Raw genomic sequence first — 114750 nt, 5'->3', positions numbered from 1 at the left:
TGGCGGTGGTGTGCGGCGGGCTGTTCCTGGTGCGCGAGCGGCTGGCCCGGCACCCGCTGATCGATCTGGGGCTGTTCCGCGACGTCCCGTACGTCCTGGTCACCGGGATGGGCACGGTCACGAACATGGGCTACGGAGTCACCGTCTTCCTCGCCACCCTCTACCTCCAGGGCGTACGGGGGCTCTCACCGCTCCTGGCCGGTACGGTCTTCCTCGCCCCGGCCCTGCTGGTGGCGCTCAGCGGGCCGCTCGGGGCGCGGCTGGGGCGGCGTCTGCGGCCGACCACGGTGATGGCACTGGCCGGGATCGGCGCGGGCACGGGGATGTACGCGCTGACCCAGGTCACCGCCTGGTGGCTGTACGTACCGGTGTTCGCGTGGTGCGGGCTGGGCCTGGGGCTGGGCTGGACCTACGCGAGCGTGGCGACCCAGCAGCTCGTTCCCGCGGCCAGGTCCGGGGAGGCATCGGGGGTACTGCTGACGTTCCTGGTCACCGGCGGTGCGATCGCGCTGGCCGGGGCGGCCGCGGGGATCTCCGCGATGACGCCGCAGCGCTCGCCCGAGGAGGCGTACGACGCGATCCTGCGGCTGGGCGGCGCGGCCGTTCTCACCATGGCGCTCCTCGTCCTGGCCGTACGCCACCGGCTCGCGGTACGGGACCGTCGGCAGCACTGACGGTGCCGGCACCGCGGCCGCGGCCGCCCGCACCGCGGGGGCGGTGGACGTCACCGTCCGACCGCCCCCGCATGCCGGCCGGGGCCGGACGGTCCTAGTTGGCGCCGAGGTGGCCGCCCTTGAGCCACTCCGCCTCGCCGTCCTTGGCGCAGGTGGAGGTGTAGGCGGGGCCGAACGGCGCCGGGATCGCGGCAGCGGACGAGCAGTTGGACGAGAAGGCCTTGTGGCCGCCCGAGAAGTAGTCGATGTCGACACCGTCGTTGGCGAGGGCCGCGCCGGCGCCGCCCAGCAGGATGCCGGCGGCGAGGACGGAGGCGGTGACGGCAGAGCGGATACGCATTGGTTCCCCTAAGGACTTAAGGATCTGGCGACGCTCCCATGGACGGATGCGTCAGCCGATTCAACGCACGGCGGAGCCACCAGGAACGACCGTTCACTCGAACGCCACGGGCGTAACGTTTCGACACGTCACATGGCCCCTCGTGCGCCCCCGTTCGCGCCGGTGCGGGGGGCCTTCTCTCCGGTCCCGGAGCCACGGTCGATTGTCAGTGGCGGGTGAGACGGTAGGAGCATCCAGTCGGAAACGAGGGGGAGCTTCCATGTCCGGAAACCAGAACTACATCAACCACGTCGCTCTTGTGTTGGACGCCAGTTCGTCCATGTCGCACCTGAGCCGCAAGGTCGTCGAGGTGGCCGATCAGCAGATCGCGTACCTGGCCCGCCGCTCGGGTGAGCTGGACCAGGAGACCCGCGTCACGGTGTACGTCTTCGCGGACAAGGTGGAGTGCGTCGTCTACGACAAGGACGTGCTGCGGATGCCGTCGCTGAAGCAGCTGTACCGGACCGGCGGGATGACCGCGCTGCTGGCGGCCTCGCTGAAGTCGCAGCGCGAACTGGCGCAGACGGCCCAGCTGTACGGCGACCACAGCTTCCTGACGTTCGTGCTGACCGACGGGCAGGAGAACGCCAGCCACCGCTCCCCGGACGCCCCCTCCCGGAATCCGCGCGAGCTGGTGAAGGCCGTCGCCGAGATGATCGAGACCCAGGGGGACAACTGGACGCTGGCCGTCCTCGTACCCGACCAGATGGGCAAGCGGGAAGCCATGCAGTGCGGATTCCCGAAGGAGAACATCGCCATCTGGGACGCCACGAGCACACAGGGTCTGGAGGAGGCCGGGCAGGTCATCAAGGAGGCCACCGAGAAGTTCATGGTGGGCCGCGCCAAGGGGATCCGGGGATCGCGGGCGGTGTTCTCCACGGGTGCGGAGGTGGTCAACAAGGACACCATCGAGGCGGCCGGTCTGACTCCGGCGCATCCCTCCGAGTACCAGCTGATCCCGGTGGCGCGTGACGCGGCGATCCGGGAATGGGTCGTCGAATCGGGGCACACCTACCGCACCGGTGGCGCGTTCTACCAGCTCAGCAAGGCGGAGAAGATCCAGCCGAAGAAGCAGATCGCGGTGCTGGAGAAGAAGACGGACCGGGTGTACACGGGCCCCCAGGCCCGGGCCCTGCTCGGCCTGCCCGCCGTGGAGGCGCGGGTCAAGCCCGACCACAACGACGAGTTCACGATCTTCGTGCAGAGCACCAGCGTCAACCGGAAGCTCGTGTCGAACACCCGGCTGCTGCTGATGGTCTGACACCCCCTGCCCTGTGCATCCCCTTACGGTGCCGGTGCCGGTGCCGGTGCCGGGCCCGGATGGCGGGGCGATGGGGAGCGAGGGAGGCTGGGGGTATGCGATGGCGTGGGCCAGGGGCGGCGGTGGCCGCGGTGGCCGCCCTCCTGCTGGCGGCCGCCGCGCCGCCGCCCGGCGGCGATGACACCGGGCGGCGGGTGGAGATCGGCGGCGGACGGAGTCTGTACCTGCACTGCTCGGGCTCGGGAAGTCCGACCGTGGTGCTGCTGGCCGGGCTGCACGAGTCCTCCGACTCGTGGTCCCTGACCGACACCACCCCACCCGTGCCGAAGGCCCCGGCGGTGCTGCCGGGCGTGGCGGCCTTCACCCGGGTGTGCAGCTACGACCGGCCGGGGACCCTGCGCTACACGGAGCCACCCGAGCTCACCGACCGCAGCACGCCCGTACGCGGCACCCGGGCCCTGCCCGCCATGGTCCAGGACCTTGACCGCGTCCTGGCGGCCGGGCATGTCCCGGGCCCGTACCTGCTCGTGGGGCACTCCTTCGGCGGGATGCTCGCGCTGCGCTACGCGCAGGAGCACCCGGAGCAGGTGCGCGGGCTCGTCCTGGCCGACGCGCTGGGCCCGGCGCTGAAGCCCGCGATGGGGCCGGACTGGGCGGCGTACGTGAACGCGCTGCGGCATCCCGGTACCCCCTTCGACGCCGATCCGGAATTCGAGCAGGTGGACATCGCGGGCGGGGTCACCGACATCGACCGCGGCGGCCCGCTGCCCCCGGTCCCCGTGGCGGTCATCAGCAAGACCGAGCCCTTCGCCGTACCTCCCACGATGTCCAAGGAGCTCGTGGCGGCACTGGAGAAGGCCTGGCCCAAGGCGCAGGAGGCCCTGGTGGGCCTGCGGCCGCAGACCCCGCACCTGCTGGCGACCGGTAGCGACCACTACGTCCAGATCCACGACCCGGACCTCACGATCGCCGCGGTCCGCCTCGTCATGGACCGGGCCGCGACCCCGCCGGGTACGTCGTAGCCGGCACGCTCGGCTCGGTCCGGCCCGGCGGTCACCCGGGGCTGTCCGCCGGCTCCGGACGTCAGCCTTCTTCCGCTCCGGCCAGGGCATCGGTGATCAGGCGGGTGGCGAAGTCGGGGTCGCCCGTCATGCGGTTGATGTACTCCGCGAGGAGGAAGGCCGTGGCTTCCAGCGGGTTCATCTCCGCCTCGGTCCACTCTCCGTACTGCTTGCGCCACAGGTTGGGGCTCAGGCCGGTGCCCGCGGCGATGACCAGGCCCGCCATGGTGGGGATGGCCTCGGGACGAACACTCCTGGGCATCATGCGCATCGTGGCGACGAGGTTCGGCACGACGTACTCGATGACGTCCTTGCCGTGCTCCTCGTGTGCCTTGCGCAGCCAGATCATGAACATGTAGATGAGCGTGCACGCCCCGTCGAGCAGGTCGTCGGCCTCCCTGGGGCCGAGCGACGAGGCGTACTGGTCGACCAGCGCCTGTTGTTCGGGGTCCATCCCGGTCCTGCCGTCGTGAATGCCTTTGAGTCGAGAATCGATCATCAACAGCGCTGCGCCCACATCACCCGCGGGAGCGTGCTCGGGGTCGTACTGCGATGCCACAGGATTCCTCCACAGGTCGCCACGAGGACGGCTCGGCCTCGTTCCGCACCCTAGACGCCCCGACGGACGGAGGCCGCCCACTCGGCACTCCGTCACACCCAGGTGCGATGCTCGCCGAGGCGCGGTGGACCCGGCGCGCCTGCGCCGCGCGGACGTGTCCTCGACGAGCACAGGCCCGGTCAACGCGGCCTGAGCCTCTCCTCGTTGCTCTCCCTCGACCCGGTCCGGACCGACTTCGCGGGTCTGCAGGCCGCCGTACTCCGCCCGACCGCCGACCCCGGTGACCGGCCGCCCTCCGCGGCGTTGCCGTGCGAGGATGCAGCCAAGGGGACGTCAAGGTGCGTGAGTTGAGGAGCGCAGCATGCGGATGCGGATGTGGATGCGGACGGCGCCGCTCGTCCACGGATTCGCCGGGCTGTCGCTCGTGGCCGGCTGCGCGCTGCTCCTGACGGGGTGCACGGAGGGGAAGGGGACCGCTTCGCCGGCCGGACCGAGGGTGACGAGTACGGCGGCCCCCTCGGGCGCCGTGGCCCTGGCCGAGCGGTACCACCGGGCGGGCGGCGACGAGAGCGTGTACGCCATCGAGCGGGAGGCGGGCTCCGGCGCGGCGCCGCTCCTGATCCTGCGGACCACGCGCACCGATGCGGACAACGCCCTCTTCGAGACGCAGCGGGACTCGGTCGTCTCGTACCTCACGCGGTTCGAGCAGCTCTCCACGGCCGGGGGCTACCAGATGGACGTCTTCGGCCGGGACGGAAAGCTGCTCCACCGATGGGACGCCCGCTCCTAGCGGGTGTCCGGAGGCAGGGTCAGCGCTTGCCTCGAAGGCGCATGAGCATCCCGCGGGCCTGGTCCCGCTTCCGCGGGTCGGACGCCGCACGCCGCACGGAAGCGATCGTCCGCTGCCCCTGCGGGGTCCGGCTGAACTGCTTGATCTTTGCGAATAGTCCGGACATCAGACCCTCCCGGTGTGGCCCACTGTGACGTTCCGTCGTGTGCCCCGGCACCCTCGCGCCAAACGGGCGGAGCGGGCACCGTCCGGAAATCCGTGGACGATCCCCGGACGACCGCATAGCGTGTGAGTCCACGCCTCGAGATCGACGGAAGGAGGAGAGTGCCGTGCCGTTCGCATCTTTCCAGCGCTCCCCCTTCCGCTGCCCCGGCGTGGTTCGTGTGTTCTGACCGGGAGCGCTCCAAGCAGCCCGTATCCCGGAGGAATCCATGACCGATCCGGTCATCCGCGCGCTCTCCACGAGTGACGCCCATCTCTTCGACGCACTCCCCGACCCCCTGGGCGCCCGTGAGGGACATCGGCGCACCCGGTTCCGCCCCGACTGGAAGCGCGTCGCCCTGCGCGACGGCCGGGTCGTCGCGCGCGGCGCGTGGTGGGGCGGTCCCGACGACTCGCAGCCCGTCAACATCAACTGGTTCGACGTGGCCGAGGGCGAGGAGGAAGCCGGGGCCGCACTCCTGCGCTCCGCTCCCTGGCAGGTGGAACTCGAGATCAACCTGCCCGGCGACTGGCGGGAGAAGGCCGCCCTGCGGGCCGCCGCCGAGGCGCGCTTCGCGGCCGCACGGGCCGCGGGGTACGAACTCCTCGTGGAGCGCTTCCTGTACCGCTGGACCCCGGAACAGGGCCTGCCGGAGCGGCCCGGCCGCCTGCGCTTCGGCCCCGAACCCGACGACGCCGTGTTCTTCGACGCGCTGCGCCGCATCCATTCCGTCACCTTGGACGCCCACGCGCTCAGGGCCGTGGCGGAGGGCGGCCTCGACCGGGCCGCCCAGGAGGAACTGGACTTCTTCCACTGGTGCCCCTCCCCCCGGGAGTGGTGGCAGCTCGCGCACACCCCGGACGGCGACCTGGCCGGCATCCACATCCCGGCCCACAACCCCTCCGGCCCGACCATCGGCTTCATCGGAGTCGTCCCGGAGCACCGCGGTCGCGGCTACGCCTACGACCTCCTCGCCGAGTGCACGCACGTGCTCGTCGAGCAGGGGGCGGAGTTCGTGAGCGGGGCGACGGACCGGGGCAACGTCCCCATGGCGGCGAACTTCGCCAAGGCGGGCTTCCCCGTCATCCGTGAACGCATCAACTTCCACCCGGCGGACCGAGCGGCCGGCGGCGAGGCCCGGGCAGAAGGCTCTCAGTGTGACACTGCATGAGAACGAGATCCGTGTGGACGAGGCGGTCGTCCGGTCGCTGCTGAGGGAGCAGCGACCGGAGTGGTCCGCCCTTCCTGTCACACCGGCCGGCGAGGGCACCGACAACAGGATGTACCGGCTCGGCGACGAGCTGCTCATCCGGTTGCCGCGCACCCCGGAGAACGCGAAGGCCGTACGGAAAGAGCAGACGTGGCTGCCGCGGCTGGCGCCGCACGTTCCTTGTCGCATCCCGGAGCCGGTGCACGCCGGCACCCCGGCTTCCGCGTTTCCACTCGACTGGTCGGTGTACCGGTGGATCGACGGCGATGAAGCCGGCCCGGGCTCGGTCACCGATTGGCCGGCCTTCGGGGCGGATCTGGCGGCGATCGTGCGGAGCCTGCATTCCGCCCCCCTCATGGGAGCCACTCGTCAGGGCGAGCTCAGCTGGTACCGCGGGGGTGCCCTGCGGGCTTGCGACCGGTGGATCAGCGAGTGCTTCGACGCCTGTCGGATGATCGAGGGTCTCGACCTCGACATCGCGCACCTGCGACACCTGTGGCGGAGCGCGCTCGCCCTGCCCGAGCCCTCCGGTCACCCCGTCTGGCTCCACGGAGACCTCAGACCCGGCAACCTCCTGGTGCAGCAGGGAAAGCTGCACGCGGTGATCGACTTCGGTGCCCTCTCCGTCGGCTTCCCCGACGCCGAGCACGCGCCGCTGTGGGACCTGCCACCCGGGGCCCGGCAGGCCTACTGGGACGCCATGCGTCTCGACAACGAGACCTGGTTGCGGGCCCGGGCGTGGGCCATCGCCGTGGGGGTCAGCGGAGTGTCGTACTACTGGGCCACCTATCCCGCCTTCGTCAACGAATGCCTCGCGCGCCTCCGCGCGATCCTGGAGGATGCCGGCGAGCGCTGACCCGTCCCCGCGCGGACATGCGGCCACGCGGCCACAGGGCCGGCGAGTCGCTCCGAGCCGCGCACCTGCGATGAGCACGAAGTGCGCCGCGTCCGGCACCGGAGCGGAGCAGAGCGGCCAGGCGACCGCTCCGGACACCGGCCTCCGCGCCTGACCGACCGCCTCAGGCCGGCTTGCGCCACACGGAGATGTGCTTCGTGGAGTCCTGGGTGAACGGTGCTCCGCTCCAGTCCGCGACGCGGCGTTCCCTCTCGAGGCCGGCAATCCGTGCCATCAGGTCGAGCTCCGTCGGCCAGGCGTAACGGTGGCGGGAGTGGTCGCGGCGGTAGCGGTCCTCGTCGCCTTCGCGGGTGAAGTGGTGGGAGACGAGAATCTGTTCGACGAGGTCGAAGGTGTCGAAGCCGAGGTGCCGCTCGGAGACGTCGAACGGCACCGCGACCTGTCCGGGCGGCAGGAACCGCAGCGGCGGCACGCCCAGCTCGATGACGAACCGGCCGCCGGGCTCGAGATGGCGGGCGGCGTTGCGGAAGCACTCGACCTGCTCGTCCTGCGTGAGCAGGTTCGTGATGGTGTTGTAGACGAGGTACACCAGGGTGAACGTGCCGGGAACGACGGTGGTGGCCATGTCCCCGATGACCACCGGAAGCGTGTCCTCGTCGGTCTTGCGTCGCAGCACCGCTGCCATGTGCTCGGACAGTTCGATGCCCACGACGGGCACACCGCGTTCCCGGAGCGGGACGCCCACACGTCCGGTCCCGATGGCGAACTCCAGCGCCCGGCCGTTCCCGGCGAGTTCGGCGAGGAAGGCAAGTACGGGTGCGAGGGCGGCGGCCGAGGACGTCTCGGCCTCCTCGGCGTCGTAGCGGTCGGCGGTCTCGCGGCTCCACAGCTCACTGCTCGTCACGAGCGGCCACTTTGCCGGGTGGCGGGCGCGCTGTCGACGTATTTGGCTTCCCCCTTCGCCGCGTGGAGCGTGGGGCCGAGGTGGCTCCCGCTGAACCCCCGGGTGGGGGTCTTGGCCCCGGGGGTAGTGCGTTCAGGGGTGGGGTCCGGGTCCGGGTCACGGAGCGGAGTGCGAGCCGGGGTCGGGATCGGGATCGGGGGCGGTGAGTGCGTACGACGCCCGTACCTGCCACTTCGTGCCGTCGTGGACCATCAGGTCCACCGACGCGACGTGAGAGGTGAGGGGGAGCCGGCCGGCGAGGTCGGCCTCGATCTCCTCCAGGACCGTGTCCTCCTGGCCTTGAGCGATGGTCAGGTGCGGCACGATCTGGTCGAACCGGCCGCCGTACGGCGGGGTCCCGGGCCAACGGGCGGCGATCGCCTCCGTGAGCCGTATCAGTGGCGCCGCGGGTTCCGGTACGAGGTACGAGACCTCCGGGAGCCGTCCGCACCGCTCGAACCGCAGGTCGAACGCCTGGTGGGAGCCCAGTACGTCCTCCAGCGCGGCGTGGACACCCGGATCGATCCGGCTCTCGTTCAGGAAGGGGAAGAGCACGGTGACGTGCGCGGGGACCCCGGCCACGGCCGAAGGGTCGAGCCGCTCGCGCCACGCGCGGACGACCGGCTCCGCCTCCGGGATCTGCACGACGAGACCCGTCTGGCCCTCCTGGAACGCGCTGCTGCTGTCATCTGCCATGACATTGCATGCTGCCACGGCAAAGATCCGTGCGCGCCAGGGGGGCCGGTGCCCGGGCGGGTCGGTGCCCGGGCGGGTCAGTGGATCCGGTGTTCCGTCCAGAACGGGGTGAGGTCCTGGGGCGTTGCCGCCTGGGCCGCGCGCTTGAAGTCCGCGGTCGTGGCGACGCCCAGCCAGTGGTCGCGGACGTAGCCCCGCAGCATGGTCGTCATCGCCGGGGTGCCCAGGACGCGTTCCAGGTCGCTCAGCGCGCAGGAACCGCGGTGGTACACGACTCGGGCGTACTCCGAGCGGTGACCGTCCGCGTAGTAGGCCATGGGACGGGTGAGGGCGGAGGTGGCGCTGGGCCAGGCACCCTGGTCCTCCCAGCAGGTGGCCGTTGCGTCGCCGTAGTAGGACCGGTTCGCGTACTGGGCGAAGGACTCGTCCAGCCAGGGGGACGCGAACTGGTCGTTGCCGACGATGCCGTAGAACCACTGGTGGGCGATCTCGTGGACGACCGCCGACCCCTCCGGTTCGGTCCAGAGCAGGACGAGGCCCGGGAACTCCATGTTGCCGAAGTCGTCGAGGCTGTCGCTCATGACGAGGTCGAGCTCGCCGTACGGGTAGTGCCCGAAGCGCTTCCCGAACGCGTCGACCGAGCCCACCGCGTCCTTCAGGTCGACGGCGACGCCCTCGGACGAGGTGGCGGCGGTCCAGTACGCGTTCAGCCGTACTCCGCCCGGCGTGGTCACGGTCTTCGACAGGAAGGGGCCCGCCGCCCACGCGAAGTCCCGTACGCCGTGCGCGACGCTGGTGGTCACCGTGCGGCCGGGGCCGCCGGGGCGGCGGGCGGTGGTGCCCGTCGCCGGGACGGCGAGGGCGGTGGGGTGGTCGAGTACGACGCGGAAGTCGCCGGCCAGGGTGTAGAAGCTCTCGCCGAAGCCGAGGTCGGGGTCGAGGTGGCGGCCCTGGGCGTCGCGTACGGACAGCAGGGGCAGCGCGTTGCCGAGGTAGCGGTGCGGGCCGTCCTTGCCGAAGCGGTGGACCCGGTCCGGGACGGTGAGGTCCACGTCGAAGGAGATGCTGGTCCGCGCCCCGTACGGGAGCGGCGCGGGCAGGTCGACCCGCAGGGCGGTGCAGTCCACGGTCAGCGGGCGCGGGGTGCCTCCGGTGACCCTGGCGACCCGGACCGGGGACGGCGACCCGGGGGTTCCGCAGCCGTCGGTGCCGTTGCCCCACAGCCGGACGTCGACCGACCGCAGCGGAGTGCGGGCGGAGTTGCGGAAGGACACCGTCTGACGGCCGGTCCAGTGCGAGCCGTCGGCGTCGGCGCGCAACGACACCTCGTAGGAGGGGCGGTCGGGCGTCGCCGCCGCGGGGGCCACGGGGGCCACGGGTGCCGCAGGGGCCGCGGGGGCCGGAGCGGTCTGGGCCATGGCCGTCTGCGGGACGCAGAGCAGGGCGGATGCGAGGGCGAGCAGCAGGGCCCGCCGATTCCTGAGCGAGATCATGACCGGCACGGTAGAACGCCCGTGCGGCCGGACGGGAGAGTTCCAATGCACTCACCGCCGGCGTCCCCGCCGGGACCCCCGCGGGCGGTCAACTCGACGGCCACGGTGCGCGGGAGCGCTCGGAGCCGGCCCGCGGTCCTCCGGCCGGAGCGGTGGCCCGGGCCCACGCCGAGGGCTCGCACTTCCCGGTGGCGCTGGCGGCCAGGGACGTGGCCCTGGCCCGCGGCCACGCCGGGCTGCCGGTCCTGGACGCGGTACACGCCGCCCTGACCGCCCACCCCGAGCCGGCCTCCCGCGACCTGGCGGCCCTGCACGGCATCAGGTACACCGGCGTGTGCTGATGAAGGTTCAGGTCTCCTCTAGACCGATGCACTTGGACTGCTGGGGGATGTCCCGTACGGCCTTGTCGATGACGGCCAGGGCGTCGCCTGCGAGCAGGTCGTCCTCCTTGAAGGCCAACTCCACCGAGGGGAGCCGCCCGTAGGTGGTGAGCACCCGCCGCCCCGCGCGCTCGGCCAGTTCCTCGTCGAGCACCCAGTCGGTGCCGTTGACGTTCATGCAGGTGTTGACCGTGGGGGCGAGGGGTTCGACACCGCAGCGCAGCACGATGCTGCCACCGCCCCAACTCGCGGCGCCGGCGCCCTCGACGGAGTCGCGCTCCTCCCCCAGCAGTTCGTGGGGAAGCTGCGCCAGGACCCGGCGGCAGTGGGGATCGGCCGCAAAGGGGCCCGGCTCCACGGTTCGTATGCCGCTCAGGACGAAGGCCCCGGCCGCCGCGAGCCCCAGCACCACGGGACCGGCCAGGAGTGCCTGCTTCTTCCGGTCCACTTCGCTCTCCGCACCGTCCGGCCGCACTCCGCTCGCAGCGGCTACCCGGTGACTCTACTCATCCCGAGGAGCGGCGCGTTGGGCGGTCCGGGCCGTGCGCCCAGCCAGGGCTCACCGTCCGGCGGAGCCCACGAGACCGGACCGTGCGGTGTGCCAGGCCGAGGTGACCGCCCCGTGGGCCGCGGCCGTTGCCTCGGGCACGCCGTCCGGCAGATGCAGGGGCGCGCCCACGTGGACGTGCAGCCGGGGCCGGCGGACCGGGGCCGTGAGGACTCCGGCGAGCTGCTTGGCCGTCGTCCCGGAGCTCACGCGGCGTGCTCCCGCCTGACCGACGGGACGGACGGGTGCTCCGGTGGCCAGCGCGAGGCGGGCCAGGCCGCTGCGGAAGGGCAGGGGCGCGGCGTCGCCGGAGTCGCGGCGGGCGGGGATCCCGCCCTCCCCGTACATCAGCACGCACCGCCCCGCCGCCAGTGCCGCGGCGGCGTCGGCGAGCGAACGCGCCGCGCGGTCCGTTCCCCGGTGGACCGGGACGTGCCCTTCGCGGGCGAGCGCCCCGCCGAGCACCGGGATCCGCCACAGCCCGGCCGTGGCCATGATCACGGGGTCGATGCCGAGCCGGCGCAGGGCGGCGACCACGATGACGGGGTCGGCCAGGCTGGTGTGGTTGGCGGCCAGGATGGTCCCGCCGGCCGCCGGGCCCGATGCGTCCTCGGACACGGTCAGACGCCCGAACACCGGAGCCAGGACGGCGGCGACGTGGCTGAGCATGGAATCGGACCTCCGGGGCGGGGCTGTACGGCTTCGTGCGCCCAGCCTGTCGGCCGCGGGCCGGTCCGGCATGAGTCGCGCTACTCAAACGGCCTGGGTACGAGACCCGCCCGGCCCTCCGCACCGCGACGGGCGTCTGGCAGGGTGGTCCCCGTGACCGCCCACCATCCCGCGAACCCCGCACCGGCCGTGACCGGCCGGGCCCGTACCCGTCTCGTGGCGGCCGGGGCCGTGGTCGTGACCCTCGGCGCGGGGTTGGGGCTACGGGCCGTGGCGACGGGGAGCCTCGCCAAGTACGGCGGGGACGCGCTGTACACCGTGCTGGTCTTCGCCCTCGTCGTGGCGGCCCTGCCACGGCTGACGGCCCTGCGGGCCGCCGCGGCCGCTCTCGCGGTGAGTTGGGCGGTGGAGTTCCTCCAGCTCACCGGGGTACCGGCGGAGCTTTCCCGGCACAGTGTGCTCGCCCGTCTCGTCCTCGGGTCCACCTTCAACGCGCCCGACCTCTTCTGGTACGCGGTCGGGGCGGCCGTCGGCTGGCTCTGCCACACCGCGGCGAGCCGCGCACAGGCGGCCTAGGTCGAGCCGGCCTAGCCGCTGCGGGTCAGCGTCCCGGGGGCTCCGGCCGACTGGGCGCCTTCGGTCTCCAGGGTCAGCCGGTCGGGCTGCGCCATGGTCAGCACGTAGAGGTTCCCCTTGGGGCAGTCGAAGGTGGCCGCGGGGTCGGTCGGGTGGCTGGTCGCTGCGGCGAAGACCGATCTGTTCCCGCTCGTCTGCCGTAGTTCCAGGGCCTCCGTGCACCCCAGGTCGCGGCCGGTGACGAGCTCCTTCACACTGCTGACCTGCCGGCCCACGAGGTCTCCGACCGACCCTTCGTTCAGCGTGACCGTGACCGAGAACGCGCCCGTCCTGGCCCGCGTGATGCCGTCGGCGTCGGGGGTGCCGGGTCCGGTGCCGGTCCACGTGCCGGCCCATGCCCGCGGCATCGCGGAGGACGAAGCGGACGGGGACGCCGATCCCGTCCCGGTTCCTGTACCGGCTCCGGGTCCGGCACCTGTTCCGTCCGCGTCCCCCTTCCACGGCATCTTGGCCACGAGGGCGGCCGCGACGACGAGGACGGCGGCCGCCGCGGCCGCCGCCGCCCACGGCACACGCCGTGGTGTGCCGGGAGGCGGAGAGGCCAGCGGCGGGGTAGCCGCGAACGCGGAGGGCGGCGCCGACGGCACCGGCGGCGCGGGTGCGGACAGGGGTACGGGTACGGGGAGTGGGTGGGACGCGGCCAGGGCGCGCTGGAGTCCGGCCTCCCGGTGGCCCACGTCCGCCGCCAGAGAAGGGGGTACCGCCCCGCGCCACTCCTCCCCCGCCGCGCCGACCCGGGCCAGGACCTCGTCCGCGGTCGGGCGCTGCCCCGGCGCCTTCGCCAGGCACTCCCCCAGCACGGAACGGAGCCCTTCGGGAACGCCGTCGAGAGCGGGCTCGTCGTGCACGATCCGGTAGAGGAGGCCGGGGAGTTCCAGCTCCTCGCCGTCGGCCAGGAAGGGGCTGCGGCCGGTGGCCGCGTGGACCAGGACCGCGGCGAGCGAGAACACGTCCGCCGGGGCCCCGGCCACGGCCCCGGTCGCCTGCTCCGGGGCGAGGAAGCCGGGCGTGCCGATGACCGCTCCCGTACGGGTGTGGCGGGGGTCGTGCACGGCCCGCGCGATGCCGAAGTCGATGAGGAAGGGGCGCTCCCGGCCGAGCAGTACGTTCCCCGGTTTGATGTCGCGGTGCACCACACCGGCCGCCCGTACGGCCACGAGCGCGGCGAGGAGTTCCCGGGCCAGGCTCCACAGGGCGGGCCCGGGCAGCGGTCCGTGCCGGTGCACCCATTCGCCCAGGGAGGGCGCGGCGATGTACTCGGTGGCGAGCCATTGCGGGACCGCCCCGGGGGCACTGAAATCCACCACGGAGACCGTCCACGGGGAACGTACGCGGTCGTTGGCGCGTATCTCCCGCGCGAAGCGGTCGACGAAGTCGGGATCCCGGCTCAGTTCCCGGTGGACGGTCTTCAGGGCGAGCGGCCGGCCGGACGCCGTCCGGGCCAGGAACACCTCGCCCATGCCCCCCTCGCCGAGCCGCGCCAGCAGGCGGTACCCGCCGATCTCCGGCGGGTCGCCGGGCCGCAGTGCCTCCACCGACTCCCCCTGTCCACAAGGCCGTTGTCCGCGCGCACGGGACGTACGGACGGGACGTACGGACGGAACGTACGGACGGCCGGTGGAGCCACCTTAGAGGACGGCGCCGACAGCGCGGGGGGTGGATCGTCAGGACGACATGATGAAGCGCAGGGCCAGACCCGAGGCCGTCATCCAGTGGGTGACCTTGGCGAAGTCGTTGTAGTAGACCGTGTCGACGCCGGGGAAGGCGACCTTGATCGGGGCGCCCTTCTTGCTCCCGTCCCCGGTGTCCTGGAGCTGGACGGTCATGGTCTTCGCCGGGGCCTCGTCCATGGGGCCGTTCAGGAGCAGCGCGGCGTACGTCTGCTTGCCCGGCGCGATGATCTCGAACGGCGTCCCGGGCATCGGGGCGCTGTCCTTGATCTCGGGGACCGGGCGCTGGGCGTCGCCGAGCTGGATGAGGGGGTAGCGGTAGACCGTGCAGGGCTTCTTGCCGGTGTTGGTGAGGGTCAGGAGGATGTGGCGGACGCTTTGGCTCTTGTCGTCCTCGGTGCTGGAGGTGATCGAGACGTCGCCCGGGGCGCAGACGGCGACGGCGCCCCCGCCGCCGCCTCCCGTGCTGCCGGCTCCGGGGGTCGGCTTCGCCGACGGCGTGCCGCCGGGCTTCGGCGTGCTCGGGGAGGCGGTCGGGCTCGGGGTGTTCGGAGCGCTGGACGTGCTCGGGGCGCTCGGGGTGCTCGGCCGGGCCGTGGGCTTGCCGTCGGCCCCGTCGCCCCCGCTCGGCGAGCACGCCGCGGACGCGAGCAGGGCGGTGGCCGTCGCGAGGCCGAGGGCGTAGGACTTCCAGCCCCTGCGGGTCGTGCGGGTGGCAGTGTTCATGGTGTTCCCCCGTTTTCGGCCCTGTGCGGCCGCTGTTGATGCTCGATGCCGAGTGCGGACCGCGTCGGTTCCGAGGGGCCCGGGAGCCGGCCGTCATGGCCTCCACCTGCCCCTTCCGGCACCGAGACCGGCCTGCAGGAGCGAATTTCCCACATCCCGCGGCTCTCAGACGCCTGTTACCAAGCAGGGACGAGACCGTCACGCTCCGGTCGGACGAACGGCCGTTGACCTCCACGGGATTGACATGCATATGATCCTTCCCTTCGGACGGGGGAGCGTCATGTCAGGGGATTTCACGCAGGAGTGGGAGCGCGAGCGCGCGGGCGCCGCGGACCACGACGTGGCGGTGCGGTTGAACGGTGCGCCGACGGGGCCCTTCGCTCCGGGCGGGCCCGGTGACTTCGCCTCGACGCCGGCCGAGAAGCAGGCGGCGGCGAACACCATCGAGACCGAGCTGGAGCCCGGCACCAAGACGGCGAGCGAGCACGCGGACGCCGCCACCGACGCGGCCCGGAAGGGCTTCGACGGCTGGGACACGGCCGGTGGCCTGAAGAAGGTGTCGGACACCTGGGACCAGCAGGTGCGGACCCTGATGGGCCGTCTGTCCTCGGAGAAGGGGGCGCTGCGCGGGGCCTCGGGGCTGTTCGTGCGCCACGACACCGGCCTGGGCGACCAGTTCCTTGCGTCCGGTTCGAAGCTGAACGGTCTGTAGGGGGCTGCGGTGCCGACGTATCACGAGGTCATGACCACGGACCTGGGCCTGCTGACGACCGCGGCGGCCACGTGGGAAGCCATGGCGGGCGAGCTGAAGAAGGTCGAGACCCGCTACGGCGACAGCGTGCAGAAGATCACGCTGGGCCAGACCTGGGCCGGCGTCAGCGCGGGCGCCGCGCAGTCGGGTTTCGCGGCGACGCGCTACGAGTACGCCGCGGCGCAGACCCAGGCCAAGGCCATCGCGAGCCTGCTGCTGGACGCCCACGCCGTGTTCACCGATCTCAAGTCGAAGCTCCGGAGCGCCCGGGACGACGCGGTCGCCGCCGGGATGACCGTGTCGGAGCAGGGCCGCGTCGCCTTCGACTACGCGAAGCTCACCCCGGCCGAACGCAGCGCCTACCACCACGATCCCGACGGCGAAGCCTCCATCCGCACGGCCGTCGGCACGTGGCAGCAGTACATAGACGACCGGGTGAAGGCCGCCTCGGAGGCCGATCAGCACGTGAAGGCCGCGCTGGAGTCCGCCGTGGTCGACAGCAACCGGGACGCCTTCGGCAAGGGGGCCGACCAGACCATCGGCGGGTTCAACGCCCACCCGGAGGGCGACCTGTCCAAGGTGCCGCTCCCCCGCTCGCAGGACGCGGAGGTGGGGACGAAGACCGACGGCTGGCAGGCCGAGGGCTCCGCGTCGGCGACCGGGCCCGACGCGGGCGCCAAGGCCTCCGGGCCCAAGTACGGCAAGGAGGGCTCGGCGCAGGCGTACGCGGAGCTCGGCCACGCGACGGCGAAGGGATCCCTCAGCAACGGCTCGATGCGGCTCTCCGGCATCGCCGACGCCTACGCGGGAGCCCGGGCCAGCGCCAACGTCGGCATCACGGACAAGGGCCTCACGGGCAAGGCCGAGGTGTCCGCGGGCGGCCGGGCCCTGACGGAGGGGCGCGCGGGATACGGGTACGCGGAGGGCTACGGCCGGGCCGAGGGGTTCGCCGGAGCCGAGGCGCAGGCCAGTGCCGGCGTCGGCCTGGAGGGCCTGAACGCCGGCGGGAAGGCCTTCGCGGGGGCGAAGGGCACCGTCGCCGGGGGCGCCGAGCTCGCCGGGATCGGGGCCGGCGCCACGGCCGAGGGATGGGCCGGTGCGGGCGCCGAGGCGAAGGTGACCTTCGGCAAGGGCGACGACGGAAAGTTCCACATCGGCGGCAAGGTGGGCGTCGCCCTCGGCCTCGGCGGTTCGGTCGGCGCGGAGTTCACGGTCGACCCGGCGAAGGTGACCGACGCAGCGGGCGACGCGGCGGACGCGGTCGGGGACGCCGCCCATGCCGTCGGCGATGCGGCGGGCTCGGTCAAGGACACTGTCAGCAGCTGGTTCGACTGACCCACGTTCCGTGGGAGGACAGAAAGAACGAAGGAAGGCGCGCGATGGCCACGACACTGCCGGTACCGATCGAGTTCCGACTGCCTGAGGGCTGGCGGCCCGCTCCTCCGGACGAGGTCGGCGCTCCGGGCGTGGCCTTCGTCGCGCTGCATCCGCGGCCGGATGCCGGTTTCACGGCCAACATCACCATCGACGGCCAGTACCGGCCGGACGAAGTGACCCTGGACGAGCTCGCCGAGGCGTCGGTGGAGCGGCTGCGCGAGGCCGGCGAGTCCGTGGTGGTGGCGGCCCGCCGGGAGATCGGCCCCGAGGGCGCGCCGGGGCTGACCCAGCGGGTGGCCTTCTCGGCGGTCGCGGGCGGCGTGCGCCGCGAGCTCGTCCAGTCCCAGGTCTACCTGTCCATGCTGGACGTGAACGACCCGCGCGAGCGTGCGGTGATCCGGATGGTGCTGACCGCGACCGCGGAGCAGCACGACAGCGTCCTGGGCGACTTCCAGGAGTTCCTGCGAACGGTGGGCCCGGACGTGGCGGCGGCGGGTTCCTGAGGGATCCCGTGCGGCCGGGCCCGAACGCTCGATCTTGTAGCGAACGGTCGGATGTCCCTAGGGTGGTGCGATGGGTCTCTTCGACAAACTGACCGGCACCAGGCACCCCGACAGCGGTGTCGCACCGCGCTCCCCCGAGGAGCTGCGAGCCGCCCTGCTCGGGCTCTTCGACGCGGACGCCCCGTACGTCGTGCGCGGGGGCGCCCCCGAGGGCGTCGACCTGGTGGCGGAGTGGCGGATCCGGGAGCCCGCCTGGCACACCTTCTTCGCCCGCACCCAGGTGAGCCGCGTGCTCCAGATCCAGCTGCGCCTGGACCCGGCCGCCCGCGAGGTCCGCAGCATCGACCGGCAGTTCGAGGTGACCTGGCTGGGCGGCACACCCCGGCTGGCCCTGTCGGCCGAGGCCACGCGCGGCCAGGTCACCACGGTGTCCCGGCGCTGGAAGGCCGAGCGGGGCGAGGACGGCCGGCTCGGGGCCACCGAAGTGTTCCGCTTCGACAACGCGGACCTGAAGGACCCGCTGCGCGAAGCGGTCCTCGGCGCGGGGTGGACCTGGCGCGGGGTCGTCTTCGGGAAGCTCTGACCCGGACGGCCCGGGGCCCGGTGGCCCCTGCGCGTCGCCGTCGCCCGCCGGTCACGCGACCGGGGGCAGCCCCTTGAAGAAGGCGGTCAGGACCGGCGCCAGGGCCTGCGGGTCCACGGCGTGGGTCTGGCCGGGGAGGGTGTGCAGGGTGTAGTTGCCGCCGTGGGAGGCCAGTTCCTTCGCCGCGTGGGCCATGTACGTGTCACCCGCGCCGCCGTGGCCGACCAGGACGGGCACGCTCACCGAGGACCACCGGTCGGTGGGCAGCGGACGGCCGGACATGGTGCCGGCCATCAGCCGGCCGTCGTAGGGCAGGGTCGGGGCCGCGGCCTCCCACGCGGCCCAGACCGGAGTGTGGCGCATCCTGGCGATGTCCTCCTGCGGCATGGCCAGGCCCGTGGTCAGGAAGTGGGTGAGGGCTTCGGTCGTGCTCCCCCGGGCCAGGGCCGCTTCCACCCGGTCCACGTAGTCGTCGGGCAGCGGCGGACGGCTGCCGTCGACGACGAACGGCGGCTCGTACAGGGCCAGGGCGGAGACCGAGCTGCCCCGGGCCACGGCCTCCAGGGCCAGGACGGCTCCGGAGGACATCCCGAAGAGCAGCACCGGCCCGCCCACGTGCGCGATCAGCGCGTCCAGGTCTTCGATCTCGCGCTGCACCGCGTAGGCGGGGTGGTCGCCGCTGTCGCCGCGGCCGCGGCGGTCGTAGTTCACGACGCTGAACTCGCCCGCCAGGAGCGCGGCGAGCGGTGCGTGCCGGGCCCGCGTCATGAGCGTGCCGCCGACGAGGATCAGGACCGGGCCCGTACTGCCGTGGCGCTCGGCGGCGATCGCCGTGCCGTCGGACGAGACCACCGTGAACATGTCGGTTCCCCCAGGTTCAGCCGGTATCCGTTGCCGTTGCTTCGTGCCCCCGGCCCGGAATCCGGGCCGGCCCCGTGCGGGCGGCCCGCGCGTCCCCCACCCCCGTGGGGGGACTCCGCCGCAGCCGCTGCCGTCCGTGCCGCCCGTTCGGTGCGGGGGCGGTCGCCACCCTACCGCCGGGAAGATCGTCTTCCGTAGGGCTTTTCGTGCCTGCAAGGGGACCGGCCGCGCCAAGGGGGGACCTGGTACGCCACGTTGGGGACGCCAGGCTCCAACCCCGCACTGACCTGGCAGTTCACGCTGGACTATGCTCCTGCGCTGTGGTCTCGCATGCACATCGGGGGACAACCTCCTCCGCTCTCGCCCGTCTGAGCGTCAATGTCGCGCGGCTGGTCGGCATAGGTCCGCACGGATACGCCCACTTGCTGGGCATGGCGCCCGAGCACCTCAACGACGACCTGTGCCGCACCCCCTCGGCGACGGCCATCCGGATCGCGGAGCTCACCACGGTCCACGCTCCCTGGACCGAGATGTCCGTGCTGCTGGCGCGGGAGTCGGGCATCGGCACCTTCGGGGTCTGGGACTACCTGATCACTTCCGCGCCCACTCCGCTCGAAGGGATCCGGGACGCCGCGGCCCACTTCGCCAGCGTCGCCGATCCCCTGACGGACGGCATGCAGATCACCGAGGACGGCGAACGCGTCACCATCGGCCACCTCAACCGCGCCGACATCGCCCACGAGGCGGCCTGCGGCATCCGCGGCTACGCGCTGGGCCTGTACCGGCGCCGGCTCGGCGAGGCGGCCGGGCGGCGCCTCGTCCCCCTGCGCGTCTCCCTCGCCGCCAAGGCGCCCGCGCGCCACGACGCCCTGGTCGATCTCTACGGCACCCGGCGCATCGAGTTCGAGGCCCCGGCCAGCTCGATCACCTTCCGCGCCGCCGATCTCGACTCCCCGGCCCCGCACGCCCAGCCCGGGCTGTCGGCCGTGCTGCGCCGGCACGCCGAGCAGAGCCTCGCGCGCGCGATCCCGCTGCACGACTGGCCGGCCCTCTTCCGTACCGCCCTGGCCTCCGCCCACGACGAGGGCGCGGCGACCCTGTCCTCGGTGGCCCGGCGGATGACCATCAGCCCGCGCACCCTCCAGCGCCGCCTCGAGGAGCACGGCACGACCTGGAGCGTGGAGGTCGAGGCAGTGCGGCGGGACCACATCGCCCGGCTGCTCCACGACACCGACCTCGGCGTCGAGGCGGTCGCCGCCCGGAGCGGGTACGCGGACGCCCGCGCCCTGCGCCGGGCCGTCAGGCGCTGGTACGGAACCACGCCCGCGGCCCTGCGCCGCGCCGGGCGCGGCGCAGGGGCTCAGGCCGGGGTGGAGCCGCGGGCTCAGGCCGGGGTGTGACCGCGGGCTCAGGCCGGGGTGTAACCGCGGGCCCGGACGTGGTCGTGTGCGAGCCGGGTGAACGCGCGTCCCGCGGCGCTCCGGTAGGCGTTCTCGCGCCCGAGGAGGGCCACGGTGCGGGTGGGCAGGGGCGGTTCGAGGGGAACCGGGGCGAGGTGGGGGTGGTCCTCCGTGACCGCGTCGGGCAGGACGGTCGCGAGGTCGGTGCGCCGGACGATCTCGGTGAGGGTCTGGACCGAGTTGGCCTCCACCGCGATGCGCGGCCGCACCCGGTGGGCGGACAGGTAGGCGTCGATATGTCCCCTGGTGGCGAAATCGTCGCTGAGCAGCGCCAGTTGACGATGCGCCAGATCGGCTACGGGCAGCGGCCCGGGCGCCTGTGACCCCTCGGTGGGGCGGGCGGCGGTGACGAGGCCGAGGGTCTCGGCGTACAGCGCGGTCGCGGTGATGCCGGGCAGGTGCGGGCCGTCGAAGCCGATCCCCAGGTCGAGTTCGTCGGCGAGCAGCCCGGCTTCGATGCGGTCCTGGGCCATGTCCCTGACGTCCAGGGTGATGCCGGGGTGGCGGGCGTGGAGCTCCGCCGCCAGCGGCCCGACGAGGTAGGCGGTGAACGTCGGGGTCACGGCCAGCCGGAGGTGACCCCGGGAGAGGTCGGCGACGTCGTGGACGGCGCGTTCGGCGGCGGCGAGGTCGCGCAGGGCCCGGCGGGCGTGGTGGACGTAGGTTTCACCGGCGTCGGTGAGGCGGACGCCGGCGCGGCCGGTGCGGTCCAGGAGCTGGACGCCGATGGCGCTCTCGAGCTGCTTGACCTGCTGGGACAGGGTCGGCTGGGAGATCCGCAGCTCCTCGGCGGCGCGGGTGAAGCTGGCGTGCTCGGCGACGGCGAGCAGGTAGCGGAGGTGACGTAGTTCCAGGGCCATGGCCTCAAGTATAGATGTCATCTATAGCAGACATGGTGAATGCGTCTTGGACGCTATAGGTGCAGCTCGTGCATGGTGGATCCCGTCGGCCCCACGGGTCGGCAGTCATCGAAGGGAGTGACCATGCACGACCTCATCGAGGGCGTCGCCCAGTTCCGGCGGGAGGTCTACCCGGGCAGGGCGGAGCTCTTCGCCCGGCTCGCGACGACCCATCGCCCGCGCACCCTGTTCATCAGCTGCTCCGATGCCCGTGTGGTGCCGGAGCTGATCACCCAGAGCGAGCCGGGCGAGCTGTTCGTCATCCGGACCGCGGGCAACCTGGTCCCCGCCCATGCCCCCGGCACGGACGGGGTGTCGGCGAGCATCGAGTACGCCGTCGCGGTCCTCGGCGTGAGCGACATCGTGGTGTGCGGGCACTCCGCCTGCGGCGCGATGACGGCCCTGGCCGAACGGCACGACCTCAGCGCCGCACCGGCCGTCGCCGGCTGGCTGCGGCACGCGGACGCCTCGCTGGCCCGTACCGCCGACGCGGAGGAGCCGCGCAGGGTCGAGGCCCTGGTACGGGAGAACGTGCGCGCCCAGCTGGCGAACCTGGCCACCCACCCCTCGGTGGCCCGCGCCCTGGCCGCGGGCTCGGTGACCCTGCACGGCTGGGTCTACGACATCCGGGCGGGGGGCGTCGAAGAACTCGGCTCCCCGGTGCCCGCTTCCCCCGCGGCCTGACCGGCCGCCACCCCCCGGGTCCCCGACCCGCCGGTCCCCCACCCCGTACGCCGCTCGCCCCCACCTCCTCGCGGGTGAGCGGTTCCCCGAAAGGAAGCCCTCTCATGGTGCACGCCCAGTTCGACAACACCGCCCGTCAGGCCCTGGCCGTCAAGGCCGTGGACGCCAAGATCCGCGAGGACCTGACCTGGCAGCGGATCGCGGACGCCGCGGGCCTGTCGGTCGCCTTCGTCACCGCGGCCGTGCTCGGCCAGCACCCGCTGCCCCGGGCCTCGGCCGAGGCCGTGGCCGGCCTGCTGGGCCTGGACGCCGACGACGCGGCGCTGCTGCAGACCATCCCGACCCGCGGCTCGCTCCCCGGCGGCGTCCCCACCGACCCGACGATCTACCGCTTCTACGAGATGCTCCAGGTGTACGGCACCACGCTGAAGGCCCTGGTCCACGAGCAGCTCGGCGACGGGATCGTCTCCGCGATCAACTTCAAACTCGACGTGAAGAAGGTCGCCGACCCCGACGGCGGCGAGCGCGCGGTCATCACCCTGGACGGCAAGTACCTGCCGACCAAGCCCTTCTGATCAGCGGTGGAGCCGCCGGCTCCAGTCCTCGGGGAGCCGGTCGGCCGGCCCCGGGGCCGGCTGGTCGGAGGGATGGGCGGAGGGCGGGGTCAGCTCGGGGCCGGTTTCGTACAGCTCGTTCGTCGCGTAGTCCCAGAACCAGTCCTCGCCCGGCTCGTAGCTCTGCACCAGCGGATGGCCGGAGGACTTCCAGTGCCCCGTGGCGTGCTGGGCGGGCGAGGAATCGCAGCAGCCGATGTGGCCGCACTGGGCGCAGCGCCGCAGGTGGAACCACCAGCCGCCCACCGCGTCGCAATCGACGCAGCCGGTGCCGGTGGGCGGGACCTCGGGGTCGACTCCGTCGATGGCGGTCATGCGGGCTCCTCTGCGTGCTCGGGATCATGATCGGACCCGGTTTCCGGCGTGGTCAGCGGGAGCAGCACCTGGAAGCGGGTGTCCCCCGGCACGGACTCGACCTGGAGGCTTCCGTGGTGCTTGCTGACGACGATCCGCCAGGAGATGTCCAGGCCGAGACCGGTGCCCTCGCCGACGGGCTTGGTGGTGAAGAACGGGTCGAAGATGCGGCTGCGGATCTCGGACGGGATGCCGGGCCCCGTGTCACGGAACTCCACGAGCAGCCGGTCACCCGATCGCGCCGTGCGGACCGTCAGCGTGCCCTCGCGGCCGGTGCTCCCGATGGCGAAGACGGCGTTGTCGATGAGGTTGGTCCACACCTGGTTGAGTTCGGCGGGGTAGGCCGGTACGTCCGGCACGGAGCGGTCGTACTCCTTGACCACCCGGATCCGGGGGCCGATCTTGCCGGAGAGCATCACCAGGGTGCTGTCGAGGAGTTCGTGGACGTCGACGACCCGGTGCGGGGCGCGGTCGAGCTGCGAGTACTGCTTGGCGGCGTCCACGAGGTGCGAGATGCGGGTGGTGGAGTCGTCGATCTCGTCCATCAACAGCTCTGTTTCCACCGTGTAGTTGAGCCAGCCGATGGCGCTCGGCAGGAGATCCTCGGCCACGCTCGCCGCGACGTGCTCCAGCCAGTCCGTGTCCAGGCCGGCCTGGACGAAGACCGGCGCGATCCGCCAGCCCTCGGGGACTCCGTGGTCCTCCAGCCAGTCGGCGAGTTCGTCCTCCCGGTCGGAGGCTTCCAGAGGACTCAACGCCGGGGCTTTCGCCACCCGTTCGACGGTGCGTTCCTGGATCTCGATCAGCTCGGCGATGGCCTCGCGGGGGTAGTTCCCCTGGGAGATGTGGGCCAGCTTGTGCCGCATCTTGCCCACGCGTTCGCGCAGGGTGGCGGTGGCCCGGACGGCGGCCGCGGCCGGGTTGTTGAGTTCGTGGGTGAGTCCGGCGGACAAGGAGCCGAGGGCGAGGAGCCGTTCGCGCTGGCCGATGACCTGCTGCGTGCTCCGGGAGCCGAAGAAGAGCCCTTCCAGCAGGTGCGCGGCCATCGGGAACCATTCCTGCATGACGTCCGCGAACGACTGGGCGGGCAGGACGAAGAACCGCGTCGGCTCGGTCACCCGCATCGAGTTGTTGTACGTCTGCGGGACCCGGTCGCCCAAGTAGGCCTGCATGGCTCCCGCGTACACCCCGCGCTGGGAGGTCCGGCCGACCTCCACCTCGTCGCCGCCGACCCGGCGGGACAGTACGACGGTCCCCTCGATCATCACGTAGAAGCAGGTCGCGGGGTCGCCCTCGGTGTACACGGGGCCGGTGTCGAACCGCTCCACGCGCCCCTCGGCGCACAGCCGCCCGAGCTGCTCCGGGGTGAGCTTCTCGAACAGGAAGAGCGAGGCGATCTCCTGCGGGGAGCAGGGCATCGCCCGCCCGCTCACGATTCCTCCAGGTACCGGTGGACGAGCATGACGGCCATGGCTCCCTCTCCGACGGCGGACGCGACCCGCTTCGCCGACCGGGCGCGCGCGTCGCCCGCCACGAACACTCCGGGCACGCTGGTCTCCAGGTGGTAGGGCGGCCGGTCCAGCTCCCACTCGGCCGGCGGCCGTCCGTCCGGGGTGAGGTCCGGCCCGGCCAGGATGAAGCCGTGGTCGTCGCGCAGCACCGTACCGTCCAGCCAGTCGGTGAGCGGGGCCGCGCCGATGAAGACGAACATCCACTGGGTGTCGACGAGTTCGCAGGCTCCGGTGTCCACGTCGCGCAGCGTGAGCTGCTCCAGGTGGCCTTCTCCGTGCGCCGATTCGACGGTGGTGCGGGTACGCACCGTGATGTTGGGCGTCTCCTCGATCTGCTGGATCAGGTAGTACGACATGGAGGCGGTCAGGGATTCACCGCGCACCAGGAGCGTCACGGATTTCGCACCGCGGGCGAGGTACATGGCCGCCTGTCCGGCGGAGTTGGCGCCGCCGACGATGTACACGTCCTGTTCCAGGCAGGAGGAGGCCTCGGTGAGCGAGGAGCCGTAGTACACGCCGCGGCCGGTGAGCCCGTCGCAGCCGGGAGCGCCGAGCTGCCGGTAGGAGACGCCGGTCGCCAGGATGATGCTCCGGGCGCCGATCGCCGAGCCGTCGGAGAAGCGGACGACGCGGGCGGCGCCGCTGACCTCCAGTCCGGTGACCTCGCGCGCGGTGAGGATTTCGGCACCGAACCGGCCCGCCTGCCGGCGGGCCCGCTCGGTGAGCTGGGCGCCGGAGACCCCGTCCGGGAAGCCGAGGTAGTTCTCGATGCGGGAGCTCTGCCCGGCCTGTCCGCCGGTGGCCGACCGTTCGACCAGTACGGTGCGCAGCCCCTCGGAGGCCCCGTACAGCGCGGAGCCGAGTCCGGCCGGGCCTCCGCCGATCACGACGAGGTCGTAGAACTCCGAGGTCGGCGTGGTCGCGAGCCCGACGTGGGCGGCCAGGTCGGGTGCGTCCGGCTCGATCAGCACGGTGCCGCCGGGGGTGATCACCACGGGCAGCCGCTGTCCGTCGGTTCCGGCGGCCCGCAGCAGCCGCTGTCCCTCCGGCTCCTCGCTGGAGTACCAGCGGTAGGGCACCTGGTTGCGGGCCAGGAACTCCCGCACGCTCGACGAGGGGGCCGACCAGCGGTGCCCGACCACCTTGGTGGCGGGTACGGGGCGGTGGTCGCCGGTGCGCCAGGCGGTGAGGAGGTCGTCGACGACCGGGTAGAGCTTCTCCTCGGGCGGGTCCCAGGGTTTGAGGAGGTAGTGGTCGAGGTCGACGACGTTGATCGCGTCGATCGCCGCGTTGGTGTCGGCGTAGGCGGTCAGCAGGACGCGGCGCGCGCCCGGGTACACGGCGAGGGCCTGTTCGAGGAACTCGATGCCGTTCATCTGCGGCATGCGGTAGTCGGCGAGGATCACCGCCACCAGGTCTCCGCGGAGCTTGAGCTCGTGGAGCGCTTCCAGGGCGGATTCGCCGGACTCGGCGCGTACGATCCGGTACCCGGAACCGTAGCGCCGCCGCAGGTCGCGGGCGATCGCACGGGACACTCCCGGATCGTCGTCCACGGTCAGGATCACGGTCCTCGCCGTTTCGGCGACCTCTGTCATGGCTCTCCCACCCCGAGCGGCCTGGACGGGCGGCGTCACGGCGAGCCGCCCCCACCCGGTTCCCGTCCATCCTAGGTTCGATCGTCCGGGTCCGCGCGGACGGGCGGCGCGGGTGCCCCGGTGGGCAGTCCCGCGGGCGGCCGGCCCGTCGGGTTGAAAATGCGTACCGCGCCGGCGGGAAGTGGATCAGACTCGCCCCATGGGAGACATGGCTGACATCGCAGGGTTCCGGGATGCGGTGACGGTGTGGGCGGCCGGTGACGCCGGCGGCCTCGGTGCCGTGGGGGACGCGGGGGAGGCAGCGGACGCGGCGCGCGAGCTGGCCGTGCGGCTGCCCGTACGGACCGTCGTGCTGCTCGAAGGGGCGAGCGATGCCGAAGCCGTCGACGCACTGGCCGCGATGCGGGGCCGGAACCTGGCCGCCGAAGGGGTCTGCGTCCTGCCCATGGGCGGTGCGATGAGCGTGGCGCGGTTCGCCGGGTTCCTCGGCCCGCAGGGTCTGGGGCTGCGCCTGACGGGGCTGTGCGACGAGGCGGAGCGCGGGTTCTACGTGCGCGGCTGGGAGCGGGCCGGCGCCGAGCCGCGGGGCTTCTTCGTCTGCGCGGCGGACCTGGAGGACGAGCTGATCCGCGCGCTGGGGGTGCCCAGGGTGGAGGAGCTCGTCCGGGAGGAGGGGGACCACCGTGCCCTGCGGACGTTTCTGCGCCAGCCCGCGCAGCGGGGCCGCACGGCGCAGCAGCAGGTGCGGCGTTTCCTCGGTACCAAGAAGGGGCGCAAGATCCGCTACGGCCGGGTCCTCGTCGAGGCGCTGGGCCCCGGTCAGGTACCGGAGCCGCTCGACCGCCTGTTCGCGAGCCTGTGACCCGGCGCCGCCCGCGGGCGGCTCAGCCCAGCCGTTCCAGGAAGAAGGCGGCCGCGTCCTCGCCTGCCCGGACCCGGGCGGTCGGGTCGGCGGGCTCCGGGGCGAAGAAGTCGTCGTGCCGGACGGCGGGGCCGATGGAACGGCCGCTCGCGGTGGGGATGTGGTCCAGGTAGGGCCGCGTGTCGGCTTCGTACGGGGTGATCGTGTCCGCTCCGCCCCAGCGGATGGCGACCGGGACCCGGACGGCTTCCAGGCTCTCCCGGGTCACCAGGGAGCCGACTCCCGGGGCCACCTGGAAGACGGCCCGGATCCGGGAGTCGGAGAGGTCGCCGCCGGCGCCCTCCAGGGTGCGCCGGGCGGCCTCCTCCTGCGGGTACTTCGCGCGCAGGGCCTCCAGCACCCCCGGGAACTCGGGAATCTCCGGGAGCGGCACCTCACCCGCCAGCACGGCCCGCAGGATGCCCGGATCGATGCGGGCTCCGGCCAGCGCCGCGGCCGTGTAGCCGCCGATGGAGAAGCCCGCGACGCCGACCGGGCCGAGGGGCTGTTCCTTGGCGAGCACGTCGAGGGCGAAGGAGATGTCCTTGGGCCGTTCCCAGGGGTGGAGGAAGCCCTCCGGCTCGTAGCCGTCGACGAAGTTGTTGCCGTGGTGGTCGAGGGCCACCACGCGGAAGCCCGCCGCGTGCATGGGGTCCACCAGCCACTGCATCTCGCTGCCCGAGCCTCCGGTGCCGTGCGAGACGACGACGAGCGGGGCGGGGTCCTCCCGCTCGGAGTCCTTCCGCTCGGGGTCCTTCCGCTCGGGGTCCCCCCGCTCAAGGTCCTTCCGCTGCGTGCCGCTGGGCTCCCACACGTACAGGCGGACCGGCCGCGGACGGGACGCATCGCGCAGGTCGCGGCGGGACTCGTCGTACAGGACACGTATCAGCGGCGCTGGCGCGGAGAGGATCATGGCGGCATCGTAGCGACCGGGCGCCGGGCGCCGCCCAAGTCCCGTCAGCTCAGCGCATCTTGAGCTCGTGCCCCGGGGCGAGGGCGGCGGAGATGCGTTCCGCTATGGTCTGGGCCGAGTTCCCGGCGGGGCTCTTGGGGCCCTGGGTCACGGTGACGGAGAGGGCGAGCTTCTCCGCCGGCAGGTAGGCCTGGATGGCCGCGTAGCCGGAGAAGGACGGGTTCGTGAGGATCCAGTCGTCGACGACGATCACGCCGAGGCCGAAGTGGTGGGCCGCCGTATTGGTCAGGAGGCAGACGGTGTCCGGGCAGGATGCCGTCGGGTGACCGAGCCCGACGGTGCCGGGGTCCAGCTGTGTCTTGAAGGCCTTCGCGGACAGCAGCTGCCCGGTCCCGATGCCGCGCGCGGACCGGTCGAGGTCGCAGATGTTCTGGACGAGGACCGCGCCGGGCGTGGTGGTCCACGACGGGTTCCAGAAGGTGGACTCCTCGTAGGTGCCGCGCTCGGAGGTGAAGGCGTGCAGGACCGGCTCGGGGATCTGCGGGGTGTACTGGTTGCTGGTCCCGCTCAGCCCGAGCGGGCCGTACACGCGCTCCTTCAGCAGCCGGTCCAGCGGGAGGCCGCTGATCTTCTCCAGCGCCTCGCCGAGCAGGTTGAAGTTGGCGTGCGAGTAGCTCCAGTTGGTGCCCGGCGCGTAGAGGAGGGGCTGGTCCGTCGCGATGCGCACGACCTCGGCCGACGTCCACGCGCGGAAGGGCTTGGCCTCCAGCTCGGCGAGGAACGCCGGGTCGGTGACGTAGTCGTGCAGGCCGGAGGTGGAACTGCCCAGCATGCGTAGGGTGATCTCCGAGCCGTGCGGCACCTCCGGCAGCCATCGGGACACCGGGTCGTCGAGGGAGGCCTTGCCCTCGTCGACGAGCTGGAGCAGGACGGCGCCCATGTAGACGATGGCCACGGAGCCGGTACGGAATTTCATGGACGGCTCGGCCGGGACGCTCGTCATCGACTCCCCGAGGGCCGTGGTGAGCACCTCGCGGCCGCCGGAGGAGACCCGCAGGATCACGGAGTTCAGGCCGAACTCCTTCTGGGCCTGCTGCGCGATGGTGAGCGCCTTGAGCGCGTCGCCCCGAGCGGGCCCGGGAGACTTCACGCAGGCGCCCGTCGCCACCGCAGGCTCGGCGGCCGGCTCCGCGCCCGTGGCCGCCCCCGCCGGCAGGGCCGCGCCCAGCAGTCCGGCGACGCACAGCAGAACCGTACGCGTACGCCTCACGCTGCCCAGTATGGCGGCGGCCGGAGCGTGCCGCATGCGGTGGCCGGGGCCGTGCGACGCGGCGTTGTGGCCGTGCGACGCGGCGCGGCCCGGGCGTGCGACGCGGCGCGGCCGGGTGTGCGACGCGGCGCGGCCGGGCGCGCGGGCTTGCGTGGGGGGAGGGCTCGGAGGTGCTCTCCTGATACTCGGAAACCATCAGGATTCCCCTGTAATCACCAGGAAAGGACGAGGCTCCCATGACGAAGCCCCTGGTCGCCATCACCGGCGCCAGTTCCGGTATCGGCGCCGCCACCGCGCGCCTGCTCTCCTCCCAGGGCCACCCCCTGCTCCTGCTGGCGCGCCGCCTGGAGCTGCTGGAGGAGCTCGGGCTGCCCGAGACGCTCTGCCGGAAGGTCGACGTCACCGACCGGGCGGCGATCGAGGCCGCGGTCCGCGACGCCGAGGAGCGGTTCGGCCCGGTGGACGGCCTGGTCAACAACGCGGGCTCCATGCTGCTCGGCCGGATCGCGGACCAGCCCGTGGAGGAGTGGGAGCGCATGATCGACCTGAACATCAAGGGGGTGCTCTACGCCACCCGGGCCGTGCTGCCCGGAATGATCGACCGGGGCGCGGGCACCATCGTCAACATCAGCTCGGTGGCCGGTCGCAAGACCTTCCCGAACCATGTGGCCTACGTGGGCACGAAGTTCGCGGTGCACGCCATGTCGGAGAACCTCCGCGAGGAAGTGGCCTCCTCCGGTGTGCGCGTGGTGACCATCGCCCCGGGGGCCGTGGAGACCGAGCTGCTCTCCCACACCAGCGACGAGCGGATCAAGAGCGACTACGAGGCCTGGAAGAAGTCCGCCGGCGGCGCCCTCGACCCGCAGGCCGTGGCCGAGGCCGTCGCCTACGCCTACGGCCAGCCGCAGAACGTGACCATCCGTGAGATCGTCCTCGCCGCCACGGGCCAGGAGGCCTGACCGGGCCGCCCCACGGCCACACCACCACACGGCGGGGCGCCCCCGCGAGGGGCGGATCTGTCCAGCGAGCAGAGCAGATGACCGGGACCGGCCCCGTGCCGGTCCCGTGGTGTTTCCGGGCGGAGCCCGAACGACGCGTTGTCCGGCGGAGCACGAACGACGCACTTGTGGGCCGAGGCCCGAACAACGCCTCCCTGCGCACCCTCCCCGCCGCGAACCCGGACGAGACCGGGTGAACCGGATGAGCGCCCGGCCCCATCCGGCCCCGATGCGCGGCAGGTTGCCTAAAAGTTCCCTCCGAGGACTTCCAGCGCCATGTGATGTGTGCCATGTTACATCGCACACTGCATAGCCGTGTACACGACAGAGTTGACATCCCGGCCAACTCCCGTCGACGACACGGCCCGCACCCCCCATTCGCCGCGTCGCCAGCGCGGCCGCAGACCGGCTCGGAGGCCCACCCCTCATGCGAAGTACCCCCACCACGAAGGGCCGCACCCGGCCCTTGATAGCCGCCTTGGCCTGCTGTCTGGGCCTGACGCTGCTCTCCCCCGCCGGCCAGGCCTTCGCCGGCGAACCGAGGCCCGCCGCACCCGCGCCGGTCCTCAGGACGGGCGCCGCCCCGCAGCCCTCGACCGAATCCGCCGCCGTCCTGGCCCTGCGGGCCGAGCACGCCGCGCGCCCGGACGCCGACCTCTCCGAGCGCGCCCCGCTCCGCGCCGCCAAGGAGCCCGCGCGCACCGAACAGCAGGCCGCCAAGGCCCGGTTGGCGCCCGGCGCCGCTGCCGCCGCCGAGGCACTGGCCGCGGCCTGCAACGTCGCGGACTTCACCTCGAAGACCGGCGCCGCCCTGGTCCAGCAGATCAAGTCCTCCGACATCAACTGCGTGAACTCGCTGTTCCAGCTCAAGGGCAACGACGCGAAGGCCGCCTTCCGCGAGGCGCAGATGGTCTCCGTGGCCGACGCGCTGCGCGCCTCCGCCGCCGCCTACCCCGGCGACAACAGCACCTCGACCGGTCAGCTCGTGCTCTTCCTGCGCGCCGGGTACTTCGTGCAGTGGTACAACGAGTCCACCGTCGGCTCCTACGGCCCGGCGCTGAAGAGCTCCATCCAGGGCGCCCTGGACACCTTCTTCGCCGCCCCGCGCGCGGGCGACGTGACCGAGGCCAACGGCGCGACCCTGTCCGAGGCCGTCATCCTCATCGACAGCGCCCAGGAGAACGCGCGTTACCTCTCCGTGGTCAAGCGCCTGCTGACCGGCTACAACTCCTCGTACGACAGCTCCTGGTCGATGGTCGCGGCGGTCAACAACGCCTACACCGTGCTGTTCCGCGGCCACCAGACCGCCGAGTTCCTGCCCGCGGTCCAGGCCGACCCGAGCATCCTGACCGTGCTGCGCGACTTCGCCGTCGCCCACGACGACCTGCTGGGCACGGACAAGGCCTACCTGACGGCCAACGCCGCCCGGGAACTGGGCCGTTTCCTCCAGCACACGGTGCTCCAGCCGACCGTCCGTCCGCTGGTCAAGCAGTTGCTGGACCGCACCTCCATCACCGGCCGGACCGCCGCCCTGTGGGTGCCGCTCGCCGAGATGACCTCCTCGTACGACGCGGCCAACTGCTCCTCGTACGGGACCTGTGACCTGCCGACCCGCGTGCGTGCCGCCGTCCTGACGGTCAACCACACCTGCAGCCCGAGCCTGCGCATCGTCGCGCAGCAGATGAACGCCACCGAGCTGGCCGCCAGTTGCACCAGCCTCGCCAACCAGGACGCCTTCTTCCACAACGTGGTCAAGGACGGCGGCCCGGTCGCGAACGACAAGAACACCACCCTGGAGGTGGTGGCCTTCGACTCCAGCGCCGACTACCAGACCTACGCCGGCGTCATCTTCGGGATCAGCACCGACAACGGCGGCATGTACCTGGAGGGCGACCCGGCGGTCGCCGGGAACCAGCCGCGCTTCATCGCCTACGAGGCGGAGTGGGTCCGGCCCGAGTTCCAGATCTGGAACCTGAACCACGAGTACACCCACTACCTCGACGGCCGGTTCGACATGTTCGGCGACTTCGACGCCGGCATGACCACCCCGACCGTGATGTGGGTCGAGGGCTTCGCGGAGTACATCTCGTACTCGTACCGGGGCGTCACCTACGACCGCGCCGTCACCGAGGCGGGCAAGAACACCTACAAGCTCAGCACCCTGTTCGACACCACCTACGACAACTCCGACTCCACCCGCGTCTACCAGTGGGGCTACCTGGCGGTCCGCTACCTGCTGCAGTCGCACCCGCAGGACGTGGCCACGCTGCTCGGTCACTACCGCACCGGCAACTGGGCGGCCGCCCGCACCCTGCTCACCTCCACCATCGGCACCCGGTACGACGCGGACTTCGCCGCGTGGCTGGCCAAGTGCGCCGCGGGAGACTGCGGCGGCGGCACGAACCCGCCGGCCAACCAGGCCCCGGTGGCCGGGTTCACCACCTCGGTCAACGGTCTCGCGGTCGGCTTCACCGACACCTCCACCGACGCGGACGGCACCATCGCCTCCCGCTCGTGGAACTTCGGTGACGGAAGCGCCGCTTCCACCGCCGCCAACCCGTCGAAGACCTACACCGCGGCCGGCACCTACACCGTGACCCTCACCGTCACCGACAACAAGGGCGCCACCGCCACCACCAGCAAGCCGGTCACCGTGGGCACCGCCGGGCCCGCCGAGTGCACCGACCCGGACGTCCGGGTGCTGGGCGACGGCTGCCTGCGCTCGGGCGTCTCGGCCCCGGTGGGCGACTACCGCTACTTCTACCTGAACGTCCCGGCCGGCACGACCTCGCTCAAGCTCTCCGTCGCGGGCGGCACCGGCAACGCCAACCTGTACTACAGCCCCACCTCCTGGGCCACCACGACCAACTACACCGCCCGCTCCGTCAAGACCGGCAACGCCGAGACCCTCACCATCGACAACCCCCCGGCCGGCTACGTCTACATCAGCCTCCACGCCGCCAAGGCCTTCGCGGGAGCCACCGTCTCCGCCCGGCTCCTGCCGGCGGCCGTCGAGTGCGCCGCCGCCGACACCCGGGTGCTGGGCGAGAACTGCCTGCGCTCGGGCGTGTCCGCCGCCGCGGGCGACTACCGCCACTTCTACGTGAACGTCCCGGCGGGCACGGCCTCGCTCAAGATCACCGTCGCGGGCGGCACCGGCAACGCCGACCTCTACTACAGCCCGGACTCCTGGGCCACCACCAGCAATTACACGGCCCGCTCCGTCAAGGCCGCCAACGCCGAGACCCTCACCATCAAGAACCCGCCGGCCGGCTACGTCTACATCAGCCTCCACGCCGCCAAGGTCTTCGCGGGAGCCACCGTCACCAGCCGCTTCTGATCCCGATCCGGAAGGGCACGCACGACCGGCCCCCCACCCCTCGCCGAAGGGGTGGGGGGCCGGCTCGTGCGGTCAGGAGTAGGCCTCGACCTCCCACAGCGAGTAGCCGTAGCCGGTGGCCCGCTGGGTACCGGTCACCCGGAGGTAGCGCCCGCTGCCGCCGAGGCCGGTCAGTTCGTCCGTGCCTCCGTCGCCCGTGGTGGTGGCGTACGCGTCCCGCCAGGTGGCGCCGTCGTCCGACAGCTGGACCGTGTAGGCCCTGCCGTACGCGACCTCCCAGTTCAGGACCACCCGGTTCACGTTCTTCACGGATCCGAGGTCGACCTGGATCCACTGCGGGTCGGCGAAGGCCGAGGACCAGCGGCTGGTGGCACTGCCGTCGGTGGCGGCCGTCGCCGGGTAGTCCGCCGACTGGGCCGAGGAGGCCGTGGTCGGCTTGTTCAGGGCCAGGTTGAGCGAGGTCGTCGCCCCGAGGTCGTCGACGGCCAGGTCGTCGATGACCAGGTCCCGGTCGGTGTCGGAGGTTTCCGCCGTGAGCTTGCGCATGCCGATCCAGGCGTCCACCCCGGCCGTGAAGGTCCTGGTGAAGGTGTTCGTGGTCCGGGCCTGCGGCAGCGTGTCGGAGGAGACCTGGGCCGTGCCGGCGCCCAGCGTGAAGGCGTAGTCCCCGGCCACGGACTGCTGGTACGCGAAGCTCACCCTGTACTGGTGGCCGGGCTCGAAGCGCAGGGTCTGCGGGATGGTCTGGTAGATCAGCCCGGGCCGTTCCTCGTGGGATTTCAGGGAGTTGCCGCCGGCGAGCACGTCGTCGATCAGCTTGCCGTTCCACCCGGCCTGGGTGTACGGGGCGTTGAGCTGGGCGAGGTGCGTGCGGGGGTCCGCCGCGGCGCCGCCCGCCGGGCCGACGACGAAGGGGTACCAGCCGGAGTCGACGTTCTCGAAGTCCTCCGCGAAGGTGTGGCCGCCCTGCGGACCGCGGGCCGTGCGCACCACGCGCACGTCGTCGAAGCCGGCCGTGCCCGCCGCCGCGTCGGCGCGCAGGGCCAGGGTGGCGGTGGACTGGCCCGCCGGGACGTCGAACAGCACCCGCATCCGCTGCGTGGTGCTGCCGTTCTTCTCGTCGGCTCCGACGTTGTTGCGGTACGGGGAACTCGTGGCGTAGGCGCTCTGTTCGGCGCCGCCCGCCGGGGTGACGGCCAGGGTGGCCCTGCGGCCGGTGGCGGTGGAGACGTACACGCTCGCCGCGTAGGTGCCCGGGGTCAGGCCCGTGAGCTGCTGCGAGACGGAGGTGGCACCCTGCCCGACGGTGAGCTGCGACCGGCCGGCCGCGTTGCGGGTGACGGACGCGGAGCCGCTGACCGTCCACTTCGACAGGCCGCCGGAGGTGAAGCCGGGGTCGCGGACCGGGCCGCCCTCGCCGAACCCGGCGTCCGCCTGGGCGGGCGCGGCCGACGGGTAGAGGACGTACGGGGTCTTCGCGGTGGCGGTGACGGTGACCTTGCCGCCGGTCACCGGGAGGTCGGTGACCGGGACCCGGCCCTGGTCGGTGAGCTTGTACAGCTTGGCCGTGCCGTTCTGGGCCCAGGAGGCGGGCACGTTCCAGGTGGACGTCCCGCCCGTTCCGCTCCAGTGGTAGAGCTTCGACTCGCCGCTCTGGTCCCAGGGCAGCAGGTAGCTGTCGCCGATCAGGACGGGGTGGCCGTCCTTGCTGATGGTGCGGGTGTTTCCGCTCAGGGTGGCGCTGACGCCTCCGTCGAAGTCGATGCGGTTCGCGGCCCACTTGCGGATGGTGAAGCCCTGGAGGTACTTGGTGGGCAGGTTGGTGGTGAAGGTGGTGGTGAGGAAGTTCGCGAAGTCCTTCGTGCCCTGCCAGCCCTCGTAGGCGGTCAGGGTGCCGCCGCCGAGGAGCGGGTCCCCGGCGATCCAGTCGTCGCGCTGCTGGTTGCGGATGAAGCGCACCACCTGGGAGTTGACCCCCTTGTAGTTGCTGCCTCCGTAGTTGAGGTCGTTGGCCCAGTGCGACCAGAGGGACTGGTCCTCGAACTTGTCGGGGAACTCGGTGGTGAGCTGGTAGCCGAGGCCGTTGATCTCGCGGGCCAGGGCCTGGGAGGCGTAGCCGTCTCCGTACCAGGTGTCCACGTAGAGGAACTTCAGGTCGGGGGCCGCCGCCTTGAGCTGCCGCAGGCGGGCCAGGCGCTTGCCGCTGGTGCCGTCCAGGCGGTAGTTCAGGTGGTAGGACTGGTCGAGGTAGTCCCATCCCTTGTCGGCGCCGCCGTTGTTGAGGAGTGCGGGGTCGAAGCTGCGGGCGACCGGGTAGGCCTCGGTGTCGTTGATGTGCACGCCGATGTCCGCGTTGTGGCCGGCGCCCGCCGCGATGAGGGTGTTCAGGTCGGCGGCGCCGCCCTGCCGGGTGCCGACCAGCCCGTAGTCGGGGTGGGCCGAGTCGTGGCCCTCCGAGCCGTAGCCCTTGAGCAGGACGAACTGGCCGAGCCCGTCCGTGGCCCGGGCCACGCGCTTGGTCTCGTCCAGGGTCTGCAGGAAGGGGTGCGTGGCCTGGGAGGCGAAGTTGTACGGGATGCGCTGGACGACCCGGCGGGCGGTGTCCTGCCAGCCCTGTGGGCTGGTCATGATGGAACGGAAGGCGATGGCCCCGTCCTGCCAATCGACGGTGGAATCGGCGTTGCGGTCGCCGGTCACCACCACCTTGGCGTACGGCAGCGGTTCGGTGCCCGCCGCTCCGGCGGCCCGGTGCAGCCAGTCGCCGCTCCACAGACCGGCCCGCCGGTAACCGGACTTGGCCACTGTCTGCTTCTGGATCCGGCCGCTGTCCGCCGCGTTCTGGCCGGACGGGCTGTCGTAGTACGAGTTGGTGGCGATCGACGCCGCGAGGGAACCGGTGTTGAGGATGGCGTACATGGCGCCCTGCGGTGCCGCGTCCACGGCCGTGCCGGAGGTGAGCGGGGTGAAGGTGTCACCGGTGCCGGTGGTGTTGGTGTTCATCCGGGTGGTCTCGACGGTGGCTCCGGGCTGGTCGCTGCGCACCGAGACCAGGTTGTGCTGCGGGATCGACAGCGAGGTGACGGGTACGGCGGCGTCGTCGATCGAGGTGACGGCGAAGGTGAGGGCGCTGCCGCTGACGGACAGGGTGGCCTTGACCGTGTCCCCGTTGGCGAAGGCCATCGTGTAGTCGACGTGGTCGGCGGTGACGCTGCTGGTCACGGTCGGGGTCTGCGCGGAGCCGTTGAGGTTCACCTGGGTGAGGGGGTCCTCGTTGCCGTGGAGGACGGCTCCGGTGGCCTGGTCGGTGTACTGGACGACCCGGGGGAAAGCGGTGTCGACCTGCACCGCGAGGGCCGGCGAGGCGATGGTGACGGTCCCGGCGGCGGTGGCGGTGGCGGTGGCCGGCGCGGTACCCGCCACCAGCGTGGTGCCGAGGCCCAGGACGGCGGCGCAGAGGAGGGACGTGGGGCGGAGCGGTCTCATGGGGCTCCCTGGTGACGGGTCAGGTACGGGGTCCTTGCGGGGTGAGGCGGTACGGGGCCTTGCGAGGGGGCAATGCGGTACGGGGGGCGGTGCGGTACGGGGGCGGTACGGGGCCGGCCGGTACGGGGACCTCCCGTTCGGTCACCAGCTCAGAACGGCCCAGCCACGGTGCGGCAGTTCGGGGTCCAGGCGCAGGGTGCGCCCCCGCCGGCCGGTGCCCGCGGGGCGGGGCTCAGCGAGGGGTGCGAGGACGGTCGCTGCGACGGCGGTCGCGACCGGTGCCGATGCCGAGAGCGCCGGCAGGTCCACCACGGGCCGGGCGGGGTCAAGGGAGCCGTTGGCCACGGTCAGGGTGGTGACGCCGTCGGCGTGCGACAGGTGCGGGATCAGGTGGGGGCCGCCGCTGACCAGCGGCAGGCGGGCGTCCTCCCCCTCCAGGAAGCGGACCGTACGGTGCAGCAGCAGCTGCGCGTGGTCGTCGGCCGGAAGCGTGTGGGGCTCGGTGGCGGCGAGTACGGCCACGCGTCCGCCGAGGGTGTTGGCGAAGACGGTGCGGCCCGCTCCCCAGGCGCGGCCGTCGGGGGTGCGGACCTCGCTCCACCGCTGCGCCCCGGGTGCCTCCGCGAGCCGGGCCAGGGCGGGTTGGGTGTTGACGCTGAGGACGAGGCCCGCGAGCTCCTCGCCCGCCGCGGCGCACAGCCGCTCGGTGGCGTACGGGCCCGGGCCGCCGGGGGTGGCCGACGCGTCGCGGTCGACCGGTTCGGCCCCGGTCAGTCCGATGAGGGGGCCGAAGCCCCGCTGGTGCAGGATGGCCGCGGCGGTCCCGTCGAGCAGCAGGCCTCCGGCCAGCAGGGCCCGTACGGCCGGATCGCCGAAGGCCCAGGCCGACGGGCCGAACAGGGCCTGCACCGGGGCGGGTTCGGCCGTCACGGGTACTCCGTAGCGGAGCAGCAACTCGGCCGCGGGGCCCGGGTCGACGGCCAGTTCGGTCAGGTCTCCGCCGTGCGCCCGTACGTGGGCCGCGGCGTCCTGGGCGAAGGGCAGGCCGACGCCGAGGGTGCGCTGTCCGCGCGGGTGCCGGCGGCCGACGAGGTCCAGCGCGGGGCGGGCACGGCGCAGCAGTTCGGCGATCCGGGGGTGCCGGCCGGGGCGGGAGCCGTGCATGGGGTACAGGTTGAGCAGGAGGGCGTCCGCGCCGGACAGTTGGGCGGCGACCATCTCCGACCAGGTCTGGACATCGGATTTGGACCAGGCGGTGTGCGGCCAGTTCTCGATCTCCGGCTCGCTGTCGACGAACTCCGGCCGCAGGGAGCGCTGCAGTTCGGGCATCCACACCTGCCGGGCGAGCTCGCGTCCGGGGGCGTCCGCGTACGGGGCGAAGTGCGGGCGGTGCACCGCGCGGCCCCCGGGGGCCAGGGCCCCGAAGAGCGCGTTCCAGTCCCGGCCCTCCACGGAGGCGGCGTCCAGGCCGGAGCTCATCAGCCCGGTGCGGGAGCGGCCGGCCGAGCGCAGGTGCACCTCGGCGGCCACCTGTGCGGCCACCTCCTGCTGCGCGGTCCGCCACACCCGCTGCCACAGGGCGCGCAGCGGGTGCGGAGGGCCGGGGGCGGTGAGTGCGGCGACCAGTTCGGGTCGTGGCACCGGGCGTCCGGCGAGGGCGGCCAGCCGGTCCAGCATGAGGGGTTCGAAGCCGCCGCCCCAGCGGAGGGGGGCGTGGTTGTGGAAGCGGAAGTCGTCCTCGAGCCACAGCACGCGGAAGCCGAGCTCGGCGAAGCGGCCGTAGTGCCCGGTCAGCCAGGCGCGCCAGCGCGGGCAGGCGAAGGAGGCCTGGGCAGCGGAGACCTCCCCGGCCGGGGACACCATCGGCGCGAAGCCGTGGGTGTCGCAGCGGCCGCGGTCGGCGTGGCCGGCCGTCACCCAGGGGTTGAGGCTCACGTCGAGGCCGGCGCCGAGGAGGATCTCCTGGGCGAGGGCCGCCGCTTCGTACCAGCGGTCCTCGTGGGATCCGGTGAGGTGGCCGGTGAAATGCTCTTCGGCGCCGAGGAGCAGCACCACTTCCGCGACGCCCGCGTCGGTGCAGGTCTTGGCCAGTTCGGCCGCCGTGGCCCGGACGGCGTCCGGTCCTTCGTACGGATGGATCTGGAACCGCAGGTGGTACCGGGCACTCACGCCGTCGGCCTCCTCGCCGTCAGCTCGCGGTCGGACGCACCGTCGAGCAATTAGTTTAGTTAGGATCTGAATTAATGAGGACGGCGTCAACCCCGCGTGCCGCATCCGCTCCGGAACGGGCAGGCGGGGCCCGGGCCGACGGGTGGCAGACTCTCGGGGGACGGCAGTGAGGAGTTCCGGTGAGGACAGATCCGCGCAGCGGGCGGGGCCATGCGGGCGGGCGGGGCGATGCGGGCATCGGCCCCGTGGTGATCAACGGCCCGGCCGGGCCCGCCGGCAGGGCCTCCATCCGCCGGGCCAATCTCGGTCTCGTGCTGCGCCTCCTGCGCGACGCCGGACCGCGCTCCCGTGCGCGGATCGCCGATGACGCGGGGCTGCCGCGCCCCACGGTGACCGGACTGGTCACCGAGCTGATCGGACTCGGCCTGGTCCGCGAGGGGGGCGCCGAGCGGGACGGCTCGGTCGGCCGCCCCGGCCAGAGCGTCCGGATCGACGGCCGCGCGCTGTGCGGGATCGGCCTGGAGATCAACGTGGACTACCTGGCCGCCGTCGCCCTGACCCTGGACGGGGACACCGTCTTCGAGCGGCGGGTCGCCATGGACGTGCGCGCCGCCGGACCCGAGGCCGTACTGGACTGCGCCGCCGGGCTGGTCCGCGAGGCCCTCGCCACCCTCGACGCAGCCGCGATCGCCACGGCGGGGGTCACCGTCGCCGCCCCCGGAGTCGTGGACATCGCGTCGGGCACCGTGGTCTACGCCGCGAACATCGGCTGGCACGGCATCGACGCGCTCAGCGGGATCCGCGCCCGCCTGGGCCGCGGGGCGCCGGTGCTGCGGCTGGAGAACGACGCCAAACTCGGCGCGGTGGCCGAGTACGCGGAGGCCTCGGCAGCCGGCATCCACGACCTCATCTACGTCACCGGCGAGACGGGCGTGGGCGGCGGCATCATCAGCGGCGGCCGGCTCCACCGCGGAGCCGCCGGGTTCGCCGGGGAGATCGGTCACATGCCGCTCGACCCCGGCGGCGCGCTCTGCGCCTGCGGGCGCCGCGGCTGCTGGGAGACCATGGTCGGGCTCACGGCCCTGCTGCGGCACGCCGCCGCCCCCGAGGATCCCGTGCACGACCCCGCCCTGGACCTGGAGGCCCGGCTGACGGACCTCCGGGCGCGGGCCGCCGCCGGGGACTCCCGCACGCTGGAGGCCCTGGACCGGATCGCCGACGGGCTCGGCCTCGGACTGACGCTGCTCGCGGACGTCCTGAACCCGCGCGCCGTCGTGCTCGGCGGCTACTTCACCTACTTCGGCGACCGGCTGGCCCCACGGGTGGAGCGGCTGATGGCCGAACGGGTCATGGCGCCGGACACGGGCGGCTGCCGCCTCCTGCTGTCCGCGCTCGGCTTCACCGCTCCGGCGCGCGGCGGGGCGCTGCTCGCCCTCGACCCGGTCTACGAGGACCCGGCCCGGACGGTGGCACTGGCGACGGCGACGGCAGCGGGGGCCTGAGCCCCGGACGCACGGCACCCCAGCCCCGCAGCCCCGCAGCTCCCCAGCCCCGCCGGCCACTCAGGCCGCTCCCGGGCCGCTCAGTCCCAGAACGGCCGGGCGAGGAGGGCCGCGGCGCGCACCGCGGCGCCGTCCAGGACCCAGGTGGCGTCGCGCAGTCCGCGTTCCGGCCAGGTGCACGACAGCGCGAGCGGACCCGGCGGCGGCAGCGGCCAGGTCCACAGCGTCATGCGCAGGTCCTCTCCGCCGTCCGGCCCGCCCCAGGCGCCCTGGTACCCGCTGACGACCATCATCGGGCCGCGCCCGTCGCGCAGCCCGGCCTCGTCGTCCTGCACCACGACGCCGCCGTCGCCGAACCGCAGGCGGAAGGTGGGCTGCGGGGGTTCGGTGAGGCCGTTGTGGCCGGACCCCGGCCCACCGTCGGGCGGGAACGCTCCGCGCGCGTGGGCCTCCACCTCGATCTCGAGCCCGGTGGGGTAGGCCAGGACCTGCCGGGCTAGCACGACGAGCCCGTCCGTCCGGCCGATCACCGCCGGTCCCGCGACGTGGCCGCCGGTCATCCGAGGCGGCGCCTGCCACGCGGGCAGATCGTCGGCACTTTCCCTGCCCGGTTCCTCAATCACCGGCGCAGCGTAGCCGGTTGGGGACCTCCCCGCGCGGGAGAAACACAAGAGCGCGGCGGACCCGGCCGGCCGCGCAAGTCTTCGGTGTCTGTTCACTCCCCCGTGACCTGCAGCTTCCCGGCGGGAGGCGGTGTACCCGGTCGAATGATCACAGCAAAGGTCTGGACCACATGAGATGCGCCAATCCCGTGGCCGATTGCGTGTGTTGATGGCACTGCAACAATTGGTCTATACCTGTGGCGCTATGCTGGGGACCTGAAACGGGCGCATAAATAAGCCGTGGGGGGCTTTATGACCTTTCATCATCTTCCGCAACCTCCGTCCGACGAAGAGCTCTACTGGTACTTCGGCCCGCAACGGCGCTGGGTCCTCATCAGCACGAGCCTCGCCTTCGTCTTCACCGCGGCGACCATGTTCACCTTCGCGCTGCGCACTCCGGCCCTGTGGGCCTTCCTCGCCGTCCTCGGGCTCAATCTCGTCGCGCTCGTCCTGTCCTCGGTCAACAGCCTGCGCCAGCGCAGGCTGACCCGGCCCTCGCACGAGGTGCTCGTCCACGCCTGGCAGCCCGCCCGACTGCCCTCCGTGGACCTGTACCTGCCGACCTGCGGCGAGCCGCTGCCCGTCCTGGACAACGCCTACCGCGCCGTCTCGGCCGTCGACTGGCCCGGCGCGCTGACCACGTGGGTCCTGGACGACGCCGACCGGCCCGAAGTCGCCGCGCTGGCGGCCTCGTACGGGTACGAGTACGTCGTACGGCCCGACCGGGGGCACCTGAAGAAGGCCGGCAACCTCAACCACGCCCTGACCCTGAGCGGCGCCGAGTTCATCGCCATCCTCGACGCCGACTTCGCGCCCCGCCCGGACTTCCTGCGCCACCTCGTGCCCTACCTGGCCGACCCCGGCGTCGGGATCGTGCAGAGCCCGCAGTGCTTCGACACCGACGGGTCCATGGGGTGGATCCAGCGGGCCGCGGGCTCCGCCCAGGAGTGGTTCTTCCGCTGGATCCAGCCGTCCCGGGACGCGAGCGACGCCGCCATCTGCTGCGGCAGCAACGCCGTCTACCGGCGCGCCGCCATCGACCTGGCCGGCGGCTTCGCCCGCCTCGACCACAGCGAGGACCTGTACACCGGCCTCGCCCTGCACGCGCGGGGGTTCCGCACCCTGTACGTACCGGTGCTCGTCGCCAAGGGCACGTCCCCCGACGAGGCCACCTCCTTCGTCAACCAGCAGTACCGGTGGGCGATGGGCAACCTGCACCTGCTCACCTCGCCCGTCCTGCGGACGATGGGCGCGCCCTGGCGGATGCGGCTGTGCTTCTACGAGGGAGTCGTCGGCTATCTGGCCGCCGCCGTCAACACCTTCGCGGCGCCGCTGCCGCCCCTGGTGATGATGTTCTGGTACCCGGACGACATCCGGCCCTGGCACGTCCTGCCGCTGCTCGCGCCGCTCTGGCTCTGGCACGTGCTCCTCCCGCGGATCAGCAGGACCCGCTGGCGGGTGGAGGTGATCCGGGCGAACGTCCTGACGAGCGTCGCGGCCGCCACCGCCTTCCTGCACACGCTGCGCGGCCGCAGTGCCGACTGGGTGCCCACCGGCACCCGGGGCCCCGCCCGGTCCGGCGGGATGGCCCGCCGGGTGGTGGGCGTCTCGCTGCTCTGGCTGGTCCTGTCCAACGGCGCGGCCGCGGCGGGCCTGGCGCTGGCCGTGGCCCGCAACGGCTGGGAGCCCAACTGGGGCCTGCTCCTCTACTTCCTGGTCCAGTGCCAGATCAACGGTCCGCTGGTCCGGGACCTGATCACCGAACTGCGCCCGGCGGCCGCCTCCGCGAGGTCCACCAGTGACGCCTCCAGCGCGGCCGGACCCGTTCCGGGCGGCGGCCGTCGCCGCAGCCTCGTACGGGCCTTCGCCCGCCCCTCGCCCACCGGCGTGCTGCCGCGCCGCTGGCCCGAGACCCTCGCCGCCTCGGCGGTGCTCCTGCTCACGGGCCTGCTGGCCTCCGGATGGGTCAACCCCATGCTTCCCTGGCTGAGTTGAAAGGCTCCACGACCACCATGCACTCCCCCGCCCCCTCTCCACTGCCCGTCCCCGTACCGCCTCCCGAACCCTCCGCGCCGTCCGTCCCGGCGGCCCGCTCCGGGGGCGAGTCCGGACCCAGCCCGCACCGGTCCGCGTTCCGGCCCGACATCGAGGGACTGCGCGCCGTCGCCGTCCTCGCGGTCCTCGCCTTCCACGCCGGGGTTCCCGGGCTCGCGGGCGGATTCGTCGGCGTGGACGTCTTCTTCGTCGTGTCCGGCTACCTCATCACCGGCCTGCTCGTCCGCGAGGCGATCACCACCGGCCGGATCCGGCTCCTCGACTTCTTCTCCCGTCGGGCCCGCCGGCTCCTGCCCTCCGCGGCCGTCGTCCTCACCGCGGTGGCTCTCGCCGGGGCCTGGCTGACCGTACCGCTGCGCCGCGCCGACCTGGAGCACGACGTGGTCGCGGCGGCGCTCTCCGTCTCCAACTGGCGCTCCGTCGCCCAGCGGACCGACTACCTCGCCGCCGGTCACGAGCAGAGCCCGCTGCTGCACTTCTGGTCCCTCGCGGTCGAGGAGCAGTTCTACCTGCTCTGGGCGCCACTGCTGGCCCTGATCGTGCTCGGCGCCGCCCGGGCCCTGCGCCGCGGCCGCGCCGTGCGCTCGGCCGTCGCGCTGGCCGCCGTACCGCTGGTGCTCGCGTCGTTCGCGCTGTCGCTGCGCTGGACGGACCACTCCCCTTCGCTGGCGTACCTCGCCACGCCCTCACGGGTCTGGCAGTTCGGGGTCGGGGCACTGGTGGCCCTGCTGCCCTGGCACCTCATGCGCGGCCCGCGCCCGCTGCGGCTGCTGTGCGGCTGGGCCGGGGGCGCGGCGATCGTCTGGAGCGCGTTCGCGTACGACGCGTCCACGCCCTACCCCGGCTACCCGGCCCTGGTGCCGACCCTGGGGGCGGCGGCCGTGATCCTCGCCGCGATACCCGGCCGGGGCGAGCGCAGCGCTCCGGGCACCACCTACGGGATCGGCCGGCTGCTCGCCGGCCGGGCTCCCCGGGCCGTGGGGCGGCTCTCCTACACCCTGTACCTGTGGCACTGGCCGGTGCTCGTCCTCGCCGAGGCCCGCTTCGGGCCCCAGGACTGGCCGGTGAAGGCCGCGCTGACCCTGGCCGCCGCACTGCCCGCGTACGCCACCATGCGCTGGGTCGAGCAGCCGCTGCGCCGCAGCCGCACCGTCTCCGAACTCCCGCGCCGGGGGCTGTCGGTGGGCGTCACGGCCGTGGTCCTGCCGGTGGTCCTCGCGCTCGTGGTGGGGACGACCACGCTGAACCTGCTCGGTCCGGCGACGCCGGTCCGGCTGGCCGGGCTGCCGCCGGGCGCCGCCGCCGGCCCGCACCTGCTCGCCCGTACGGGCTCCGCGCCCCTGGCGGCGGGCCCGGTCGTGCCCGCCGCCGCGCAGGCGCGGAGGGACTTTCCGCCGGACGGGGCCTGCGAGGTGGCCCCGGCCGTGACCCACAGCCCGGACTGCCTGTTCGGCGCGGTGGACAGCCCGGACCGGATCGTGCTGCTCGGCGATTCGCACGCCGGCCAGTGGTTCTCCGCGATGCTCGCCCTGGCCTCTCAACGGGGTTGGGCGCTGCAGGAGTTGGTGAAGCAGGGCTGCCCGCTGCCGCAGCTCGCCGTGGACAGTCCGCAGCTCGGACGCGCCTACCGGGAGTGCGACACCTGGCGGGCCGATGCCCTGGAGCGGCTGCGGACGCAGCCGAAGCCGCGGCTCATCGTGATCTCCTCGCTCAACCGCTACACCGCCGATGCGGGGCTCCTCGCCGAGGCCTGGGAGAAGACCCTCGCACCCCTGCGGGCCATCGGCGTGCCGATCGTCTACATCGAGGACACCCCCGTACCGGGTACGGATGTCCCCGCGTGCGTCTCCGGCAGCCCCGAGGCCCCCGAGGCCTGTGCGTTCAGCCGTACGAATGCCCGGCAGCCCGATCCGCTGGCCCGGAAGATCGCCTCCGGAGACCTGCCCGGCGTGAGGTCGGTGAGCGTGAACCCGGTCCTGTGCCCGGGCGACGGGCCGACCTGCCCGGCCGTGGTGGACCGCATCCTGCTCTACCGGGACGACGCCCACCTGACCAACGTCGCGGTCGTCGTCCTGACCCCCCGGCTCGACCGGCTGCTCACGGAGTCCGGGGCGCTGCCCCCGGCGGGCGCGTCGGGCGCCGCGTCCGGGGCGGCCGGGCCGGCGGGGGGCTGGAGCGAGGTGTTCCGGGACGAGTTCGACGGTCCCGCGGGCAGCCCGCCGTCCTCCGCGAACTGGCTGCACGACACCGGCACCTGCTACCCGGGCTGCCCCGCACCCCAGTGGGGCACCGGTGAGATCGAGACGATGACCGACTCGACCGACAACGTCCGCCTCGACGGCAGGGGCGCGCTGGAGATCGTCCCGACCCGCACGGACGGCGCCTGGCGCTCGGGCCGCATCGAGACCCGGCGCTCCGACTTCGCGGCCCCGGCCGGCGGGATCCTGCGGATCGAGGCCGCGATCGCCCTGCCCGGGGTGACCGGCGCAAAGGCCGCGGGCTACTGGCCGGCGTTCTGGACCCTCGGGGCGCCCCTGCGCGACGGGTACACGGGCTGGCCGGGCGTCGGGGAGCTCGACATCATGGAATCGGTCAACGGCCGCGACAGCGTCTTCTCGACCATGCACTGCGGAACCCTCGAAGGCGGCCCGTGCCGGGAGCCGGCGGGCCTGAGCTCGGGCCCGCAGCCGTGCGGGGAGTGCCGTACGGGCTTCCACACGTACGCCGTCGAGGTCGATCGCTCCCCGGGCGCCGAGGAGGTGCGCTGGTACCTCGACGGCCGTGTGCACCACCGGGTGGCCGCCGCCCGGATGGACCCGGACACCTGGAAGCGGGCGGTGGACCACGGCCTCTTCCTGATCCTCAACGTGGCCATCGGCGGCGGTCTCCCCCTGGCCGACGGCGCGAGCCCGGGCCCGGCCACCGAACCGGGCCACCCGATGCGGGTCGACCGGGTGACCGTCTCCACCCGGGCCCGCGCGGCCTGACCCCGCCGGCACGTCCGGCGCATCCGGCACGTCCGGCACGTCCGGCACGTCCGGCGCTGTCCCACCCTCCCCGCCCGGGAAGGGTGGGACAGTGGAGGCATGTGTGGTCGATACGCCTCCTCCCGCGCGCCGCAGGACCTCGCGGGACTCTTCGATGCCCGGCTCGATCCCGGCCGGGAGCTGGGGCCCTCGTGGAACGTCGCGCCCACCGACGAGGTGTGGGCGGTCCTGGAGCGCGCCGACCGGGACACCGGCGAGCTCGGGCGGCAGCTGCGTCCGGTGCGGTGGGGCCTGGTGCCGTCCTGGGCCAAGGACCCCGCCGTGGGATCGCGGATGATCAACGCGCGGGTGGAGACCGTCCACGAGAAGCCGGCCTACCGGCGGGCCCTGGCCAAGCGCCGCTGCCTGCTGCCGGCGGACGGCTTCTACGAATGGGTCGCCGTACCCGCCACCGGTACGGCCAAGGCCTACAAGCAGCCCTACTTCATCCGCCCCGAGACCGGCTCCGTCATGGCCATGGCCGGTCTGTACGAGTTCTGGCGCGACCCCGCCGTCGAGGACCGGGACGACCCGGCCGCCTGGCTCACCACGGCCACGATCATCACCACCGAGGCCACGGACGCCGCCGGCCGCATCCATCCCCGGATGCCGCTGGCCCTCGATCCCGGCGACTACGAGGCCTGGCTCGATCCCTCCCACGAGGACACGTCGGATCTCCGCGCCCTGCTCCACACCCCCGCCGGAGGGCGGCTCGCGGTGACCGCGGTCTCCACCGCCGTCAACAGCGTCCGCAACAACGACCCCCACCTCACCGACCCCGCCACCTGACGACCCCAGGGCATCACCCACGGCACCACAACCTCACATCCTCTCGGAAATCCGTACGACTCCGTTGGCTGATTTCGGGGTTTCCAACGGTTTGGCGGGACGATCCGGCATTTGGCGCCCGCCGCGCCCCGGCCGCTGCGATGCTTCCGCCGGTACGACTGGGCCGGCGTCCTTCCAACGGGCCCTGGATTACCGGCGAACGGGCGGCACCGCCGGACGACACCGCGTTCCGGTTCGTCGTACGGAAGCGTCCGGCCGCGGCTTCCCGGGAGTATGCGACTCCGGCCGCTGCCGGGCGGAGGCGAGAGGGGGAGACTTCGATGTCTTCGACTGCTGTGTTACATGGTCCGCGCGCCCAGTGGCGGCGACGCCTGCTGGCGGTGGCCGCGTCCTCGGCCCTGGCCGCGGGCGGCCTGACCGTTCTGGCGCCCCCGGCTTCGGCGGAGGGGGTGTGCGGAGCCCCGGTCGTGGTGGATGCCACGACCACGGTCACCTGCACCGCGGGGGGTGCCGGAAGCGTCACGGTGCCCGAGGGCGTCGTGAGCGGTGTGGTGACCCTGGACGGGGCGGGGGGCGGGAACGCCGCCGACGGCACCGCCGGGGGCAAGGGCGCGCACCTCGTCGCCACGCTCCCCGCGACGCCCGGGCAGGTCTTCGCCGTGACCGTCGGCCGGCGCGGTGCCAACGGCACGCCGAGTGCGCAGTTCGGCGTGCCGGGATTCGGCGGCGGCCTGGTCGCGGTGACCACCGACACCAACGTCCGCCTGCTGACGGCCGGTTCGGGCGGCGGGGCGGGCGGCGCGGGCATCGGCTCGCCCTCCTACCGGGGAGCGGCGGGCGGTGACAGCGGCCGGGCCGGAGCGAACGGCAACGGCCTGGCCCCCGACGCCGAAGGCGGTACGGGCGGCGGCCCGGGCACCGACACGGCCGGCGGGGCCGGCGGGATCGGCGGGCCCGGCGCGGACAACGAGGGCCCGAACGGCTCCCCGGGCGCCTTCCCGAACGGCTCGGGGGGCGCCGCCGGCCAGGGCGTGTTCAGCCCGACGGGCGCCGGCGGCCGCGGCGGCGCCGGGTACGGCGGCGGCGGCCGGGGCGGGGCGGGCGGCAGATACGGCTCCACCGGCGGCGGCGGAGGGGGTGGCGGCGGCGGGTCCAGCCTGGTCTCCGGGACGGTTCCCGGCTCCCCCGTCACCCTGACGGACGGGGCCAACTCCGGTGACGGGCGGATCGTGTTCGCCTTCACCCTGCCGCCCACGGTGACCTCCGTCGCCCCGGCCGCCGGACCCGCGGCCGGCGGTACGTCCGTGACGGTCACCGGCACCAACCTGACGGGCGCCGTCCTCACCTTCGGCGCGGACGACCCGGCCACCGGCGTCAGCTGCTCGGCGACCTCCTGCACCGCCACCGCCCCGGCCGGGACCGGCACCGTGGACGTCCGGGCCACCACCGCCGGCGGCACCAGCGCCCCGGCCCCCGGCGGCCGGTACACCTACTTCCCGGTCCCCGTGGTGACCTCCCTCAGCCCGTCCACCGGTACGACGGCCGGCGGTACGGCCGTCACCGTCACCGGCACCGGACTGGACGGCGCCACCGCGATCGCCTTCGGTCCCGGCACCCCGGGCAGCGGCCTCTCCTGCACGGCCACGAGCTGCAGCGTCACCGCGCCCGCCCACGCCGCGGGTTCCGTGGACGTCCAGGTCACCACGCCCGGCGGCACCAGCGCCGTGACCGGCGCGGGCCGGTACACCTACCAGCTCCCGCCCGCCGACATCGACGTGGACCTGAGCGCGCAGCCGGGCCTCAGCCTGCTGGTCCCCTACCTCACCTACACCCTGAACACCCGCAACACCGGGCCCGGTACGGTCACTTCGGCCACGGTCACCGCGACCCTGCCGCCGGGCGCCTCCGCCAACACCCTGTCCCCGGGCTGCACGGCCGCCGGGTCGACCGTGACCTGCTCCTACGGGACCATCGCCAACGGCGCCTCCGTCAGCAAGTCGTTCCGGGTACCGCTGGGCCTGCTCTCGCTGGGGCGCGTCACGGTCTCCGCGACCCGTACGGCCTCCTCCCCGACCGACCCCAACCCGCTCAACGACAGCGCCACCGCCAGTTGCACGGTCGTCTCCGTGCTCCTGGCCACCTGCCCCTGATCCCGTAGCCGCCCTCCCGTACCAACGGGAGGGTGGTACGCACCCGTTCGCCGCCGGCCCGCCCCGTCACGAGGCGGGCCGGCGGTGCGTCCGGGTCCCGGTCAGGAGGGGTCGGCGGACTCCCCGGCGGGCGACTCCCCGGAGGCCAGCTCCCCGTCGTCCAGCGCGTGGCCCGTGACCGCCCGGGCGTACGAGCGCAGGGCGGCGATCACCTCGGCGCGGGTCCGCCGTCCGGCGAGCACCTCCATCTGGTAGCCGTCCTCCATGGCGACGAAGTTCGCGGCGAGCAGCCGGGGCGGGTCCTGGAGCCGGAAGTGCCCCTGGGCCTGGCCGAGCACCAGGATCCCGGAGTAGACGGCGATCTGGCGTTCCGTCAGGGCGCTGTCGAGCGCCGCCGCCCGGGCATCGCGCAGGCAGCGGGGCCAGTATTCGAAGAGCAGCCGGGTCAGCGCGTCGTCGGGGCCGCCGGCGACCCCGTGGTCGATGCAGGCCCGCAGTTTGCCGCGGGCGTCGCCGAAGCGGTCCGCGGCCTCCTCGCGCTCCTGGCTGTAGCGCTCGATGGCCTGCTGGTACGTGGCATGGACCAGGGCGTCGAGATCGCCGTAGTAGAGCACCGCGGCGGGGGTGACCCCGGCCTGATCGGCGACGTCGCGCAGCCGCAGGCCCTCCAGCCCGCGGAGCAGCACGGCACGCTCCACCGCCTTGCCCAGCTCGGTCCGGCGGTTCTCCTTGCCGGTCCCCTTCCTGGCTGCCACACCATCTCCTTCGCAGAGGATCATCTAAATCTGGATTTAACAATATCGCTCGATCTATTGACCGTCCAGGAACCCCCGTCTTAAATCTGCGTTTAACGCAGTGGCTCCTTCGCCCACCCTCCGGGCTCCGCCCCACGCCCTGCACACCACACCTGCGGCCTCCAGGAGGCATCATGACCAACCCGACCGACACCGGGTCCAGAACCGGGCCGGCACCGGCCCCGGCCCCCGCCCCCGTCGGCAAGGGGCTGCGCGGCGGCTCCGTGGGCCTGCTCGCCTCCGTCACCCTCGGGCTGTCGTCCGTGGCCCCGGCCTACAGCATCGCGGTCACCCTCGGCTTCGTGACGCTCGCCGTGGGGGACCTGGCCCCGGCCGCCCTGCTCCTGGGCTTCGTACCGATCCTGCTCACCGCGTTCGCGTTCCGCGAGCTGAACCGCGAGATGCCGGACTGCGGCACCAACTTCGTCTGGACCACCCGCGCCTTCGGGCCGGTGGCCGGCTGGTTCACCGGGGGCTGGGTCGTCATCGTCGCCACCCTCATCGCGATGACCGCCCTGTCCCAGGTCGGCGCCGTGTACCTGCTGAACCTGCTCGGTCTGCACTCCCTCGCCGCGAACGACGCCGCCGTCACGGGGACCGCCCTCCTCCTGCTGGCCGCCTGCACGCTGGTCTCCGTGCGCGGACTGCACCTGGCGGCCTCCGTGCAGTACGTGCTCCTGGGCCTGCAGATGGCGGCCCTGATCGGCTTCGGTGCGGCCGCCCTCGCCCGCGACGGCGCCGCCACCCCCTCGCCGGCCTGGCTCGACCCCAGCGCCTTCGACGGATTCGGGCCCTTCGCCGAAGCCGTCCTGCTCTGCCTGTTCATCTACTGGGGATGGGACTCGCTGCTCGCCGCGAACGAGGAGACCCGGGACGGCGAGCGCGTGGCCGGGCAGGCCGCCGTCATCTCCACCCTCCTGCTCCTGGGCACCTACCTGTTCACCGCGTTCGCGGCGATCGGCTTCGCCGGCACCGGAACCACGGGCCTGGGACTCGGCAACCCGGAGAACGCCGCCGACGTCCTCACGACCCTCGCACCGCCCGTCCTCGGCGGGGCGCTCGCCAAGGTGATGGAGCTCGCCGTCTGCGTCTCGGCGGTCTCGGCCCTGCTCACCTGTCTCGTCGGCAACTCCCGCGGCACCCTGTCCATGGCCTCCCACGGCGCCCTGCCCCGCGCCTTCGCCCGGGTCCACCCCCGCCACCGCACCCCCGTCTTCGGCACCCTGGCGTGCGGAGCGGCGGCGGCCGGCACCCTGATCACGCTCCGGCTCGTCTCCGCGGACTTCCTCGGAGACGCCGTCCTGTGTGTCGGGCTGCTCATCGCCTGCTACTACGGCACCACCGCCCTGAGCTGCGTCTGGTACTTCCGGCGGACCCTGCGCGACTCCCCGCGCCACCTCCTGCTGCGCGGCGTCCTGCCCCTCCTGGGCGGCCTGCTGATGCTGGCCGCCTTCGCCCGCAGCGCGTACGACATGTACGACCCCGGCTACGGCAGCACCTCCTTCCACGGCGTCGGCGGGGTCTTCCTGCTCGGCGCCGGATCCCTCACCGCGGGCGCCGTGGCCCTGCTGATCGCCCGCGCCAGTTTCCGCCGCTTCTTCCGCGAAGGCCGCACCTCGGTCGTCGCCCTCACCGTCACCGAGGTCTGACCCCACCATGCGCACTCTCGCCATCGCCGCCCTGCAGACCGCTCCCGTGGCCCACGACCTCGAAGCGAGCTGGCAGCTCTTCCGCGACCAGGTCCACGCCACGCGCGAGCTCTTCCCCCACGTGCAGCTCGTCGTCGCCCCCGAACTCCTGCTCGCCGCCGAGGGCCCGCTGCTGCGACCCGCGCCCGACGACTGGATGGAGCGGGCCGCCGTCACCATCCCCGGACCGCTCACCGACCGGCTCTGCGCCCTCGCCCGGGAGACCGGGCTGTGGCTGGTCCCCGGGAGCCTCTACGAGCGCGCGCAGGACGGCCACGTCCACAACACGGCCATCGCGGTCTCGCCCGAAGGCGAGATCGTCGCCCGCTACCGCAAGGTCTTCCCCTGGCAGCCGTACGAAAGGGCCCGGCCCGGCCACGAGTTCACCGTCTTCGACCTGCCGGGCATCGGCCGGGCGGGCCTCGCCATCTGCTACGACGGTTCCTTCCCCGAGACCATCCGCCAACTCGCCTGGCTGGGAGCGGAGATCGTCATCCAGCCCACCCTGACGCCCACCCGGGACCGGGAGATGGAGCTGGTCTGCGCCCGCGCCAACGCCTGGACCAACCAGGTGTACGTGGTCAACGTCAACGCCGCCGACCCGGCGGCCGTCGGCGCCAGCGCGATCGTCGACCCCGAGGGCCTCGTACGCCAGCAGGCCGGCCCCGGCGAGGAGGTGCTCGTGGACGTCCTGGACCTCGACGCCGTCACCCGCGTACGCCGCTACGGCTCCACCGGGCTCAACCGGCCCTGGAACCAGCTGGCCCGGTACGGGGAATCGATCGCGCTCCCCATGTACGGCGGCGCGACGTTCCGCAGGCCGCACTGGCTGCCGGAAGAGGAGGACGCCCCGGCCTCGTAGCCGCCGCGGGGCGGGAAACCCGGTCGACAGCCCGTCCCCGGCACGGTGGGATGACTCCGAGCGCCCGCCGTACGGAGCGGGCCGGGTACGGGAGTTGTACGTGACGAGCGAGACGACGGCAGAGGCGGAGGCTGCGCAGGCGGAGGCGCAGGCTCAGGCCTCCGCACCGGACGGGGTGGCGGCGCGCCCGGTCATCGACGCGGCGCTGGTCCGGCGCCTGGTCGACGCGCAGTTCCCGCAGTGGGCGGGGCTTCCCCTCCGTCTCCTCGATCCGGCCGGGTCCGACCACGTGATCCACCGGCTGGGCCGGGAGCTGTCCGTCCGGCTCCCCCGCGGGCCCGGGGTCGCCGGGCAGGCCGCGAAGGAGGCCGAGTGGCTGCCCCGGCTCGCCCCGCACCTGCCGCTGGCCGTTCCGGTACCGGTGGCCGTGGGCAGGCCCGGCTTCGGCTATCCGTGGCCGTGGTCGGTGACGCGCTGGCTCGACGGGGAGGTGGCGACCGCCGGAGCGCTGGCCGACTCCCCCGCGGCCGCCGTGACCCTGGCCCGGTTCCTCACGGCTCTCCAGGGGCTCACCACCCCGGTCTTCCCCGCCGGAGCCGCCCCCGCGGCCCTGACCGGCGCTCCGCTGGCCGACCGGGACCGCGCGACGCGGGCCGCCATCGCGGAGGTCTCCGGCGTGTTCGACGCGGCGGCCATGACCGCGCTGTGGGAAGCGGCGCTCGCCGCGCCCGCCTGGGACCGGCCTCCGGTCTGGTTCCACGGGGACTTCCACACCGGCAACCTGCTGACCGCCGGCGGCCGCCTCAGCGCGGTCATCGACTTCGGCGGGCTCGGCATCGGGGATCCCGCGTGCGATCTGACCATCGCCTTCACCCTGATGTCCGCCTCCAGCCGGGCCGTCTTCCGCGCCGCCCTGGACGTGGACGACGCCACGTGGACGCGCGGCCGCGGCTGGGCCCTGGCCACCGGCCTCAACGCGTACACGTACCACGCCGCGACCGACCCCCGCGTCGCGGCGCAGACCACCCGGCAGATCACCGAGGCACTCGCCGGCTGATCCCTCACCACACCTTGGCGAGGAAGGCGCGGGTGCGCGGGTGCCGCGGATTCTCCAGGACGGCTGCGGGCGTTCCCTGCTCGACGACGACCCCGTCGTCCATGAACACGACGGTGTCCGCGACCTCCCGGGCGAAGCCGAGTTCGTGGGTGACGACGAGCATGGTGGTTCCGGAGCGGGCCAGGTCCTTGATGACGTCCAGGACCTCGCCGACCAGTTCCGGGTCGAGCGCCGAGGTCGGCTCGTCGAAGAGCAGCACCTTCGGTTCGAGCGCGAGCGCCCGGGCGATGGCCACCCGCTGCTGCTGCCCTCCGGACAGCTGGCGCGGGTAGGCGTCCGCCTTGTCGCTCAACCCCACCCGCTCCAGCAGCCGCCGGGCCGTCGCCTCGGCCTCCTCCCGCGGCCTGCGCAGCGCGGACACCGGGGCCTCGACCAGGTTCTCCAGCACGGTGAGGTGCGTGAAGAGGTTGAAGTCCTGGAAGACGAACCCGATGTGCGTGCGCTGTCTCAACACCTCCTTCTCCTTGAGTTCGTGCAGTTTGCCGCGGTGCCCCCGGTAGCCGATGAGTTCGCCGTCGACGCTGATCCAGCCGCGGTCGACCTTCTCCAAGTGGTTGATGGTGCGCAGGAGGGTGGACTTCCCCGAGCCGGAGGGCCCCAGGATCACGGTGACCTCTCCGGCGCGGACCAGCAGGTCGACCCCGCGCAGCACCTCCAGGGGTCCGAAGCTCTTGTGGACGCCTCGGACCTCCACCATGGCCTGTCCGGCCGCGGGCCCGCTCACGTGTGCTCGGCCGGGTTGATCTGCGAGGTGTCGATCGCGGAGGGCGTGGTGCCCCACTTCTTCAGGATCCGCGCGTAGGTGCCGTCCTTGATCAGCTCGTTGACGGCGGCCTGGAAGGCGGGGGTCAGTGCCGAGCCCTTCTTGAAGGCGAAGCCGACGTCGAGACGGTGGTACTCGCCGAGGAAGGTGGTCTGCGCGGCGGGCTGGGACGCCTGGTGGCGCAGGCCGTTGATCGTCGACATGACCACGTCGATCCGGCCCTGCTGGAGGGCCGTGGTGACGGCCCCGGTTTCGGAGAAGACCTTGACCTCGTACGGCTTCTTCCCGGCGGCGGCGCAGACCTCCTTCTTCGCGGTGAGGGTCTTCTCGAAGGTCGTTCCCGCGCCGGTGCCGATGGTGAGTCCGCACAGCTGGGTCAGGTCGGAGACCTGACCGGTCAGGACGGTGCTTCCCGTCTTGACCGCGAAGCCCTGGCCGTCGTTGATGTAGGTGACGAAGTCGACGGACTTCAGGCGTTCGGTGGTGACGCCGAAGTTCCCCGTGCCGACGTCGTACTTGCCGCTGCCGAGGGCGGGGAGGATCGTTTCGAAGGAGGCGTCCTGCCGCTCCAGTTTCACGCCGAGGACCTTGGCCACCGCGGCGGCGATGTCGATGTCCTGCCCGGCGGGCGGCTTGTCCTGCCCGTTGGGGTAGTACGCCGACGGCGGCGCTCCGACGGAGCCGCCGAGCCGCAGGCTGCCTGCCTTGCGGACGTCCGGGGGCAGCAGGGCGGCGATCCGCTCCACGGCCCGTACCCCGGCGACCGGATCGTCGGCCGGCGCGGGAGAGACGACGGCCGCCGCCGGAGCGGATCCCTCGCCGGAGCCGCAGGCGGTGAGCGCGGTCAGCCCCGCCAGGACGGGCAGGAGCACGAGTGCGGTGCGCACGCGCCCGCGGAGCCCTCTCGTGTGGCGGCTCATCCGCGCACCGCCGTCAGGGTCTGGCGCAGGGAGGTCTCGGAGCGGGCATCGCGAGCGGCGTTCCCCGTGGTGTCCGCCGCGGCCTCCCGGGCCGCGTCCCGCTTGGCGACCTCCTCGCGGACGAGGGGGATCACGTACCGGCCGAAGTCGATGGCGTCGTCGAGCAGGTCGTAGCCGCGGGCCGACAGGATGTCCACGCCCAGGTCGTAGTAGTCGAGCAGTGCCTGGGTGACCGTCTCCGGGGTGCCGACCAGCGCGTTGGAGTTGCCCGCGCCCCCGGTGGCGGCGGCGGTCGGGGTCCACAGGGCCCGGTCGTAGCGCTCCCCCGCCTCGGCGATGGCGATGAGGCGCTGCGATCCGGTGTTCTGGGGCGCCGGGGCCTCCGTCACCCCGTTGCTACGGTGGCGCTGTGCGGTCCCTGCCCGCCTGCGCTCGCGGATGGCGCCCACCGTGCGGTGGGCCTTCTCCCAGGCCAGCTCCTCGGTCGGGGCGATGATCGGGCGGAACGCGACCTGGATGCGGGGCAGTTCGGTGCGGCCGGCGGCCCGCGCGGCCTCCCGTACGGCCTCGATCTGCTGGGCCGTCTGTTCCAGGGGCTCGCCCCACAGGCAGTAGATGTCGGCCTCCGCGCCGCCGGCGGCGTAGGCGGCGGGTGAGGAACCGCCGAACGAGACGTTCGGGCGCGGCTGCTGGACGGGGAAGACGTCGCTGACGAAGTCGTGGAAGCGGTAGTGCTCGCCCTCGTGGTCGAAGGCCTCGTGGGTGGTCCAGATCTTCTTGACGATGCGGATGTACTCGCGGGTGCGGGCGTAGCGCTCGTCCTTGGTGAGGACGTCGCCCTCGCGGCCCTGCTCGTGGTCGTTGCCGCCGGTGATGAAGTGCACGGCCAGCCGGCCGCCGCTGATCTGGTCGAGGGTCGCGAAGGTCTTGGCCGCGAAGGTGGGGTAGGAGACGTTGGGCCGGTGGGCCAGCAGGATCTGCAGCCGGTCCAGCTTGCCGGCGATGTACGCGGCGGCCGGCGCCGGGTCCGGCGTACCGGAGCCGTAGGCGAACAGGACCCGGTCCCAGCCGTGCTCCTCGTGCGCCCGGGCGAGCCGGAGCGTGTACTCCTTGTCGAAGGAGGCGCCGGATCGGGCGGTGGTTTCGGAGCCGTCGTTGGTGGCGGCTATGCCGAGGAACTCCACGGGCATGGGTGTGGCCTTTCGGAAGGTACGGCGGATCGCCTCGCGGCAAGGCGAACCGGCCTCGGTGCGGCGGTGTATGAGGCGCCGTCAGCTACGCGGTGGGTGCGCGGCCGACGGAGGAAGGCGCGTGATGTGCGGACGTGGCGTGCAAGCGTGACGACGCGGGGCGTCGGGAATTCGGTGCGGCGGCAGCGCGCGTCCCGGTGCGCGGCGGGGTGAAGGCCTTGCGGCGGTCACGGACGGCACGGGGACGGTGCGAAGGGGAGAGCTCGGCCCACGACGGGGTCACCGAGGGAGGGAAGGGCCGTTCAGGCAGCCCGCTGCCGCGTCAGGCGCAACAAGCCGCGGACCACACCCGACCGAAGTCGATGTAGTCGCGCGAGACCAGGCGCTGATGGGCATTCATGCGACTACTTGAACAGGACGAACTGCGCTTCGTCAAGCAACGGCCCGAATGCCGGACGCTCCGGGCCCCCGCCGGACCGGGCACCGTTGACACGGCCGTGCCGTCGCCGCATACGATCGAGGGTGGACCGGATGCGCCGTGCACGGAGCCGGTCCGGCCGTGTTGAGGGACACGGCGAGCGTGACGACCGCACCCCTGCCCCGCGGCCCGGGCACCCCGCCCCACCGCCGCCGGGCAGTCGTTGCCGCCCGCGATCCCTCCCATCCCCGGAGCACCTCCATGAGCACCGCTTCCGATGTCTCCCGCCCGCCCCGAGCACTGAACGTGCTCGACGCGGCGCCCCCCGGCGCCGAGCCGCCGCCGATCGTGCCGCGCCGGCGCCTCGGCCGTCAGGTGTCCGCTGCCGCCGCCCTGCTGGTCTTCGCGATGGTGCTGGTCTCCGTCGTGCGCAACGACGCCTTCCAATGGGGCCTGGTCGGCCGGTACTTCACCACCTCGGCCGTGCTCGACGGGCTGCTGCTGACCCTCTGGCTGACCGGCGTGGTGATGGTGCTGGGGTTCGCGCTCGGCACCGTCCTCGCCGTGATGCGGCTGTCGGGCAACCCGGTGCTGCGCACCCTGAGCTGGGGGTACGTGTGGATCTTCCGGTCCACGCCGCTGCTGGTGCAACTGCTGTTCTGGTTCAACATCGGCGCCCTGTACCCGACGCTCGGCCTGGGCATCCCCTACGGCCCCCAGCTCTTCAGCATCAGCACGGTCAACCTGCTCGGCCCGACCCTCACCGCCGTCATCGGGCTCACCCTGCACGAGAGCGCGTACGCCGCCGAGGTGGTGCGCGGCGGCATCCTCTCCGTGGACCCCGGCCAGACCGAGGCCGCGCAGGCGCTGGGGCTGAGCAGGCGCCGGACGCTGTACCGGATCGTGGTTCCCCAGGCGATGCGCTCGATCGTGCCGACCGCCGGGAACATGCTCATCGGCACGCTCAAGGGCACCAGCATCGTCAGCGTGCTGGCGGTGCACGACCTGCTGTACTCCGTGCAGTTGGTCTACAACCAGACCTACCAGGTCATCCCGCTGCTGATGGTGGCCACCGTCTGGTACGTCGCCGTGACCACGGTGCTGAGCGCGGGCCAGTACTACGTCGAGCGGTACTACGCGCGCGGCAGCTCGCGCGGTCTTCCGCCCACCCCGCTGCGGCTGCTGCGCGTCCGGCTCGCCGCCCTGCGCGGCCGGCTGAACTCGGTGACCGCACCCGGCGGCCGCTGAGTTTCATTTCACGAGCACGCGTTGTGTGTACGGCGGATGAAATCGGAACACGATTTCACGGATCCGGATATCCAGGCCGTTGACACTCCTTCTCCGGGCTGCCTAGCTTACGCCGCAGATAAAAGATATCGGCGGCCTCTCCACTTCGGCTTGACGGCTGCTTTTCGATTCTGCGCCTATTTCGAAGCCGTGGAGTGTCCTTGACCGAATCACTGCTCCTCTCCGCGCCCGCCGGCCCCACCGGGCCGCCCGGGCCGGCCGAGCGGGTCCTCCCGCTGCGCCGGCCCGGACGGTGGGTGGCCGCCCTCGTCGTCCTGGTGCTGGTCTCGCAGGCCGCCCACGGGCTGATCACCAATCCCTTCTACCAGTGGGACCGGTTCGCGTACTGGTTCGCCCGCCCGGTGATCCTGGACGGGCTGCTCATCACCCTCCAGGTGGCCGCGTACAGCGCGGTCCTCGGCCTGGCCGGCGGCGTGCTGCTGGCGCTGGGCCGCCTCTCGGGCAGCCCGGTGCTGCGGTCGGTGAGCTGGACCTACATCTGGCTCCTGCGCTCCGTGCCGCTGATCGTGGTCCTGCTCTTCCTGTACAACCTCAGCGCCCTGTACCCCACCCTGAGCATCGGGGTGCCGTTCGGTCCCGCCTTCGTCACCTTCGACGAGTCGCGGCTCGCCACGGACATGGCGGTCGCGGTGGTCGGCCTGAGCCTGAGCGAGGCCGCGTACGCCGCCGAGATCGTCCGGGCCGGCGTGCTCTCCGTCGACCAGGGCCAGCACGAGGCGGCCGCGGCCCTGGGGCTGCCCAAGCGCTACCAGTTCGCGAGGATCGTCTTCCCGCAGGCGCTCCGCTCGATCGTGCCCTCCTACGTCAACCAGCTGATCGGCCTGCTCAAGGCCACCTCACTGGTCTTCTACGTGTCCCTGCTCGACCTGTTCGGGTCGGTGCAGAGCCTGGGCAGCACCTATCCCGGCGACGTGGTGCCGCTGCTGCTCGTGGCGACCGTCTGGTACGTGATCCTCACCAGCCTGGTCTCCGTCGTCCAGTACTACGTCGAGCGGTACTACGCCCGCGGGGCGCTGCGCACCCCGGTGCCCACGCCCCTCCAGCGGGCCCGGGCGGGCCTGCGCGACCTGCGGATCCGCCACCGGAAGGAGACGGCCCGATGACCGGCAGCACGAGTACCGCGACCGCCACGAGCGAGCGGCCCGCAGCCATCGAGGTGCACGACGTGCACAAGTGGTTCGGCGGCCGGCGCGTCCTGGACGGGGTGAGCCTGACAGTCGCGCCGGGCACGGTCACCGTGATCCTGGGGCGCTCCGGATCGGGCAAGTCGACCCTGCTGCGGGTGCTCAACCACCTGGAGCGGCCCGAGGCCGGCCACGTCAGCATCGGCGGCGAGCTGATCGGCGTCCAGCGGCACGGGGGCCGGCTCAAGGAGCTGCGTGAACGGGCGATCCTCGCCCAGCGGGGCCGGATCGGCTTCGTCTTCCAGAACTTCAACCTCTTCCCGCACCTGACCGTCCTGGACAACGTCGCCGCGGCCCCGGTGGCCACCGGCAGGCTGTCCCGGCCGCAGGCCCTGGCCCTGGCGCAGGATCTGCTGCGCCGCGTGGGGCTCGGGGACCGCGGCGCCGCCTACCCGCGACAGCTGTCCGGAGGACAGCAGCAGCGGGTGGCCATCGCCCGGGCCCTGGCCCTGCGGCCCGGGGTCATCCTCTTCGACGAGCCCACCTCGGCCCTCGACCCCGAGCTGGTCGGCGAGGTGCTCTCCGTGATCAAGGACCTGGCCACCGGGGGCACCACCCTCGTGATCGTCACCCACGAGATCGGCTTCGCCCGCGAGGTCGCCGACGAGGTCGTCTTCCTGCACGAGGGCCGGATCGTCGAACAGGGCCCGCCCTCGCAGGTGCTGGACCACCCCGCGCACCCGCGCACCCGGGAGTTCCTCAGCAAGGTGCTCTGAGCACCTCGACCCGGACCGTCCCCTCCCGCCGTTCTCCGGATCGCCGAACACTCCGCATCACCGAACCCTCCGCACCGCCGCGCACTCCGCTTCGCCGAACACTTCGCTTCGCCGAACACTCCGCTTCGCCGGACATCCGAAAGGCAACACCATGCAGCGCCCGTCCCTCCTTCGCACCAGACTCGTCCGCGGCCTCGGCGCCACGACCGCCGCCGTCGCCCTCGCCGCGGGGCTCACCGCGTGCGGCGGTGACGCGAAGGCCACCGGCACCACCTCGGGCCCGGGCTCGGACAAGGTGACCGTCGGCGCCGTCTCCAACGGAGCGGCCCAGCAGGCGGAACTGACCGCCCCGGTCGTCGAGGCCCTGCGCGCGAAGCTCCCGAAGGAGGTGCGCGACCGCGGTGAGCTGGTCATCGGGGTCGGCGCCCTGCCCGCCGGCTTCCCGCCCCTCGCCTACGTCGGCACCGACCAGAAGACCCTCACGGGCGCGGAGCCCGACCTCGGCCGGCTCGTCGCCGCGACCCTGGGCCTGAAGCCCGTGGTGAAGAACTCCACGTGGGAGAACCTCTTCGTCGGCATCGACAGCGGCAAGGTCGACGTGGCCTTCTCCAACGTCACCGTCACCGAGGAGCGCAAGAAGAAGTACGACTTCGCCTCCTACCGGCAGGACAACCTCGCCTTCGAGGCCCTGAAGGAGAACACCTGGGAGTTCGGCGGCGACTACCGCAAGCTGGCGGGCCTGACGGTGTCGGTCAGCAAGGGCACCAACCAGGAGAAGATCCTCCTGGAGTGGCAGAAGAAGCTCCAGTCCGAGGGCAAGGACATCACGGTCAAGTACTTCCCCGACGCCAACAGCGTCTACCTGGCGCTGAGCGGCAAGAAGATCGACCTCAACTTCGGCCCGAACCCGTCGATCGCCTACCACATCACCCAGACCGCGAGCAGCAACGCCCCGACGCGCAACGCCGGTTCGTTCTCCGGCGCCGGTGAGACCCTCCAGGGGCTGATCGCCGCGACCGCGAAGAAGGACGGCGGGCTGGCCGCGCCCGTGGCCGAGGCCATCAACCACCTCGCCAAGAACGGCCAGTACGCGAAGCTCCTGACCGCCTGGAACCTCGCCAACGAGGCCGTGCCCACCTCCCTGGTGAACCCGCCCGGGCTGCCCACGACCAACTCCTGACCCCGCGGGCCGGCCGTCCCCGGCCCCGGCCCCGGCCCCGGTCAGGCATCCCACGGAAGGAGGGTTCCGCCCCCATGCCCACCACCAGCACCACCACCAGCCCCGGTCCGGCTCTGGCTCCCAGCGACGTGACCCCGGCGGCCCCGGCCCCGGTGATCCAGGCCCCGGTGATCCCGGCGCCCCCGCACGTCCTCGACAACCCCGCCTGGGCCTCGCTGTCCGGCGCGCACGCGGCCTTCGCCGTGCGGGCCGGCTCCCACGCCGCCCGCTACGACCCGGACGTCGCCGTCTTCTCCGCGATCGCCGATCCGGCCGACGCCCGCTCCTGGGAGGGGCTCGCCTCCCTGGCCGGCCCCGGCGGGACCGTCTCGCTCTCCGGGGTCCTGACCCCGCCCCCCGGCTGGGAGACCCTCTGGTCGGGGCGCGGGGTCCAGCTCGTCGACACCTCGCTGCGCGCCGAGCCCGCCCCCGAGGCGGTGCGGCTCGGGCCGGCGGACGTGCCCGAGGTCCTGGAGCTGATCGAGCTGACGAGGCCGGGGCCCTTCCTGCCCCGCACCATCGAGCTGGGCACGTACCTCGGCATCCGCCACCGGGGCCGGCTCGTCGCCATGGCCGGGGAGCGGCTGCGCCCGCCCGGCTGGACGGAGATCAGCGCGGTCTGCACCCATCCCGGCTTCCGCGGCAGGGGCCTGGCCACACGTCTGGTCCGTGCCGTCGCGGCGGGCATCCGGGAGCGGGGAGACGTGCCGTTCCTGCACACGGCCGCCGAGAACACCGATGCGGTCCGCCTCTACGAGTCGATCGGTTTCACCGTGCGCCACAGGCCCTATTTCCTGGCCTTCCGGGCACCGGGCGGCGCGGATGACACGGCCGCCACACAGATTTAATTCTCCTGATTCATATTTCACACTCCCGTCATTCCGCGGCCCGGATTCCGGGCCCGCCCTTTTCGATAGGAGCGAGAGTGAAGTTCCTGGCCATCACCCTGATCACGGACGGCACCGACCCGGAGACGGGCGCCCCCACGCCCACGCGCGAGCGGTTCCGGCAGGTCGTCGCCGCCGCGCTGCAGGCCGAGGAGCTCGGCTTCGACGGGTTCGGGGTCGGTGAGCGGCACGAGCGGCCGTTCCTGTCGTCCTCGCCGCCCGTGGTGCTCTCCCACATCGCCGCACTGACCCGGCGCATCCGGCTGTACACCGCGGTGACCACCCTGAGCCTGCTCGACCCGGTGCGGGCGTACGAGGACTACGCGACGCTCGACCACCTCAGCGACGGCCGCCTCGAGCTGATGATCGGCAAGGGGAACGGCACCGCGCAGCGCGAACTGTTCGACGTCACCCCCGAGGACCAGTGGGAGCGCAACTCCGAGGGCTACGAGCTGTTCCGGCAGATCTGGAGCGAGGACAAGGTGACGGCCACACCTCGGTTCCGGCCCGCGCTGACCGGCGCCGAGGTGCTGCCCCGGCCCTACCAGAAGACCCTGCGCGTGTGGCACGGCAGCGCAACGAGCCGGGAGTCCGTGGATCTCGCGGCGCGCTACGGCGACCCGCTGTTCTCCGCGAACGTCACCCACCCGATCGGCCCGTACGCCGAGCTGATCCGGCACTACCGCGAACGCTGGGAGCACTACGGACACGATCCGGCCCACGCGGTCGTGGGCGCGGGCACGGCGGGCTTCCACACGGCGCCCACCTCGCAGGCCGCGGTGGCCGCGTACCGGCCGGCCTTCGCGCGCTACCTCGCCGCCCATGCCGCGCTGGGCGTGGATCCGGTGTTCCCGACCCTGGAGGACTTCGTCGAGCGGAGCTCGGCCCTGATCGGCAGCCCGGAGCAGGTGATCGAGAAGGTGCACCGCTACCACGAGGAGTTCGGCCACACGGTCCTGCACCTCCAGGCCGAACCGGGCGGGCTGACGGAGGCTCAGCACCGGGACTCCCTCGCCCTGTTCCAGTCGCGGATCGCGCCGGAGCTGCGCCGCTCGATTCCGGACCCCGTCTTCGCCTGAGGCGACGAAGGACAGTTGACAGAAGTACTCCTCTGCACCACCCTTTCACTACTTGCCTAGTGAAAGGGTGGTGTTGTCGTGCTCGAGTACCGCATCGATCGGCGCAGCGGCATCGCCACGTACCTGCAGATCGTCCAGCAGACCAAACAGGCCCTGCGCCTGGGGCTGTTGGAGCCCGGCGACAAGCTGCCGACCGCGCGCGAGGTCGTCGAGGCCACCGCCATCAACCCGAACACCGTCCTCAAGGCCTACCGCGAACTGGAGCGCGAGGGCCTCGTCGAGGCGAAGCGGGGACTGGGCACCTTCATCCGCACGTCCCTGGGCGGCGCCCCGGCGGATTCCCCGCTGCGCGCCGAACTCTCGGACTGGGCAGGGCGGGCGCGGGAGGCGGGGATGGAGCGGGACGACGTGGCCGCGCTCTTCTCGGCCGTACTGGAAGAGCACTTCAAGGGGGACGAAGACGTATGACGCACATGGTGATCGAGGCGGAGGGCCTCGGCCTTCGCTACGGACGCCGGGGAAGGTGGGCGCTGCGCGACTGCTCCTTCCGGCTTCCCGAGGGCCGGATCTGCGCACTGGTAGGACCCAACGGGGCAGGTAAATCGACCCTGTTGACCATCGCAGCCGGGCTCGTGCCCGCGACGGAGGGCCACCTCCGCTCGGTGCCGCGCGAGGAACTGGCCTACGTGGCCCAGGAAAAGCCGCTCTACCCGCAGCTCACCGTCGCCGAGACGCTGCGCATGGGCGGCGAACTCAACCCCGGCCGCTGGGACGCGGGCAGGGCGGAGCAGATCGTGGAGGCGGGGGACCTCGACCCGCACGTGAAGGTCCGTACGCTCTCCGGCGGCCAGCGCACCCGGGTCGCCCTGGCCCTGGCCCTTGGCAAACGCCCGGGCCTGCTGCTGCTCGACGAGCCGATGGCCGATCTCGACCCGCTCGCACGGCACCGGCTCATGGGCACGCTGATGGCCGACGCCGCGGAGAACGGCACCTCCGTGGTGATGTCCTCGCACATCCTCACCGAGCTGGAGGGCGCCTGCGACCACCTGCTCCTGGTGGACGGCGGCCGGATCCGCCTCTCGGGCCCGATCGACGAGGTCGCCGCGGCGCACCTGCTGCTCACCGGCCCCGCCGCGGCCCGCGAGGAACTCTCCGCGCACACCGTCGTCGAGGCCCGCGAGACGGGCCGGCAGCTCACGGCGCTCGTCCGGCCGCGGGGCCCCGTCGACAGCGGCACCTGGCAGACGACCCACCCGTCCCTGGAGGAACTCCTGCTCGCCCACCTGCGCACGCCCGAAGCCCCGGCCTTCGCCGTGGACGCCGTCACCGAGGAGGTGCCGGCATGAGCACGCTGACGCTGAAGGGGCCGTACTGGGTGGCGGTCCGCCAGCACCGACGGGTGCTGTGGGCGGTGGCCGCGCTGGTGGGCGCGGGCCTCGCCGTGCTGGTCGGGCTGCGCGTGTGGAGCGCGTACCCCACCTACGACGATCTGCACCGGCCGTTCATGACCCCCGGATACGACCTGCTCCGGGGATACATGCAGTCCGCGACCAAGAGCGCGGTGTTCCTGCCCCTGCTGCTGGGAGCCTTCGTCGCCGGCCCGATGATCGCCCGGGAGCTGGAGAGCGGGACCTGGCGGCTCGCCCTCACCCAATCGACGACGGCGAGGGCCTGGCTCGGCGCGAAGGTCCTGGTGGCGACCGTGGTCACCGTACTCCTCGCCCTCACGTTCATCGGGGCCTACCGCCTCGGCTGGGCCCAGGTCCACGACACCTACGGCTTCTCCTGGTACGACGTCGGAGTGTACGAGGCCACCGGCCCGGTGTTCATCGGCTACTGCCTGCTCGGCGTGGCCCTCGCCGCCCTGGTCGGACAACTGGTCCGGCGGACCCTGCCCGCCATGGCCGTCACCGGTCTCCTGACGGGTCTGGTGCTGCTGATCCTCAGCGCGCTGCGGTGGTCGTTCCTTCCCGTGGTGACCGAGACCGCCCCCTACACCAGGGGCGTGGAGGTACTCCCCCCGCCGTACGCCAAACCCATGGGCACAGGACTCATCGACACGTCGGGCGAGCGCCTGTCCGGATACTTTTGCTCCCCGGTGCCACAGCCCCCAGGGATGTGCCGCGACGACATGGACGTCGCCGCTTCGTACACCGATTTCCACCCGGCCTCCCACTACTGGCCGACCCAGCTCATCGAGACCTCCATCCTCCTCGCCCTCGCCGCCGCCGTTCTCTACGCCGCCTTCCGCCTCGTGCAGGCCCGGCACCCCTGAGGCGCCCCGGGCGGGCCGTACGACCCGGCCGGATCCGGGGCAGAAGGCCCTGGCCGGCCGGGACATCCGCGTCCCCGGTCAAGACCATCGCCGCTGGTGAGCGCCCTGCCACGGACGGTCCAATGGAAGGAGGTCCACAAGGCGGGAGACGGCCATGTCCGAAGAGAAGAAGGGTTTCTGCACCCTCTGCAAGTCGCGCTGCGGCGCGATCTTCACCATCGAGGACGGCCGGCTGACCGGCGTGCGACCGGACCCCGACCATCCCACCGGTACGGCGATGTGCCCCAAGGGCCGCTCCGCCCCCGAGATCGCGCACAGCACCCGGCGCCTGACCACCCCGCTGCGCCGGACCAACCCGAAGTCCGACCCGGACCCGGGCTGGGTGCCCGTCTCCTGGGACGAGGCGATGGCGGAGATAGCCGAGAAGATCGGGACGATCGCCGCCGAGACCGGCCCCGAGTCGGTGGCCTTCGCCGTCGCCACCCCCTCGGGGACGATGGTGTCGGACGCCACCGAGTGGATCGAGCGCTTCGTACGCCTCTTCGGCAGCCCGAACACGGTGTACAGCGCGGAGATCTGCAACTGGCACAAGGACTTCGCGCACGCCTTCACCTTCGGCTCGCCGATCCCGCCGCCCGACTACGCCCACGCCGACCTCGCACTCCTGTGGGGCTTCAACCCGGCGAAGACCTGGCTCGCCCAATCCGCCGCCCTCTCCGCCGCCCAGGCGAACGGCACGAAGCTCGCCGTCGTGGACCCGCGCCGCTCCACCAGCGCGCTGCGCGCCGACCACTGGCTGCGGGTCCGCCCCGGCACCGACGCCGCGCTCGCCCTGGGCCTGGCCCACCTCCTCATCGCCGACGAGGGCTACGACGCGGCCTTCGTGCGCGCCTGGACCAACGGCCCCCTCCTCGTCCGCGCCGACACCGGACGCTTCCTGCGCGCCGCCGAGCTCCCCGGCGGATCCGAGGGGCCCACTGCATTCGCCGTCCTCGACGAGGAGACCGGCCGGGCCGAGGCCTACGACACCGCGCGCGCCGCCGACCGCCCCGAGCGCTTCGCGCTGCGCGGCACCCGCCCGATCACCCTGCGCGACGGCTCCGTCGTCGACTGCGCTCCGGCCTTCGAGCGGTACGCCGCCGCCTGCGCGGCCTGGACCCCGGACCGGGTCGCGGCGACCACCTGGATCCCCGAGCGGGAGATCCGCGCCCTCGCCGCGGAGATCGCCGCCGCGCCCTCGGTCACGTACTACGGGTGGACCGGCGTGGGGCAGAGCGCGAACGCCGCCCAGACGGAGCGGGCCCTGGCCACCCTCTACGCGCTCACGGGCTCCTACGACACCCCCGGCGGCAACCACGTCGTTCCCGCCCCGCCCTACAACCCGGCCGCGTCCTTCGCCCAGTTCGCCCCGGAACAGCGGGCCAAGGCCCTCGGGCTCGACAAGCATCCGCTGGGCCCGCCGGCCTTCGGCTACATCAACTCGGGCGACCTGTGCACCGCCATCGAGACGGGCCGCCCGTACCCCGTCCGCGCCCTCATCGGCTTCGGGTCGAACCTGGTCGTCGCCCAGCCCGACTCCGACCGCACGGCGCGGGCCCTGGGCACGCTCGACTTCCAGGTCCACCTCGACCTCTTCCACAACCCCACCAGCAGCAGCGCCGACATCGTGCTGCCGGTCAACAGCTCCTACGAGCACGAGGCCCTGCGCTTCGGCTTCGAGGTCAGCCACCGGGCCCAGGAGCAGGTGCAGCTCCGGCCGCGGATGGTCGAGCCGCAGGGCGAGTCCCGCAGCGACACCGAGTTCGTCTTCGATCTCGCCTGCCGCCTCGGCATGGGCGCGGAGTTCTTCGACGGGGACGTCGAGGCGGCCTGGAACTGGCAGCTCGAACCCCTGGGCCTGACCGTCGAGGAGCTGCGCGGGCGCCCGGGCGGCGTCCGGGTGCCCCGCGAGGAGTCCTACCGCAAGTATGCCGCCCCCGTAGCGGACGGGGAGGGCGGCTCCGCCGTGACCGGCTTCGCCACGCCGACCCGGCGCGTCGAGCTGTACTCCGAGCGGCTGCTGGAGCACGGGTACCCGGCGGTGCCCGAGCACCACGACCCCGCGCCCACGGACGCCGCGTACCCGCTCGTGCTGACCTGCGCCAAGCACGGGTACTTCGTCCACAGCCAGCAGCGGTCCCTGACCTCGCTGCGCCGCCGGGCCACCGACCCCTCCGTGGACCTGCACCCGAGCACCGCCGCCGCCCACGGGATCGGCGAGGGCCAGTGGGTCGAGCTCACCACGCGCCTCGGGTCCATCCGGCTGCGCGCCCGCTTCGACGACTCCCTCCACCCCTCCGTGGTCGTCGGCGAGTACGGCTGGTGGCAGGACGCCACCGACCTCGCCCTCCCGGGCGCCGACCCGACCGCCCCCACGGGCAGCAACTTCAACCGGCTCATCGACCACGCCGAGACCGACCCGCTCAGCGGTTCCGCGCCGATGCGGGCGGCCGCCTGCCGGATCGGCCCCGTGCGGAGCGACGGCGCCTGGCTCGGGACCCGTCCCTTCACCGTGACGGCCCTCACCGAGGTCAGCCCCGGCATCCGCGACCTGCGCCTGGCCCCCGAGGACGGCGGAGCCCTTCCCGACTACCGGCCCGGCCAGCACCTCACCGTGCGTGCCGAGAACCCGGACGGCACCCTCCAGCACCCCGCGGACGGCCGCAGCTACTCACTCACCGGCCCCGCCCTCGCGAGCGGCCGCACCGATTACGGGCTCGCCGTACGCCACATCCCCGGCGGATCGTTCTCCACCCGGGTCCACGAGGAGCTCCGGGTCGGCGACCGGCTCCACCTGGCGAGCCCGGGAGGCGTCTTCGCCATCCCGACGCACACCCGCAACCCGGTCGTGCTCCTGGCGGGCGGCATCGGCATCACCCCGTTCCTCAGCTACCTCGAAACCCTGGCGGCCACCGGCGGCACGGTCCCCGAGGTCGTCCTGCACTACGGCAACAACAACGCGGCCGACCATCCCTTCCGGGAGCGGCTGCGCGAACTGGCCTCCCGCATCCCGGCGTTGACGATCGTCGACCACTACGCGGCGCCCGGTACGGACGAGGTCCCCGGCCGCGACTACGACCGCGAGGGCTTCATCACCGTCGACGACATCGACCCCGGCCTCATCGAGCGCCGCGCCCGCTTCTACATGTGCGGACCCCAGCCCATGCTCGACGCCCTCACCGGCGCCCTGATCGCGCGCGGCGTCCCCCGCTTCGAGGTGTTCAGCGAGAAGTTCCGCCCGGCCCGGCGGGAGGTGACCGTGCCCGACGACGCCGCGTACACGGTCACCTTCGCCCGGTCCGGACGCAGCGCCACCTGGCGCAAGAACGACGGGCCGCTCCTCGCCCTCGGCGAGGCGGCCGGGGTCGCGATGCCGAGCGGCTGCCGGGTCGGTCAGTGCGAGAGCTGTGCGTGCGCCGTCCTCAAGGGCACGGCGGCCCACCTGGTCACCCCCTCGGAGGACCTGCCCGACACCGACGTCCTGACCTGCCAGTCCCTGCCGACCTCCGACCTGGTGCTCGACATCTGAGCACCCCCGGTCAGGAGGCGCTCTCCGCCGCCTTCTCCGTCTCCTCCGTCGCCTCCAGCCCCTCCAGGCTGTCCATGAAGGAGGAGACCGAGAACACCGCGCGCCCGGGGCCGGCCGGACCGTAGCCGGGCGGGGAGCTCAGGCCGAACTCCTCCAGCGTCGCGCGGTAGGTCTCCAGCAGGCGGACGTGGTACTCCAGGGGCGCGCCCAGCGGGTTCGCCTTGCCCAGCGGGGTCGTCGGCTCCGGGCACCAGGTGGTGAAGCGCGGGACGACTCCGTGCGACATGAAGAACCGCAGGCCCTCCTGGGTCGACGCGATCGCCTCGCTCACCTTGGTGAACCCGAAGGGCTCGGCCATCTCGATGCCCGCCACGAAGTTCGGGATGACGTTGCGCGGGCCGAACACCTCGGTGGAGTCCAGGATCCTGCGGTGCCATTCGTCGCGGCCGACGTAGCGCTCCTTGCCCGGGCAGTGGAGCTTGAACAGGTACTCGTCCCACACCTCGAAGTTGGGGTGGTAGATCTTGACGCCGTGGTCGTGGAAGCGCTGCACGGCGTCGCGGGGCAGGGCCTGCGCGACGACCTTGCCGGTCCAGCGGCCGGGGAAGCGCTCCTCGATGGCCTGGGCGTACTGGCCGTAGAAATCGGCCTCGTCACGGCCGCCGACCTGGGAGGTGATCGAGCCGCCCGTGAGGGTGTAGGCCTTGGAGATGCCCGACGTGTCGTACCGGTCGATGATCTCCAGCGCCTCCAGCACCTCCTCGACCGGCTTCACGCCGGTGTAGGGGCGGCCGGCCGCCTTGTGCTGGCGCCAGTTGTGGTTGATGTCGCAGAACTGGCACTCCTCCTTGGCGCCGAAGTACTGGCACACCCGGAAGACCGTCAGGTAGATGAGGTAGCCCCACTGGATGGTCGGCGCGACCTCCATCACGGACTTGCCGTTCGACAGCTTGTGCCGGTAGTACTCCGGCATCGGCGGCAGGCCGACGTCGGAGATCCGTACGCCGTCCAGGTACAGGCCGAGCGCGCCGTCCTCCCCGCCGCGCACCACGTACGGGGAGTCCGGATTGACCCGTACGGAGACCACGGTGCGGCGCAGCTCGTAGGGGCCGCCCGTGAGCACGATCTCCTCCGGGGGCCGGTTCAGCGCGGCGGCGCCGAGCTCGGGGAGGGTGCGGTGGTCGAAGGAGAAGATGAAGTACGACTTCGGCTTGACGTCGCCCGAGGACCCGTCGGCGCCGCCGCTGAGCGCGGACTCGTCGAAGGCCATGCCGCCCCGCAGGAGGTCTTCCTTGATCACGGCTTCCCGGGGCACGTGCGGGAAGCGCCCCATCAGGTCCTCGATCAGCGCGGTACGGCTGGGACTCTCCATCTGCGGCTCCATTCCAGGCTGGGCTCTTGCCGGGCCGCGGCGACCCGCCTCCTGGGCGTTCCGCGCGGCACGGCGGTGACCTCACTGTAATCAGAGAGCCCGGGGCCCTGCGCATCGCCTCCTCGGCGCCCCCTCGGCGCCCCCATCAGGGCATCAGCTGGTACTCCGGGAAGTTACCCGGGAGCCGCTCGCCGGCGGGTCCGAGGGTGACGGCGCGGACCAGGAGCTCGCCGCCGACGAAGGCGCCCCGCCAGGAGGCGCCGAACCCGCCGAAGAGTTCCTCCCGGTCCCCGCGCGAGCGGGGCCTGCCGTGGCCGGTCTTGAAGGCGCGGATCTGGGGTGCGAGGCGGCCGAAGGTGGCCGGGTCGTCGGTGGAGAGGGTGGCGACCAGGGCTCCGTTGGAGGCGTTCATCGCCGCCAGCAGCTCGGCCTCGGTGTCGACGAGCACGATCGTGTCGACCGGGCCGAAGGGCTCCGCGTGGTAGAGCGGCGAGGAGGCCGGCGGGCTGAGCAGGGTCAGCGGGGCCGCGTAGGCCGAGGTGTCCTGACCGGGCAGGAAACGGGCCGGGTCCAGCGTGCCGCGGAAGAGGGGGACGGCGCCGTGGTCCACGGCCTCCGCGGTGTGTGCGGTGAGCTCCGCCGCCTTCGCGGCGTTGATGAGGGGGCCGTAGTCGAGCTCGGGCAGCGGGTCGTCGGGGTGGGCGACCGCGAGGGGGTGTCCGGTGCGGACGGCGGCGACGGCCGGGAGGTAGGCTGCGAGGAAGTCGGGGAAGGCGGTGCGCTGGACGACGAAGCGCGGGTAGGCGGTGCAGCGCTGCTTGCCGTAGTCGAAGAGCTTCGGGATGGCGGCGCCCAGGGCGGTCCAGTCGGTGTGCTCCCAGATGCCCCAGGTGTTGAGGCCCTCCTGTTCGAGGATGTGGCGCTTGCCGAGGTCGGTGAGGGAGGTGGCGATGCGGGCTCCGGTGTCGCGGCCGCCGACGAAGGAGACGCAGCCGATCTCCGGGGAGCGGACGAGCGCCTCGGAGAGTTCCGCGCCGCTGCCGCTGACCAGGGTCACCGGGATGTTCTCGCGGTGGATCAGCGCACAGGCGAGGGTGAGGCAGGCCAGGCCCCCGTCGGTGGGGGTCTTGGCGATGACCGCGTTGCCCGCGAGGGCCTGCACCAGCATCGCGTGGACCAGCACGGACATGGGGTAGTTCCAGCTGGCGATGTTGGACACCGGGCCGTCGAGGGGGGTGCGGTCCGCCAGCATGGCGTCGATGTGGTCCACGTACCAGCGCACGCCTTCGATGGCGCGGTCCACGTCCGCGCACGCGAGGCGCCAGGGCTTGCCGATCTCCCACACCAGGAGCAGGGCGAGCAGGTCGCGGTGCTCGCTGAGGGCGTCGAGGGCGGCGGTGACCCGGGCCCGGCGCTCCGCCGGCGGAACCTGCCGCCAGACGCGGTGCTGATCCAGCGAGGCCCGTACCGCCTTGGCCGCGGTGCCCGCGTCGAGCCGGGGCGGGCCCGCGATCGGACTGCCGTCCACGGGGCTGGTGGCGGGCAGGGCGTGGCCGTCGCTCTGCCAGGCGCCGGCCCAGAGGTTCAGGACGCCGTCCTCGCGGAAGGCCTCCGGGGCCGCGGCGAGGGCGCGCCGCCAGGCATCGGCCCAGGCCGTGCCGGGCTTGAGGGCGAGCGCGAGGGGGGCGGGGGCGGGGGTGGGGGGCTGTGCCATCTGTGAGTCTCCGCTCAAGGACGGGCGGGGGCAGGGAGGCTCCGACGGTACGTACCTTCCGTGCGGCATCCGCGTTCTCCGGCACCGGCGGCGCGTCGCGGCCGCGTCCCCGTCCGCCGCGCGACTGTTTCCCGCGTGCTGCGGTGGCATGAACATGGTGTGCGGTGTGGACCGGAGCCCTGGTCGGGTGCCCGGGGCAACGGCTAGCTTCGCTGCTGGAACCGTTCCGGTGAGCCATCACCGCCGTACGGAGCACGGCCGGGCCGGCACAACTGGCCGCCGCGCTCTCTCCGTCTCCCCTTCCTGCGCTCTCCTCCGTTCTCCTCCCTTCTCCTCCGTTCTCCTCCGCTCTAGGACTCCCCCATGCCGTTTTCCCTGCCCTCGGGCGGGCGCTTCGCCGCGCTCGCCCTCAGCTTCGCCGTCGCGCTGGGCACGCTCGGCGGCGCGGCCGCCGGCGCCTCCGCCGATGCCACGGCGTTCGGTCCGTTGCCGCCCCGGAACCCCGCCACCGCGGGGAACGGCACCGCCGGCATGCACGGGGACAGCGCGTCCAGCGACACCACGCCCTACCCGGGCCCCGGCACGGGGAAGATCGCCTACACCCGCACCGCGCTGGCCTCCGCCTGCCCGACCATCGTGGTCGGCGCCGACGGCTACGTGGTCACCCTCTGCACCACGATCTTCGGGCAGACCCCCACCGCGCACCTGCTGGATCCGGCGAGCGGGGCCGACCTGGCCTCCCTGGCCCTGCCCAAGGGCAGCCTGTTCGGCGGTGTCTACTCCTACCTCGACAACAACGACCGGCTGGTCGCGGTGGACGGGAACAGCAACCTCGTCCGCATCGGCCACCACCGCACCGGCACCGGCACCGGCTGGGAACTGACCGTCGACCAGTCCACCCCGCTCGCGGGCGCCGTGCCCGCCGGCGACAACATCGTGGGCCTGGCGCCCGCCTGGAACGGCAAGGTCTGGTTCGCCACCACCGGCGGTGTGATCGGCACCGCCGACACCGACACCGGCACGGTCCGTACCGTCGCCACCGGCGAGGGCGTGCAGAACAGCATCTCCACCGTTCCGGGCCACACCGCCGTCGCCACCGACCACGCGCTGTACCTCCTCTCCGAGGCCCCCGACGGGAGCCCCGTCATCGACTGGCGCGCCCCGTACGACCGCGGCCCGGGCCGCAAGCCCGGCCAGCTCAGCTGGGGCACCGGCGCCACCCCCAGCTTCTTCGGGCCGGGCGACGGCACCGAGTACGTCACCATCACCGACAACGCCGCCCCGCACGAGAAGCTGCTCGTCTACCGGGTGGACGGCGGGCCGGTGCCGATCTGCTCGACTCCGGTGCTCACCCAGTACGCCAACAGCGGGACCGAGGACGCCGTCATCGCCTCGGGGCGCAGCGTCTTCGTCACCAACACCTACGGCTACCCCTACCCGGCCCTGCCCGCCGGCGCTCCGGCGAGCAAGCCCGCGTCCGCGAACTTCGACGGCGGCCTCAGCCGGGTCGACGTCAACGCCGAGGGGACCGGCTGCACCCTGGTGTGGAACAGCTCGGTGAAGTCAGCGGCCCTGCCCCGGCTTTCGGTGGCCGACGGCAAGATCTACACGGTCTCGGTGACCGGGCCCACGGGCAGCGCGGGCCTCAACACCTTCGCCTCGTACCACCACGCGGTGCTCGACCCGGCCACGGGAGCGCAGCTCACCAGCTCGTTCCTGGGGATCGGGCTGGTCTACAACCCGCTGCAGATGACCGGCACCACCGGCCCCGACGGCACCCTCTACCAGGGCACCGAGACCGGCGTGGTCAGGATCACCAAGGGGTGAGCGCCGGCGCCGTGGGTGTGCGCGGGGGCCGTGTCCAGGGTTCCGCCGAGGCGGGCCCGGGCCGGGGTCAGGGCGTCCGCCGAGGGCGCCGTGATGATCCAGCGCTCGCCGACAAGGTACGTGCCGCCGTACTGGCGTGACTCCGTCAGCCAGGCGGCACGGCCCTGAGCCGTACTGAAGGTGGCGAGCCGGAAGGCCTGTGCACCCACCGCGCAGGCGCCCTCGCGCAGTTCCTGCGCGTCGACCGTCACCTCGGGGCTGCAGCCCAGGGCGGCCGCGATCCGGTCCAGGGACTCGGGGGCGGGGGGCGGGGGAGCCGCTCGCCCCCCGCCCGTGCCCGAGTCCGTGCCCGTGCTTCCCGTGCCCGCGCTCCCCGTGCCCGCCGTGCAGCCCGCGGCGCAGAGCAGGGCGGCGAACAGGACGACGGCGCGGGTCGCCCGGGCCACTGTCGTCTCCACTGTCCTCTCCGTGCCGGACACGGCCGGTCAGCCCTCCGCCGGGATCTTCTTGCCCGCGTCGTTCACCGCGAACCAGAGACCCTGCAGCCCGTGGCCGTTGGTCTGGCCCGGTGCGGTGTCGCCGGTGAAGAGATAGACGGGCCAGCAGTCGATCGTCAATTGGCGGGTTCCGTCGGGGCGTTCGACGGATCCGACCAGCTTCGCCGGAATTCCGACGGCCTTTTCCGCCTCCACGGGTGCGGCGGGTTTCCACGTGTTCAGGCAGGCGTCCAGGCAGCCGAATTTCATCGGCCACGCACTGTCCTTTCCGAATCGGTAGAGGGTCCGCCCCTGCCCGTCCACCATCAGCTTTCCGAGTTTCGCGTCGTCCACGGCGGAGAGCGGCGCGGACTCCTTTCCGGTGCCGGTCTTTCCGGCGTCGGCCGGCTTGCCCGCGTCCGCCGCCTTCTTCGCGTCCGCCGCCTTCTTGCCGTCCGGCGCCAGTGCGTGCCAGGTGCCGCCGACGCCCTCGCCCTTCGCGTCACCCGGCAGGGTGTCCTTCGCGTAGCGGTACACGGGCCATCCCGCGAGCGTGAGCTGACGGGTGCCGTCGGGCCGCTCGACCGAGCCGAGCAGCGCGGCGTCCGTACCGGCCGGGGCCTGCGCCCCGTCCGCCGGCACCGCGGGCCAGAGGGTGGCGCAGGCGCCCTCGCAGTTCGAACGGGGCGGCTTGGCGGTGTCCTTGTCGAACCGGTAGAGCGTGGCCCCGGCCGCGTCCGTGACCACGCTGCCGATCGCGGGGATCTCCCGTACCGTCAGCTTGCCGGCCGCAGTCGCGTCCGCGTCCCCTTCCGCATCCGGCTCCGCCTCCGCGTCCGCCTCCGTGCCGTACCCGTCGCCGGCTTCCCCGGCGGCTTCCTCGCCGTAAAGGCCGCCGTCCCCGGGACCGTGGCCCACCGCCCGCTCCGCTCCCGCCGCCCGGACGTTCACCGTACGGGCGCCCTCGTCACCGCTGCCGCATCCCGACGCGAGCAGAAGTACCGTCAGCACCGATCCCGCGGCGGCCGTGGCCGTCCGGCTCCTGTTGCCCATGGTTCTCTCCTTCGGTTTTCTTCCGGAGCGCTTCTGTCGGAATATTCATAAGGGCTGCGAGGGCCTCCGCATTCGATGGAGCGGGAATTTGTCAGATCACGCCAAAGCGTGAACTCATTCCTGGATGCGGAGCGCGAGAGCCGGGCAACGGCGCACCGCCCGGAGCGCTTTGGGGCGGAGCGGACCGGGGACCGGCATGACTCCGCGTGCCGGATATCCGTCCTCGTCGAGTCGCACCACATCGGGCAGCAGGTCCACGCACAGGCCGTGTCCCTTGCACAGCGTCCAGTCCACGACGAGCCGTTCGGGGCTCTCGTCCGCGGGCAGCGGCAGGGCGCCCAGGACGCGCCGGCCGCAGCCGCTGCCGAGCGCGTGGTCACGGAACTCCTCGGGGAAGACGGCGAGCGCGGAGGCCACGAACGAGGACGTGCCGTCCGGATGGGAGCAGGCTCCCCGGCCGCGCACCCCCCGCATCCGGGCCTGTACCGCGTCGAGGGCCGCCCCGCCCCCGCCGGCGACGAGCCGCTCGACGGCGTCGGCGAGCGAGGGCAGTCCCCGTACGCACGGGCCGCACTGGCCCGCCGACTCCTTCGCCATCCAGCGGGTGACCCGGGCCACTTCGCCCGCCGGACACGTGTCCTCGGGCAGCGGCAGCACGGCGCCCGCGCCCAGCACCGCGTCGTACGCCGCGAGGGACTTCCGCGAGATCAGCGCCTCGCGCGCCGACCCCGGGTCCAGCCAGCGGCCGTGGAAGCCGCCGACGAGCACGCCCTGTCCGGGCACCGTGCCGCAGAGGTCCAGTACGTACGCCAGGGACGTGCCCAGCGGCACCTCGACGACGGTCGTCCCGGCGACGGTCAGCAGGGTGGTGCCGGGCTCGCCGGGCAGACCGGCCGTGCCGTACACGGGCGCGCCGAGGCGGGCGGCTACGGCGAGCTGGGCGTAGGTCTCGGCGTTGGACAGCAGGGTGGGCAGGCCGCCCAGGCCCCGTTCGCTGGTGCGCGTCCGGTGCCCGGAGGGCAGGCCGGGTCCGCCGTCCAGACCGTTCACGAGGGCGGAGCCCTCGCCCGTGACGAAGCGTTCCGGGAGCCGGACGACGCGCACGCGCCGCCCGGCCGGGCCCCGTTCGGCGACGGCCTCGGTCAGCGACCGTTCCACGTCGGGGCGGGTCACGCCGACGACCACGTCCTCGGCGCCCAGCGCGGCGGCGGCCACCAGCGCGCCGTCGAGCACGAGGTGCGGCACGTAGAGGAGCAGAGCGGCGTCCTTCAGGCAACTCGGTTCGCCTTCGGTTCCGTTGACGACGACGGCGCTGCGTCCGTCCTGTCCCCTGGCGGAGCGGATGACTGCCTGGAGCTTGCGGGCGAAGGGGAAGCCCGCTCCCCCGCGCCCGCCGAGGGCTATGCCCTCGGCGAGTTCGACGAGGGCGTCGCAGGGGTAGCGGGGCAGTGCGCCGTGCACGCTCAAGTGGGCGGCCCGGTCCAGTCGTTCGGCGGCGTCGAGTCCGGCCAGCAGGCGCGGCACTCCGACGCAGCCGAGGGCGGGCCGGGTCCCGGAGCCGCTCACCGTCCGCTCCGTACGCCGTCGAGCGGCTCGGCGGACGGCCCCGCGGCCGGGTCCGCGGCCCGTCCCGGGCGGCCGGGGAACACCGTCGTGCCCGGCTGCCGGGTCAGGCGGGCGGTCAGCAGCTCGGCCGCCCATTCCGCCGGCCTGCGCACGAAGGGCGCAGGCCGGTGCGGCGGCGCCTGTCCGGGCGCCCGTGAGGGTACGGACGGCACGTGCGGCGGGGACTGCGCCGGCGGCGCCGCCGGTGCGGCCGGTCCGCCGGAGGTGCGCACCGGGTCCGCGCGCGGCAGCGTACCGGGTCTGGTGCGGGGTCCCTCCGCGGCGAGCGTACGGAGCTTCGCGCGCAGCCGCAGCGCCAGCAGGCCGGCGACGCCGAGCAGGCACAGGGCGTACCCGGCCGTCACCCAACCGCTCGCTGGACGGCCGGACTTGAGTCCGTGCACCAGTGAGGCGCCCCAGGCCGGATAGGCGGCCATGTGCAGGGCGCGCCACCACAGGGACCGCCCCCGGGCGGCGAAGGCGCCGCGGACGGCGCCGGAGACGGCCACGGCGACGAATCCGTAGCCGGCCAGGCTGCCCAGGCCGATGAGCAGCGGCCGCTGGCCGTCCGTGAAGGGCAGGACCACGGCGGCGGCGTCGGTCCGGGACCGCTCGACCTTGATCCACACGTGGAGGAGGAGGAAGCCGAGCCCGGCGACGGCCAGGCCCCGGTGCACGGCCTGGGCGACGAGCCGGTGCCCGGAGGCGAGCAGTCTGCGGTCGGTGGCCGCCAGGCCCCACAGGACGGCGCCGGTCAGGGAGACCAGCGACAGCACGCCGGCTCCGTAGTCGAGGAAGTCCCACAGGCGGGTCAGTACGCCCGCGCGAGCCGCCACGAGCAGGGCGGCCGCGGTCGCGAGGGCCGCCGCGCCCAGCGCGGCGGGGTGCGGTCCCCCGGCGGCGGACAGCAGCGGCGGGCGCCGCACCGCCCGCCGGCCGGAGGCGGCGCCCGGCGTCGCCGGCGTCGACGCCGTCAGGGACACGGCCGCGGAGGCCGCGGAGGCCGGGCCGGGGACCCGGCCGGACGGCGCCGCGGAGGGTGCTCCGGCGTGGCGCCGGGTGCGGCCTCTCGTACGGCGGGCCCGGTGCGAGCGACCGGGCGGGCGGGGCTGGAGCAGGGGCATGTGGTCTCCCATACGTCCGGGCCCGAGCACTTCCACCTCGCGCTCGGCGCCCGGGGCTCGACGTCGTAACCGCTCCTCGGCGGGCGGGAGATGGGCGCCTGGCCCACCGGGCCGGCCGGGAGCGGGGGCCGGAGTGCAGAAGCATCGTGGAGGTATGCAAGCCGTCCACAGGATTTATCGAAACGTGATAATTTCTGGCCCTCGCACAGCCATCGCATCGAACATCCCCGGAAGATTCCCTTCCAGTGGTGCGGTTGCGACGGGGTTGACACCTGATCCGCCGCCGCACCTCCCCGACGGCGATCGAGCCGATGCCGCGGGACTGCGGGCCTGCAACCGTCCCACGGGGCAGGCCATACCCCGGCTTGAACGAGGTAACAATGTGCGAACTTCTGAACCGCATCTGGTCCCGCCCACGCGGCGAGTGGACCCGGGTACTGCGCAAGGAACTACCCATGCTCGCGGCGGGATTGGTGGAAGAACTGAGGGAGACCGTCCCCGGATTCTCGGCGCTCGTCGAGGAGATCGACGACGAAGTGGTCAGACAGAGGATGGAAGGGGCCCTGCTCACCGTCCTCGGTTACCGCGAGGGCGCCGGCGGCCCCGGATGCACGGGGCTCGACGGGATCGACGGGGATGGGGGAGGCGGCCCGGCCGTCGGCCAGGAACCCGCTGACCGTCACACGCGGACGAGCCGGTCCGGCTCCGCACCCGCCGCCACGACGGCCGCCGACTTCGAGGCCGAGCACGCCCGGCCCCACCCGCACGCACACCCGCACCCGCTCCCCCACCCGCACCCACACCCACACCCCCACGCGGCCTTCCGGGGCGGGGAGTTGGCACCGCTGCAGGCCGTACCCCTCCAGCGCTTCGGATCGGTCCGCGAGCACGCCCGGCGGGAGCTCTTCGCCCTGCTCACGGATGACACCCCGCACCGCGAACCGGCCCTCGCCGAACTGGCCGGATCGGCCGGGTGGCCCCTCCCCGTGGCCGTACGGGCCGTGGCCCTGGCCTCGCCCGGGGAGACCCAGCAGCTCGCGGCCCTGCTCGACGACTGCCTCGGCGGAATGGTCGCCGGCCAGCCCTGCCTGCTCGTCCCCACCGCCGACCCGGAGGCCCGTACCGCCCTGGACGCCGCGCTGCGCGGCCGGCTCGCCGTCGTGGGCCACCCGGTGGCCCCCGGCGACACCGCTTCCTCCCTGCGCTGGGCGGTACGCCTGCTCGCGCTGGTCCCGGCGCAGGCCCGGTCCGGGCCGGACGCCCGGACCGTCTTCGTGGACGACCACCTCTCGACCTTGCTGCTCCTCCAGGACGAGCCCCTGGCCCACGCACTCGCCGCCCGCTGGCTGCGGCCGCTGGCGGACCTCACCCCGCGCCAGAGCGAGCGGCTCGAAGTGACCCTGCTCGCCTGGCTGGAGGGCGGCGGGGCACCCGAGGCGGCCAAGGCGCTGAGCGTCCACCCGCAGACGGTCCGCTACCGCATGCGCCAGCTGGAGAAGCTCTTCGGTCCCGGCCTGCGGGATCCGCGCACCCGCTTCGAGCTCGAACTGGCCTTGCGCAGCCGCCGGTTGATGGCCCAGGTCCGGCTTCGTCCGATCCGGGGCAGCCGCCGGGCCCGAGTGGTGAGCGCCGATTTCCGCTCGTCTCCGGGCGACGGCCGCATCGCCCGCGTCAACGGCCTCTAGAGGAACGGCGCACGAGGCGGTGCCGGCCCGGAGCACGCTCCGGGCCGGCACCGCCTTTCCGCGTCGTCAGCGGCAGGCGCGTCCACCGTTCACGCACCGCACGGCGCGGGCCATCAGCGCGTCCGGCATGACGTTGACGAAGTCGCCGTGGTCGGTCACCGGCTTGTGCAGCTGCTCGGGGAAGCTGTCGACCGCGATGCGCGCTCCGGGGGCCGTCGCGTAGACGATCCGCTGCACCAGCTGGGGCACCGCCTTGAAGCCCGCCGGGCAGGAGCCGTCGCGGCCGGCGAAGGCCACGTGCGTACGGTGGTTGGCGCTGTCGGTGTTCTTTCCGTCCCAGCAGCTCTGGAAGCTGAAGGTCCGCACCACGTCGGTCCCCTTGGGGCAGATCGGGTACTTGTCCTTCAGCTGCCGGTTCTCGAAGCCGGTGCAGCTCCAGGAGGCATTGGCGTTGGCCGGGCCGTTGGTGAAGGCCTTCGCGTCGCCCGTGATGATCCGCAGGAAGCGGGGCATGGCCGTGACGCGGGAGACCGGGCTTCCCTTGAACTCGATGGTCACCTGCTTGGGCCGCAGGATCGTGCCCACGTTGGCGTCCTGGCCGCCGCCGGGTGCTCCCGCGTCCTGTTCGGCCTTGCCGTCGCGCAGCCTCAGCACCGGCCAGTAGTAGGCGGAGAGGTCACCGTTCTTGCAGGTGGTCCCGGAGGCGGCGAGGCTGTTGTTGGTGGAGAAGGCGTCCGTGGTCCGGTTGCCCACGTAATCGTGCATGTGGTGGGCGCCGTTGCTCACCCCGGGGGCGACGATCACGTTGTCGGGGTTGAGGTGGCGTTCTTCGTTGCGGCCGCATTCCACGGAGAAGGAGCCCGTGGAGGCGCCGGGCCTGGCTGCCGGGCGCCGGACGTTCGGCTTCACCTTGCCGATGGGAACGAAGTCGGAGCGGGCCGGGCCTCCCCTCCGGGCGGCGCCACCGGCGTCGCTCAGGGCGGTTTCCTCTTCGGCGGCCGGTGCCTCCTGCAGGGTGCAGGCGCTCAGCTCCGCCAGTCCTTCGGGGCGGGCCGTGTTCCGGCCGATCGCCTCGGAGACCCGGCCGATCGAGGCCCCCCGGCGGTCCTTCAGCTCCCCGAGCAGCGCGTCCGCCGGAGCCCGGCCGGTGGCGAGCCGCTGGTAGGCCCCGGCTATCTGGTCGTCGAGACCGGCGAGTTCCCGGTCGACTTCGGCGCGCGCCCCATCGGGGACCTCGCGCAGCCGCTCGCCCACGTCGGGGCAGTCGATGGTGGCCGTCACCGGCGCCCGGCGCCCCGCGTCCTGGCCCGCGGAGGCGACCTGGCCCGCGATCACGACCCCGCCGGCGCCCAGGACCAGCGCGGAGGCGGCGGCCAGCACCTTGTACAGGGGACGCGTCCTGCGTTTGTGCCCCGCCCCGTCCCGGCGCTCCGGGCCTTTCACGGGACGGGCCTGCGCGGTGCGGGATGGCGTGGGACGGGCCCCCGTGGGGCGGCCTTCCGTGGAGTCGTCGTCGCGCATGTGATCACTTCACTTCCTCGGTCGGGTGTCGGTGGGAGAGGGACCGGCGGGTGGGGCGGCCGCGGGAGGGGTGTCCGCGAGGCCTTCGAAATCGACCAGGCCGCTGGCTTCCAGCACCGCGATGTGGTCCAGCACCGTGGTGTTGGCGTCCGTGGCGAGCTCACGGACCACGGAGTTGCGGGTCTGCGCCCGCACTTGGGCGACGAGCGTGAAGACCTTGCCGTGCGCCCGCCGCAGCAGCTGCACGAACAGCCGCTCGTACGTGGCCCCTTGGGCCCGGTCGAGCTGGTCGAGCCAGGCCTGCTGCTGGCCGGACGGCCGGTCCGGGAGTTCGACGCCGAGCGCCTCGCCGACCTCGACGACCCGCCGGTCCAGTTCGGTGTGTCCTTCCACGAGGTGCTCGCCGGCCGTCCGCACCGACTTGCGGGTGCCCCGCTCCTGGGCCTGCCGGCCCGCGGGCAGCTCCCACAGGCCGGCGAGCCGGACCTTGCGCACGAACTCGCGGTCCTGGGGGGTCAGCGGCCCGAAGGCCGTGTTCATCACCCCGGCGCCGTCGTCGTCCGCGGGCGCGGACGCGGAGCCGGGGGCCGGGGCGGGCGGGCCGGCCGGGGCCGACGAGAGGGCCGGAGCGGCCGCGGCGGTTGTGCCGCCGAAGCTCCGTACCGGGATCAGCAGCGCGATCAGCGTGAGGGCGAGGGCTCCCATGACGATGCCCGTGCCCATCACGTGCCGCGAGGCGACCGACATGCCGCCGAGGTTGTTCCGACGGATGGACAGCACTGTGCCTCCTTGACTCCCGGGACGGCCCGGGTGCCAAGGGACGCTAATGCCGGCTCCGCCTCCCCCACGGAAGGCCCATCCGGACTGGACAAACATCGGGGCGGGCCCCCGAAAGGCTGCTACGGTGCCGCCCGCCCGGCCCCGTGCGGTCCGCGTCCTCCGGGATCTGACGCGACGGCAAAAAGCCCGGCGCGTCGGCCAGTTGTCCGGATTTCCAGTCATTCGCGAGGAGTAGAGGGCGCCGCCCCTCAGGTGGATTCGCCCGGCCCTCGGGGTGACCCAGGGTGGGGGCGGACCACCGCCCACCCGAAAGGAACGGCCCCCGTGCGCAAGAAACGACTGGCATCCTTCCTGGCCGCCGCCGGGCTCCTCGTGAGCACCGTGCCCCTGCTCGCCGCCACCCAGGCCTCCGCCCTGACCGCCGACGCCGACGCCGACGCCGGCACCGGCACCGGCACCGTCTCCTCCGCCGTCGCCGCCGGGACGGACGCCGCGTACCTGCGGCAGAAGCCCGCCTGGCACCGGTGCAGCGCCGAGCAGCCGGCCGCGTACGAGTGCGCCACGATCAAGGTGCCGCTCGACTACCGGCGGCCCGATGGACGCACCCTCGACCTGGCGATCTCCCGGATCCGGAGCACGAACCCCGCCCGACGGCACGGGGTCCTCCTGATGAATCCGGGCGGGCCGGGCGGGACCGGGCTCGATCTGCCGCTGGCCCTCGGCGAGGTGATGCCCGCCGAGGTGGCCGGGCGGTTCGACCTCATCGGCTTCGATCCGCGCGGGGTCGGCGCCAGCAGCCCCATCAGCTGCGGGCTGTCCGACGCCGAGCAGGGCGTCGACCGGCCCTACCACCCCGGGTCCTTCCCCTCCGACGTGGCCTGGGCACGCACCATCGCCGAGAAGTGCCGGGCGAAGGCCGGCTCCGTGCTCCCGTACATCACGACCCGCAACACCGCCCGCGACATGGACACGATCCGTGCCGTCCTGGGCGAGCGGAAGCTCTCGTACCTGGGCTACTCCTACGGAACGTACCTCGGCGCGGTGTACACGCAGATGTTCCCCGGCCGGACCGACCGCTTCGTGCTCGACAGCGGGGTCGACCCGGAGCTGATCTGGCGCGGCATGTTCCGGAGCTGGGCCCCGGAGTCCGAGCCGGCCTTCGCCCGGTGGACGCGGTGGGCGGCGGAGCGGTCGGGCGAGTACCACCTCGGGAAGAGCCCGGCCGCCGTGTCGAAGACCCTCTGGGACCTGGTGGCGCGGGCCGACCGGGATCCGATCGTCTTCCAGGGGGAGAAGATCACCGGCGACGACATCCGGGGCGCACGCGCGCTGTTCTTCTATCCGGCGCAGGTCACCCCGCTGGTGGTGGCCCTGAAGGACGCGGCCGACGGAAAGCCCGCCGTCACTCCCGGCGCCTCCGGGCCCGGCTTCGACATGAAACGGGCGCTCGCCGGCGCCTCCGGGCCGGCCCCGGCCGAGCCCGCCTCCGACAACGCCGTCGCCGTCCTGTGGAGCGTGGCGTGCGGGGACACGGACTCCTGGCCGCGCGATCCCGGGCGGTACCGGCGCGACGCGGTCAGGGACAAGGCCGCGTACCCGCTCTACGGGGACTTCGCGTCGAACATCAAGCCCTGCGCCTTCTGGCCCCGCCCGCTCGAACCGCAGACCCCGATGACGGCGCGGGCCGGGGTGCTGACCGTGCAGAACGAGTGGGACTCGCAGACCCCGCTGGCCAGCGGCCTGGGCCTGCACCGGGCGCTGAAGGGCTCACGGATGGTGCTGGCCCTGGGCGGCGAGGGCCACGGGGTGTACCTGGCGGACCCCCACTCCTGCGCCGCCGCGCCGGTCACCGCGTACCTCGCCACCGGACGGCTGCCGGCCCGGGACATCAGCTGCCGTACGACGGCACCCGGCGGGGAGCGGCAGGGGGCGCCGGTGAAGCCGCTGCCGATTCCGTCCGGGCCGGGGCGCTTCTGACCTGACCCGGTGGCCTGAACCGGTGGCCTCAACCGGTGACCTGAACCGGTGGCCAGACCTGGTGGCCTGGACCGGTGCCCTGGACCCGCTGGCCTGACCCGGTGGCCCGGACCGCTGACCTGGACCCGCTGGCCTGACCCCGTGGCCTGAACCGCGGCCCCGGCCGGCCCGGTCCTCACTCCGGCCGGGAGGACGCCGAGGACGCCTCCACCGCCGCCTTGATCCGGCGGCCGAAGTCGGGGGCGTCCTTGCGCGCCGCGCTGAGGGCGAGCCCGACCAGGAGGTGGCCGAAGCCGTGCCCGGTCAGGGTGTTGAAGACGCGCAACCGTGTGCGCCCGCCGGGCAGTTCGGCGAGGTCGTAGCCGCCCTCCGCGGTCACCAGGTTGCGGCTCAGCTCCGTCCAGCGGATCCGCGCCGGCGCGTCGAGTGCGGTGATCGCGAACTCCCTGCCGGTCTTCATCCCGGCGTCCTTCACCGTGCTGCGGAACACCGTCCCGACGGCGGTCGGGCCGTCCGGGGTCCGGGTGATCCGCAGGACGCGCGGGCTGAACTCCGGGTCGTTGCGCCCGTCCGCGAGGTACGCGAACACCTCGGCGACGGGCCGGTCGATCTCGACGCCGGCCTCGAACAGTCCGGACATGGCCGCTCCTCACCGCACACCCGGCCGGAGGGGCCGGTACCCCTGGTTCCACCATCGCAGAGCCGTGCTCCCGGCGCACCGCCGCGCGCTCAGGCCCGGCCGGAGGCCTCGGGACCGGCTCCGGGAGCGGCGCCGGGGCCGGACCCGGACCCCCGGCCGAGCAGCTCCAGATCCGCGGTCAGCGTGTCCAGCCAGGCCATCGCGCCGTAGAAGGCCGGCGGTGCGCCCCCGGTCCCGGGCCCGCGCGGGGCGGGTCCGGCGGGTCCGGCGGGTCCGGCGGGACCGGGGGGACCGGCGGGACCGGGGGGCCTGGCCCCGGCCGCGTGCACGGGATCCGCGGCAGCCGCCGCGTGGCGCAGGCCGGCCGCCACCCGGGCCCCGTACTCCCGGACCACCGCCTCCTCGCGCGGGCCGGGCGGTGCGCCCGGCGGTCTGCGGCCGCCCCACAGGACGTGGTGCCCGGTCATCATGGCGGCCTGCCAGTCCTCGCCCCCGGCGGCGGAGGGATGCCGGCGCTCCGTCTGGTACTGGGCGTACGCGCTCTCCGCCAGGGCCAGCGCGTGCCGCACCCGCTGGTCGGGCCCGGCCGCGCGGTCCCGACCGAAGGCGGCCGTGGCCGCCTGGACGTCGTCGGCCGCGGCGCGCAGCAGCTCGGCGACGGCGCGCCCCAGTTCGTCGTGGGCGCCGCGCGGCCAGGCCAGCAGCCCGCACACGGTCCCGATCGCACTGCCGACCAGGACGTCCAGGAACCGGACCTCGGCCAGCTGCCACGTCACCGGGGAGAGCTGGGCGAAGGCCATGGCCACGACCAGGGTGAACATGGCCTGCGCCCAGCCCACGCCGCGCACGGGCCCGACGCAGAACGCGAACAGCATCAGCGGCGGCAGCAGGAACGCGTACACCGTGCTCGCCTCCCCGGCCAGGGCGAGGACCCCGCCCGCGGCTGCCGCGCCCACCAGGGTGCCGATCAGGGCCAGCCGGACGGTGGCCCGGGTCTGCTCGGCGTTGGTCCGGGTCAGGCTGAGGACGGCGAGCATCGCCCAGAAGCCGTGCGGCAGCGAGTCCAGCCCGGCGACGGCCCGGGCGGCGGCGAGGGCCACGGCGATCCGGACGGCGTTCTGGAAGTGCACGGACCGGGGCCCCGAGTTCCCGGCCAGCCGGCGCCACCAGAGCAGCAGCGGCCCCTCCCCGGCGTACCAGAACCGGTCGGAGGGCCCGGCCGCGGCCCCCATCCCGGGCCCGGCCCCGTCCACGACCCCCGCGCGCCCCCGTACGGCGAACCCCGCGGCGCCGCGCAGCACGAGCGCGGCGTCCGCCAGCTCCACCAGGGCGGCGTTGCGGTACCCGGGCCCGGGCCCCGTCACGGGGGTCCGGGCGAGGGAGACCTGGAGGTCCCGCAGCCGGGTCGAGTCGGCCGGCGGCTCGGTCCCCGATCCGAGCAGCCCGGCCGTCCCGGCGGCCGACTCGCGCACGGCCCGTACGAGGTCCAGCCCGTCCTGTCCGCCCCCCGGCGGCCCGGACTCCGGCGGGGGCAGGGACCGGAGCCGGGCCAGGAGGGTGCGGGCTGCCAGTCCGGTGTGCGCCAGCGCGCGTTCCCGTACGCCGGGTCCCGCGGGCCGGTGCGCCTCGTCGACCTTGGACGGCCGCAGGGACTGGGACCGCTCCGCCGCTCGGGCGGCCTGCGCCGCGGTGAGGGTGTGGGGCGGCCGCTCCAGCGCCTCGGCGCACCGGGCGGCCTCGGAGGCGGCCGCGGCGGCCAGGTCCCGGTAGCCGGGGACGGCCGGGTCGGGCAGCACGGTGGCCTCGGCAATGATCAGCAGCAGGATCCCGGCGACGGTGCCCGTCAGCCGCTGGCCCAGGGTGTCGGGGGCGTACGGCGGGAAGCTGGGCAGGATGTACAGCAGCTGGAGCCCGGGCGCCGCGCCCCCGAGGCGGGGTCCCGCCGTCGAGGTGAAGGCCACGCAGAAGCCGATGACGAGCATGCCCGCCACGGCGGCCCAGGTCCGCACGGACAGCCAGGTGCCCAGGACCACCAGCGCGCAGGCGGCGGGGAGCGCGCGGGCGACCATCCGGGCCCGGAGGTGTCCGCTGCCCGGTATCCGGGAGAGCCCGGCCAGCGCGACGGCGGCGAAGAGCGCGTAGGTGGCCTCGATGGGCCGGTCCAGCCCGTACAGGAACGCGTAGAAGCCGAGACCCGCGGCGAGGGTGACCCGGACGGCCCGCCGGGCGGCCGCCGGCAGGGGGCCGGTGCCCGTACGGAGCTCCTCCAGCGCGGCGCGCACCCTTTCAGCGTCCCACCGGGCGCCCGTTCGGTCCTGCGGGACCGCTTGACACTTCGTCAGGGAGGGCGCAACTTATATCGGCACCCCGATATAACCAGTGCACGGGCACGTTCACGTACAAGTGCAAGAGCCAAGAGCAAGAGCCAGCGCCCAGGAGGCCCGGTGGAGCCGTCCCGCACCCAGGAGCCCCCGCGGCGCCGCGTCCCGCAGGCGCAGCGCAAGTCCGAGAGCCGCGCCCGGCTCATCGACGCGGCGGCCGACCTCTTCGCCCGCAAGGGGTTCCACGCCGTCTCCGCCGAAGCCGTCGCCGAGGCGGCCGGGCGCACCACGGGCGCGCTCTACAGCCACTTCGGCGGCAAGGAGGGCCTGCTGCTGGCGCTTCTGGAGGTCTGGAAGGAACGCACCAGCGAGGAACTGGCCGCCGAGATCGCGGCCGGGGACCCGGCCGACCCCGCCGTGCACTTCTCCGCGATGTGGGGCAGCCTCACCCGCCCGCACCCCGAGCACGGGGACTCCTGGCTGCTCCTGGAGACGGAGCTGTGGCTGCACGCCGCCCGCGGCCCCCTCATCGGGGACCGGCTCGCCCAGCGGTACACCGAGATCCGTGCCCAGCTCGGCGAGGGCCTGGCCGACTGGGCGGAGGCCACCGGCACTCCCCTGACCCGTACGCCGGAGGAGACCGGCGCCCTCGTCCTCGGCATCCTCCTGGGACTGGCCATGCAGCACCGCCTCGAACCGGCCGCCGTCCCCGACCGGCTCGTCGTCGAGGCCCTCGGCGCCGTCCTGGGACTCGGCGCACCCCGCTGAGCCGCGCACCGCAGCAGCGGCCCGTGAACTGCGACCCGTGAGCTGCGGCCCGTACCGCCCCGATCCGTCCGACGAAGGGAACCGCCCCGTGTTGCCCACCGGCGAGATAGACCTGCTCGAGGACACCTGGGCCCGTGAGGTCCCGCATGCCCAGTTCGCCCGGCTGCGCCGGGAGGACCCGGTCCACTGGCACGAGGTGCCGGGCCCGCACGCCGGCTTCTACGCCGTCACCCGCCATGCCGACGTCAAGGCCGTCAGCCGCGACCCGGAGCTGTGGTCCACCGAACGCGGGTCGTTCATGATCCGCGACCAGAACCCGGAGTCCCTGGAGACCCTGCGCCTGGTCCTGCTGGGCATGGACGCCCCGCGCCACTCCCGGTACCGCTCGCTGGTCAGCGCGGGTTTCACGCCCCGGGTCGTACGGAGGCTCGCGGCCCGGATCCAGGAGCGGGCGGTCGCCCTGGTGGAGCGGGCGGTCGCCCCGGGCCGGGACATGGACTTCGTCGCGGAGGTCGCCGCCTGGCTGCCCATCCAGACGATCTGCGAGATGGTCGGCGTCCCCGAGGGGGACGAGCGGCTGATCTTCGACTGGAGCAACCGGATGGCCGGCTCCCAGGACCCCGAGCTGTCGGCGGGAAAGCACGACAGCGATCTCGCGGCCGCCGAGATCTACGCCTACTGCGACGCGCTGGCCGCCGAGCGGCGGGTCCGCCCCCGGGAGGACATCCTCTCGACGCTGGTGCACGCCGAGGTCGACGGGGACCGGCTGTCGCCGGACGAGATCAACATGTTCTTCGTCCTGCTCTGCGTCGCCGGGAACGAGACCACCCGCAACCTGCTCTCCGGCGCCCTGATCGCCCTGATCGACCATCCCGCCGCCCGCGCGGAACTGGCCGCGGCCCCCGGGGACGAGGCCCTGTGGACCACGGCGACGGAGGAGTTCCTGCGCTGGGGCGGCTCGATCCACAACTTCCGGCGCACCGCCACCCGTGACACCGTCCTGCACGGGCGGCCCGTCTCGGAGGGACAGAAGGTGGTCACGTACTACACCTCCGCCAACCGCGACGAGGAGGTCTTCGCCGACCCCTTCGCCTTCGACGTCCGCCGCACCCCGAACGACCACCTCGCCTTCGGGGGCGGCGGCCCCCATTTCTGCCTGGGGGCCGGTCTCGCCCGCACCCAGATCAAGGCCCTGCTCCGGGAACTCCTGCGCCGCCATCCGGAGGTCTCGCTCACGGGAGAGGTCCGCCGCCTGCGCTCGGACTTCATCAACGGGGTCACGTACCTCCCGGTGCGTTTCGGATAGCCGCCGACCGTCAGCCGCCGGCTCCCGTGACCGGCGGCCCGGCCCCGGGAGCCGCCCCGGGACCTTCGCCCCTGCCGGGGCACCCGGCGGCGCTGGTAGGGTGGTCGGCAGCGAAGGGGAGTAGTCCCGAAAACCGCTGGTCGACATACTGGACGCCTCGACGGGTCCCGGCCACCGGGCCACCGCGCTTCAGGCGCGGGGCGGACGAGACCTTCGGCCAAGGCATGACCCGTCCCACATCACCGTGTGGGCCGCTTCGTCGTGCCGGGCCGAGTGGTTCTTCCCGTCGCCTCCCGCTGGGTGCCGATCCGAGCCATCAGAGCCCGGCTCCAGCAGAAAGCAGCACCCGGAATGGCTCTCGACCCCGTGGCGATCTTCACCGCCTTCGGTCTGATCTTCCTCGCCGAGCTCCCCGACAAGACCATGTTCGCCTCGCTGGCCATGGGCACCCGGATGCGGCCGCTGTACGTGTGGTTCGGCACCTCCACCGCGTTCATCGTGCACGTGGCCATCGCGGTCGGCGCCGGAAGCCTGCTGAGCATGCTGCCGAACATGGCCGTCAAGCTCACCTCCGCCGCCCTGTTCGCCTTCGGCGCCGTCGTCATGATGCGCTCCGGCGGGGACGACGACGAGGCGGACTCGGCGGCCAAGGCCGTCACCGGCTTCTGGCCCGTCTTCACCACGGCGTTCATGGCCGTCTTCATCGGCGAGTGGGGCGACCTGACGCAGATCACCACCGCGAACCTCGCCGCCACCAACGGCTGGCTGCCCACCGCGATCGGCTCCGCGGCGGCCCTCATGTCGGTGTCCGCCCTCGCCCTGCTCGTGGGCCGCTTCATCGCCAAGCGGGTCCCGCTCAAGACCGTTCAGCGCTTCGGCGCCCTGTGCATGGCCGCGCTGGCCCTCTGGACGCTCGTCGAAGCCTTCACCGGCTGACGGTACGGGTCACGCTGACCGTACGGGTCACGCTGACCGTACGGGTCACGCCGACCGTACGGGTCACGCCGACCCGTACGGATCACGCCGACCGTACGGGTCAGCGCCGATCCGCCCGCGGCGCCGCCTCGAGCAGGGCGAACACCGCCCCGCCCGGGTCGGCCAGCCAGCCGATCCGCCCGACACCGGGTACGTCCGCTCCCGGCAGCAGCACCGTGGCGCCGCTGGTCCGCGCGGTGCTCACCACCGCGTCCACGTCCGCGACCGCGAAGTACGGCACCCAGCGCGCGTCCGTCTCGCCCTCCATCAGGGGCGCCACCCCTCCGAAGGAGGAGTCCTCCTGGTCCCCGTCGGCGGTGCTGAGCACCTGGTAGCTCATGCCGGGCGCGGCCATCTCCCGTGCGCGCGTCCCGAAGAGGGCTCCGTAGAAGGCGAGCGCCGCCATCGGGTCGGGCACGTGCAGTTCGACCCAGCACAGCGCGTTGTCGGCGGAGGTCAGCTCCAGTCCCGGTGTCCGGCCCGGCTTCCAGACGGCGAAGTCGGCGCCCTGCTGGTCGGTGTACTGGGCCAGCCATCCCTCCGCCATGACGTCCGTCGGCTCGACGCGGACGGAGCCCCCGCCGTCGCGCACGCCGCGGGTGGTGGCCTCCGCGTCGTCGGTCCGGAAGTAGACCGTCCACGCGGAGGCCGCACCGGGGTCGAGCTGACCGACGGCGGCGACGTTCTTCCCGTCCACCTGGAAGAACCCGTACCCGCCGGTCTCGGGCCCGAGCAGGTGGAACTCCCAGCCGAAGACGGCCCGGTAGAAGGCCGCGGCCCGGGGGATGTCGGGGCTCCCGAGGTCGAGCCAGTTGGGCGAGCCGGGGCGGTAGTCGGTACCGAGCACGGGTTCCTCCTGCGTTGGGGTGTCGGATGCGAGGTACCCGCGCAGCGGCCCCGCACCCCGGCTTCCCCGCCCAGCGCCACACGTACGGTCCCCCGGCGCACCGCATTCGGCCGGTGCCCGCGCCGGCGGGCCCGGTTCCAGCAGGTCTAGTACGGGCCGCCGCGGAACAGCACGCTGCCCTGGTGGCGCGGGCGGTCGCCCCGTTCGTGGGCCGCATCGGAGCGGTCGGCGGGGGCCGCGAGCCCGGCGAGGGTCCGCAGGGTCTCCAGACCGGCCATGACCTCGTCACGGCGTGCCGCGGACTTCATCCAGGCCGGCAGCCGGGCGAACATCGACATCGTCGGGGAGGTGTGCCGCTCGCGCAGCCGGGCACCCACATGGGCGGCGAGGGCCTCGACGTGCTCCTCGTCGTAGGCCCACAGGATCCGTCCCGCACAGCGGGTCTGCAGCCAGAGCGGCCGCCGGAAGAAGGGGTCCTCGGTACCGCCGACCGAGACCCCGACCAGGGCTGCGCCCCTTTCCTGTGCCGACCAGTCGGCGAGCGCCCCGCAGCCGGCGCAGGCGAGCCGGCGGGGCTGGAAGAGCAGGGCGCTGACGTACTTCGGCTCCGCGAGGCCGGGCCGCGGCACCACGAGCGCGCGGCCGCCGCAGCGCGGGCAGACCACGAGCACCCGGCCGGTGAACTGGACGAGCCACGTGCCGTGGTCCTGGTGCCGGACGGGGTCTGCGGGTGCCGCGGGTTCTGCGGGTACGGCGGTTGCGGGCTCGGCTGGCACGGCGGGCTCGGAGCCGGCGGAGGGGAGGGACGGCATGGACGCCATGCTGCCAGCCCCTCCCCGCCCGGCACGTACCACCCGGCACTCACCGCAGGGTGGGCCTGGTCTCCGTGCCGACGTGGGACAGCTTCTCCGGGTTGCGGACGAAGTACAGGCCCGTGATGCGGGTGCCCTCGACGCGGACGGCGATGACCCCGTCGAGTTCTCCGTCCACGTGAACGGCCAGCGCCGGGGTGCCGTTGACCATGGTGTGAGCGAAGGAGAGACCGATCCCGGCCTTCCCCGCCTTGCCCGTCATACCGGTGAACAGGCGGGCCACGTGGAGGGCTCCCACGACCGGCCGCAGGGCGGCGTGCTTGATGCCGCCTCCGTCGCCCATGTAGACGACCTCGGGGGCGAGTACGTCGAGGAGGCCCTGCAGGTCCCCGGTCTCGAACGCCCGCTGGAACATTTCCACGGCCACCCGCGCTTCGCGCGCGGAGACCGCCCGGCGGGGGCGGCGCGCGTCGACGTGCTTGCGGGACCGGTGCGCGATCTGCCGGACGGCCGCCGGCGTCTTGTCGACCGCCGCCGCTATCTCCTCGTAGTCGAGGCCGAACACCTCGCGGAGCACGAACACGGCCCGCTCGGTCGGCCCGAGCGTCTCCAGGACCAGCATCATCGCCATCGACATGCTCTCGGCCAGTTCCACGTCCTCGGCCACGTCCGGCGTGGTGAGCAGCGGCTCCGGCAGCCACTGGCCGACGTAGGCCTCCTTGCGGCGGCTCATGGTGCGCAGCCGGTTCAGCGCCTGGCGGGTGGTGATCCGCACCAGGTAGGCGCGCCGGTCGTTCACCGTGTCGAGGTCGGCTCCCGCCCAGCGCAGCCAGGTCTCCTGGAGCACGTCCTCGGCGTCGGCCGCCGAGCCGAGCATCTCGTAGGCCACGGTGAAGAGCAGGTTGCGGTGGGCGACGAAGGTCTCGGTCGCCGCATCGGGGGCCTGCGAGGGTGCGTCCGCAGTGGGTTCTCTTCCGTCGGGTCGTGCGCTCCCGGCCATGGGTCCGTCTCCTTGGTTTCGAGGTTTCGGACACAAGACCCCTGACGGCCATGAGGGGTTGTACGCGGAAGCGCCGTTCCGTTGTTCCGGGCGACCGGGCCTGCCGCAGTCAGCCGGACTTCCCGTGGGCGGCGGCCGTGGCCCGCAGCGGGTCCTCCAGGAGGACGAAGTCGATCTTCTCGCCTACCCCCGCCGCCCTCGTGCAACCTCGCGGTTGCGGGATACCGGAGTGACGTGCAACCCTGGAGTTGCACCGAATCATTCCAACGCCTGCGACGAAGGAGTCCCTGATGAACACGGACCGGATCGAACGCGACACCCTGATCGAGGCATCCCTGGAGCGGGTCTGGTCCCTGGTGGCCGAGCCGGGCTTCTGGGTGGCCGACGAGGGCAGCCTGGCCGGCACGGTGGCCCGGGAGGGCGAGTCGGTCGTGGCGAGGAACAGCGAGTACGGCGAGTTCCCGGTACGGGTGGAGAAGGTGGACCCCCCGACCTATCTGGCGTACCGGTGGGCCAGCGCCTTCCCCGGACAGGAGCTGCGCGCGGACAACAGCACCCTGGTGGAGTTCACGCTGAGCCGCGAGGGGGACAAGACCAGGCTGCGCGTCGTCGAGAGCGGGTTCGCGGCCCTGGCCGGGTCCGAGGAGCTGCGCGACAAGGCCCTCAAGGACAACACGGGCGGCTGGCCGCAGGTGCTCGACGCCTTCAAGAAGCGCGCCGAACAACCGGCCGCGTGAGCGGGGAACACCCCGGCTCCGACGAGGCGGTGGACCAGGTCCTCGTCGCACTGGCCGACCCGACCCGCCGCAGGCTGCTCGGTCTGCTCGCCTCCCACGGCGAGGTCACCGCGACCACCCTCGCCGAGGGGCTGCCCGTCTCCCGGCAGGCGGTGGTCAAGCACCTCGCCGTCCTGGACGCGGCCGGGCTGGTCTCCGGCAGCCGGGTCGGCCGCGAGGTCCGGTACACCGTGCGGCCCGCCGCCCTGGACGCGACGGCCCGCTGGATGGCCACCCTCGCCGCCGACTGGGACCGGCGGCTGGCAGCCGTCAAACGGATCGCCGAGGCGGCGGAACGGGATGCGCACCAGGGGGACACGGCCCGATAGTGGGAAGTGTGAGCGACAGGCCAGAGGCGACCGGACGAGCCGGGCGGGCCGAGCCGGCCGGGACGGGCGGCGCGGACCACGGCGACGGGCGGGAGCCCGTCGCCTGGTCCGGTCCGGAGGGCGCGCGGGCCTTCGCCTCCGTGGAGGCGGCCACGGACTGGCTGCTCGGGTACCCGTTCGTCTTCCGGGCACTGGCCCGCTGGGTGGGCAGCGGATCCGTCCTGGTGGACTACGGATGCGGGCCCGGCAAGGTCGCCGACCACGCGGCCCGGCTGCTCGGGGCGAAGGTGCTGGGCGTGGACGCCTCCCCGGAGATGCTCGCGCTGGCCCGCGGCTCGGGGACGGCGGTCGCCGAGTACCACCTGGTCACGGACGGGCGTACGGCCTGCCTGGCGGACGGCAGTGCCGACGCCGTGATGTGCAATCACGTCCTGGCCTCGCTGCCCACCGAGGGGACGGTGCTCGCGGTGTTCCGGGAGATCCGCCGGCTCCTGCGGCCCGGCGGCCCGTTCGTGCTGCTGGCCACCGATCCCGCGTGCAGCGGGACGGAGTACGCCTCGCTGCGCATCGGCGAGGCGGGTGCCGCGTACGGCCCCGGTGACGAGCTGCCCGTACGGCTGCGGCGTACGGACGGCAGCTGGCAGGTGATGCCCAATCACGCCTGGCCCGTGGACTTCTACCCGGCCCTGCTGGAGCGGGCCGGGTTCACCCTCGCCGTCCAGCACCGCCCGACGGTGGAGGAGGCCCTCGGCCTCCCCGGCCTCGTCGACGCGGACCTCGCCGCAGGCCGCGACTGGGCGGCGGAGCGGGCGGCGCCCCCGCTGGTGATCACCACGGCGCTGGCGGTCTGAGGGCTCGCTGCGCGGCGTGCGGCCCTCAGCAGGCGCAGGAGATGCCCGAGCGCGGGGCGGTCAGATCGTCGATCGCGCGCTGGTCGGTGCCCTCGGCGGTCTCGAAGGCGAAGCCCTCGCGGACCCAGTACTCGAATCCGCCGAGCATCTCCTTCACCTGGTAGCCCAGGCGCGCGAAGGCCAGCGCCGCCCGCGTGGCGCCGTTGCAGCCGGGGCCCCAGCAGTACGTGACCACCGTCAGCGCCGGGTCGATCAGCGAGGGCGCCAGCTCCGCGATCCGTGCCGTCGGCAGGTGCAGCGCCCCCGGGATGCGGCCCTGGTCCCAGGCGGCCTCGCTGCGGGAGTCGACCACCACCAGACCCGGGACGCCGGAGAGCAGGTCGGCCCGTACGTCCGAGACGTCCGCCTCGAAGGCGAGCCGGGCCGCGTAGTGGGCGGCCGCGACACCCGGAGCGGCGGCCGGGACGGAGAGGACGGCGCTGGTGACCGCGGTACCGGTGGACAGGGCGGACACGGAGGGCAGGGCGGACACGGCGGACGGGACGGTCAAGGCGGACGGGACGGTCACGGACATCGGGGAACTCCTCGTACGGGGCGAAGGGCGGGCTCGCCGGCCGGGCGGTTTCCCCTGCGGCGATGACTCCATCCTCTGCGCCCGCCATCCCCGCGACGAGTGGCGTGAACGCCTCCACTCGTCAAGATCCCGCCACAGGTGCGGCGACCCTGACGAACGCCTTCCGGTAGGCCGTCGGCGTCGTCCGCATCTGCCGGGTGAAGTGGTGGCGGTACGTCGCGGTGGAGTCGAATCCGACCGCCGCGGCCACCTCGTCCACCGTCCCCTCGCCCGACTCCAGCAGCGGCAGGCTCGCCGAGATCCGCTGGGAGACCACCCAGCGGATCGGGCTCACGCCGTTGCGGCGGGTGAAGTGGCGGAGGAAGGAACGCTCCGACATGTTCGCCGCGCGGGCCAGGGCCGGGACGGAGAGCGGGCCGTACAGCCGCTGGAGGGCCCAGGCCATGCTCCGGGAGATCCCGTCGTCGGCGCCGCCGGGGCCGACCTCCCCGACCGCCGCCTCGATGAACTGGGCCTGGCCGCCCTCGCGATGGGGCGGTACGACGAAACGGCGGGCCACGGTGTTGGCGACGGCGGCGCCGTGGTCGGCGCGGACCAGGTAGAGGCAGAGGTCGATGCCGGCGGCGCTGCCCGCGCTGGTCAGCACGTCGCCGTTGTCCACGTAGAGGACGTCCGCGTCGACCTCGACCGCGGGATGCTGCTCGGCGAGGGTGCGGGCGTAGCGCCAGTGGGTGGTGGCCCGGCGGCCGTCGAGGAGCCCGGTGGCGGCGAGCGCGAAGGCGCCCGAGCAGATGGAGACCAGGCGCGCGCCCCGGGCATGGGCCGTGAGCAGGGCGTCGACCAGGGCGGGCGCGATGGCACCGCCCGCCGGGGAGACTCCGGGGACGATCACGGTGTCGGCGGCGGCGAGGGCGTCGAGCCCGTGCTCGGCGCGGAGGGTGAACCCGCCGACCGCGCGCAGGTCCCGGCCCGGCTCCGCCGAACAGACCCGCAGTTCGTACCAGGGCAGATCCCCCAGCTCGGGCCGCGCGAGGCCGAACACCTCGACCACCACGCCCAGTTCGAAGGGGGCCATGCCGTCGAAGGCGAGTACGGCCACCACATGGGCCGGAGCGGGCTTCGCGAGGTGAAGGGGGAGGGCCGCGGACGTCATGGCCGTACTGTAGCCAGCCGTCTTCGCGGGGCTTCGCCATGGGACCGAAGCAAGGCGCGGAGGAGTACGCACTCCTTGCCATGTACAACATATAGCGCACTGGGGGGCTTGCGGCAAGGCCCCCGCGCTGGGGCAAAATCGCGGATCCAGGCCAGAACTTGCCGAAAAGTTGGAGATTCACTCAGTGCGTTCCGATATGTCAGCTCTTGGTTCACACGGTTCCGTCGAGGCGATGGAGACCGCCATTCGTGCGTTCGACCTTCCCGGCCACCTCTCCCCCAAGGCCGACCCCGCTCTCATCGGAGGCGACGAACGGCATTTCGCGGCCGTCTCGCACTGCCTGGAGCAGACGATCGCCGAACTGTCCGACCGGCTGGAGACCACCCGCAGGGCGCCCGGCGGCGTCGGCCGGGAGGCCATGGACCGCGATGCGGAGATCCACCGCCTGACCAGCCGGCTGCGCACCCTGCGCCGCTTCGGACTGGACCTGTGCCTGGGCCACATCGTCCCCGCCGACGGCTCCGAGCCCGTGTACATCGGGCGCCTGGGTCTCACCGACAGCGCGGGCAACCGGCTGCTGCTGGACTGGCGTTCACCCGCCGCCGAGCCCTTCTTCGCGGCGACGCACGCCGTCCCGATGGGGCTGGCGAGCCGCCGCAGGTACCGCTGGACCCGCGGGCGGATCAGCGACTACTGGGACGAGGTGTTCTGCGCGGACGGGCTCGAGGGCCGCGCCGCGCTCGACGACCAGTCCGCGTTCATCGCCAGTCTGGGCAGCAACCGGTCGGACCGCATGCGCGACGTGCTCGCCACCATCCAGACCGACCAGGACGCCATCATCCGGGCCGGATCCCGGGGCGCCCTCGTCGTCGACGGCGGTCCGGGTACCGGCAAGACCGTCGTCGCCCTGCACCGCACCGCCCACCTGCTCTACTCCGATCCCCGGCTCGGACACCGCCGCGGCGGCGTGCTGTTCGTCGGCCCGAGCCGGCCCTACCTGGCCTACGTCTCCGACGTGCTGCCCAGCCTCGGGGAGGAGGGCGTCCAGACCTGCACCCTGCGCGACCTCGTCGCCGAGGGGGCCTCCGCGACGGTCGAGGCCGACCCGCGCGCGGCCCTCCTCAAGTCGTCCGCCGGCCTGGTCGGGGCGATCGAGGCGGCGGTGCGCATCTACGAGGAGCCCCCCACCGAGGGGATCACCGTCTCCAGCCACTGGTCCGACCTCTGGCTGGGCCCCGACGACTGGGCGGCCGCGTTCGGGGCGGTGGAACCGGGCACCCCGCACAACGAGGCCCGCGACCAGATCCTGGAGGAGCTGCTCACGATCCTGATGGACCAGGACGACAGCGACGTCCCGCCGCACCTGCTGCGCCGTTCGCTGCTCCAGGACCGGGACCTGATCGGCACCCTGAACCGTGCGTGGCCGATGCTCGACGCGGCCGAGCTCGTCGGGGACCTCTGGTCGGTGCCCGCCTACCTGCGCAAGTGCGCTCCGTGGCTCGGGCCCGGCGACGTCTCCCTCCTGCAGCGCGCCGACGCCCAGGCCTGGACGGTCTCGGACCTGCCGCTCCTGGACGCGGCCCGGCAGCGACTCGGCGACGCCGAGGCCTCCGTACGCAAGCGCCGGCACGAGGCCGCGGTGGCCGCCGAGCGTGCGCGGAGGTCCGAGGTGATCGACCGGCTGCTCCAGGACACCGAGATCGACGAGAGCCAGAGCGCGGTGGGGATGCTGCGGGGACGGGATCTGCAGGACGCCCTGATCGACGGGGACGCGCTGCCGGGCGCCGAACCCGACCTGCTCGCGGGGCCGTTCGCCCACATCGTCGTCGACGAGGCACAGGAACTGACCGACGCGGAATGGCAGATGCTGCTGGCCCGCTGCCCGTCACGGAGCTTCACGATCGTCGGGGACCGCGCGCAGGCCCGGCACGGATTCACCGAGTCCTGGCGCGAGCGGCTCGAACGGGCCGGTCTCGACCGGATCACCCTGGCCTCGCTGAGCGTCAACTACCGCACCCCGGAGGAGGTCATGGCCGAGGCCGAGCCCGCCATCCGCGCCGCGCTCCCCGACGCGAACGTGCCCACCTCCGTCCGCAGCAGCGGCGTCCCCGTCACGCACGGCGGCATCGCGGAGCTGTCCGCGGTCCTGGACGACTGGCTCGGCGCCCAGTCCGACGGGGTCGCCTGCGTCATCGCCGCCGGCGGCGTCGACGACAGCTCGTTCCGGGCGACGCCACGGGTCCGCGTGCTGACACCGGAGCTGTCGAAGGGGCTGGAGTTCGACCTGGTCGTCCTCATCGACCCGGACGCCTTCGGCGAGGGCGTCGAAGGCGCCGTCGACCGCTACGTCGCGATGACCCGGGCGACCCAGCGCCTCGTGATCCTGCGGTCACCGCATCGCGCGAGGTGACCTTGTCCCGTCCACGACCGGGGCGGCGATCACCGCCGCGGGATCCTGCTGGGCATGGACGCGGCCCGGCGCGCCGGTTGAGCGCGCCCGGCCCGGCCGTCCGCACCTCCTAGCGGAGGGCGCCGAAGGCCTTGGTGAAGGCCAGATGCTGCTGGAGGATCGAACTGCACGTCGGGTCCGCGTAGTTCACGACCCCGGCCGGGCACTGCTTGTCGCGGGTCGCGGACCACATCGCGAGCCTGCCGATGCCCTTCTCGCGCGCGAAGTCCACGAGCTGGGCGGCGTCGGCGAGGGTGAAGATCTCGCTCGTGACGTCGTTGACCCCGATCATCGGGGTGACGGCCACGGCCTTCCAGGCCGCCGCGTCGGAGAGGCCCAGTACGCCCTTGATCTGCGCCTGCGTGGCGGTGGCGGCCTGGATCGCGTACGCGCCCATGTCGCCGCTGTAGGCGGGGCCGTAGTCCATGGCCATGATGTTGACGCCGTGGATCCGTACGCCGGCCTTCTTCGCGTCCGCCAACAGGGCCACGCCGGGCTGGGTGAGCCCCTCCGGCATCACGGGCAGAGTGAAGGCCACGTCGAGCCCCGGGTGGGAGCTCTGGAGCAGCGCGATGGCCTGCGCGCGGCGGGTGTTGGCGGCGGTGTCGGGCAGGGCCGCGCCCTCGATGTCGAAGTCGACCTTGGTCAGCCGGTACTGGTCGACGACCTTGCCGTACGCGGACGCCAGTTGCTGTGCGGAGCCGCAGTTCAGGGCCAGCTCGTGCCCGGCGGCGCCGCCGAAGGAGACGCGCACGTCGCCGCCCTTGGCCCGCAGGGCGCCGATCTGCGCGGCGACCTTGTCGTGTCCGAGCTCGGTGACCCCGCCCCACAGCGGGGCGCAGCCGCCTCCGGAGGTGATGAAGGCGAGGTGGAACTCCTTGACGCCGGTCCTGGCCGCCGTGTCGGCCAGGTCGTAGGCCGGGTACAGGGAGGTGTCCACGTACGGCGCGAAGCGCGCGCCGCCGGCCGGGTTCCCGGTCGGGGGCGGGGTCGTGGCGGTGGCCGTCGCGGTGGGCGGGGCGGGCGTGGTCGGCCGCCCGGAGGGCGCGGGGGCCGTGGGGCTCGCGGGAGAGCCCGTACCGCCCGTGGGCGCCGGTGTCGGCGCGGCGGTGGGGGCAGTGGTGGGGGCGGTGGTGGGGCGGCCGCCCGGCGGGGGTGTCGGGGCCTGGTCGGCCGAGCACGTGGCTCCGTTGATCCGGCAGGCCGTCGGGTTGCCCGGGGTGCCGCTCGCGCGGGTGACGAAGCCGATCGTGACGGAGGATCCCGCGGCCAGTTCCCTGTTCCACGCCGCCGGTTTCACGGTGACGTGGCGGCCGCTGACGGTGTGGGAGGCGTTCCACAGGGAGTCGATCGCCGTGCCCGCGGGCAGGTCGAACTCCAGGGTCCAACCGGTTTGCGCCCGGCTCTTGTTGTTGGTGATCACGTAGGTGCCGGTGTAACCGCCGATCCAGGAACTGGACTTCGTGTACACCGCGCCGACCGAGGAGGCCTGGGCCGTTCCCGTGAAGGCGAAGGCGGCGGCCGCGATCAGCGCGGCCACCGCCGTCCCGCCGGCGGCCTTCGCCTTCTTGCTGGTCCTGCGCCGGTGACCGGTGGTGCTGCCCATGGCGTGCCTGCCTCTGCGTTACTGGGGAGTTCGGGGGTGCGGCAGCACGCTAGCCGTCCAGAAACGGACATTTGATCGATTCGGGGTGGTGACGGCGAACCTTAGGTTCCACTTAAGGAAGCGATCGGGCGACCTTAAGAGAGCGGGCAGCACCCCGGAGGGCAGCGGGCGCCGCTCCGGAGGACAGCGGGCGCCGCTCCGACCGAGGCGGCGCCAAGTCCACTCCGTGAACAGTCGGTTGATCTTCGGGGCGCGCGCGGCCGATGCCGCATATGCTCCCTCCGTACCTCAATGCGACGTACCTCAATGCGACATACCTCCATCCGCCGTACATCCACACGCCCTCGCGAGCCGTAAGGGGACCGCCCCGTGAGTGTCCGAATTCAACCCTCCTCCCAGGTCGACGAGACGGCCGAGCTCGGAGAGGGGACCACGATCTGGGATCTGGCGCAGGTGCGGGAGGACGCCACGCTCGGCCGCGACTGCATCGTGGGACGCGGGGCGTACGTCGGCCCCGGCGTACGGATCGGGGACAACGTCAAACTCCAGAACTACGCACTGGTGTACGAGCCCGCCGTCCTCGGCGACGGGGTGTTCATCGGCCCGGCCGCGGTGCTCACCAACGACTTCTACCCGCGGGCCGTCGACCCCGACGGCCGGCAGAAGCGCGGCGGCGACTGGGAGGCGGCCGGGGTCGTCGTGGCCGAGGGGGCCTCCCTGGGGGCCCGTTCGGTGTGCGTGGCGGGGGTCCGGATCGGGCGGTGGGCGCTGGTCGCGGCCGGCGCCGTCGTATCCCGGGACGTAGCGGACTTCGCACTCGTGGCCGGGGTGCCGGCCCGGCGCATCGGCTGGGTGGGCAGGGCCGGGGTCCGGCTCGTGGAACGCGCCGGCGAGCCGGGCGTCTGGGAGTGCCCGAGCACCGGCGCCCTGCACGAAGAGACCGACGGAACGCTGGCCGAGCGCACCTGACGCAACGTCGGCAATTTGGGTCAATGGCATTTCCTCAAAACCACAATCAATGAACATCCTTGGGCATACCTTGTCCCTGTACACGGGATCTGAGCAGGCAACAGGCTGTGTTCAGTGGGGGGTTGTACACGACGAGGGCAACCGCTGACGAGGTGACGGCCGGCGCAGGATCTTGCGCCCGCCCGCCGCCGCCGTCCGCGCGCGCCCGGATCCGGTTCGCTGGAGGGGGATCCAGCGGGCCCGGACCGCTCGTGCCATCGGGGGAATCACCACCGTGGGCACGCGCGACGTCATGCGCAGTCCCCTCCGCTGGACGAAGACCGCCGGGTCTGTCCTAGGAACGATTTTCAGAGGGGGTAGGTGTGTTGGAGCAGTACGTCTACAGCTCGGACATACAGGGCCGGCAGGACATGCGCGGAACCGAGGTGGGGACCCGGTGAGCGCCCGACGATTAGCAGCACTGGCCCACGAGGACCCGTCACTGCACGCCCTCGCCGAGCGGCTGCTCGCCCTGGCCGAGGCGGGGCTGCCCGAGATGTACCTGCCGGGCGCGGAGACCTTCGTCTTCACCCGGGTGGGGACCGTCTCTCCCGAGGGCGCGAGGCGCGTGGAGCGGCGCGGCACCAGCACCCGGTACGCGGCCATCACCGCGCTGGGCGCACGGTTCCTCCCCGAGGAACGGCAGCGCGCCCTCTTCGGCGGCCGCAGCGCCGCGGAGTTCACGGCGCTCCTGGTGGAGCGACTGCCCGCGGTGACGAACCTCGGTGACGCCGCGCTCATCGCCTGGGCCGCGGCCGAGACCGGCCACCCCAAGCTCGCGGACGCCGTGGCGAGGGTGGCCGAACTGGACGTCCCCGGGCGTCCGCAGTACACGGTGGAGGCCGCCTGGGTGCTGTCCGCCCTCACCGCGGCCCGCGCCGCGGTGGACGTCGAGTACCGGCTGACCGCCGCCCGTGACCGCCTGCTGGCGGCCCGGGTCGGGGACGGCCCGCTGTTTCCGCACGCCACCGGGCCCGGGCTGGTGCCCGGGTACCGCTCCCACGTCGCCTGCTTCGCCGACCAGACCTATCCGTTGCAGGCCCTGGCCCGGCTGCACGCCAGTGCCCCGGACCCGCAGGCCCTCGCGGCGGCCGACGCCTGCGCCGCCCGGATCTGCGCCCTCCAGGGGGACGGCGGACAGTGGTGGTGGCACTACGACGCCCGCACCGGCGGCGTGGTGGAGGGCTACCCCGTCTACAGCGTGCACCAGCACGCCATGGCCCCGACGGCCCTCTTCGACCTGGCCGAAGCGGGCGGCACCGACTTCGGCGCCGAGATCCGCCGGGGTCTGCGCTGGATGACGGAGGTGCCCGAGATCGGCGGGCCCGACGGCACCCCGCGCGAGTCCATGATCCGCGAGGATTTCGGGGTCACCTGGCGCAAGGTCTACCGCGGTGATCCCGCGAAGGCCGTGCGCGCCGCCCGTGGACTCACCACCCGGGTCGCCCCGCGCGCCCGGCTGGCCCCGCTCGACCGGATCTTCCGCCCCCTGGCGGTGGACCGCGAGTGCAGGCCCTACGAGTTCGGCTGGCTGCTCCACGCCTGGCTCGGGGGGCTCGGCGGATGAACCACAGACAGTCCCTCTTCGGAGTGTCGCTCGACCCTCTGACCATGGACGAGACGGTCCAGCGCTGTCTCGACGCCGTCGCGCGCGGCGAACAGATCGAGATCGGCATGGTCAACGCCGCCAAACTGGTCAACATGCGCCGCGACCCCCGCCTCGCCGCGGCGGTCGCCGGCTGCGACCTCGTACTGGCCGACGGCCAGGCCGTGGTCTGGGCCGGCCGCGTCCTGGGCGTCCGGCTGCCCGAACGGGTCGCGGGAATCGACCTGTTCATGCGGCTGCTGGCCGCCGCGGAGACCGCGGGGATCCCCGTCTACCTGCTCGGCGCACGGCAGGACGTACTGGACCTCATGCTCGGCCGGATCGCCGAGCGGTTCCCCTCACTGGACGTGGCGGGCAGCCGCAACGGCTACTTCGAGGACTCCGAACAGGGCGAGATCGCCGACGCGGTGGCCGGGAGCGGGGCCCGCATGCTGTTCCTCGGCATGACCTCGCCCAAGAAGGAGATCTTCACCGCCGGCTACGGCAAGCGCACCGGCTCCCACGTGGTGCACGGCGTCGGCGGCTCCTTCGACATCCTGGCCGGCATCACCAAGCGTGCCCCCCTGGTCTGGCAGCGGATGGGGCTCGAATGGTTCTACCGGGCCCTTCAGGAGCCGCGCCGTCTGGGCAAGCGCTACCTCACCACCAATGCCGCCTTCCTCCTCATGACGGTCCGCGAACTCATCCGCCGCACACCGTCCGCACTGCCTTCCACACCGTCTTCCGGTTCCGCGAAGAGGAGTCACTGATGCGCGTCGTCGTCGTGGGACAGGGATACGTAGGCCTTCCGCTGGCCATCAGGGCCGCCGAGGTCGGACACCAGGTGGTCGGGTACGACGTGGACGCGCGGCGGGTCAAGAGCCTCGCCGCCGGCGAGTCGTACGTGGAGGACGTGTCCTCCGCGCGCCTGGCCAAGGCCCTGGAACTGGGCACGTACCAGGCCAGTGACCAGGCCCGGGACTGCGGCGGCTTCGACGTCGCGGTCGTCACGGTGCCGACCCCCCTGCAGGACGGTGCCCCCGACCTGCGCTACATCGAGGAATCCGCGCACACGCTGGCCCGCTTCCTGCGGCCGGGCGCGACCGTCGTGCTGGAGTCGACCACCTACCCCGGTACCACCGAGGAGCTGTTCGGCCCGATCCTGGAGGACGGTTCGGGCCTCACGGCCGGCGCGGACTTCCACCTCGGCTACAGCCCGGAACGCATCGACCCCGGCAACAAGGTGTGGGGCTTCCAGGAGACGCCGAAGGTGGTCTCCGGGGTCAACGCCCTCTCGCTGAAGGCCGTGGAGAGCTTCTACGCGGGCCTCGTCAACACCACGGTGCCGGTGCGCTCCCCCAAGGAGGCCGAGCTGGCGAAGCTGCTGGAGAACACCTTCCGGCACGTGAACATCGCCCTGGTCAACGAGATAGCGATGTTCGCCCGGCACCTGGACATCGACGTGTGGCAGACCATCGAGGCCGCCTCCAGCAAGCCGTTCGGCTTCATGAAGTTCACGCCCGGACCCGGGGTCGGCGGGCACTGCCTGCCCATCGACCCCTCGTACCTGTCGTGGCGGGTGCAGCGCGAACTCGGCCAGAACTTCCGGTTCGTGGAGCTGGCCAACGACATCAACAGCCACATGCCCGAGTACGTGGCGCGCCGCGTCATGGACGCGCTCAACGCCAAGCGCCGCTCGGTCAACGGCTCCCGCATCCTGCTCCTCGGGCTGGCGTACAAGAAGAACACCGGCGACGCCCGGGAATCGCCTGCCGTACGCGTCTCCCAGCTGCTCCTGGACATGGGCGCCAAGGTGCGCGCGGCCGATCCCCACGTGGTGGAGAGCATCAAGGTCGACGCCCGCCTCTCGCGGGTGGAGCCGACCCGCAAGGAGCTGGCCGCCGCCGACGTGGTCGTCCTGCTCACGGACCACGACTCCTTCGACTACCCGATGATCACCGAGCACGCCTCGCTGATCCTCGACTGCCGCAACCGGCTGTCGGGACCGACGGTGGAGGTGCTCTGACGCCATGACCAGGATCATCTGCGTGGCCGGGGCCCGGCCCAACTACATGAAGATCAAGCCGGTGATGGACGCCCTGGAGGCGCGCGGCGCGGAAGTCGTCCTCGTCCACACCGGCCAGCACTACGACGAGTCCATGAACGACGTCTTCTTCCGCGACCTCGGCATCCGCTCCCCCGACCGGTACCTGGGGGCCGGATCCGGCTCACACGCCGTACAGACCGGCCGGGTGATGGAGGCCTTCGAGCCGCTGCTCGACGAGCTCGTGCCGGACGCGGTCGTGGTCGTCGGGGACATCAACTCCACCCTGGCCTGCGCCCTGGTCACCGCGAAGGCCGGGCCGCTGCTGGCGCACGTGGAGGCCGGTCTGCGCAGCCGGGACTGGAGCATGCCCGAGGAGGTCAACCGGGTCGCCACCGACCGGGTCAGCGACTACCTGCTGGCCCCCTCCCCCGACGCCGCCGCGAACCTGCGCGCGGAGGGGTACCGGGAGGACCAGATCCACGTCGTCGGCAACGTCATGATCGACACCCTGCTCGCCAACCTGGACCGCGCCCGGCGCTCCGACGTCCTCGACCGGTACGGGCTCACCCGCGGCGGGTACGGACTGGTCACCCTGCACCGGCCGGCCAACGTCGACGATCCGGACGCCCTGCGCGGCCTGCTGAAGGCGCTGGGCGAGATCGCGGACCGCTGCCCGCTGCTGCTGCCGGTGCACCCGCGGGCCGCCGAACGGCTGTCCGAGATCGGGGTCCCCGGCGGCATCCGGCTGGTGCCGGCCGCCGGATACCTCGATTTCATCGCCCTGCAGGACTCCGCCCGCGTGGTGCTGACCGACTCCGGCGGCATCCAGGAGGAGACCACCGCGCTCGGCGTGCCCTGTGTGACCCTCCGGGAGAACACCGAGCGCCCGATCACCGTCGAGCAGGGCACCAACGTCCTGGCGGGCACCGACCCGGACCGCATCACGGCCACGGTGCACCGGGTGCTCGACGATCCGCCCGCGCCCCGCTGCCCCGAGCTGTGGGACGGCCGCGCGAGCGAACGCATCGCACAGGTCCTGCTGGAGGGCGGGAGCGCGGCGACCCGGCCGCGGCCCACCGACCTCGTGGCGGGCACCGCGCCCGTCGTCTGACGCTGTGGCCGAGGGGGTGCGCCGGATCCCGGCGGACCCTTCCGGCCACAGCACCGTTTCCACCCCTGTTTCCACACCCCCGTTCCACCCCTGTTCGACTGTTCCACCTGGATCGAAAGAAGGCTGATGGACCTCGCGGAGATCTGGCGGGTCATGCGCAGGCGCTGGTACGTGCTGCTGCCCGGGCTGCTGCTCACGGCCGCGCTCATCACCGGCGTGTACCTGCTGGTCCCGGTGGAGTACCGGTCGCAGAGCACGGTGAGCCTCCTGAACTCGGAGAAGGCCACGGTCGCCTTCGACGGCAACCCCTTCCTGAGCACCCAAGCCTCGCTCACCGGCATGGCCGACGGACTGGCCCGCAACCTGAACTCCGACGACTCCAAGGCCGACCTCAAGGCCCAGGGACTCACCGGCGTGTACGAGGCGAAGATCGCCGACAACGCCCAGGGCCCCTTCATGTGGCTGAGCGTCACCGGCACCGATCCGGCCGCGGTCCTGAACTCCGACAAGCTCTTCACCGCGTACGCGGAGAAGCGGCTCAAGGAGTTCCAGGCCCAGCAGTCGGTGGCCCCCCAGGCGATGATCCGCATGGTGACGATCGTGCCCCCGCAGCAGCCGGAGGCGCAGACGAAGACCCGGCTCCAGTACCTGGTGATGGCGGCGGCGCTCGGCTTCGTCCTCAGCCTGGTGGCCACCTTCTTCGTCGAGGCCCGGCGCCGCAAGGCCGACAGGCCCGGCCGGCGCAAGCCCGATGCGGACGATCCGGGGCCGCCCCGGAACCCCGGTCCCGAGGACCACGGCGACGCCCCCGACCCGACGGCGACGATGGCGCTCAAGGTCCTGCCCTCGTCGGCCTTCCGCTCCAAGGCGCCCCAGTGAGCGCGCCCACCACCGACGCGGGCCCCCAGGAACCGTCCGGGGGCCCGCCGGAGGCCGGGCCCGAGGCGCCTTCGCTGGGGCGCAAGGTGGGCTCCGCCGCCCGCTGGAGCCTGGTCAACACCATGGTGATGCGCCTGGGCAACTTCGTCACCGGCATCATCCTGGCCCGCTTCTTCCTCGGCCCCGAGGCCTGGGGCGTCTACGGCATCGCCCAGACGGTCCTGCTGGTCCTGCTCTCCGCGAACGAGCTCGGGGTCTCCCTGGCCATCGTGCGCTGGGAGGGCGACCCCCGCCGCTTCGCCCCGACGGTCCTCACCCTGAGCGCCGCCTCCAGCCTGCTGCTGTACGCGGGCCTCTTCGCGGCGGCCCCCCTGGTGGCCCGGGTGCTCGGCTCCCCCGAGGCCTCCGGCGTGCTGCGCGTCATGTGCGTGTGCGTGGTGCTCGACGGGCTCTCGCAGGTGCCCGCCGGCTTCCTGACCCGGGAGTTCCAGCAGGGCCGGCGGATGGCCATCGACGCCGTCAACTTCGTCCTCAGCACCGGGGTGACCCTGCTGCTGGCCGTCCAGGGCTGGGGGGCGATGAGCTTCGCCTGGGGCTCCGTCGCGGGCAACGTGGCCGCCCTCGCCGGCTGCTGCCTGGCCGCCCCCGGCACGCTGAGGTTCGGCTGGGACCGGGAGCAGGCCCGGGCCCTGCTCCGCTTCGGCCTTCCGCTCGCCGGGGCCAGCATGCTGGCGCTCGGCGTCGTCAACGTGGACACCATGGTGGTGGGTTCCTCCCTCGACCAGCTGGCCCTCGGCTTCTACGTACTGGCCTTCAACATCTCCGGCTGGCCCGTACGGATCATCTCGGAGGCGGCCCGCCGGGTGTCCTTCGCCGGCTTCTCCCGGCTGGCCGACAGCGAGACGGGAGGGGGCCCGGGAGCACTGGACGCAGGCTTCGGGCGCGCGCTCGGCGTGGTGATGACGGGCACGGTCCCCCTCTGCGTCCTGCTGTCCGCCCTCGCGGGGCCGATCGTCGAACTGGTCTACGGGGAGCGCTGGCTGCCCGCCGCCGCCGCGCTGCCGTGGCTGATGGGGCTCGGACTGGTCCGGATCGGCTGCGAACTGGCCTACGACTGCCTGGTGGCCATCGGCCACCGCCGCTCCCTGATCGGGGTCCAGGGGCTGTGGCTCGCCGTGCTGGTCCCGGTGCTGGTGGCCGGCGCCGGCGCGAACGGGATCGAGGGCGTGGCCCAGGGGCACCTCCTGGTCGCCGGGGCCGTCGTGGTGCCGGTGTTCCTCTTCGCCCTGCACCGGGGCGGCGTCCGGCTGGGCACCGTGGCGCGCGCCTGCGCCTGGCCCTTCCTGGCCGGGGCCGTGATGACGGGGGTGGTCCTCGGCCTGGAACGGCTCCTCGGCGACGGCGTCCTCGCGCTCCTCGGGACCGGGGCCGCTGCCACACTGGCCTACGCCGTGTGCGTCCTGCCGAGCCTCGGCTTCCTCCGCGGCACCGCACCGGCCGCCGCGGCCACACCGGTCGCTCCGGTCACACCGGTCACACCGGTCACGACACCAAAGGACTGAGACCCCATGGCACGCCTTCGCAAACGCTTGTGGGCCTGGCTGCTGGCCGGCTTCTTAATCGTCGCCGCCCTGACGTTCTACCAGGCCGAGCGGACGGGCCGCAGCGAGCCGACGGCCGGGTCCTGCCCGGAGGCCGCCCTCGAATGCCCCGGCGAGGAGAAGCCCCTCCCCCTGCCCGCGCCCGTCGTGCCCTCCGCCTCGCCCTCCGCCTCCGCCTCCGCCTCCCCGAGCCCCTCCCCCGCCCCGGCCTCCCCGACGCCCACGGCTCCGCCGGACAGCAGCGCCCCGCCGCCCTCCGCCGCGCCGGGCCCCGCCTGCAACGCCACCTCGCCCGGCGCCTGCGGCTTCCCCGACGCCCGCTCCACGGGCCCCCGGATCGCCCTGAAGCGGCACGACACGGGGAACATGTCCGTCAAGACCAACGGCATGGTCATCAGGGGCTGGGACATCTACGGTTCGCTGGACGTGTACGCCGACGACGTCACGATCATCGACAGCCGGATCACCTCCACCAACTGGTGGGGCGTCAACCTGCGTCCGGGCTACAAGGGCCTGCGGGTCCTGCACACCACGATCACCGCCGTACCGGGCAAGGGCCCCGACAACGGAGGCGTCAACTACGCGGTGTCCAACATGGGCGTGAGCTCCGTCGAGGTCGGCTGGTGCGACGTCTCGGTCTTCGGCAACGCCCTGTCCATGGGCCAGGGCGAGCTGCACGACAACTACGTGCACGACATCGTGGCCTTCCGCAACCTGGGCGGCGAGTGGCAGCACACCGATGCCGTGATCAGCGGCGGCGGCAACAAGGGCCGGCTGACGATCCGCCACAACACCCTGCTGAACTCCGTACCCGTCGACAAGGGCGCCAGCGCGGCGCTCGGGCTCTTCGCCGACACCGGCGTGGTCTCCAACGTGATCGTCGACGGCAACTGGCTGGCCGGAGGCGCGTACGCGCTCTACGGCGGCGGCCCGGGAGCCACCGGCATCCAGGTCACGGACAACGTGTTCTCCACCCAGTACCACCCCAAGAGCGGGCTCTACGGTGCGGTCGCCGCGTGGAACGCGGGCGGCGCGGGGAACGTGTGGCGCGGCAACCGCATGTCGGACGGGCGCCCCGTCGTACCCGAACCCTCCCCCTGACCACCGAGAGGACATGACATGCGCCGCATCGCCCGGGTCCCCTGGGAGCTGCTCAAGCGGGCCTTCGGCTGGCTGGTGCTCTTCGAGGCGAGGAACAAGCTCCTGCTGGCCCCTTCGGCCCTGCGGCTGCGGCGTTTCGAGAACGCCGAGACCAGCCGGCTCGGCGCGCTCCTGGGGCGGCCGCCCTCCGCCCTGGTGGCCACCGTGATCGCCACGCACCGGCGTCCCGAGGCCCTGCGCGAGGCCGTGCGCTCGGCCCTGGCGCAGACCGTCCGCGACCAGGTCGTCCTCGTCGTCGACGACGGCGCCGGACTGCCCGAACTCCCCTCCGACCCGCGGCTCTTCGCGGTCTCGCTGGCCCGCAACACGGCCACCGCCGGAGTGGTGCGCAACGTGGGGATACGGCTGAGCCGCTCGCGGTTCGTGGCCTTCCTGGACGACGACAACCTGTGGGAGCCGGACCATCTGGAGCAGGCCCTGACGGTCCTGGAGTCGCCGGGCGGCCCGGACGCCGTGTACACGGCGCTGCGCCGGGTGCTCCCCGACGGAACGCAGCGGGACGTGCTGTCGGTGCCCTTCGACCGCCGCCGCTCCGCGCACGAGGCCTTCCTGGACACCAACGCGTTCGTGGCGCGCCGCACCCCGGCCCTGCACTTCAGCCGTCTGCGGCGGACCCCCGAGGTGCTGCCCCGGGAGGACTGGGAGCTCGTACGCCGCTACAGCCGGCGCCACGAGGTCCGCCACCTGCCCCGCCCGACCGTGCGCTATCTGGTCAACCCGGAGAGCTTCTGGACCGCGTGGGACGGGCCGGCGCCCACCGGCCCGTCCCACGCCTCCTAGCCGTCCGGGGCCGCCCTGGGCCGCCCGCTCAGGGCCCCGGGGTGGCGCGCAGCGCCGAGGGCCTGGCCAGGGCCAGGGCCGCCGCCCGGTTGGCCGGGCGGCCGAGCGCCGCCCGGGAGGTCTCCCGTAGCAGCACGGCCGCGCGGAAGGCCGCGGTGGCCGCCGCGGAGTTCCGCCGGCCGAAGAGGCGTACCCGGTTGAGGGTCAGCAGGGTCCACAGCCGCGGGGAGACCTGCGACTCCCCGCCCAGGTGGACGGCCGAGGCCGCCGGTTCGAGCCGGGTGACGAAGCCGTGGTCCCCGGCCCGCAGGCAGTACTCGGTCTCCTCCGAGTACAGGAAGAAGGATTCGTCCCAGGGGCCGCAGGCGTCCAGGCACTCCCGGGAGAGCGCCATCATGGCGCCGGACGCCCAGTCGGCGACCGTACGGGTCCCGTACGCGGCCGGATCGGTGACCAGTTCGCTCCACCGAGGGAAGCGTCCCGCGCGGCGGTTGCCGATCACGGCCTCGCCGAGGGCGCGGGTCACCCGCGACTCCCGGCGCAGCGAGTAGTGGAGCGTCCCGTCCTCCTCGTACAGCAGGGGGACGCTGATCCCCACCCGGCCCCCGCCGGCCCGGCCCTCGACGGGGTCGCCGAGGGCGCCGACGAGGTGCCGCGCGCAGCCCTCCCGCATCCGCAGGTCCGGGTTGCAGACCAGGCCGACGCTGTAGCCGCCGTCCCATCCGGCGGCGGCCTCAAGGGCGGCGTTCACCCCGGCGGCGTAGCCGGCGTTGCGGCCGGTCTGGACGATCGTGGCCTCGGGGGCCAGCGACCGGATCAGCTCGACGGTGTCGTCGGCGGAGTCGTTGTCGGCGACGACCAGCCGCCAGTCGACTCCGGCCATGCCCTGCGGCAGGGAGGCGAGGAAACCGGGTATCACCTTGGCGCTGTTCCAGGTGACGACGAGGACGGCTACGGGGCCGGCTGCATCCGGGCCGCGGTCGGCTGCGGGGCTGGACGCTGTGCTGTCGGAGGGCACGGAATCTCCAGGGTTCGGGGCTCGGGCACGGCGCGCCGCAGGAAGCCGAGGTAGCTGCCGCCGGCGGCGATCGTCAGGAAGAACATCCCGGCGAACATCGGGAAGCTGAGGGCGTCGAAGGTGGCCGCGCTGACCAGGGCGACGAGGGCCGAGGCGAAGAAGGCCTGGCCGAGTTCCCGGTCGGACTCGTCGGCTGCGAGGCGGCGGATCGCGCCGCCCTGGTGGATGCCGGCGAGGAACAGCGCCAGCAGCGCGAACAGACCCAGCAGGCCCATCTCCGCCAGGGTCAGCATGTACTGGTTGTCGGTGAAGAAGTAGAGGTCGGGGGTGAAGGTGCCCAGCCCCCGGCCGAACAGCGGGTGCTCCTCCAAGTACGGCACGATCGCGCTGTACTTGACGGTGCGGGCCTGGGTGCTGCTGTCGGAGTTCGACACGAAGGAAGCGAACAGCGTGGTGATCGTGCCGATCAGTCCGGGGACCATGACCTTGAACACGGCCACGGAGCCGAGCAGCAGGCCGAAGGTGGTCCAGCGGCGCTGCGGCTTCCACCGCGGCACCATCACCAGGACCACGATGAGGGCGCCGATGATGGAGGTCCGCGACACCGTCAGCGGCAGGGCGCCGCCCATCAGGGCCACCGGAGCCCACCGGCGCCAGCGCTTCAGGTGCGCCCGGACCGGGTCGAAGGCCTGCTGGATCGCGAAGGGCAGCAGCAGGGCGAGCATCCCGCCGAACTCCAGTGGCTGCGCGGTGGTCGAGCGCGGCCTGGTGAAGGCCCCGCGGTCCAGGGTGGTGATCTGCGCGACGCTCGACTGGAGCCCCGGGATGCTGATCTTCTCGGCGATGTTCGTCGCGGTGAAGAAGTCGTAGTAGCCGATGGCGGCGACCACGGCCCCCATCACGACGGTCCGCCGCAGCAGCACGTCCAGCCGGGCCCGGTCCTGGATCCCGGCGGAGATCAGCACCACCAGCGACACCCAGACCAGCAGTCCGATCAGCCCGCGGTCGGCGCCCAGCACCTCCTTGTGCGAGCTGCCCCGGGAGGCGTTCGACAAGTACGAGGCCAGGACCGAGACGGCCAGCAGCCACATCACGACCCGGGGCAGCCGGGTGCCGGGGGCGGGTCTGATGCGGCCGGTCAGCCAGGTCGCCAGGTACCAGAACAGGGCCAGGAGCGCGAAGACGTTGGCCGGGGTGCCGACTCCGCCGAGGCCCGGCAGGGTCAGGTTCGAGGGGATGAAGAAGGCCAGCCCCAGATAGCCGGTGAGCAGCGCGGTGGCGTCCAGCTCGCGGTGGCGGGTCCGCCGGCGCTCGCGCGTCGTGGCCGTACCGGCGGCGGCCGCGGCCGCCTCGCGCCGTCGCCGGCGGGCCGCCAGCAGGCTCTCCAGGACGAAGGAGGCGGTGAAGCCGGCGACCAGGCCGGCGATGAGCACGGCGAGGACCTGCTGGTAGCGGGTCTTGAGCTGCGGTTTCGGGGTCTGCGGCAGCACCACGGGGGCGGCCTGCACGTAGTACTGGCGTTTCACCTTGGCCGCCGCCTGGAGCGCGTCGAGCTGCTCCCCGGCGAAGGCGGTGAGCGTGGTGGTCTCCTTGAGCACCTTCGCCCGGTTGGTGCCCGTGACGGTCAGCGTGAGCATCGGGCCCGAGGCGTTCGCGGCGAACCCGACCGTGTAGGGGTCGGTCACCCCGAGTCCTTGAAGGTTCCGGGCCGCGTCGGCGCCCGACAGGGTCCTGATGAGGACGTCGGCGGTGACCACGAGCGAACCGCCCGCGTTCGCGATGGGGTTGCCGAAGGTGGGGGCCAGTTTGGCCACGGCCGTGGAGTCGAGCAGGGCCACCGAGCTCTGGGACTGGTAGGAGACCGGGACCGACTGGTAGAGCTGCGCTCCCGCGAGGACCCCGCACAGCGTCAGGGGCGCCATGACGTACCAGCGGCGCCGCAGTACCGCTGCTATCTCACCGATGTTCACGAACGCTCCTTCGCAACTGCCCGGGAACCGTTGGCGTGTTGCCCGGCGTCCTGGGAAGATCGAACACGACGGAAGGAATCCTGTGTCGCCTGGTGAGCTGTTCCGCACGCTGCGCCGCCGCTGGTACGTGCTGGTCCTGGCGGCCGTGGTCGCGGCCGTCGGGGCGCTCCAGGTGCTCCGGCCCACCACGACGTACGTGAGCACCGCGATCGTCGTCCTCAAACCGCCGGTGACCGGCAACCAGCCGAACCAGCTCGCCAATCTGCAGCCGCCGCTGGCAGCCGTCTCCCTGGCCGCGGTGGAGCAGTTGGACTCCCCGGACGGGGAGGCCGAGCTGCGCGCCGCCGGGGTGGTGGGCACCTACCGGCTGATCCCGCGCAACAGCGGCACGAGCGTCACCCCGCGCTATCTGATCCCCTCCCTGCAGATCCAGGCGGAGCACACGGACCCGGCCACGGCCGACCGCTCGGTGCGCAGGGTCGTCGAGGTCTACGGGAAGCACCTCTCGGACATGCAGGCCGAGCAGAAGATCCCGGCGGCGGGCCGGATGAGCGTCACGCTGCTCGTCGAGCCGTCGGCGGTGGCGCAGCTCGGGACCAAGAGCCGCGGACTGGCCGGGACGGCCTTGCTGGCCCTGGTCGCCGGGGTGGCCTGCGCCGTGTGGACCGACCGGTTCCTGGCGGGCCGCTCCCGGCGCCGGCGCGAGCGCGCCGGCGCCGGGAGCGGTGGGCGGGAGCGGGACGCGAGCTCCGTCCCGGCGGCCGCGTGGTGGAGGTACCCCTCGAGCTGATGGCCGCGTGAGGTGCGGACCATGCCCAGGGCCGCCTCGGTGAGCTCGGCGCACTGCTCCGGGGTGGCC

General features: G+C 73.1%; 97 protein-coding genes and 1 pseudogene (1 of these 98 only partly in view). 56 read left to right on the top strand and 42 right to left on the bottom strand.

Features of this window, described 5'->3' with window-relative positions; translation table 11 throughout:
* Positions 1-674 carry the 3' portion of an MFS transporter gene (locus ACWCP2_RS19655; protein WP_450909852.1) on the top strand. It extends 754 nt beyond the left edge of the window, so the window shows 674 of its 1428 coding nt (coding positions 755-1428); its start codon lies beyond the left edge, outside the window; it ends in the stop codon at positions 672-674.
* 94 nt (positions 675-768) lie between these two features.
* Here the strand turns inward: ACWCP2_RS19655 and ACWCP2_RS19650 are convergent, their stop codons facing one another.
* Positions 769-1014 (bottom strand): hypothetical protein, encoded by a 246-nt coding sequence (locus ACWCP2_RS19650; RefSeq protein ID WP_450909851.1) that lies wholly within the window; start codon positions 1012-1014, stop codon positions 769-771.
* A gap of 259 nt (positions 1015-1273) precedes the next feature.
* Between ACWCP2_RS19650 and ACWCP2_RS19645 the strand changes: the two genes are divergently transcribed.
* Together ACWCP2_RS19645 and ACWCP2_RS19640 are read left to right on the top strand one after the other, a co-directional pair.
* Entirely contained in the window at positions 1274-2314 is a 1041-nt protein-coding gene (locus ACWCP2_RS19645) for a vWA domain-containing protein (RefSeq protein WP_450909850.1), read from the top strand.
* Positions 2315-2409: 95 nt separating this feature from the next.
* A complete protein-coding gene (locus ACWCP2_RS19640) occupies positions 2410-3336 on the top strand; it encodes an alpha/beta fold hydrolase (protein WP_450909849.1) in 927 nt (308 codons plus the stop codon).
* Positions 3337-3397: 61 nt separating this feature from the next.
* On the opposite strand, the gene ACWCP2_RS19635 is transcribed toward ACWCP2_RS19640, so the two are convergent.
* Entirely contained in the window at positions 3398-3934 is a 537-nt protein-coding gene (locus ACWCP2_RS19635) for a hypothetical protein (RefSeq protein ID WP_450909848.1), read from the bottom strand.
* 361 nt (positions 3935-4295) lie between these two features.
* Between ACWCP2_RS19635 and ACWCP2_RS19630 the strand changes: the two genes are divergently transcribed.
* From ACWCP2_RS19630 to ACWCP2_RS19620, 3 genes are all read left to right on the top strand, one after another.
* Positions 4296-4724: a hypothetical protein gene (locus ACWCP2_RS19630; protein ID WP_450909847.1), complete on the top strand. Its 429-nt coding sequence runs from the start codon at positions 4296-4298 to the stop codon at positions 4722-4724.
* Between the two features lie 431 nt (positions 4725-5155).
* Positions 5156-6097: a GNAT family N-acetyltransferase gene (locus tag ACWCP2_RS19625; RefSeq protein ID WP_450909846.1), complete on the top strand. Its 942-nt coding sequence runs from the start codon at positions 5156-5158 to the stop codon at positions 6095-6097.
* Entirely contained in the window at positions 6084-6992 is a 909-nt protein-coding gene (locus ACWCP2_RS19620; protein WP_450909845.1) for an aminoglycoside phosphotransferase family protein, read from the top strand. Before ACWCP2_RS19625 ends, ACWCP2_RS19620 begins: the two co-directional genes overlap by 14 nt.
* A 163-nt stretch (positions 6993-7155) precedes the next feature.
* Here ACWCP2_RS19620 and ACWCP2_RS19615 read toward each other — a convergent pair whose 3' ends face one another.
* The 3 genes from ACWCP2_RS19615 to ACWCP2_RS19605 all read right to left on the bottom strand — a co-directional run bounded on the left by ACWCP2_RS19615 (position 7156) and on the right by ACWCP2_RS19605 (position 10124).
* The gene (locus ACWCP2_RS19615; RefSeq protein ID WP_450909844.1) at positions 7156-7896 is read right to left on the bottom strand and encodes a class I SAM-dependent DNA methyltransferase; all 741 of its coding nucleotides are present in this window, start codon (positions 7894-7896) and stop codon (positions 7156-7158) included.
* Positions 7897-8052: 156 nt separating this feature from the next.
* Positions 8053-8631 carry a 2'-5' RNA ligase family protein gene (locus tag ACWCP2_RS19610; protein ID WP_450909843.1) on the bottom strand — a complete coding sequence of 193 codons (579 nt, stop codon included), beginning with the start codon at positions 8629-8631 and terminating at the stop codon, positions 8053-8055.
* A gap of 77 nt (positions 8632-8708) precedes the next feature.
* Positions 8709-10124 carry a M1 family metallopeptidase gene (locus tag ACWCP2_RS19605; protein WP_450909842.1) on the bottom strand — a complete coding sequence of 472 codons (1416 nt, stop codon included), beginning with the start codon at positions 10122-10124 and terminating at the stop codon, positions 8709-8711.
* Between the two features lie 152 nt (positions 10125-10276).
* Between ACWCP2_RS19605 and ACWCP2_RS19600 the strand changes: the two genes are divergently transcribed.
* On the top strand, positions 10277-10465 hold the full coding sequence (locus ACWCP2_RS19600; protein WP_450909841.1) for a hypothetical protein: 189 nt from the start codon (positions 10277-10279) through the stop codon (positions 10463-10465).
* A gap of 7 nt (positions 10466-10472) precedes the next feature.
* Here the strand turns inward: ACWCP2_RS19600 and ACWCP2_RS19595 are convergent, their stop codons facing one another.
* Both ACWCP2_RS19595 and ACWCP2_RS19590 read right to left on the bottom strand, forming a co-directional pair.
* Complete coding sequence (locus tag ACWCP2_RS19595) at positions 10473-10952, bottom strand: DUF3515 family protein (protein ID WP_450909840.1); 480 nt, start codon at positions 10950-10952, stop codon at positions 10473-10475.
* 111 nt (positions 10953-11063) lie between these two features.
* The gene (locus ACWCP2_RS19590; RefSeq protein ID WP_450909839.1) at positions 11064-11720 is read right to left on the bottom strand and encodes a lysophospholipid acyltransferase family protein; all 657 of its coding nucleotides are present in this window, start codon (positions 11718-11720) and stop codon (positions 11064-11066) included.
* 153 nt (positions 11721-11873) lie between these two features.
* Here ACWCP2_RS19590 and ACWCP2_RS19585 point away from each other — a divergent pair, with 153 nt between their 5' ends.
* Positions 11874-12296, top strand: coding sequence for a ribosomal maturation YjgA family protein (locus ACWCP2_RS19585; protein WP_450909838.1), 423 nt, complete (start codon positions 11874-11876; stop codon positions 12294-12296).
* An 11-nt stretch (positions 12297-12307) separates the two neighbouring features.
* On the opposite strand, the gene ACWCP2_RS19580 is transcribed toward ACWCP2_RS19585, so the two are convergent.
* A complete protein-coding gene (locus tag ACWCP2_RS19580; RefSeq protein WP_450909837.1) occupies positions 12308-13891 on the bottom strand; it encodes a serine/threonine-protein kinase in 1584 nt (527 codons plus the stop codon).
* A gap of 129 nt (positions 13892-14020) precedes the next feature.
* Positions 14021-14752 (bottom strand): DUF4232 domain-containing protein, encoded by a 732-nt coding sequence (locus ACWCP2_RS19575; RefSeq protein WP_450909836.1) that lies wholly within the window; start codon positions 14750-14752, stop codon positions 14021-14023.
* A 280-nt stretch (positions 14753-15032) separates the two neighbouring features.
* On the opposite strand from ACWCP2_RS19575, the gene ACWCP2_RS19570 reads away from it, so the two are divergent.
* From ACWCP2_RS19570 to ACWCP2_RS19555, 4 genes are all read left to right on the top strand, one after another.
* Positions 15033-15464 (top strand): hypothetical protein, encoded by a 432-nt coding sequence (locus tag ACWCP2_RS19570; protein ID WP_450909835.1) that lies wholly within the window; start codon positions 15033-15035, stop codon positions 15462-15464.
* A 30-nt stretch (positions 15465-15494) separates the two neighbouring features.
* Complete coding sequence (locus tag ACWCP2_RS19565; protein ID WP_450909834.1) at positions 15495-16838, top strand: hypothetical protein; 1344 nt, start codon at positions 15495-15497, stop codon at positions 16836-16838.
* A gap of 44 nt (positions 16839-16882) precedes the next feature.
* Positions 16883-17383, top strand: a complete 501-nt coding sequence (locus tag ACWCP2_RS19560) for a hypothetical protein (protein WP_450909833.1) — start codon at positions 16883-16885, stop codon at positions 17381-17383.
* Between the two features lie 70 nt (positions 17384-17453).
* Complete coding sequence (locus ACWCP2_RS19555) at positions 17454-17966, top strand: hypothetical protein (RefSeq protein ID WP_450909832.1); 513 nt, start codon at positions 17454-17456, stop codon at positions 17964-17966.
* Positions 17967-18017: 51 nt separating this feature from the next.
* Here the strand turns inward: ACWCP2_RS19555 and ACWCP2_RS19550 are convergent, their stop codons facing one another.
* Positions 18018-18827, bottom strand: coding sequence for an alpha/beta fold hydrolase (locus ACWCP2_RS19550; protein WP_450909831.1), 810 nt, complete (start codon positions 18825-18827; stop codon positions 18018-18020).
* Positions 18828-19258: 431 nt separating this feature from the next.
* Here ACWCP2_RS19550 and ACWCP2_RS19545 point away from each other — a divergent pair, with 431 nt between their 5' ends.
* Positions 19259-20227, top strand: a complete 969-nt coding sequence (locus ACWCP2_RS19545) for a helix-turn-helix domain-containing protein (protein ID WP_450909830.1) — start codon at positions 19259-19261, stop codon at positions 20225-20227.
* Positions 20228-20235: 8 nt separating this feature from the next.
* Here the strand turns inward: ACWCP2_RS19545 and cynR are convergent, their stop codons facing one another.
* Complete coding sequence (gene cynR, locus ACWCP2_RS19540; RefSeq protein ID WP_450909862.1) at positions 20236-21147, bottom strand: transcriptional regulator CynR; 912 nt, start codon at positions 21145-21147, stop codon at positions 20236-20238.
* A 123-nt stretch (positions 21148-21270) separates the two neighbouring features.
* On the opposite strand from cynR, the gene ACWCP2_RS19535 reads away from it, so the two are divergent.
* The gene (locus tag ACWCP2_RS19535) at positions 21271-21870 is read left to right on the top strand and encodes a carbonic anhydrase (RefSeq protein WP_450909829.1); all 600 of its coding nucleotides are present in this window, start codon (positions 21271-21273) and stop codon (positions 21868-21870) included.
* A 104-nt stretch (positions 21871-21974) separates the two neighbouring features.
* Complete coding sequence (gene cynS / locus ACWCP2_RS19530; protein ID WP_450909828.1) at positions 21975-22445, top strand: cyanase; 471 nt, start codon at positions 21975-21977, stop codon at positions 22443-22445.
* Here cynS and ACWCP2_RS19525 read toward each other — a convergent pair whose 3' ends face one another.
* Genes ACWCP2_RS19525 through ACWCP2_RS19515 form a run of 3 tightly spaced genes read right to left on the bottom strand, consistent with a single transcriptional unit; the run spans position 22446 to position 25944 of the window.
* Positions 22446-22799 (bottom strand): UBP-type zinc finger domain-containing protein, encoded by a 354-nt coding sequence (locus ACWCP2_RS19525; RefSeq protein WP_450909827.1) that lies wholly within the window; start codon positions 22797-22799, stop codon positions 22446-22448.
* The gene (locus tag ACWCP2_RS19520) at positions 22796-24256 is read right to left on the bottom strand and encodes an ATP-binding protein (RefSeq protein WP_450909861.1); all 1461 of its coding nucleotides are present in this window, start codon (positions 24254-24256) and stop codon (positions 22796-22798) included. The genes ACWCP2_RS19525 and ACWCP2_RS19520 overlap by 4 nt, the downstream gene beginning before the upstream one ends.
* 11 nt (positions 24257-24267) lie before the next feature.
* Entirely contained in the window at positions 24268-25944 is a 1677-nt protein-coding gene (locus ACWCP2_RS19515; RefSeq protein ID WP_450909826.1) for an FAD-dependent oxidoreductase, read from the bottom strand.
* Positions 25945-26152: 208 nt separating this feature from the next.
* On the opposite strand from ACWCP2_RS19515, the gene ACWCP2_RS19510 reads away from it, so the two are divergent.
* Entirely contained in the window at positions 26153-26806 is a 654-nt protein-coding gene (locus tag ACWCP2_RS19510) for a TOPRIM nucleotidyl transferase/hydrolase domain-containing protein (protein ID WP_450909825.1), read from the top strand.
* Between the two features lie 22 nt (positions 26807-26828).
* On the opposite strand, the gene ACWCP2_RS19505 is transcribed toward ACWCP2_RS19510, so the two are convergent.
* Complete coding sequence (locus ACWCP2_RS19505) at positions 26829-27758, bottom strand: alpha/beta hydrolase family protein (protein WP_450909824.1); 930 nt, start codon at positions 27756-27758, stop codon at positions 26829-26831.
* 49 nt (positions 27759-27807) lie between these two features.
* Positions 27808-29028: a serine hydrolase domain-containing protein gene (locus ACWCP2_RS19500; protein ID WP_450909823.1), complete on the bottom strand. Its 1221-nt coding sequence runs from the start codon at positions 29026-29028 to the stop codon at positions 27808-27810.
* 236 nt (positions 29029-29264) lie between these two features.
* On the opposite strand from ACWCP2_RS19500, the gene ACWCP2_RS19495 reads away from it, so the two are divergent.
* The gene (locus ACWCP2_RS19495) at positions 29265-29987 is read left to right on the top strand and encodes an SDR family oxidoreductase (RefSeq protein WP_450909822.1); all 723 of its coding nucleotides are present in this window, start codon (positions 29265-29267) and stop codon (positions 29985-29987) included.
* A gap of 466 nt (positions 29988-30453) precedes the next feature.
* Positions 30454-33366: a collagenase gene (locus ACWCP2_RS19490; RefSeq protein ID WP_450909821.1), complete on the top strand. Its 2913-nt coding sequence runs from the start codon at positions 30454-30456 to the stop codon at positions 33364-33366.
* A 72-nt stretch (positions 33367-33438) separates the two neighbouring features.
* On the opposite strand, the gene ACWCP2_RS19485 is transcribed toward ACWCP2_RS19490, so the two are convergent.
* Together ACWCP2_RS19485 and ACWCP2_RS19480 are read right to left on the bottom strand one after the other, a co-directional pair.
* A complete protein-coding gene (locus ACWCP2_RS19485) occupies positions 33439-36849 on the bottom strand; it encodes an endo-alpha-N-acetylgalactosaminidase family protein (protein WP_450909820.1) in 3411 nt (1136 codons plus the stop codon).
* A gap of 141 nt (positions 36850-36990) precedes the next feature.
* The gene (locus ACWCP2_RS19480; RefSeq protein WP_450909819.1) at positions 36991-39018 is read right to left on the bottom strand and encodes a hypothetical protein; all 2028 of its coding nucleotides are present in this window, start codon (positions 39016-39018) and stop codon (positions 36991-36993) included.
* Positions 39019-39197: 179 nt separating this feature from the next.
* Here ACWCP2_RS19480 and ACWCP2_RS19475 point away from each other — a divergent pair, with 179 nt between their 5' ends.
* Positions 39198-40520 (top strand): ROK family protein, encoded by a 1323-nt coding sequence (locus tag ACWCP2_RS19475; protein ID WP_450909818.1) that lies wholly within the window; start codon positions 39198-39200, stop codon positions 40518-40520.
* 80 nt (positions 40521-40600) lie between these two features.
* Here the strand turns inward: ACWCP2_RS19475 and ACWCP2_RS19470 are convergent, their stop codons facing one another.
* Entirely contained in the window at positions 40601-41143 is a 543-nt protein-coding gene (locus tag ACWCP2_RS19470) for a hypothetical protein (protein WP_450909817.1), read from the bottom strand.
* Between the two features lie 291 nt (positions 41144-41434).
* Here ACWCP2_RS19470 and ACWCP2_RS19465 point away from each other — a divergent pair, with 291 nt between their 5' ends.
* From ACWCP2_RS19465 to ACWCP2_RS19450, 4 genes are all read left to right on the top strand, one after another.
* Complete coding sequence (locus ACWCP2_RS19465; protein WP_450909816.1) at positions 41435-43177, top strand: glycosyltransferase family 2 protein; 1743 nt, start codon at positions 41435-41437, stop codon at positions 43175-43177.
* 17 nt (positions 43178-43194) lie between these two features.
* Positions 43195-46224 (top strand): acyltransferase family protein, encoded by a 3030-nt coding sequence (locus ACWCP2_RS19460; protein ID WP_450909860.1) that lies wholly within the window; start codon positions 43195-43197, stop codon positions 46222-46224.
* Positions 46225-46323: 99 nt separating this feature from the next.
* Positions 46324-47052 (top strand): SOS response-associated peptidase, encoded by a 729-nt coding sequence (locus ACWCP2_RS19455; RefSeq protein ID WP_450909815.1) that lies wholly within the window; start codon positions 46324-46326, stop codon positions 47050-47052.
* A 335-nt stretch (positions 47053-47387) separates the two neighbouring features.
* Positions 47388-49202 (top strand): IPT/TIG domain-containing protein, encoded by a 1815-nt coding sequence (locus ACWCP2_RS19450; protein WP_450909814.1) that lies wholly within the window; start codon positions 47388-47390, stop codon positions 49200-49202.
* A 101-nt stretch (positions 49203-49303) separates the two neighbouring features.
* On the opposite strand, the gene ACWCP2_RS19445 is transcribed toward ACWCP2_RS19450, so the two are convergent.
* Entirely contained in the window at positions 49304-49957 is a 654-nt protein-coding gene (locus ACWCP2_RS19445; protein WP_450909813.1) for a TetR/AcrR family transcriptional regulator, read from the bottom strand.
* 173 nt (positions 49958-50130) lie between these two features.
* On the opposite strand from ACWCP2_RS19445, the gene ACWCP2_RS19440 reads away from it, so the two are divergent.
* The 3 genes from ACWCP2_RS19440 to ACWCP2_RS19430 all read left to right on the top strand — a co-directional run bounded on the left by ACWCP2_RS19440 (position 50131) and on the right by ACWCP2_RS19430 (position 53603).
* A complete protein-coding gene (locus ACWCP2_RS19440; RefSeq protein ID WP_450909812.1) occupies positions 50131-51645 on the top strand; it encodes an APC family permease in 1515 nt (504 codons plus the stop codon).
* A 7-nt stretch (positions 51646-51652) separates the two neighbouring features.
* Positions 51653-52546 carry a carbon-nitrogen hydrolase family protein gene (locus ACWCP2_RS19435; protein ID WP_450909811.1) on the top strand — a complete coding sequence of 298 codons (894 nt, stop codon included), beginning with the start codon at positions 51653-51655 and terminating at the stop codon, positions 52544-52546.
* A 175-nt stretch (positions 52547-52721) separates the two neighbouring features.
* Positions 52722-53603: an aminoglycoside phosphotransferase family protein gene (locus tag ACWCP2_RS19430; RefSeq protein WP_450909859.1), complete on the top strand. Its 882-nt coding sequence runs from the start codon at positions 52722-52724 to the stop codon at positions 53601-53603.
* A 4-nt stretch (positions 53604-53607) separates the two neighbouring features.
* On the opposite strand, the gene ACWCP2_RS19425 is transcribed toward ACWCP2_RS19430, so the two are convergent.
* The 3 genes from ACWCP2_RS19425 to ACWCP2_RS19415 are packed head-to-tail and all read right to left on the bottom strand — an operon-like array spanning position 53608 to position 56536.
* Positions 53608-54360: an amino acid ABC transporter ATP-binding protein gene (locus tag ACWCP2_RS19425; RefSeq protein ID WP_450909858.1), complete on the bottom strand. Its 753-nt coding sequence runs from the start codon at positions 54358-54360 to the stop codon at positions 53608-53610.
* A gap of 23 nt (positions 54361-54383) precedes the next feature.
* Positions 54384-55346, bottom strand: coding sequence for an ABC transporter substrate-binding protein (locus tag ACWCP2_RS19420; RefSeq protein WP_450909810.1), 963 nt, complete (start codon positions 55344-55346; stop codon positions 54384-54386).
* Positions 55343-56536: an LLM class flavin-dependent oxidoreductase gene (locus ACWCP2_RS19415; RefSeq protein ID WP_450909809.1), complete on the bottom strand. Its 1194-nt coding sequence runs from the start codon at positions 56534-56536 to the stop codon at positions 55343-55345. Before ACWCP2_RS19415 ends, ACWCP2_RS19420 begins: the two co-directional genes overlap by 4 nt.
* A gap of 679 nt (positions 56537-57215) precedes the next feature.
* On the opposite strand from ACWCP2_RS19415, the gene ACWCP2_RS19410 reads away from it, so the two are divergent.
* The 10 genes from ACWCP2_RS19410 to ACWCP2_RS19365 all read left to right on the top strand — a co-directional run bounded on the left by ACWCP2_RS19410 (position 57216) and on the right by ACWCP2_RS19365 (position 69190).
* Positions 57216-58202, top strand: a complete 987-nt coding sequence (locus ACWCP2_RS19410; protein ID WP_450909808.1) for an amino acid ABC transporter permease — start codon at positions 57216-57218, stop codon at positions 58200-58202.
* Positions 58203-58402: 200 nt separating this feature from the next.
* Positions 58403-59365: an amino acid ABC transporter permease gene (locus tag ACWCP2_RS19405; protein ID WP_450909807.1), complete on the top strand. Its 963-nt coding sequence runs from the start codon at positions 58403-58405 to the stop codon at positions 59363-59365.
* On the top strand, positions 59362-60162 hold the full coding sequence (locus ACWCP2_RS19400; protein WP_450909806.1) for an amino acid ABC transporter ATP-binding protein: 801 nt from the start codon (positions 59362-59364) through the stop codon (positions 60160-60162). Before ACWCP2_RS19405 ends, ACWCP2_RS19400 begins: the two co-directional genes overlap by 4 nt.
* 151 nt (positions 60163-60313) lie before the next feature.
* Complete coding sequence (locus tag ACWCP2_RS19395) at positions 60314-61342, top strand: transporter substrate-binding domain-containing protein (protein ID WP_450909805.1); 1029 nt, start codon at positions 60314-60316, stop codon at positions 61340-61342.
* A 74-nt stretch (positions 61343-61416) separates the two neighbouring features.
* A complete protein-coding gene (locus tag ACWCP2_RS19390) occupies positions 61417-62229 on the top strand; it encodes a GNAT family N-acetyltransferase (protein ID WP_450909804.1) in 813 nt (270 codons plus the stop codon).
* A 77-nt stretch (positions 62230-62306) separates the two neighbouring features.
* Complete coding sequence (locus tag ACWCP2_RS19385) at positions 62307-63347, top strand: LLM class flavin-dependent oxidoreductase (protein ID WP_450909803.1); 1041 nt, start codon at positions 62307-62309, stop codon at positions 63345-63347.
* A gap of 78 nt (positions 63348-63425) precedes the next feature.
* Positions 63426-63815, top strand: coding sequence for a GntR family transcriptional regulator (locus ACWCP2_RS19380; protein ID WP_450909802.1), 390 nt, complete (start codon positions 63426-63428; stop codon positions 63813-63815).
* A complete protein-coding gene (locus tag ACWCP2_RS19375; protein WP_450909801.1) occupies positions 63812-64693 on the top strand; it encodes an ABC transporter ATP-binding protein in 882 nt (293 codons plus the stop codon). Before ACWCP2_RS19380 ends, ACWCP2_RS19375 begins: the two co-directional genes overlap by 4 nt.
* Complete coding sequence (locus ACWCP2_RS19370) at positions 64690-65622, top strand: ABC transporter permease (protein ID WP_450909800.1); 933 nt, start codon at positions 64690-64692, stop codon at positions 65620-65622. The genes ACWCP2_RS19375 and ACWCP2_RS19370 overlap by 4 nt, the downstream gene beginning before the upstream one ends.
* 154 nt (positions 65623-65776) lie before the next feature.
* Complete coding sequence (locus ACWCP2_RS19365; protein ID WP_450909799.1) at positions 65777-69190, top strand: molybdopterin-dependent oxidoreductase; 3414 nt, start codon at positions 65777-65779, stop codon at positions 69188-69190.
* Between the two features lie 10 nt (positions 69191-69200).
* Here the strand turns inward: ACWCP2_RS19365 and ACWCP2_RS19360 are convergent, their stop codons facing one another.
* Together ACWCP2_RS19360 and ACWCP2_RS19355 are read right to left on the bottom strand one after the other, a co-directional pair.
* The gene (locus ACWCP2_RS19360) at positions 69201-70562 is read right to left on the bottom strand and encodes a radical SAM protein (RefSeq protein WP_450909798.1); all 1362 of its coding nucleotides are present in this window, start codon (positions 70560-70562) and stop codon (positions 69201-69203) included.
* A 145-nt stretch (positions 70563-70707) separates the two neighbouring features.
* The gene (locus ACWCP2_RS19355) at positions 70708-72276 is read right to left on the bottom strand and encodes an aldehyde dehydrogenase family protein (protein WP_450909797.1); all 1569 of its coding nucleotides are present in this window, start codon (positions 72274-72276) and stop codon (positions 70708-70710) included.
* Positions 72277-72639: 363 nt separating this feature from the next.
* On the opposite strand from ACWCP2_RS19355, the gene ACWCP2_RS19350 reads away from it, so the two are divergent.
* Positions 72640-74103 (top strand): hypothetical protein, encoded by a 1464-nt coding sequence (locus tag ACWCP2_RS19350; RefSeq protein WP_450909796.1) that lies wholly within the window; start codon positions 72640-72642, stop codon positions 74101-74103.
* Here the strand turns inward: ACWCP2_RS19350 and ACWCP2_RS19345 are convergent.
* The 4 genes from ACWCP2_RS19345 to ACWCP2_RS19330 all read right to left on the bottom strand — a co-directional run bounded on the left by ACWCP2_RS19345 (position 74058) and on the right by ACWCP2_RS19330 (position 78361).
* Positions 74058-74561 carry a hypothetical protein gene (locus tag ACWCP2_RS19345; protein WP_450909795.1) on the bottom strand — a complete coding sequence of 168 codons (504 nt, stop codon included), beginning with the start codon at positions 74559-74561 and terminating at the stop codon, positions 74058-74060. The genes ACWCP2_RS19350 and ACWCP2_RS19345 overlap by 46 nt on opposite strands.
* Before the next feature lie 27 nt (positions 74562-74588).
* Positions 74589-75632 (bottom strand): SCO0930 family lipoprotein, encoded by a 1044-nt coding sequence (locus tag ACWCP2_RS19340; protein ID WP_450909794.1) that lies wholly within the window; start codon positions 75630-75632, stop codon positions 74589-74591.
* 114 nt (positions 75633-75746) lie between these two features.
* Complete coding sequence (locus tag ACWCP2_RS19335) at positions 75747-77198, bottom strand: NADH-ubiquinone oxidoreductase-F iron-sulfur binding region domain-containing protein (RefSeq protein ID WP_450909793.1); 1452 nt, start codon at positions 77196-77198, stop codon at positions 75747-75749.
* A complete protein-coding gene (locus tag ACWCP2_RS19330; RefSeq protein ID WP_450909792.1) occupies positions 77195-78361 on the bottom strand; it encodes a hypothetical protein in 1167 nt (388 codons plus the stop codon). The genes ACWCP2_RS19335 and ACWCP2_RS19330 overlap by 4 nt, the downstream gene beginning before the upstream one ends.
* Positions 78362-78741: 380 nt before the next feature.
* Here ACWCP2_RS19330 and ACWCP2_RS19325 point away from each other — a divergent pair, with 380 nt between their 5' ends.
* Positions 78742-80046, top strand: coding sequence for a PucR family transcriptional regulator (locus ACWCP2_RS19325; RefSeq protein WP_450909791.1), 1305 nt, complete (start codon positions 78742-78744; stop codon positions 80044-80046).
* 66 nt (positions 80047-80112) lie between these two features.
* Here ACWCP2_RS19325 and ACWCP2_RS19320 read toward each other — a convergent pair whose 3' ends face one another.
* Both ACWCP2_RS19320 and ACWCP2_RS19315 read right to left on the bottom strand, forming a co-directional pair.
* The gene (locus tag ACWCP2_RS19320; RefSeq protein WP_450909790.1) at positions 80113-81567 is read right to left on the bottom strand and encodes a DUF1996 domain-containing protein; all 1455 of its coding nucleotides are present in this window, start codon (positions 81565-81567) and stop codon (positions 80113-80115) included.
* Positions 81568-81576: 9 nt separating this feature from the next.
* Entirely contained in the window at positions 81577-82347 is a 771-nt protein-coding gene (locus ACWCP2_RS19315) for a DUF4142 domain-containing protein (protein WP_450909789.1), read from the bottom strand.
* Positions 82348-82671: 324 nt separating this feature from the next.
* On the opposite strand from ACWCP2_RS19315, the gene ACWCP2_RS19310 reads away from it, so the two are divergent.
* On the top strand, positions 82672-84324 hold the full coding sequence (locus ACWCP2_RS19310; protein ID WP_450909788.1) for an alpha/beta hydrolase: 1653 nt from the start codon (positions 82672-82674) through the stop codon (positions 84322-84324).
* 175 nt (positions 84325-84499) lie between these two features.
* Here ACWCP2_RS19310 and ACWCP2_RS19305 read toward each other — a convergent pair whose 3' ends face one another.
* The gene (locus tag ACWCP2_RS19305) at positions 84500-84964 is read right to left on the bottom strand and encodes an SRPBCC family protein (protein WP_450909787.1); all 465 of its coding nucleotides are present in this window, start codon (positions 84962-84964) and stop codon (positions 84500-84502) included.
* 89 nt (positions 84965-85053) lie between these two features.
* Complete coding sequence (locus tag ACWCP2_RS19300; protein ID WP_450909786.1) at positions 85054-87246, bottom strand: FUSC family protein; 2193 nt, start codon at positions 87244-87246, stop codon at positions 85054-85056.
* A 162-nt stretch (positions 87247-87408) separates the two neighbouring features.
* Here ACWCP2_RS19300 and ACWCP2_RS19295 point away from each other — a divergent pair, with 162 nt between their 5' ends.
* From ACWCP2_RS19295 to ACWCP2_RS19285, 3 genes are all read left to right on the top strand, one after another.
* A complete protein-coding gene (locus ACWCP2_RS19295; protein WP_450909785.1) occupies positions 87409-88053 on the top strand; it encodes a TetR/AcrR family transcriptional regulator in 645 nt (214 codons plus the stop codon).
* An 88-nt stretch (positions 88054-88141) separates the two neighbouring features.
* Positions 88142-89359 carry a cytochrome P450 gene (locus ACWCP2_RS19290; RefSeq protein WP_450909784.1) on the top strand — a complete coding sequence of 406 codons (1218 nt, stop codon included), beginning with the start codon at positions 88142-88144 and terminating at the stop codon, positions 89357-89359.
* A gap of 351 nt (positions 89360-89710) precedes the next feature.
* Positions 89711-90295, top strand: a complete 585-nt coding sequence (locus tag ACWCP2_RS19285; protein ID WP_450909783.1) for a TMEM165/GDT1 family protein — start codon at positions 89711-89713, stop codon at positions 90293-90295.
* Positions 90296-90395: 100 nt separating this feature from the next.
* Here the strand turns inward: ACWCP2_RS19285 and ACWCP2_RS19280 are convergent, their stop codons facing one another.
* The 3 genes from ACWCP2_RS19280 to ACWCP2_RS19270 all read right to left on the bottom strand — a co-directional run bounded on the left by ACWCP2_RS19280 (position 90396) and on the right by ACWCP2_RS19270 (position 92993).
* Entirely contained in the window at positions 90396-91181 is a 786-nt protein-coding gene (locus ACWCP2_RS19280; RefSeq protein WP_450909782.1) for a VOC family protein, read from the bottom strand.
* 146 nt (positions 91182-91327) lie between these two features.
* Positions 91328-91993 (bottom strand): hypothetical protein, encoded by a 666-nt coding sequence (locus tag ACWCP2_RS19275; RefSeq protein WP_450909781.1) that lies wholly within the window; start codon positions 91991-91993, stop codon positions 91328-91330.
* 49 nt (positions 91994-92042) lie between these two features.
* Positions 92043-92993: an RNA polymerase sigma-70 factor gene (locus ACWCP2_RS19270; RefSeq protein WP_450909780.1), complete on the bottom strand. Its 951-nt coding sequence runs from the start codon at positions 92991-92993 to the stop codon at positions 92043-92045.
* Between the two features lie 290 nt (positions 92994-93283).
* Here ACWCP2_RS19270 and ACWCP2_RS19265 point away from each other — a divergent pair, with 290 nt between their 5' ends.
* The 3 genes from ACWCP2_RS19265 to ACWCP2_RS19255 are packed head-to-tail and all read left to right on the top strand — an operon-like array spanning position 93284 to position 94949.
* Positions 93284-93730, top strand: a complete 447-nt coding sequence (locus tag ACWCP2_RS19265; RefSeq protein WP_450909779.1) for an SRPBCC domain-containing protein — start codon at positions 93284-93286, stop codon at positions 93728-93730.
* On the top strand, positions 93727-94098 hold the full coding sequence (locus ACWCP2_RS19260; protein WP_450909778.1) for an ArsR/SmtB family transcription factor: 372 nt from the start codon (positions 93727-93729) through the stop codon (positions 94096-94098). The genes ACWCP2_RS19265 and ACWCP2_RS19260 overlap by 4 nt, the downstream gene beginning before the upstream one ends.
* A gap of 8 nt (positions 94099-94106) precedes the next feature.
* Complete coding sequence (locus ACWCP2_RS19255; protein ID WP_450909777.1) at positions 94107-94949, top strand: class I SAM-dependent methyltransferase; 843 nt, start codon at positions 94107-94109, stop codon at positions 94947-94949.
* Positions 94950-94974: 25 nt separating this feature from the next.
* Here ACWCP2_RS19255 and ACWCP2_RS19250 read toward each other — a convergent pair whose 3' ends face one another.
* On the bottom strand, positions 94975-95523 hold the full coding sequence (locus ACWCP2_RS19250; RefSeq protein WP_450909776.1) for a rhodanese-like domain-containing protein: 549 nt from the start codon (positions 95521-95523) through the stop codon (positions 94975-94977).
* Positions 95524-95644: 121 nt separating this feature from the next.
* The gene (locus tag ACWCP2_RS19245) at positions 95645-96676 is read right to left on the bottom strand and encodes a helix-turn-helix domain-containing protein (RefSeq protein ID WP_450909775.1); all 1032 of its coding nucleotides are present in this window, start codon (positions 96674-96676) and stop codon (positions 95645-95647) included.
* Positions 96677-96908: 232 nt separating this feature from the next.
* Here ACWCP2_RS19245 and helR point away from each other — a divergent pair, with 232 nt between their 5' ends.
* Positions 96909-99086 carry an RNA polymerase recycling motor ATPase HelR gene (gene helR / locus ACWCP2_RS19240; protein WP_450909774.1) on the top strand — a complete coding sequence of 726 codons (2178 nt, stop codon included), beginning with the start codon at positions 96909-96911 and terminating at the stop codon, positions 99084-99086.
* Between the two features lie 109 nt (positions 99087-99195).
* Here helR and ACWCP2_RS19235 read toward each other — a convergent pair whose 3' ends face one another.
* Positions 99196-100731, bottom strand: a complete 1536-nt coding sequence (locus ACWCP2_RS19235; RefSeq protein ID WP_450909773.1) for a cellulose binding domain-containing protein — start codon at positions 100729-100731, stop codon at positions 99196-99198.
* A gap of 369 nt (positions 100732-101100) precedes the next feature.
* Here ACWCP2_RS19235 and ACWCP2_RS19230 point away from each other — a divergent pair, with 369 nt between their 5' ends.
* From ACWCP2_RS19230 to ACWCP2_RS19190, 9 genes are all read left to right on the top strand, one after another.
* On the top strand, positions 101101-101700 hold the full coding sequence (locus tag ACWCP2_RS19230) for an acyltransferase (protein ID WP_450909772.1): 600 nt from the start codon (positions 101101-101103) through the stop codon (positions 101698-101700).
* A gap of 436 nt (positions 101701-102136) precedes the next feature.
* Complete coding sequence (locus ACWCP2_RS19225; RefSeq protein WP_450909771.1) at positions 102137-103306, top strand: hypothetical protein; 1170 nt, start codon at positions 102137-102139, stop codon at positions 103304-103306.
* Positions 103303-104094: a WecB/TagA/CpsF family glycosyltransferase gene (locus tag ACWCP2_RS19220; protein WP_450909770.1), complete on the top strand. Its 792-nt coding sequence runs from the start codon at positions 103303-103305 to the stop codon at positions 104092-104094. Before ACWCP2_RS19225 ends, ACWCP2_RS19220 begins: the two co-directional genes overlap by 4 nt.
* Complete coding sequence (locus ACWCP2_RS19215) at positions 104094-105350, top strand: nucleotide sugar dehydrogenase (protein WP_450909769.1); 1257 nt, start codon at positions 104094-104096, stop codon at positions 105348-105350. The genes ACWCP2_RS19220 and ACWCP2_RS19215 overlap by 1 nt, the downstream gene beginning before the upstream one ends.
* 4 nt (positions 105351-105354) lie before the next feature.
* Positions 105355-106482 (top strand): non-hydrolyzing UDP-N-acetylglucosamine 2-epimerase, encoded by a 1128-nt coding sequence (wecB, locus tag ACWCP2_RS19210; protein ID WP_450909768.1) that lies wholly within the window; start codon positions 105355-105357, stop codon positions 106480-106482.
* A gap of 126 nt (positions 106483-106608) precedes the next feature.
* Complete coding sequence (locus tag ACWCP2_RS19205; protein WP_450909767.1) at positions 106609-107361, top strand: chain length determinant protein; 753 nt, start codon at positions 106609-106611, stop codon at positions 107359-107361.
* A complete protein-coding gene (locus tag ACWCP2_RS19200) occupies positions 107358-108923 on the top strand; it encodes an oligosaccharide flippase family protein (RefSeq protein WP_450909766.1) in 1566 nt (521 codons plus the stop codon). The genes ACWCP2_RS19205 and ACWCP2_RS19200 overlap by 4 nt, the downstream gene beginning before the upstream one ends.
* 6 nt (positions 108924-108929) lie before the next feature.
* A complete protein-coding gene (locus tag ACWCP2_RS19195; RefSeq protein ID WP_450909765.1) occupies positions 108930-110063 on the top strand; it encodes a hypothetical protein in 1134 nt (377 codons plus the stop codon).
* Positions 110064-110081: 18 nt separating this feature from the next.
* A complete protein-coding gene (locus ACWCP2_RS19190; RefSeq protein WP_450909764.1) occupies positions 110082-110903 on the top strand; it encodes a glycosyltransferase family 2 protein in 822 nt (273 codons plus the stop codon).
* Between the two features lie 28 nt (positions 110904-110931).
* Here the strand turns inward: ACWCP2_RS19190 and ACWCP2_RS19185 are convergent, their stop codons facing one another.
* Entirely contained in the window at positions 110932-111921 is a 990-nt protein-coding gene (locus tag ACWCP2_RS19185; RefSeq protein ID WP_450909763.1) for a glycosyltransferase, read from the bottom strand.
* A complete protein-coding gene (locus ACWCP2_RS19180; RefSeq protein WP_450909762.1) occupies positions 111855-113891 on the bottom strand; it encodes an O-antigen ligase family protein in 2037 nt (678 codons plus the stop codon). The genes ACWCP2_RS19185 and ACWCP2_RS19180 overlap by 67 nt, the downstream gene beginning before the upstream one ends.
* 82 nt (positions 113892-113973) lie before the next feature.
* Between ACWCP2_RS19180 and ACWCP2_RS19175 the strand changes: the two genes are divergently transcribed.
* On the top strand, positions 113974-114681 hold the full coding sequence (locus tag ACWCP2_RS19175) for a hypothetical protein (RefSeq protein ID WP_450909761.1): 708 nt from the start codon (positions 113974-113976) through the stop codon (positions 114679-114681).
* Here ACWCP2_RS19175 and ACWCP2_RS19170 read toward each other — a convergent pair.
* A pseudogene (locus ACWCP2_RS19170) lies at positions 114648-114750 on the bottom strand (GntR family transcriptional regulator); the annotation flags it as partial. The gene ACWCP2_RS19175 and the pseudogene ACWCP2_RS19170 sit on opposite strands and share 34 nt — an antisense overlap.

The organism is Streptomyces sp. NPDC002104 (assembly GCF_053593795.1).
Note: the sequence above shows the minus strand (reverse complement) of the source record. Positions and strands in the feature narration are given on the sequence as shown.

Coding starts and splice junctions, on each gene's coding strand:
- ACWCP2_RS19410 (WP_450909808.1), top strand. CDS start 57,216: ATGAGCACCGCTTCCGATGTCTCCCGCCCGCCCCGAGCACTGAACGTG.
- ACWCP2_RS19415 (WP_450909809.1), bottom strand. CDS start 56,536: ATGCCCGTGGAGTTCCTCGGCATAGCCGCCACCAACGACGGCTCCGAA.
- ACWCP2_RS19505 (WP_450909824.1), bottom strand. CDS start 27,758: ATGATCCTCTCCGCGCCAGCGCCGCTGATACGTGTCCTGTACGACGAG.
- ACWCP2_RS19390 (WP_450909804.1), top strand. CDS start 61,417: ATGCCCACCACCAGCACCACCACCAGCCCCGGTCCGGCTCTGGCTCCC.
- ACWCP2_RS19350 (WP_450909796.1), top strand. CDS start 72,640: ATGCCGTTTTCCCTGCCCTCGGGCGGGCGCTTCGCCGCGCTCGCCCTC.
- ACWCP2_RS19435 (WP_450909811.1), top strand. CDS start 51,653: ATGCGCACTCTCGCCATCGCCGCCCTGCAGACCGCTCCCGTGGCCCAC.
- ACWCP2_RS19575 (WP_450909836.1), bottom strand. CDS start 14,752: ATGAACACTGCCACCCGCACGACCCGCAGGGGCTGGAAGTCCTACGCC.
- ACWCP2_RS19195 (WP_450909765.1), top strand. CDS start 108,930: ATGGCACGCCTTCGCAAACGCTTGTGGGCCTGGCTGCTGGCCGGCTTC.
- ACWCP2_RS19355 (WP_450909797.1), bottom strand. CDS start 72,276: ATGGCACAGCCCCCCACCCCCGCCCCCGCCCCCCTCGCGCTCGCCCTC.
- ACWCP2_RS19550 (WP_450909831.1), bottom strand. CDS start 18,827: ATGTTCACGGTGGTCTCGTCCGACGGCACGGCGATCGCCGCCGAGCGC.
- ACWCP2_RS19220 (WP_450909770.1), top strand. CDS start 103,303: ATGAACCACAGACAGTCCCTCTTCGGAGTGTCGCTCGACCCTCTGACC.
- ACWCP2_RS19245 (WP_450909775.1), bottom strand. CDS start 96,676: ATGACGTCCGCGGCCCTCCCCCTTCACCTCGCGAAGCCCGCTCCGGCC.
- ACWCP2_RS19205 (WP_450909767.1), top strand. CDS start 106,609: ATGGACCTCGCGGAGATCTGGCGGGTCATGCGCAGGCGCTGGTACGTG.
- helR (WP_450909774.1), top strand. CDS start 96,909: ATGGAGACCGCCATTCGTGCGTTCGACCTTCCCGGCCACCTCTCCCCC.
- ACWCP2_RS19610 (WP_450909843.1), bottom strand. CDS start 8,631: ATGGCAGATGACAGCAGCAGCGCGTTCCAGGAGGGCCAGACGGGTCTC.
- ACWCP2_RS19545 (WP_450909830.1), top strand. CDS start 19,259: ATGGCGCCCGAGCACCTCAACGACGACCTGTGCCGCACCCCCTCGGCG.
- ACWCP2_RS19570 (WP_450909835.1), top strand. CDS start 15,033: ATGTCAGGGGATTTCACGCAGGAGTGGGAGCGCGAGCGCGCGGGCGCC.
- ACWCP2_RS19235 (WP_450909773.1), bottom strand. CDS start 100,731: ATGGGCAGCACCACCGGTCACCGGCGCAGGACCAGCAAGAAGGCGAAG.
- ACWCP2_RS19360 (WP_450909798.1), bottom strand. CDS start 70,562: ATGGAGAGTCCCAGCCGTACCGCGCTGATCGAGGACCTGATGGGGCGC.
- ACWCP2_RS19420 (WP_450909810.1), bottom strand. CDS start 55,346: ATGAGCCGCCACACGAGAGGGCTCCGCGGGCGCGTGCGCACCGCACTC.
- ACWCP2_RS19565 (WP_450909834.1), top strand. CDS start 15,495: ATGACCACGGACCTGGGCCTGCTGACGACCGCGGCGGCCACGTGGGAA.
- ACWCP2_RS19190 (WP_450909764.1), top strand. CDS start 110,082: ATGCGCCGCATCGCCCGGGTCCCCTGGGAGCTGCTCAAGCGGGCCTTC.
- ACWCP2_RS19625 (WP_450909846.1), top strand. CDS start 5,156: ATGACCGATCCGGTCATCCGCGCGCTCTCCACGAGTGACGCCCATCTC.
- ACWCP2_RS19365 (WP_450909799.1), top strand. CDS start 65,777: ATGTCCGAAGAGAAGAAGGGTTTCTGCACCCTCTGCAAGTCGCGCTGC.
- ACWCP2_RS19320 (WP_450909790.1), bottom strand. CDS start 81,567: ATGCGCGACGACGACTCCACGGAAGGCCGCCCCACGGGGGCCCGTCCC.
- ACWCP2_RS19645 (WP_450909850.1), top strand. CDS start 1,274: ATGTCCGGAAACCAGAACTACATCAACCACGTCGCTCTTGTGTTGGAC.
- ACWCP2_RS19640 (WP_450909849.1), top strand. CDS start 2,410: ATGCGATGGCGTGGGCCAGGGGCGGCGGTGGCCGCGGTGGCCGCCCTC.
- ACWCP2_RS19395 (WP_450909805.1), top strand. CDS start 60,314: ATGCAGCGCCCGTCCCTCCTTCGCACCAGACTCGTCCGCGGCCTCGGC.
- ACWCP2_RS19525 (WP_450909827.1), bottom strand. CDS start 22,799: ATGACCGCCATCGACGGAGTCGACCCCGAGGTCCCGCCCACCGGCACC.
- ACWCP2_RS19375 (WP_450909801.1), top strand. CDS start 63,812: ATGACGCACATGGTGATCGAGGCGGAGGGCCTCGGCCTTCGCTACGGA.
- ACWCP2_RS19485 (WP_450909820.1), bottom strand. CDS start 36,849: ATGAGACCGCTCCGCCCCACGTCCCTCCTCTGCGCCGCCGTCCTGGGC.
- ACWCP2_RS19305 (WP_450909787.1), bottom strand. CDS start 84,964: ATGTCCGGACTGTTCGAGGCCGGCGTCGAGATCGACCGGCCCGTCGCC.
- ACWCP2_RS19630 (WP_450909847.1), top strand. CDS start 4,296: ATGCGGATGCGGATGTGGATGCGGACGGCGCCGCTCGTCCACGGATTC.
- ACWCP2_RS19515 (WP_450909826.1), bottom strand. CDS start 25,944: ATGACAGAGGTCGCCGAAACGGCGAGGACCGTGATCCTGACCGTGGAC.
- ACWCP2_RS19650 (WP_450909851.1), bottom strand. CDS start 1,014: ATGCGTATCCGCTCTGCCGTCACCGCCTCCGTCCTCGCCGCCGGCATC.
- ACWCP2_RS19275 (WP_450909781.1), bottom strand. CDS start 91,993: ATGCCGTCCCTCCCCTCCGCCGGCTCCGAGCCCGCCGTGCCAGCCGAG.
- ACWCP2_RS19400 (WP_450909806.1), top strand. CDS start 59,362: ATGACCGGCAGCACGAGTACCGCGACCGCCACGAGCGAGCGGCCCGCA.
- ACWCP2_RS19560 (WP_450909833.1), top strand. CDS start 16,883: ATGGCCACGACACTGCCGGTACCGATCGAGTTCCGACTGCCTGAGGGC.
- ACWCP2_RS19325 (WP_450909791.1), top strand. CDS start 78,742: ATGTGCGAACTTCTGAACCGCATCTGGTCCCGCCCACGCGGCGAGTGG.
- ACWCP2_RS19330 (WP_450909792.1), bottom strand. CDS start 78,361: ATGCCCCTGCTCCAGCCCCGCCCGCCCGGTCGCTCGCACCGGGCCCGC.
- ACWCP2_RS19465 (WP_450909816.1), top strand. CDS start 41,435: ATGACCTTTCATCATCTTCCGCAACCTCCGTCCGACGAAGAGCTCTAC.
- ACWCP2_RS19460 (WP_450909860.1), top strand. CDS start 43,195: ATGCACTCCCCCGCCCCCTCTCCACTGCCCGTCCCCGTACCGCCTCCC.
- wecB (WP_450909768.1), top strand. CDS start 105,355: ATGACCAGGATCATCTGCGTGGCCGGGGCCCGGCCCAACTACATGAAG.
- ACWCP2_RS19535 (WP_450909829.1), top strand. CDS start 21,271: ATGCACGACCTCATCGAGGGCGTCGCCCAGTTCCGGCGGGAGGTCTAC.
- ACWCP2_RS19440 (WP_450909812.1), top strand. CDS start 50,131: ATGACCAACCCGACCGACACCGGGTCCAGAACCGGGCCGGCACCGGCC.
- ACWCP2_RS19490 (WP_450909821.1), top strand. CDS start 30,454: ATGCGAAGTACCCCCACCACGAAGGGCCGCACCCGGCCCTTGATAGCC.
- ACWCP2_RS19520 (WP_450909861.1), bottom strand. CDS start 24,256: ATGCCCTGCTCCCCGCAGGAGATCGCCTCGCTCTTCCTGTTCGAGAAG.
- ACWCP2_RS19270 (WP_450909780.1), bottom strand. CDS start 92,993: ATGGCCGGGAGCGCACGACCCGACGGAAGAGAACCCACTGCGGACGCA.
- ACWCP2_RS19495 (WP_450909822.1), top strand. CDS start 29,265: ATGACGAAGCCCCTGGTCGCCATCACCGGCGCCAGTTCCGGTATCGGC.
- ACWCP2_RS19510 (WP_450909825.1), top strand. CDS start 26,153: ATGGCTGACATCGCAGGGTTCCGGGATGCGGTGACGGTGTGGGCGGCC.
- ACWCP2_RS19455 (WP_450909815.1), top strand. CDS start 46,324: ATGTGTGGTCGATACGCCTCCTCCCGCGCGCCGCAGGACCTCGCGGGA.
- ACWCP2_RS19285 (WP_450909783.1), top strand. CDS start 89,711: ATGGCTCTCGACCCCGTGGCGATCTTCACCGCCTTCGGTCTGATCTTC.
- ACWCP2_RS19555 (WP_450909832.1), top strand. CDS start 17,454: ATGGGTCTCTTCGACAAACTGACCGGCACCAGGCACCCCGACAGCGGT.
- ACWCP2_RS19265 (WP_450909779.1), top strand. CDS start 93,284: ATGAACACGGACCGGATCGAACGCGACACCCTGATCGAGGCATCCCTG.
- ACWCP2_RS19250 (WP_450909776.1), bottom strand. CDS start 95,523: ATGTCCGTGACCGTCCCGTCCGCCTTGACCGTCCCGTCCGCCGTGTCC.
- cynS (WP_450909828.1), top strand. CDS start 21,975: ATGGTGCACGCCCAGTTCGACAACACCGCCCGTCAGGCCCTGGCCGTC.
- ACWCP2_RS19340 (WP_450909794.1), bottom strand. CDS start 75,632: ATGGGCAACAGGAGCCGGACGGCCACGGCCGCCGCGGGATCGGTGCTG.
- ACWCP2_RS19215 (WP_450909769.1), top strand. CDS start 104,094: ATGCGCGTCGTCGTCGTGGGACAGGGATACGTAGGCCTTCCGCTGGCC.
- ACWCP2_RS19590 (WP_450909839.1), bottom strand. CDS start 11,720: ATGCTCAGCCACGTCGCCGCCGTCCTGGCTCCGGTGTTCGGGCGTCTG.
- ACWCP2_RS19370 (WP_450909800.1), top strand. CDS start 64,690: ATGAGCACGCTGACGCTGAAGGGGCCGTACTGGGTGGCGGTCCGCCAG.
- cynR (WP_450909862.1), bottom strand. CDS start 21,147: ATGGCCCTGGAACTACGTCACCTCCGCTACCTGCTCGCCGTCGCCGAG.
- ACWCP2_RS19605 (WP_450909842.1), bottom strand. CDS start 10,124: ATGATCTCGCTCAGGAATCGGCGGGCCCTGCTGCTCGCCCTCGCATCC.
- ACWCP2_RS19425 (WP_450909858.1), bottom strand. CDS start 54,360: ATGGTGGAGGTCCGAGGCGTCCACAAGAGCTTCGGACCCCTGGAGGTG.